Origin of the sequence: Dyadobacter sp. 3J3, assembly GCF_009801115.1 — a bacterium.
Taxonomy (GTDB): domain Bacteria; phylum Bacteroidota; class Bacteroidia; order Cytophagales; family Spirosomataceae; genus Dyadobacter.
The window spans coordinates 461,371-546,114 of sequence record NZ_VTOL01000004.1 but is presented as its reverse complement, the minus strand read 5'-3'; the positions used below and the strand labels follow the sequence as shown (position 1 = coordinate 546,114).

General features: G+C 39.1%; 72 protein-coding genes, 1 tRNA gene and 1 riboswitch (1 of these 74 only partly in view). Of the genes, 44 read left to right on the top strand and 29 right to left on the bottom strand.

The genetic code is table 11. The annotated features are described in order from the left end of the window. Positions 1 to 190 precede the first annotated feature (190 nt). The 7 genes from FZF08_RS11870 to FZF08_RS11840 all read left to right on the top strand — a co-directional run bounded on the left by FZF08_RS11870 (position 191) and on the right by FZF08_RS11840 (position 8,635). Complete coding sequence (locus FZF08_RS11870) at positions 191 to 814, top strand: Uma2 family endonuclease (protein ID WP_159468973.1); 624 nt, start codon at positions 191 to 193, stop codon at positions 812 to 814. A 12-nt stretch (positions 815 to 826) separates the two neighbouring features. Continuing rightward, on the top strand, positions 827 to 1,453 hold the full coding sequence (locus FZF08_RS11865) for a Uma2 family endonuclease (RefSeq protein ID WP_159468971.1): 627 nt from the start codon (positions 827 to 829) through the stop codon (positions 1,451 to 1,453). 152 nt (positions 1,454 to 1,605) lie between these two features. After that, positions 1,606 to 1,980, top strand: coding sequence for a BlaI/MecI/CopY family transcriptional regulator (locus tag FZF08_RS11860; RefSeq protein WP_159468969.1), 375 nt, complete (start codon positions 1,606 to 1,608; stop codon positions 1,978 to 1,980). A 21-nt stretch (positions 1,981 to 2,001) separates the two neighbouring features. Continuing rightward, positions 2,002 to 3,558: a M56 family metallopeptidase gene (locus FZF08_RS11855; protein WP_159468967.1), complete on the top strand. Its 1,557-nt coding sequence runs from the start codon at positions 2,002 to 2,004 to the stop codon at positions 3,556 to 3,558. Between the two features lies 1 nt (position 3,559). Further along, positions 3,560 to 5,611 carry a M56 family metallopeptidase gene (locus tag FZF08_RS11850; RefSeq protein ID WP_159468965.1) on the top strand — a complete coding sequence of 684 codons (2,052 nt, stop codon included), beginning with the start codon at positions 3,560 to 3,562 and terminating at the stop codon, positions 5,609 to 5,611. Positions 5,612 to 5,616: 5 nt separating this feature from the next. Beyond that, the gene (locus FZF08_RS11845; RefSeq protein ID WP_159468963.1) at positions 5,617 to 7,455 is read left to right on the top strand and encodes an energy transducer TonB; all 1,839 of its coding nucleotides are present in this window, start codon (positions 5,617 to 5,619) and stop codon (positions 7,453 to 7,455) included. A gap of 157 nt (positions 7,456 to 7,612) precedes the next feature. After that, entirely contained in the window at positions 7,613 to 8,635 is a 1,023-nt protein-coding gene (locus FZF08_RS11840; protein ID WP_159468961.1) for a Gfo/Idh/MocA family protein, read from the top strand. 154 nt (positions 8,636 to 8,789) lie between these two features. Here the strand turns inward: FZF08_RS11840 and FZF08_RS11835 are convergent, their stop codons facing one another. From FZF08_RS11835 to FZF08_RS11825, 3 genes are all read right to left on the bottom strand, one after another. Then, complete coding sequence (locus tag FZF08_RS11835) at positions 8,790 to 9,182, bottom strand: biopolymer transporter ExbD (protein WP_137338393.1); 393 nt, start codon at positions 9,180 to 9,182, stop codon at positions 8,790 to 8,792. Between the two features lie 53 nt (positions 9,183 to 9,235). Continuing rightward, entirely contained in the window at positions 9,236 to 9,916 is a 681-nt protein-coding gene (locus FZF08_RS11830; protein WP_159468959.1) for a MotA/TolQ/ExbB proton channel family protein, read from the bottom strand. A 120-nt stretch (positions 9,917 to 10,036) separates the two neighbouring features. Next, positions 10,037 to 10,645 carry a Uma2 family endonuclease gene (locus FZF08_RS11825; protein WP_159468957.1) on the bottom strand — a complete coding sequence of 203 codons (609 nt, stop codon included), beginning with the start codon at positions 10,643 to 10,645 and terminating at the stop codon, positions 10,037 to 10,039. A 277-nt stretch (positions 10,646 to 10,922) separates the two neighbouring features. On the opposite strand from FZF08_RS11825, the gene FZF08_RS11820 reads away from it, so the two are divergent. From FZF08_RS11820 to FZF08_RS11790, 7 genes are all read left to right on the top strand, one after another. Continuing rightward, on the top strand, positions 10,923 to 11,384 hold the full coding sequence (locus tag FZF08_RS11820; RefSeq protein ID WP_229216502.1) for a hypothetical protein: 462 nt from the start codon (positions 10,923 to 10,925) through the stop codon (positions 11,382 to 11,384). 205 nt (positions 11,385 to 11,589) lie between these two features. After that, positions 11,590 to 11,934 (top strand): hypothetical protein, encoded by a 345-nt coding sequence (locus FZF08_RS11815; protein WP_310590593.1) that lies wholly within the window; start codon positions 11,590 to 11,592, stop codon positions 11,932 to 11,934. A gap of 127 nt (positions 11,935 to 12,061) precedes the next feature. Further along, complete coding sequence (locus tag FZF08_RS11810) at positions 12,062 to 14,401, top strand: TonB-dependent receptor (protein ID WP_159468952.1); 2,340 nt, start codon at positions 12,062 to 12,064, stop codon at positions 14,399 to 14,401. Between the two features lie 5 nt (positions 14,402 to 14,406). Further along, positions 14,407 to 15,978 carry a PepSY-associated TM helix domain-containing protein gene (locus tag FZF08_RS11805; RefSeq protein ID WP_159468950.1) on the top strand — a complete coding sequence of 524 codons (1,572 nt, stop codon included), beginning with the start codon at positions 14,407 to 14,409 and terminating at the stop codon, positions 15,976 to 15,978. Between the two features lie 157 nt (positions 15,979 to 16,135). Then, complete coding sequence (locus FZF08_RS11800; protein WP_159468949.1) at positions 16,136 to 16,948, top strand: mechanosensitive ion channel family protein; 813 nt, start codon at positions 16,136 to 16,138, stop codon at positions 16,946 to 16,948. Positions 16,949 to 17,081: 133 nt separating this feature from the next. Continuing rightward, positions 17,082 to 18,404, top strand: a complete 1,323-nt coding sequence (ffh, locus tag FZF08_RS11795) for a signal recognition particle protein (protein WP_159468947.1) — start codon at positions 17,082 to 17,084, stop codon at positions 18,402 to 18,404. 49 nt (positions 18,405 to 18,453) lie between these two features. After that, complete coding sequence (locus tag FZF08_RS11790) at positions 18,454 to 18,942, top strand: hypothetical protein (protein ID WP_159468945.1); 489 nt, start codon at positions 18,454 to 18,456, stop codon at positions 18,940 to 18,942. 79 nt (positions 18,943 to 19,021) lie between these two features. On the opposite strand, the gene FZF08_RS11785 is transcribed toward FZF08_RS11790, so the two are convergent. Further along, entirely contained in the window at positions 19,022 to 19,657 is a 636-nt protein-coding gene (locus FZF08_RS11785) for a hypothetical protein (protein ID WP_159468943.1), read from the bottom strand. A 157-nt stretch (positions 19,658 to 19,814) separates the two neighbouring features. On the opposite strand from FZF08_RS11785, the gene FZF08_RS11780 reads away from it, so the two are divergent. Beyond that, on the top strand, positions 19,815 to 21,272 hold the full coding sequence (locus tag FZF08_RS11780) for an NADH-quinone oxidoreductase subunit N (protein ID WP_159468941.1): 1,458 nt from the start codon (positions 19,815 to 19,817) through the stop codon (positions 21,270 to 21,272). A 29-nt stretch (positions 21,273 to 21,301) separates the two neighbouring features. On the opposite strand, the gene FZF08_RS11775 is transcribed toward FZF08_RS11780, so the two are convergent. The 3 genes from FZF08_RS11775 to FZF08_RS11765 form a co-directional block, all read right to left on the bottom strand. Beyond that, positions 21,302 to 21,469, bottom strand: coding sequence for a hypothetical protein (locus FZF08_RS11775; RefSeq protein WP_159468939.1), 168 nt, complete (start codon positions 21,467 to 21,469; stop codon positions 21,302 to 21,304). 17 nt (positions 21,470 to 21,486) lie between these two features. Next, positions 21,487 to 22,353 (bottom strand): TraB/GumN family protein, encoded by an 867-nt coding sequence (locus tag FZF08_RS11770; protein ID WP_159468937.1) that lies wholly within the window; start codon positions 22,351 to 22,353, stop codon positions 21,487 to 21,489. A 93-nt stretch (positions 22,354 to 22,446) separates the two neighbouring features. Further along, entirely contained in the window at positions 22,447 to 24,039 is a 1,593-nt protein-coding gene (locus FZF08_RS11765; protein ID WP_159468935.1) for a M28 family peptidase, read from the bottom strand. Between the two features lie 191 nt (positions 24,040 to 24,230). Between FZF08_RS11765 and FZF08_RS11760 the strand changes: the two genes are divergently transcribed. From FZF08_RS11760 to FZF08_RS11725, 8 genes are all read left to right on the top strand, one after another. Further along, positions 24,231 to 24,494: a DUF4160 domain-containing protein gene (locus tag FZF08_RS11760; protein ID WP_159468933.1), complete on the top strand. Its 264-nt coding sequence runs from the start codon at positions 24,231 to 24,233 to the stop codon at positions 24,492 to 24,494. Positions 24,495 to 24,496: 2 nt separating this feature from the next. Then, complete coding sequence (locus FZF08_RS11755) at positions 24,497 to 24,766, top strand: DUF2442 domain-containing protein (protein ID WP_159468931.1); 270 nt, start codon at positions 24,497 to 24,499, stop codon at positions 24,764 to 24,766. 213 nt (positions 24,767 to 24,979) lie between these two features. Continuing rightward, entirely contained in the window at positions 24,980 to 26,794 is a 1,815-nt protein-coding gene (gene typA / locus FZF08_RS11750; protein ID WP_159468929.1) for a translational GTPase TypA, read from the top strand. Between the two features lie 302 nt (positions 26,795 to 27,096). Beyond that, entirely contained in the window at positions 27,097 to 28,371 is a 1,275-nt protein-coding gene (locus FZF08_RS11745; RefSeq protein ID WP_159468927.1) for a Glu/Leu/Phe/Val dehydrogenase, read from the top strand. A gap of 129 nt (positions 28,372 to 28,500) precedes the next feature. Then, a complete protein-coding gene (locus FZF08_RS11740) occupies positions 28,501 to 28,983 on the top strand; it encodes a hypothetical protein (RefSeq protein WP_159468925.1) in 483 nt (160 codons plus the stop codon). Positions 28,984 to 29,132: 149 nt separating this feature from the next. Further along, positions 29,133 to 30,224, top strand: coding sequence for a cell wall metabolism sensor histidine kinase WalK (locus FZF08_RS11735; protein ID WP_159468923.1), 1,092 nt, complete (start codon positions 29,133 to 29,135; stop codon positions 30,222 to 30,224). 27 nt (positions 30,225 to 30,251) lie between these two features. Next, positions 30,252 to 30,551: a Dabb family protein gene (locus tag FZF08_RS11730; RefSeq protein ID WP_159468922.1), complete on the top strand. Its 300-nt coding sequence runs from the start codon at positions 30,252 to 30,254 to the stop codon at positions 30,549 to 30,551. Between the two features lie 218 nt (positions 30,552 to 30,769). Further along, positions 30,770 to 31,069, top strand: coding sequence for a hypothetical protein (locus FZF08_RS11725; protein ID WP_159468920.1), 300 nt, complete (start codon positions 30,770 to 30,772; stop codon positions 31,067 to 31,069). 73 nt (positions 31,070 to 31,142) lie between these two features. Here the strand turns inward: FZF08_RS11725 and FZF08_RS11720 are convergent, their stop codons facing one another. Continuing rightward, positions 31,143 to 32,498, bottom strand: coding sequence for an alpha-L-fucosidase (locus FZF08_RS11720; RefSeq protein WP_159468918.1), 1,356 nt, complete (start codon positions 32,496 to 32,498; stop codon positions 31,143 to 31,145). A 151-nt stretch (positions 32,499 to 32,649) separates the two neighbouring features. Between FZF08_RS11720 and FZF08_RS11715 the strand changes: the two genes are divergently transcribed. Next, on the top strand, positions 32,650 to 34,047 hold the full coding sequence (locus FZF08_RS11715) for a sodium:solute symporter family protein (RefSeq protein ID WP_159468902.1): 1,398 nt from the start codon (positions 32,650 to 32,652) through the stop codon (positions 34,045 to 34,047). A 14-nt stretch (positions 34,048 to 34,061) separates the two neighbouring features. Here FZF08_RS11715 and FZF08_RS11710 read toward each other — a convergent pair whose 3' ends face one another. From FZF08_RS11710 to rocD, 10 genes are all read right to left on the bottom strand, one after another. Further along, positions 34,062 to 34,820 (bottom strand): bifunctional 2-polyprenyl-6-hydroxyphenol methylase/3-demethylubiquinol 3-O-methyltransferase UbiG, encoded by a 759-nt coding sequence (locus FZF08_RS11710; RefSeq protein WP_159468900.1) that lies wholly within the window; start codon positions 34,818 to 34,820, stop codon positions 34,062 to 34,064. Then, positions 34,817 to 35,737 (bottom strand): glycosyltransferase family 2 protein, encoded by a 921-nt coding sequence (locus FZF08_RS11705; protein WP_159468898.1) that lies wholly within the window; start codon positions 35,735 to 35,737, stop codon positions 34,817 to 34,819. Before FZF08_RS11705 ends, FZF08_RS11710 begins: the two co-directional genes overlap by 4 nt. Next, entirely contained in the window at positions 35,734 to 36,831 is a 1,098-nt protein-coding gene (locus FZF08_RS11700; RefSeq protein ID WP_159468896.1) for a DegT/DnrJ/EryC1/StrS aminotransferase family protein, read from the bottom strand. The genes FZF08_RS11705 and FZF08_RS11700 overlap by 4 nt, the downstream gene beginning before the upstream one ends. After that, a complete protein-coding gene (locus tag FZF08_RS11695) occupies positions 36,828 to 37,217 on the bottom strand; it encodes an FdtA/QdtA family cupin domain-containing protein (RefSeq protein ID WP_159468894.1) in 390 nt (129 codons plus the stop codon). The genes FZF08_RS11700 and FZF08_RS11695 overlap by 4 nt, the downstream gene beginning before the upstream one ends. 150 nt (positions 37,218 to 37,367) lie before the next feature. After that, complete coding sequence (locus FZF08_RS11690) at positions 37,368 to 38,567, bottom strand: hypothetical protein (protein ID WP_159468892.1); 1,200 nt, start codon at positions 38,565 to 38,567, stop codon at positions 37,368 to 37,370. Between the two features lie 60 nt (positions 38,568 to 38,627). Beyond that, on the bottom strand, positions 38,628 to 41,726 hold the full coding sequence (locus tag FZF08_RS11685) for an AAA family ATPase (protein ID WP_159468890.1): 3,099 nt from the start codon (positions 41,724 to 41,726) through the stop codon (positions 38,628 to 38,630). A gap of 102 nt (positions 41,727 to 41,828) precedes the next feature. Continuing rightward, positions 41,829 to 43,355, bottom strand: a complete 1,527-nt coding sequence (locus FZF08_RS11680; RefSeq protein WP_159468888.1) for a GH3 auxin-responsive promoter family protein — start codon at positions 43,353 to 43,355, stop codon at positions 41,829 to 41,831. Positions 43,356 to 43,468: 113 nt separating this feature from the next. Then, on the bottom strand, positions 43,469 to 43,723 hold the full coding sequence (locus FZF08_RS11675) for a GlsB/YeaQ/YmgE family stress response membrane protein (RefSeq protein WP_159468886.1): 255 nt from the start codon (positions 43,721 to 43,723) through the stop codon (positions 43,469 to 43,471). Between the two features lie 173 nt (positions 43,724 to 43,896). After that, the gene (locus FZF08_RS11670; protein WP_159468884.1) at positions 43,897 to 45,288 is read right to left on the bottom strand and encodes a S41 family peptidase; all 1,392 of its coding nucleotides are present in this window, start codon (positions 45,286 to 45,288) and stop codon (positions 43,897 to 43,899) included. Positions 45,289 to 45,297: 9 nt separating this feature from the next. Next, positions 45,298 to 46,551 (bottom strand): ornithine--oxo-acid transaminase, encoded by a 1,254-nt coding sequence (gene rocD, locus FZF08_RS11665; protein ID WP_159468882.1) that lies wholly within the window; start codon positions 46,549 to 46,551, stop codon positions 45,298 to 45,300. A 305-nt stretch (positions 46,552 to 46,856) separates the two neighbouring features. Between rocD and FZF08_RS11660 the strand changes: the two genes are divergently transcribed. The 8 genes from FZF08_RS11660 (at position 46,857) to FZF08_RS11630 (ending at position 54,176) form a co-directional block, all read left to right on the top strand. Continuing rightward, positions 46,857 to 47,414 carry a transposase gene (locus FZF08_RS11660; protein WP_229216501.1) on the top strand — a complete coding sequence of 186 codons (558 nt, stop codon included), beginning with the start codon at positions 46,857 to 46,859 and terminating at the stop codon, positions 47,412 to 47,414. A gap of 287 nt (positions 47,415 to 47,701) precedes the next feature. Further along, positions 47,702 to 48,700 carry a glycosyl hydrolase family 18 protein gene (locus tag FZF08_RS11655; protein ID WP_159468880.1) on the top strand — a complete coding sequence of 333 codons (999 nt, stop codon included), beginning with the start codon at positions 47,702 to 47,704 and terminating at the stop codon, positions 48,698 to 48,700. Positions 48,701 to 48,721: 21 nt separating this feature from the next. Next, a complete protein-coding gene (locus FZF08_RS11650) occupies positions 48,722 to 49,417 on the top strand; it encodes a hypothetical protein (RefSeq protein ID WP_159468878.1) in 696 nt (231 codons plus the stop codon). 228 nt (positions 49,418 to 49,645) lie between these two features. Beyond that, complete coding sequence (locus FZF08_RS11645) at positions 49,646 to 49,945, top strand: DUF1801 domain-containing protein (protein ID WP_310590592.1); 300 nt, start codon at positions 49,646 to 49,648, stop codon at positions 49,943 to 49,945. 2 nt (positions 49,946 to 49,947) lie between these two features. Then, positions 49,948 to 50,436, top strand: coding sequence for a DUF1801 domain-containing protein (locus tag FZF08_RS31740; protein ID WP_310590591.1), 489 nt, complete (start codon positions 49,948 to 49,950; stop codon positions 50,434 to 50,436). Positions 50,437 to 50,806: 370 nt separating this feature from the next. After that, positions 50,807 to 51,046, top strand: coding sequence for a DUF433 domain-containing protein (locus FZF08_RS11640; RefSeq protein ID WP_159468876.1), 240 nt, complete (start codon positions 50,807 to 50,809; stop codon positions 51,044 to 51,046). Continuing rightward, on the top strand, positions 51,030 to 51,359 hold the full coding sequence (locus tag FZF08_RS11635; protein ID WP_159468874.1) for a DUF5615 family PIN-like protein: 330 nt from the start codon (positions 51,030 to 51,032) through the stop codon (positions 51,357 to 51,359). The genes FZF08_RS11640 and FZF08_RS11635 overlap by 17 nt, the downstream gene beginning before the upstream one ends. 134 nt (positions 51,360 to 51,493) lie before the next feature. Beyond that, positions 51,494 to 51,589, top strand: a riboswitch (TPP riboswitch). 127 nt (positions 51,590 to 51,716) lie between these two features. After that, positions 51,717 to 54,176 (top strand): TonB-dependent receptor, encoded by a 2,460-nt coding sequence (locus FZF08_RS11630; protein ID WP_159468872.1) that lies wholly within the window; start codon positions 51,717 to 51,719, stop codon positions 54,174 to 54,176. A 423-nt stretch (positions 54,177 to 54,599) separates the two neighbouring features. Here FZF08_RS11630 and FZF08_RS11625 read toward each other — a convergent pair whose 3' ends face one another. The 4 genes from FZF08_RS11625 to FZF08_RS11610 form a co-directional block, all read right to left on the bottom strand. Then, positions 54,600 to 54,884, bottom strand: a complete 285-nt coding sequence (locus tag FZF08_RS11625; RefSeq protein WP_159468870.1) for a hypothetical protein — start codon at positions 54,882 to 54,884, stop codon at positions 54,600 to 54,602. Further along, complete coding sequence (locus FZF08_RS11620) at positions 54,881 to 55,861, bottom strand: hypothetical protein (protein ID WP_159468868.1); 981 nt, start codon at positions 55,859 to 55,861, stop codon at positions 54,881 to 54,883. The genes FZF08_RS11625 and FZF08_RS11620 overlap by 4 nt, the downstream gene beginning before the upstream one ends. Positions 55,862 to 56,049: 188 nt before the next feature. Then, the gene (locus FZF08_RS11615; RefSeq protein ID WP_159468866.1) at positions 56,050 to 57,558 is read right to left on the bottom strand and encodes a T9SS type A sorting domain-containing protein; all 1,509 of its coding nucleotides are present in this window, start codon (positions 57,556 to 57,558) and stop codon (positions 56,050 to 56,052) included. A gap of 664 nt (positions 57,559 to 58,222) precedes the next feature. Then, positions 58,223 to 59,155 (bottom strand): hypothetical protein, encoded by a 933-nt coding sequence (locus tag FZF08_RS11610; protein ID WP_159468864.1) that lies wholly within the window; start codon positions 59,153 to 59,155, stop codon positions 58,223 to 58,225. Positions 59,156 to 59,342: 187 nt separating this feature from the next. Between FZF08_RS11610 and hemE the strand changes: the two genes are divergently transcribed. Further along, complete coding sequence (gene hemE, locus FZF08_RS11605) at positions 59,343 to 60,368, top strand: uroporphyrinogen decarboxylase (protein WP_159468862.1); 1,026 nt, start codon at positions 59,343 to 59,345, stop codon at positions 60,366 to 60,368. 159 nt (positions 60,369 to 60,527) lie between these two features. Further along, positions 60,528 to 61,049 carry an HAD-IIIA family hydrolase gene (locus tag FZF08_RS11600; RefSeq protein WP_159468860.1) on the top strand — a complete coding sequence of 174 codons (522 nt, stop codon included), beginning with the start codon at positions 60,528 to 60,530 and terminating at the stop codon, positions 61,047 to 61,049. Positions 61,050 to 61,052: 3 nt separating this feature from the next. Here the strand turns inward: FZF08_RS11600 and FZF08_RS32045 are convergent, their stop codons facing one another. Then, positions 61,053 to 61,184 (bottom strand): hypothetical protein, encoded by a 132-nt coding sequence (locus FZF08_RS32045; protein WP_255463511.1) that lies wholly within the window; start codon positions 61,182 to 61,184, stop codon positions 61,053 to 61,055. Positions 61,185 to 61,287: 103 nt separating this feature from the next. Then, the gene (locus FZF08_RS11595) at positions 61,288 to 62,760 is read right to left on the bottom strand and encodes an arginine decarboxylase (RefSeq protein WP_159468858.1); all 1,473 of its coding nucleotides are present in this window, start codon (positions 62,758 to 62,760) and stop codon (positions 61,288 to 61,290) included. 622 nt (positions 62,761 to 63,382) lie between these two features. On the opposite strand from FZF08_RS11595, the gene FZF08_RS11590 reads away from it, so the two are divergent. From FZF08_RS11590 to FZF08_RS11570, 5 genes are all read left to right on the top strand, one after another. Continuing rightward, complete coding sequence (locus FZF08_RS11590; RefSeq protein WP_159468856.1) at positions 63,383 to 64,006, top strand: TetR/AcrR family transcriptional regulator; 624 nt, start codon at positions 63,383 to 63,385, stop codon at positions 64,004 to 64,006. Beyond that, entirely contained in the window at positions 63,996 to 65,360 is a 1,365-nt protein-coding gene (locus FZF08_RS11585) for a TolC family protein (RefSeq protein ID WP_159468854.1), read from the top strand. Before FZF08_RS11590 ends, FZF08_RS11585 begins: the two co-directional genes overlap by 11 nt. Positions 65,361 to 65,470: 110 nt before the next feature. Continuing rightward, complete coding sequence (locus FZF08_RS11580) at positions 65,471 to 66,604, top strand: efflux RND transporter periplasmic adaptor subunit (RefSeq protein WP_159468852.1); 1,134 nt, start codon at positions 65,471 to 65,473, stop codon at positions 66,602 to 66,604. 24 nt (positions 66,605 to 66,628) lie between these two features. After that, on the top strand, positions 66,629 to 70,063 hold the full coding sequence (locus FZF08_RS11575; protein ID WP_159468850.1) for an efflux RND transporter permease subunit: 3,435 nt from the start codon (positions 66,629 to 66,631) through the stop codon (positions 70,061 to 70,063). 147 nt (positions 70,064 to 70,210) lie between these two features. Next, positions 70,211 to 70,284 (top strand) — tRNA-Pro (locus FZF08_RS11570). A 436-nt stretch (positions 70,285 to 70,720) separates the two neighbouring features. On the opposite strand, the gene FZF08_RS11565 is transcribed toward FZF08_RS11570, so the two are convergent. The 5 genes from FZF08_RS11565 to FZF08_RS11545 are packed head-to-tail and all read right to left on the bottom strand — an operon-like array spanning position 70,721 to position 77,301. Then, a complete protein-coding gene (locus FZF08_RS11565) occupies positions 70,721 to 71,899 on the bottom strand; it encodes a Wadjet anti-phage system protein JetD domain-containing protein (RefSeq protein WP_159468848.1) in 1,179 nt (392 codons plus the stop codon). Then, positions 71,896 to 73,845, bottom strand: coding sequence for an ATP-binding protein (locus FZF08_RS11560; RefSeq protein WP_159468846.1), 1,950 nt, complete (start codon positions 73,843 to 73,845; stop codon positions 71,896 to 71,898). The genes FZF08_RS11565 and FZF08_RS11560 overlap by 4 nt, the downstream gene beginning before the upstream one ends. 33 nt (positions 73,846 to 73,878) lie before the next feature. Beyond that, entirely contained in the window at positions 73,879 to 75,294 is a 1,416-nt protein-coding gene (locus tag FZF08_RS11555; RefSeq protein ID WP_159468844.1) for an ATP-binding protein, read from the bottom strand. Between the two features lie 10 nt (positions 75,295 to 75,304). After that, complete coding sequence (locus tag FZF08_RS11550; protein WP_159468842.1) at positions 75,305 to 75,874, bottom strand: DUF4194 domain-containing protein; 570 nt, start codon at positions 75,872 to 75,874, stop codon at positions 75,305 to 75,307. 2 nt (positions 75,875 to 75,876) lie between these two features. Further along, positions 75,877 to 77,301: a DUF3375 domain-containing protein gene (locus FZF08_RS11545; protein ID WP_159468840.1), complete on the bottom strand. Its 1,425-nt coding sequence runs from the start codon at positions 77,299 to 77,301 to the stop codon at positions 75,877 to 75,879. Between the two features lie 267 nt (positions 77,302 to 77,568). Between FZF08_RS11545 and FZF08_RS11540 the strand changes: the two genes are divergently transcribed. From FZF08_RS11540 to FZF08_RS11520, 5 genes are all read left to right on the top strand, one after another. Continuing rightward, entirely contained in the window at positions 77,569 to 78,138 is a 570-nt protein-coding gene (locus FZF08_RS11540; RefSeq protein WP_159468838.1) for a restriction endonuclease subunit S, read from the top strand. Positions 78,139 to 78,178: 40 nt separating this feature from the next. Continuing rightward, complete coding sequence (locus FZF08_RS11535) at positions 78,179 to 79,762, top strand: type I restriction-modification system subunit M (RefSeq protein ID WP_159468836.1); 1,584 nt, start codon at positions 78,179 to 78,181, stop codon at positions 79,760 to 79,762. 68 nt (positions 79,763 to 79,830) lie between these two features. After that, positions 79,831 to 81,582, top strand: coding sequence for an RNA-binding domain-containing protein (locus FZF08_RS11530; RefSeq protein ID WP_159468834.1), 1,752 nt, complete (start codon positions 79,831 to 79,833; stop codon positions 81,580 to 81,582). 202 nt (positions 81,583 to 81,784) lie between these two features. Further along, positions 81,785 to 83,077 carry a restriction endonuclease subunit S gene (locus tag FZF08_RS11525; protein ID WP_159468832.1) on the top strand — a complete coding sequence of 431 codons (1,293 nt, stop codon included), beginning with the start codon at positions 81,785 to 81,787 and terminating at the stop codon, positions 83,075 to 83,077. A 365-nt stretch (positions 83,078 to 83,442) separates the two neighbouring features. Beyond that, on the top strand, positions 83,443 to 84,744 hold the beginning of the coding sequence (locus tag FZF08_RS11520) for a type I restriction endonuclease subunit R (RefSeq protein ID WP_159468830.1). Its footprint extends 1,926 nt past the window's final position; 1,302 of the gene's 3,228 nt are visible here — the first part of the coding sequence; the start codon lies at positions 83,443 to 83,445; its stop codon lies off the right edge, out of view.

Genomic DNA, 84,744 nt, shown 5'->3' with positions numbered 1-84,744 from the left:
GGCAACTTTATAACCAACCTGATATCAGGGTTGATTGCTTATTGTTTCTTTCCCAAAAAGCCTGCCATCAAATTTGAAACAAGTAATACAAATCAAATTACTCTATTTTAAAATCGAACTCAGGTTACTAAGCAAATCAAGGAATTGTCAAAGCATATTTTTATATTTGAGTATAGCAAATCGAATGACTATGATAGCTTCACCAGGTCCGGGTAGAATTTCGACAGAGATTTCTACCAATGAAATACCCAGCGTTTTGATCCATGAAATAATTGACGGCAAACCTTTGTATAGAAAAGGTTACCGTGAGGTTTTGGCCAAAACGAAAAAGATCGAAGATATTATGGGTTGTAGTTCCTTGCAGTTTTTTATCATTGACTATATTCTAAGAATTCTTTATAAAACAGTCAATGAAGACAAATACATTATTGCGACCAACGAAGCAGGATTGCATCTTGACATACGTAATAATCTTGCCGGAGATATTCTTATTTTCGACAAAGACGTTCTTACTATTGATAAAATCAACAAACATTATTCAAACGTTCCGCCAAAGATTTCTATTGAAATTGATTTAGATATCGAGCTCGAAGAATTTACAGAAACGGGTTATATTACTATAAAGACAAAAAAGCTGCTGGAATTTGGTGCAGAAAAAGTGATCTGGTTTTTGACCGAATCAAAAAAAGTAATGATTGCAACGGCTGAGGGCGAATGGCGGACATTTGACTGGAATAGGGATGTTAAAATTTTTGACGGAATTATCTGTAATGTAGGTGAATACCTTACGAATGAAGGTTCACAATTTGCATAAAAAATAAGTATTATGATAGCTTCAATAGGACCGGCTCAGGTTTTGACAAAAAACATTGACACCGAAATACCCAGCGTTTTGATCCATGAAATAATTGACGGCAAACCTTTGTATAGAAAAGGTTACCGTGAGGTTTTGGCCAAAACGAAAAATGTTGACGACATTATGGGTTCAAGTTCATTGCAGGCTTTTCTGATTACTTATCTGACAATCTGGATCGGTAAACAAATTGATGACGGCAAATACACTATTCTAACGAATGAAGCAGGTTTACATATTGATACAGGAAATAATCTTGCCGGGGATTTATTGATTTTTGATAACCATATTCTTAAAATAGAAAAAATCAATAAAAAATACGCTGACGTTCCTCCAAAAATTTCGATTGAGGTTGACATTGATATTGCGCTTGAAGGAGAGCTTTCCGAAAATGCTTACATCTCTTTAAAAACTAAAAAGCTTTTAGAATTTGGCGCAGAAAAAGTAATCTGGTTTTTAACAGAATCAAAAAAAGTAATGATTGCCACGGCGGATGCTAATTGGCAAACGTATGACTGGGATACTTCGATTGAAATCCTGGACGGGATTAGCTGCAATGTTGGAGAATATTTGAAAGAAAAAGGTTCTGAATTTGCATAAAATTAGTTTACAATAAATAAGTAAACGACTTGAACCAATTTTGTCGTTTTTATTTTTTTTAACAATAACTAACAAAATAGTTGTAAAACTAATTAGATAGTCTTACATTTGAATACCCACTATTAAATAATACGATCATAACAATTGAAAACATGGAAATTCGAACATTAACACGGGCAGAGGAAGAAATTATGCGAATACTCTGGCAGCTAAAAAAAGCCTTTGTAAAAGATATTCTTGCAGAAATGCCTGAGCCAAAACCGGCCTACAACACGGTATCAACCATAATTCGTATTCTGGAAAAGAAGGAAGTTGTCGGGTATACTGCTTATGGCAAAACACATGAATACTTTCCGCTGATTACCGAGGAAGAATATAAGCGCTATGAAATGCAGCAGCTGATGACAAATTATTTTGATAATTCACTGCCAAATCTGGTTTCCTTTTTCGTGAAAGACAATGATTTAAAAACGAAAGATCTGGATGAAATCATGAAACTGATCAACGATCAAAAAAGCGAATCTTAAACAATCAATCGTCCGTTAGCCATGGAAATTTTGATTTATGTTGCCAAAATAAGCTTATACTGGACCCTCTTTTACGGTTGTTACCGGTTGCTGCTTAGTCATCAAACCTTTTTTGTCTGGAACCGCATTTACCTGATCAGTTCTCTGCTGGTATCCTTTGCGCTTCCCTTCATCATTTATCCGGAATCTGCTCCCGTTATTTCAATAACCTATTCGGTTGCGAATCCAAATTTTACGATCAGTTCCACACCAGCGGAAGAACTTCCTTTGATCACCTGGACTCATTTTATCTGGTCGTTTTATATTTTGGGAGCGTTGTTTATGGCTTTCAAATTATTTATTAATATCCGCCAGCTCAACTACTTTCTTTCGGATGGAGAATTAATAGAACTGGAAGATTGCAAGATCATTTTAATTGATTCAAACCGTGTCGGTTCTTTTTCCTTTATGAAATGGATCGTTGTTAACCGGAATGATTATGAAAATCATTTTGATCCTATTTTACGGCATGAAATGGTTCATATGCAGCAGTGGCACAGTGTGGATATTTTGCTCGTGGAATTATTGAAAATTATTTTCTGGTTCAATCCTCTACTGATTCTTTACAAAAAATCATTGCAGGAAGTGCATGAATTCCTTGCGGATTATGAAGCACCAAACCGGGAAAACTATGCGACTTTTCTGGTATCCTATGCCTTAAATGCCCCAGTTGCCTCGCTTACCAATCATTTCTATAAACCGTCTCAAATCAAAACCCGTATTCAGATGATCTACAAAAATCGCAGTTCGAAATGGTTGTTGAGTACTTACCTACTTGCGGCAACCGTGATCACCACCGTGGCAATATTCGTTGCAGGTTGTGAGCGTAAGGAAAGAAGTGAGCCCGTGGCTGCTGAGAAAGTAGAAGTAGAAAAAAGAGAACCCCTGAAAAATCAGCAAGACCCCAATCTGATTGGAAAAAAGGTATATACCGTGGTTGAAAACCAGCCGGAATTTCCAGGTGGAACTGTAGCAATGTTTGAATTTATGGGTAATCACATGAAATATCCGGCTGCTGCTACAAAAGCGAATATTGAAGGCAAAGTTTTTCTTTCCTTTGTTGTCTCCACAACTGGAGATGTATCTGATATAAAAATATTAAAAGGAATTGGATTTGGCTGTGATGAAGAAGCTGTACGGGTATTGTCAAAATTCCCCAAATGGAAACCTGCTACGCAGGATGGGGTTCCTGTCAATGTGCGATATAACCTGCCAATTAATTTTCAATTGGACGACAAAAAGAAAACTTCTCTTATTGATAAAAAATTTGAAAACAAGGACGGTTCTGTATCGACACTTACTACGGAGGGAAGAGTTATTGAAGAATCTCCCAAAAACACCAAAGTAAATGTCAGGATTACCGGCCCTAAACCGCTTTTAGTCATCGACGGAAAAATTGCCGAAAATCAAAATATGTTAAGTCAGTTTGATGCAAAGAAAATTGAATCCGTTAATGTGCTTAAAGATCAAAAAGCAATCGATGCTTATGGTGAAAAAGGCAGTCACGGAGTCATTTCAATAACGACTAAAAAGATCTAAAATGGACTTATTGATCTACTTTGGAAAGGTTAATGTTTACTGGATCTTATTTTATGCCTGTTATTGGCTGCTGTTTCGGAAACACACTTTTTTTGTCTGGAACCGGTTTTATTTGTTAGGGTCGCTGATCATTTCTTTTGCGTTACCTTTCATTCATTTCCCTGATAATGCACGAGTTATCCCCACAGCTGTTTACGCGGTATCTACAATTCCAATCTACGTTTCCAGACCAGAATCTACAAAAATAATTACCCATTGGACACAGTTCGTATTGGCAATACAAATCACTGGATGCGTGATGATGTTGTTTAAATTACTGGAAGCATTCAAAGATCTTTTCAAACTGATCAGACAGGGAGAAACTATTCCACTCGAAGATCATATGCTGGTTTTATTACCACATAATGAAATCGGTTCTTTTTCCTTTTTGAAATGGCTGGTTGTAAATTTTGCTGATTACGAACTGAATTTCGATCCAATTTTACGCCACGAATCCGTTCACATCCGCCAGTTGCATAGTCTCGATATTCTTCTGATTGAAATACTCAAAGTTGGTTTCTGGTTTAATCCGGTATTGTGGTTTTACAAAAGATCATTGCAGGAAGTGCACGAATATCTGGCAGACGAAGAAGTACCAAATCGTGATCAATACGCAAGATTTCTGGTTTCTTATGCTTTAAATGCTCCGATTGCTTCTTTAACAAATCATTTTTTCAATTCCTCTTTGTTAAAAAGCCGAATTCAGATGATTTACAAAAACCGTAATTCTCAGTGGGCTTTGGGCAAATATCTGATGATTTTTCCAATCATTGGAATGGTTGTCATGCTTACGGCGGCGCGTGAAAGATTGTTGACTGCCATAGAAAATAATAATTTCAAAGTCTTGTCCAACAAAGAAATCAGCGTAACCGGTATCGTCAATGATGAAAACGGTGATGCGATCGAATCAGCCAGTGTTGTGGTGAAAGGGAAAACGGTCGGCACGTTAACCGATATGTATGGAAAGTTTGAGATTTCTGGGGTTTATTTAAAGGATAGCCTGGTAATATCTCATATCAATTATGAATCTGTTGTAGTGGTTGTAAAAAATCCGAATCTGGATTTCATTGTCCTGCGTAAAAAAGAAAATACGCTTGGCAAGATAGTCGTAACACCAAATCTTATAGCCGAACAAGGAATTACTTCCTCTTCGACATCTGCGTCCGGACAAATGTCCGTAATAGAACAAATGCCACAGTTTCCAGGCGGACAAGTCCAATTAAGTCAATTCCTGTCAGAAAATGTTGTGTATCCTGCCGAAGCTGCAAATGAGAAAGTAGAAGGCGACGTCAAGGTTTCCTTTACTATCAATGATAAAGGCTATATCAGAAATCCGAAAATCATTGAAAGAATGGGATATGGCCTCGATGAAGAAGCGTTGAGAGTTGTATTGAAAATGCCTCGCTGGGAACCTGGCAAGCAAGGCGGACGAGCGATAGCAGTTCAGTATAATTTGAATATTTCTTTTGCAATGGAAGCCGATAAGGAAAAACGTCAGGGAAGCTTGATAAATACCAATGAGACTTTTGAGAACACCAGGAATTTGCAGTCTTTTGAAATATCAGGACAAAATAGAGATTTAGCGCAAAGCATTAAGAATTCCTCTGCCCGGAGTTTACAAAAAACCGAAACTGTAAGTTTGCCCAGAGGATTTCAAGAAGATAATCCATCGGCACAAACAATAGTTGGAAAGAATATGGATTTGAGATTAAGCCCCAAAAATTATTCTGCAAAAAAAATCACTAAGCAGACGGCTAATATAGAAAAGGCCATGTATGGATTCAGTTTGAATCTGGACAAAGGAATGTCCAAATTCAAATCTGCTGAAAGTATTTTTCCGCAAGAGTATCATATTACGGTGGACGGGAAAGTCAGTAAAGATCCTGACGTATTGAAAAAAATTAATCCCGATGACATCCAATCCATATCGGTTTCCAAAAACGAATCGAGACTTTATCTTAATGGTGTTAATGGCAAAAACAATATGATTATTATTACAACAAAGAAAAAATAAGCGCCATGGAAACCTTACTTTATTTCGGGAAAGTAAATATTTACTGGATATTATTTTATGCGTGCTATTGGCTATTTTTCCGAAAGCACACTTTTTTTGTTTGGAATCGAGCTTACCTTATTGGCTCGCTACTCATCTCTTTTTTATTACCAGTAATCAGTATTCCAGAAACGGAGCAGGCAACGCCGACCTTATTTTATTCGGTCAGTGCAGTAACGGAAGTACCTTTTTCAGCAACGACTGAAATTTATGCCCCAAAAACTTTCGACTGGATAGAATGGGTATGGCTTTTCGCCGCAATCGGTTCATTTTTCATGTTGAAAAAACTTTTTAAAAGTTTTTGGGATCTCCGTCAGATTATATCGCAGGGTGATTTAATACAGCAGCCTGATTTCAACCTAATATTACTTTCCGATAACAAAACGGGTTCTTTTTCATTTTTGAAATGGCTCGTCTTAAATCGTTACGATTATGAAAATAATCCTGATCCGATTTTGAGGCACGAAATGGTCCATATTCAACAACGACATAGTCTGGATATTTTATTGATTGAAATAATAAAAGTGGTTTTCTGGTTTAATCCGGTGATCTGGTTTTATAAAGTTTCGTTACAGGAAGTCCATGAATTTCTGGCAGATGAAGCTGCGCCGAACCGTGATCATTATGCGAGATTTCTCGTCTCCTATTCTCTTGCTGTTCCGGTAACCTTACTTACCAATCATTTTTTTAATTCTTCCACCCTAAAGAGCAGAATCAAAATGATCTATAAAAATCGCAATTCACGCTGGTCATTGGGAAAATATCTGATGATTGTCCCGGTACTGCTTTTTGCTGTACTTATCACCGCAGCAAGAAAAAAATTAACCCTGCCCGAAGAAGTAAAAACCCCGGCAACTACCCGTTCATATAATGAAATTGAAATTGAAGAAAATATAGCGCAGCCTACAGAATTAACTAGGACAACATCAAAATCCGATACCGGGAAGGTTAAAATTGATATCGAAGGTGACATTCTGCGGGAATCCGGTTTGGGAATTGCCAATGTTAATATTGTTGATCCTGAAACAAATATTTCCGTTACCACTGATCCCTTAGGTCATTTCAAAATGGCGAATACGAGTGTTGGTAGAGTTCTTACTGTAAGTCATGTCAGCTACATACCACAAATTCTGGTTGTTGAAAAAGGGAAAACCAAGTATATTCTGACATTTAAAACCGGACAAAACGAAATCCAGGGTCCGGAATTTATTGCTTTTCAGGATATTGCAAAAATTAATGCGGAGCGACAAAAAGAAAAAGAAGCCGCGGAGTCACTATCTTTTGTCAAGGAACAGAAACCGCAATTCCCAGGCGGCGAAGAGGCCTTGTCAAGATATATTGAAAGCAACATCCGATATCCTATTGAAGCACTTCGTACTAGTATCGGTGGTATTGCTTTGGTTACATTTATAATTGACAGGAGCGGCGAGATACGCAAACCGAAAGTGATGAAGGAGATTGGCTGGGGAATTGATGAAGAAGCGGTTCGTTTGGTATTGAATATGCCAAGATGGGAACCAGCAAGGCAAAATGGACGTCCGGTTTCCATGGAATACACACTTTCTATCCACTTCAATTTAAAACGGGAAGTTGCCAATAAAGAAAAATATCAAGGCAGCTACCCTGCTGATACTAAAAAGAGTTACTATCGTTACTTTAATTACAAAATGCCTGAGACCAATGCATTGGCTAAACAAGACAAGCTTGTAACAAAAGCATTTGATTTTGCCGACGATAAAAAGCCTGAGGTAAAGGTTCCGGCTATTCAATTGAGAATTTACAAACCCGCTCACAAACAAGACTAAGGAGTAATACTATTTGGCAATTAAATTAAGACCAAACTGATTCTGATGGAATGTTCAAAGTGCCTTGCGAAAAATAATCGCGGGGCATTTTTGGTATAAGAAGACTGAAATCATTTTCATTTCAATATTTTTGCGGACACTCTTAAACCAGCTTTGCATGTCACTTCTTAAAGCCGCTATTATTGGTGGTGGCCATATTGCGGATCAAAATCATATTCCCGCGTTAAAAAAGTTATCCGATCAGGTTAAAATTGTTGCTGTTTGTGGTCGTGATATTGATAAAACACGCTTGATGGCCGATCAGCATGGGATTCCTGGTGCTTTTGATGATATTGAAAACATGTTTTCCGAATTTGATGTAGATCTTGTCATTAATTGCACACCCAATAACCTGCATTACGATTATACGATGCAGGCGCTTAAAAATGGCTGTCACGTGTTATGTGAAAAGCCACCGGCAATGACAGCCGCACAGGCCCGCGAAATGGCTGATCTGGCAAAGGAAAAAGGAAAGATATTGGCTTATAATTTTCAGCGCAGGCAAACTTCGGAATATCTACTTTTGAAAAAATGTCAGATTGAAGGACAATTAGGAGAAGTTTATCATATCAAAGCCAATTATCTGCGCCGGAGAGGCATTCCGGGCTGGGGAAATTTCACCAATAAAACGATCCAAGGCGGTGGTGCATTAATTGATCTTGGTGTCCATATACTGGATTTAGCGCTAGGAATGATGGACTACAAGATACCGGATAAAATAGCTGGTAATATGTACGATTTTATCGGTAAAACTGGTGGAAAGGGATTAAAAGGACAATGGGATCCTGTCAAATTCGACGTTGAAGACGCTTGTTTTGCTTACCTGACTTTTCCCGGTAACAAAAGTATTGCGCTTTCCTGTTCTTTTGCACTAAATCAAAAAGAAGAAGAAATCATCAACCTGGAAGTTTTTGGTAGTAAAGCCGGAGCTGTTTTAAATCCATTTTCACTTCACACAGAAGTAGCAGGAGAATTGGCGGATATAAAATTCCCTTTTCTGGAAGAAACAGATGTTCAACTTAAAAACACAACCGCTTTTATTGATGCGATTTCGGGAAAAGAAACCAATATTTGTCTGGGTGAAGAAGGTGCCGTTTTACAGGAAATCGTTGAAAAAATATATTTGAGGGCAGGATTGTAATTTTAATCAAAAAAAGAAAAGCTCTGGAATCATAACTGATATCAGAGCTTTTCCTTTTTTTGATTATTTCGGTGCGCTGCACCTTTAAATCACTTTAAGCATATTATTATTTCTACAAGTATTATGCCGCTCTGCGGCTATACCAACAAGCTGATTACTTTGCAGTAGCCATAACCATTTTTATATCTTGTTTCGCGCCAACTTCAAGTACATCAACAAGATCCTGAACGGCAAGATTTTTATCTACACGAAGCACAATCGTACGATCCTCAACACCGGCAAATAAAGTTTGCAACTGGGTTTCCAACTGATCGAATGGAATGGGTTCTTTATCAATATAATAAACCTTTTTATCGTCAATGGATAAGGTGATCTGTTTTTTGTACATCTGCTGTGTCGCAGATGCTTTTGGCAGCATCAGTTTGATGACATTCGGATTTGACATGGTTGAAATGATCAAAAAGAACAACATCAGGAAAAACATAATATCGCTGAGTGAGCTTGTAAACACCTCAGGGGCAAACCTGCTCTTTCGACGTATCTTCATATTTTAAGTATCAATGGGTAAATGAGATGAATGCGTGACTCATTCCGGACATCTTATTTCGACGAAACCGGTTTTTGAAGCACATCAAGGAAATCTGATGCAGCTACCTGAAGTCTTAATGCAAAACGGTCGATCTTCATGTTCAACAAGTGATAACCTGCATAGGCAAGCAAACCAATAATCAAACCGGAACCGGACGTAATCATTTTCTCATACATACCACTTGCAATTGTACTGATATTAAAATCATTACTTACCGAAATATCATAGAAAATACGAATGATCCCGGAAATTGTACCCACAAATCCAAGCATAGGCGCGATACCCGCAATTACCCCCAAATAGCCCAGATTACCTTCCATACGCTGAATTTCAATCTGACTTGCAGTTTCAATGGATGTCTCAATATCCTTAATCGGATAACCGATACGCCCAATAGCGCGTTCGAAAATCCTTCCGGCAGCATTGCGTTGATTACGGCAAGATGATTCTGCCGATTTAAGATTTCCCTGCTGGATAAAATCCTTCACGTTATCTACAAACTGAGAATCGATATTTCCATTTGAACCTATTCCAAGATAACGCTCAATGACGATAAATAAAGTGGCAACAAAAAGCAGCCCCAATGGGATCATTACTATTCCCCCTTTTCCTAAAAGGTCAATAACAGATAGTCCCTGCGCAGCGGCAGGGGCAGCCAAAGTAGAGTCAGCAAGTGCTTGTAGAAGCATCATATGAATGGTGAAAAGTGATTGGTTATGCTAATGTAAAAGGGATCAAGTCCGTATAAAAACAACCTTGACAATAAACGGAGCAAGCTGCCCCTTATTGTTTAAAGGGCAAATATAGAAAAATTACTCTTCGGGAGTACCCCATCCTTCTTTTACATTGTCAGTTCCTTCATATAAATCTGACAATTGTAAAGTAGCATCAATGGAGCGGATCGTAATAGAATCTGATAATTTATAAGCATCCTCTGCAAGTAACCAGTGATTATCTTCGGTTCTTCTAAAAATTTCTACGCCTACATTGATAGAATTGACTAAAACATATTCTCTCAGGCTGTCAATGTCCCTGTAAAACCGAAATTTATCCCCACGATCATAAGACCCGGTACTTTCTGATAAAACTTCTATAATGACAGTAGGATTGATAATTGTATTCTTATCCTTTTCGGCGTATTGATTTGGTCCACAGACTACTACGATATCCGGATAGCTATACAGTGAATTTGCTGGAATATGTATTCTTTGATCGCTTGAATAGCTGCGGCAGGATTTTCTCCTTTTAAGACTATTATAAATCTCCCCAGAAAGATTTTCCTTAATCCGGTTATGATTTGGTGTACCACCAGCCATCATGAATATTTCTCCTCTGAAATATTCACTTTTATAATCTGACTTTTCTTCTAAAACGAGATAGTCTTCCTCCGAATAATGTATAGTTTGTGTGACAGCTGACATATAATTCAATGTGTTTTAACAAAAATAACAAAATATACATAGAAACACAGTTTACATCAGCGCAGAACGTTCATTTACAAATCTTTATATGTAACCTATATTAACTTTGAAGTCCGCAAGGAAAAAGCACTTATGATTATTAATGCTTTGCTTATATATAAATAGTTACAATCTGAAATGACACAAAAAATTATCGTTGGCCTTTTTTAAAGAAATTCATGTTTCCGATATAGCTATTTTTTAAATTTCATTGAACAGAAATTTATAGCTAAAATCAATGATTATAAGCATTGGTGATTACCTTTACCCAAAATATGATCACACGTATTTACATATTGATTTCAATATTTTGAAAAGCCCTAAAAAACAATGGATCTCCCTTGGGTTATTAGGCCTCATGCTTATCAAAGTGTGGGTGATACCGCTTTTATATCTGGATTTTGAAATTCGCCGGGACTATATCGTTAAAAATCTGTGCATTAACCGGGAGCGTCCATTGATGCTTTGTAACGGCAAATGTTATCTCGCAAAAAAAATGGCAGCCCTGGACGAACAGGAAAAACGCCAGGCAGAAAGTGACTATATGACCAAATTACTGGATCATGTGATGGATTCCCGGCAGCTTGCTTTTATCCCTTTCTCAGTTTCGTATAAAATTCGTAAAATTCTTTTATTCAACTACACTTCGCCGCCTCCCGCACGAATTGCCGTGGATGACATTTTTCACCCACCCGCTTAGGCTACAACTTCATACAAATTTAATCCGCATAACTGCTATTACATGCGGCTATGCCCTTTATTCTTATTTGTTTTAATATCTGATATATTATATATCCGGTTTTGGAAGGTATCACAATCAATCTGCCATACGTCTTATCGGTGGATATTATTTTGACCCTAAATAAGTGCGTTCCCTTATAGCATCAATTTTGCTGTTTTCAATTATGCTACCCACGTTTAGTCCGTGGGGAACAATCGCGTATTTCAATTTGAACCGGGATTACATTGCCAAAATTTTATGTGAGAACCGTGACAAACCAAAGCTGCATTGTAATGGCAAATGTTACCTGGCCAAAATATTAAAACAGCAGCAGGACAAACAAAATAAAGAAACAACGGAACGGGTACAAAATCTGCCCATTTTGCAATTGTTTTCAAACCAAATACCGGTTTTCGACTTTACAGATGAAGCAATACCTGATCTCTTACTAAGGAATAATTTCAGATACCGGCTACAATTTTACACTTCTCCCCGCTTCGGCATTTTACGCCCTCCAAAAGGATGTTGAACAGCTTTTATTGTCTCAAAAGTTAGCACTGAGATGATAAAAAACTTTTCATTTTATGCAGTACCAGAATCCCTCGCGGGAATATTGTACCCTTATTTCTTACATCCGAAAGTCAATCATTTCAGAAATGAAACAAAAAATATTACTGGCAATAACAGTCGTTTTATTACTCGCAGTCAATTCCTTTGCACAAAATACAACAGGAAAAGTATTTGACGCGCAAACCAAAGAACCCATTATCGGCGCAACGGTTCAAACATCCGTTGGCGGAACAACAACGAATCATGTCGGAAGCTTTATATTACCGAATTTGCCGGAAACCAGCATTTTAACAATTTCGAGCGTCGGATATAACACAATTAAAGTCGCTGTAAAAAACAACCAACCACTAAGGATTGCTCTTGAACCGGCCGTTGAAAATCTTCAATCCGTCATTGTAACGGGAAACAGAGAAGCAAGTTTACGGACAGAATCGCCTATTGCGATTTCAAAACTAACGCCGAAAATGATTGAAGAAGCAAAGGCCACAGCAATGGTTGAACTGATCAATAAAGTCCCGGGCGTCATGATGGTGAACCTGGGAAATGAGCAGCATTCAATGTCCATCCGACAGCCTTTTACAACCAATGCTTATTTTCTTTACATGGAAGATGGCATCCCGATTCGACCGATGGGCGTTTTTAACCATAATTCCATTTTAGAATTTAATCAATTTGCGATCAGTTCTATTGAAGTTGTGAAAGGCCCGGTTTCATCGATTTACGGTCCGGAAGCTGTGGGTGGCGCAATCAATTATATCACACAAAGACCAACTTCGGTTCCGACTGCAAAAATTGGAATTCAGGCTGACCAGTGGGGATACCGCCGGTTACAATATGGCGCCGGTGGAACGGTTGGAAAATTCGGAGTGTATGTTGGCGGTTTTACTTCCAAACAAACCAATAGCTGGATGAAAAATTCAGACTACGACAAAAATTCGATTAATACGCGTCTGGAATATCAATTCACGCCTTCTTCCCGCTTAATCTACACTTTTGCATATAGCTATTATGATTCCCAGACCAGCGGAAGTGTCGACAGTACCGCCTTTTATTCGCGCCAATACGTAAGCACTACCGATTTTACATATCGGAAATCAAAAGCGCTGCGCACAAGACTGACTTATGAAAAAGACTGGAATAATGGGTCACAAACTTTTGTGACAGCATTTGCCAGAAAAAATGAGCATGGTCAGAATCCAAGTTATGGTATCAAATGGGTAAGCGGACAAGCGACTGCAAAGGGAGAAATTAATTCCAGCAATTTCAAGAGCATCGGATTGATCGCACAGCATAGCCAGCGGTTTAACTTTATGAATTCCAAACTGATTGCCGGAACAGTACTGGATTTTTCACCATCCACTTATTGGTCGTACCAGATTGACCTGGCAGCGCAGTTAAGAGCCGATAAGAAATCGGTTGAAAAATATACCATTGTAAAGGAACGCCCGGATATACGTAATTCGGATTATCAAGCTGACATAAAGAATTCGGCACTTTATGCACAATATGATTTTGAACCTGTCTCAAAACTTCGCTTTTCTGCCGGACTTCCTTACGACCGGATGGCATTTAACTATACCAATTATCTTGACAGCACGTCTGGGAATAAATCGTACAGTCAGTTTACACCAAAAATCGGAGTTACTTATGATTTAGGAAAAGGTAAAGGATTGTATGCCAATTATTCCCGTGGCTTTTCACCTCCCGGTTTGACATCCATTTTCAGAAAACGTACCACACCGCTTCCAAACGGGGATTTGTTCTATTACAATCTTCAACCGGCACAATTTAACAATGCTGAAATCGGCGGATGGGCTTCTATGCTGGAAAACCAGGTCTATCTCGACGTAGCATTTTACCAAATGAATGGAAGGAACGAGCTTTTAAATGTTCGTCTGCCAGATAATTCTTACGATTATCAATCCGCCGGAAAAACGCTTCACCGAGGTATTGAATTTGGCCTTACTTACAAACCAAGCAAAGAATATTTCTTCCGTTTTGGCGGTACAACGGCGATTCACCGCTATGAAGAATTTATTTTGAGTAACCGTGAAGCCGATGCGATCAAAAATGTAAATGGTAAGGATATGCCTTCATCACCTCGCTGGATCTGGAACTCCGAGTTTACCTATTACCCAAACTGGTTCAAAAACTTCCGGGCTTCCATGGAATGGCAGCATGTGGCGGGTTATTATCAAAATCAGGTCAATACAGTTCGTTATGAAGGTTATAATGTTTTGAATTTCAGGGTTGGCTACCATTGGAAAGCCATTGAAGTTTTTACCAATATTCTTAACCTGACCGATGTCCTATATGCCACAAATGCGACACGAGGAAATAATGCCACCGACAGAACAACCTACAATGCAGCCGCTCCCCGGACTTTCATTATGGGCATTCAATACAATTTCAACGGTAAACGATAATCACCATGGAAAACAAATCAAAGATTTTGTCTTTTCAGGCAGATTCTGCTATAAATAATATCTCTCAACAGGATTCTTTCAACAAAAAGGTTAACAAATTAATACGGAGAAATATTTATCGCTGGCACAGAATTCTGGGACTGATGGCGATTGTACCTACCATTTTCTGGACAGCCTCGGGTATTATGCACCCGTTCATGTCTCATTGGTTCAAGGTTTCAATACCTAATGAGTTTTATAAATCGGAGATGGTAGACAATCAAAGTTTAAAACTTTCACTGCCTCAGGTTTTGGATCAAAATAACCTATTGTCTTTCAAAAACTTTCGACTGGTGAAGTTTGACAACAATAATTATTACCAGGTAAAAGATGCCAAAAACAACCTGCATTATTATAACACCGCCACTGGAAAAGAACTAGCTGACGGCGATAAAAAATTTGCTGAAAACATGGCACGTTTTATGCTCAGCGACCAGAAATCCAAAATTAATTCGATTACTTATCTTACTGAATTTACAGATCAGTATAAATTCGTGAATAGGTTTTTACCGGTTTACAAAGTCAGCTTTGACCGGGCCGATAAAATGGATGTGTATGTCGAAACCGGCCAAAGTCGTTTTGCTACATTTAACGACTCGGGCAGAAAAATATTTATCTGGGTTTTCAGCACTTTCCATGACTGGGGTTTTATGGATATGATTGCCAATAATTCCGTCAGGATTATTGCGATGTTATTTTTCCTTGGTATTATCGTTTTCTCAGCCGTAGCAGGTTTGGTTATTTATGGTTTGATGTGGAAAAAATTCAAGCAGGCCAAACGTGGAAATTCAAAGAGTTTATTAAGAAAATATCACCGTTCCATCGGACTTTGGTCAAGTATTGTGACTTTCACTTTTGCATTTTCAGGCGCCTATCACGCCATTCAGAAGTTCACACCGGATGAACGTTTAAAATTTGTTTACGAGCCGATCATCAGGACGGATAAAATTGAAAAAGCAGCGATGATTGATCTTAGCGGCATTTCTAATATCTCGCTTGCCAAATGGGGAGAAAATATTTTCTGGCAAATCACCAGAAAAGATGAAGAGACCAACACAACAAAAGTTGATTATGTACATATTGAGAATGGAAAACTACTCCCAGATGGCAACTTTAAATATGCCAGGTTTTTAGCAAACAGATTTTCGAGTATGGAAAATAGTAGTGCGGAAGCCTGCTGTGCGGAAATGGAGACAAGTTCAAATTCTACAATTTCCGAGGCTTCTATTCTGGATACAAAACTGATCACGAAATTTGCCGGAGAATATGGCTTTGTAAATAAACGCCTGCCTGTTGTAAAACTTTCCTACGATACACCGGATCACATCGCATACTATATCGAAACAACGACCGGCAGACTTTCCACAAAAGTTAATGACGGTGCACGAAAAGAAGGTTTCAGTTTCGCGTTTTTACACAAATTCAGTTATCTGGATTTTCTAGGTAAAAATATGCGGGATGGTATCATGACGGCCGCCGCTATGAGCGTTTTACTTATCAGCATTCTGGGACTTCTTATTTTTATAAAAATCAAATAATTTAAAAGTCAGCGGGATAACGATAAAATTATCCCGCTGACTTTTAAGGATGTGTTTAAGATTATAAAATATTTTATTTTCCAGCCCCTGTGACTTAACAGATATTTCTTTGTCTAAACCCGGAAAGTAAACCATTTATATTCTCTATCTCAAAATTATGAATTACGACCTTATCAAGGCTCAGATCATTGCCACGGCATCCGAGTATGGCGGCAAAATTTTATTAGCAATCCTGGTTCTTATCATAGGACGGATTGTTATTGGAAAAATCACTTCAATGGTAAGTGGATTAATGGATAAACGGCACGTTGACCGTGATGTTCAGCCATTCCTGAATTCACTGATCAGTGTGATGCTGAATGTAATGCTTCTTTTAAGTATTGCAGGGATTCTGGGCATTCAAACTACGTCTTTTGTTGCAGTACTTGGAGCAGCCAGTTTGGCCGTTGGTTTTGCCTTGCAGGGTAGTCTGGGTAATTTTGCGGGAGGCGTTTTAATTCTCATTTTCAAACCATACCGGGTTGGGGATTTGATTAATGCACAAGGATTTACAGGTGTGGTAGAAGCAATCCAGATTTTTAATACAATCCTGGTCACTGTTGATAACAAAACGATTATTCTTCCAAACGGAGCATTATCGACAGCGCCGATTACTAATATTTCAACAAAAGGAAAAATACGGGTTGATATGGTTTTTGCAGCCGGCAGTCAAAATGGTGTGGATGCGATCAGAGCATCAATCAGAAAAGTTACAAATGCCTGTCCAACTGCTTTGAAAGATGTTGAACATGATATTTTAGTTACGAAATTAACGGAAAACGCAATTTTCTTTGACGTGCGTGTCTGGACACTAAGTGAAAATTACTGGGATACCTATTACTATGTAAATGAGGGAATCAGCAAACAATATGCAGCAGATGGAATTGGCGCACCAAAACCAGCTGAGCTAAGTGTGGCACTAAAACAATGACATTTCATCAATTATATAAGTAAAAATCGAATAAAATGATGGAGTACGGGAATGAACTTTCCTGTACTCCTCTTTTTATTTATACCTTTGTGAATTATTTCAATTCAAGTTCCGATCTCATCCATACCAATTTATGTTTGAAAACTTACAGGATAAGCTAAACAATGCCTTTCGTACTTTAAAAGGGAAGGATCGCATTTCTGATATAAACGTTGCCGCTACTACAAAAGAGGTTCGTAAAGCGTTGGTTGATGCCGACGTAAATTTTAAGATTGCAAAAGATATTACAGACCGGATCAGAGAAAAAGCACTGGACCGGAAAATATTGATATCCGTAGAACCGGGTCAGATGTTCGTCAAAATTGTTCAGGAAGAACTTACTGAATTAATGGGCGGGCAAGCGGAAGGAATCAACATCAAGGGAGATCCTGCTGTTATTCTGATTGCAGGTTTGCAAGGTTCCGGTAAAACGACTTTCTCCGGAAAATTGTCTGCATTGTTGAAAAAACAAGGCAGACAAGTACTTCTGGTAGCCTGCGACGTGTATCGTCCTGCTGCGATTGACCAGTTGAAAGTTCTTGGAGAGCAAGTTGGTGTTGAGGTTTATTCTGAACCAGATAATAAAAGCGCGGTTGAAATTGCTACTAACGCAGTTGCTTACGCAAGAAAAATCGGTAAGAAAATTGTCATCGTCGATACAGCCGGTCGTTTGGCTGTGGATGAGGTGATGATGCAGGAAGTGGAAGATATCAAGTCTGCCGTAAAACCTTCCGAAATTCTTTTCGTTGTGGATTCCATGACGGGGCAGGATGCTGTAAATACTGCCAAAACTTTCAACGAACGCTTGAATTTTGATGGTGTTGTACTTACCAAATTAGATGGTGACGCCCGCGGTGGTGCGGCCCTTTCGATCCGTCAGATTGTTGATAAGCCTATTAAATACATCAGTACTGGGGAAAAAATGGAAGCCCTTGATTCCTTTTACCCTGATCGTATGGCGAGCAGGATTCTTGGGATGGGTGATGTTATTTCTTTGGTTGAACGTGCGCAACAGGCATTTGACGAAGATGAAGCAAAGCGCATCAACGCAAAAATGCGTCAGAACAAATTTGATTTCGACGACTTTTTGGGCCAGCTTCAGCAGATCAAGAAAATGGGTAATGTGAAAGATCTGATCGGTATGATTCCTGGAATGGGAACTGCCATGAAAGATGTGAACATTGACAACGAATCATTCAAACCGATTGAAGCTATTATTCAATCGATGACAAAAAAGGAACGTGAAAATCCCGATTTGATCGATGGAAGTCGCAAAAAACGTATTGCAACGGGTAGCGGAACCTCAATTTTGCAGGTAAATAATCTTTTGAAGCAGTTCGATGAAATGCGTAAGATGATGAAGAAAATGAATACGATGCAGGCAGCCGGAAAAATGAGCAAAGCATTACGCCGCTAATCTCATTTTAATACTGTAAAGCATTTAATTTTCAACATCAATTTTATCCATGAAGCGACTTCTGATCCTGATTGTGTTTTTTTTAGTTTGCGGCCGTGAGGGATTAATGGCGCAAGGATCGGTGGGTTATTATCCCTGGAGTAATTTGTTGACGATAAGTACTAATCCGAGAAAGATATTTTGGGTAGATGGTCGTTTCCAAACAAACTCATTGTTCAGCAGCCTTAGTGTTGATATTCTTCCGATGATTAATTTCAAAAGAGGAGAAATAACACAATGGTATATTGGCGGAGGTGTACGACTAAATCCCTTGTACCGTATCGCTGATTCAAGTGCCGATCTGGTAACGGTGGATGGATATTCTTTGAATGTCGGGGTTCGCATCAAGCCTTTGCCACAAAACCGGAATATTCAACTAGCGCTGGAATTAAATCCTTACGTGAAAGATAAATTTGACAGTGGTGTTTTGAAAAGTCATTTCGGTGTTGTTTATGTTTTCACCAAAAAGAAAAAGAAAATCGAGGACGCGGCGCAGTAAGATTTAAACCGATATTAAGAGAAAGCCTGAATTGAGAGTAAACTCAGTTCAGGCTTTTTCTATTGCACTATACAGAAAATTAATTCCCTCCTCGTCCCGCCTTGTAAGCGTCATACTCAGCCAGAAGTTTGGCGACATCGTCTGCGCCATCGAAATCCAGATTTTCTTCTTTAATCACATATTGCATTTTGTTCTTTTCATCAGAAAGCACTTTCAGAAAACTGTTTCTGTCTTTCAATTGAATCGGATTCAATTTATCTCCTTTCAAAATATAAAGACTTTCTTCTGTCGCTCCGGTTCCTGATTTTTTGAAGTGTTTTAAAAGCTTAGTGTTCCCATCATACAAAACCTGGTAAAAGCTCTTGTCGGTTAATCCGGCAGCTGACGGAAATCCACGTTTAAAAGTATAAAGTGCCGTTCCGGTCGGGATATTAAATTCTGCAATTTCCGGTCCGAGAACATAAGAACTCGAATCATTTTTATAAACAATTTGATCTTTTACAAGGTCATAATTAAGTAAAACACCATCATAGGGTTTCCCTGATTTATCCCGAACCAAACCTCTGTACCATTCCTGGGTAAGGTAAGGTGAATTGTCACTTGTGTACTGAACTTCTTTTATCGGAGTACCCGTGAGCCCGGTGGAATCCTGGGCCTTTGCATTTATTGTAAAAAATAAAGCTGCAATGAATAAAATCCGGTGAACATTTTTCATAAGATGATTTAGTTTATACTGTAAATTTGACTTTTTCAGTGGTATGTTATCTCATTACTTAGATTGAAATCAACAAACAAATTGGTTTATTCCTTTCAATCGCTTAGATTCCCTACCATCTTTATGTACTTTTGCCAAAAAAATTGTACCCGCGCTTTTGAACTTAAACGAACAACTCATCCATATACGCCAAAGCCTGGGAGGAATTGCTCCTGAGATTTTCCTGGCCGTGTTTTTCTGTTTTTTTCTTTTTTCTGAATTAGTTTTATTTAAACAATTCGAAAAAAAGAAAGCCTCCTTTTGGCTTCAAAATCTTGCGTTTGCAGGAAGCCTGATAGCACTTACCCTTGTTTTGGGACAATGGAATGATAAACCTTCATTCCGGTTTCATCCGTTATTATTCCTGGATCATCAGGCGGTGTTTTTTAAAGTAATGATCATTCTGGCCTGGATTTTTTCTCTTATCCATGTACGGATCTTAAAATACGATTTCCCTCCTGAATTTAACGCCTTACTCATCGCGACTGTTACCGGACTAAATCTGCTGACAATGTCCACTCATTTGCTGACGATTTATCTGTCTCTTGAACTTATCTCGATCAGCAGTTATCTTTTGGTAGCGATTTCTCCGTATAAAAAAGCGGCAGAAGGTGGATTGAAATATTTACTTTTTGGTGCTGCAAGTTCCGCAGTCATGCTTTATGGAATTTCGCTGATCTACGGACTTACCGGAACCATGGATATTACAAGTGAAGCAATAACGGCAGGTTTGATGAATAATTCGAATCTGGTTATTAGCGCTTCGATTTTGATGACGCTGGCTGGCTTACTGTTTAAATTATCTCTTGTTCCATTCCACGTTTGGACGCCTGATGTTTATGAAGCCGCTCCTACTCCCCTGGTTTCATTTCTTTCCGTGGCTCCAAAAGCAGCCGTTATTCTGGTTTTAATGCGTTTGGCGTCTGTATTACCAGCGCAATATTTCCCGATACTGGGCGGGATTGCTTTGATCAGTATCACAATTGGAAATGTGGCTGCTTTGTGGCAGACGAATGCAAGACGATTATTGGCTTATTCTTCGATTGCACAAGCAGGATATTTATTAGTTGGTGTTGCATCTTATAGCCGCTTTGGGTTCGAAACAGCTGTTTTTTATACTGCATCTTATCTCGTTGTAAATATGGCAGCGTTCTTTTTGATCGATTTATTGCAGCCAAAATCAACAACCGAATTATCGGCATTTGAAGGTTTAGGAAAACAAAACATGTGGATTTCTGGTGCCCTGACAGTCGTTATGATTGCTCTGGCCGGATTACCGCCAACCGTAGGTTTCACAGCAAAATGGCTGATATTTTCTGCACTTTGGGATAGTTATCACGACCAGGGATTTCCATGGATGTTATGGCTGATGATCGGAGGAATTTTAAATGCAGCCGTTGCACTGGCTTATTATCTGAGATTGCCTTATCTATTATTTTTCAAAAATTCGAATTTGCCGAGCTCCTCACCAGATGAATCTGTTGTTGGAAAAATCATTGCCGGTATTTTTCTGGCAGCAGTGATTTTATTATTTTTCAATCCTGAATGGATTATGGGCTGGATTTCTGCTTTTTGATAAGTACCATGCATAAAAGCGACTCATGCCTATTTCTGTTTTTGAAGCATATCTTCCGGGATAGGATGTTGTTTCAAAAAATCAATCGCATTTTGTTTTTTATTTAAAAGAAATGGATCATTAGAAATATCAGAAATTCCTTTATCAACCTTATTTTCAGGTAAAACGATTTTCTTGATGCTAGTTTGATTCTTCATAATCAATACTTTTTAATTTATCTCCCAACAGCCCTAACCTTAAAACCATCTTTCCTCAACAAAGCAATAACCCCCTTTTCACCTCCTAAATGCGCTGCACCAACGGCGATGAAAGTCGGTTTTTCATGCACGATTTTATCAATACGTTTAATCCAGTTTTGGTTACGCTGAAAAAGCATTACTTCATCCTGGCCGTCCATTCCAAATTCGCTTTTTAGCGTCAGGTTATATAAACTTTGTAAATCCTGCTTTTTGTATAACTCAACCAGATCATGAAATTCCGTTTTTGTTTCCGGTAATTTGTCGATCATGGCAAGCAGCATTTCCGCTTGTCGATCATAGGGAATGGTATCAAAAATAGCCATTTGCTCTTCAATTGTTTCAAGACCAATAACCTCCGACTTTTGTTTTGCCGCCAAACCCATCAATGAAATTTCGTAGGATTGCGGCTCACAGCCTAGTATTTTATTAAACATTGGCCCCATCATCATAAAAGGTTTTGCTCTCCCAAATGACGTTATGCTCATCCCCAGCGAGTCTTTATAAAATTGGCTCAGCTGTGAATATTGTTTTTCAGTCAGTATTCCCTGCAACGTTTTTCCATCAGCCATAAACATTGTTTTTGTCATGGCACCCATTAATCCCGGGTCATCCATATCAATTTCCAATGCTAGCTGCTGCGTTTTTGATACAGCACTTTTCAGGGAATCACTAAGTGAAAAATCAGCTGGACAGATCAGATGTATAGTCCCAAAAAGATAAGAAGGTTTGGTAAGTCCTTTTCCGGAAATCTCCCAAAGCAATGAATTTTCCTTAGGTGCATTTTGAGCCAAAACAATTCCGGTCAATAAAAGAAGACCAATAATGAACGATCCGATTTTCATTTGAAAACGATTAAATAATGGATGGGTAGCAAAAACAAAGAGACGCAAAGTTTTGGATATTCCTTGCGTCTCTTTGTTGTAATTTTTTCAAACCTATTCTTTATGACTGTCGACCTTAATCCGCTCTTCACGGTTTGCCAACTCCCAAGCCGTGTAAAATACCAGCTTTACAATTGGTGCCTGTTTATCAAACATGATTTTTTCTACATCATCACCGGGGCGGTGATAATCTTCATGAACGCCTGTGAAGTAGAAAATCACAGGAATATTTTTCTTTGCAAAATTGTAATGATCAGAACGGTAATAGAAACGGTTCGGATCTTTTGGATCGTTGAAAGTATAATCCAGTTTATAGTTTACATATTTCTTATTCGCCTCTTCGCTGATTGTATGCAGCTCAGACGATAATTTATCAGCACCGATCACGTAAACATATTTCGGATCATTTTTGTGTGCCTCATCCACACGACCGATCATATCAATATTCAAATCAGCAATCGTATTGGCAAGTGGAAGCAACGGATTTTCTGAATAATATTCCGAACCAAAAAGTCCTTTTTCTTCCCCTGTAACATTCAAAAACAAAATACTTCTTCTTGGACCTTTTCCATCCGCTTTTGCTTTGCTGAATGCTTCAGCAATTTCAACAATAGAAACTGTTCCCGATCCGTCATCATCAGCGCCGTTATTAATTTCACCATTTGCCGAAATTCCAATATGATCCAGGTGGGCAGAAATCACCAAAACCTCATCTTTCTTATCCGTGCCTTCCATAAATCCGGCAACATTTTCGGTATTAACGATTTCTGTAACTCGCTCTGCTTTGAAAGAAGCCTTACCAGTCAAAGCCTTTGCAGTGGATTTATTTCCTTTGTCCAGCTCCGATTTAATCTTGCTCAACTTTTGAGATGATGTTTTCAACAAAGAATATGCCATTTCCGGCATAATCACAAAAGATGCTATGCCATTGGGAGATTCCTGAACCGGTTTCAAAGTCGGAGAACTGAATCTTCTGGCCATTACCGAGCGCTGGCGGATTTCCTTATCAAGGTCATCTCCACTTTTATCCGTAAGTATAAATACATATTTCGCACCCTTCGCCTGTGCCAGTTTTACTTTTTGCTGCCAGGAAAGCGGTCCGCTCCATTTCGTTTTTTCAGTAGTACCGTTCAGAAGATATTTTCCGTCTTCTGATTTAGGTTCGCCTTCAAAAACAATAACAGATTTACCATTTACATCAAGATTCGCGTAGTCACTGTAACTACCTTCCTCAATGCCATAACCAGCCAGAACAACCGGCGTTTCAGTTTCCTCAGGAATGCTTAACAAGCCGTTAAGATAGAAATCCTTATTGAAGGTGTATTTTTTACCGTCAATTTTTACAAAAACATCGCCATAGGTTCTTTTGTATAACTTATATTTTTGAAGATATGATTTTGCTCCGTCGCCATTATCTGCAATTGGCTCTAAACCATACGATTTGAAATATTTAGAAACATATTCTGCCGCTTTCTTTTGTCCCGGTGAACCCGTATCCCGGCCCTCCAAGCTATCAGACGCAATAATGACCAGATGTTTTTTAAGATCCTGTGGGGTAATACTTTCGGCATATTTTGTCGCATCATCCTGCGCATAGCTCAAAGTCGTGAGCATCAGGAACATTCCTGCGAGTATGTTTTTGTTCATAGTGGGAATTAGAAAAGAAATAGAATTCGTGCAAAGAAAACAAAGACATGGACGAAAGCCAAATTCTTGTTATGCTTATGAATTTTTAAACATATTTTGATGTTACCTCTATCGGCTACTTGATTGTTTTCTAACTTTCAAGCTCTTAATTTTAAGGTAATTAAATTACAACACACACTAAAAATAAAGTAATGCCAGAAATTAGCCGTTTCCTGGGGATTATTATCAGAATGTTTTTTGACGATCATAATCCTCCTCATTTTCATGCAGAATTTCAGGATTTTAAAGCAATTATCGATATAAAAAGTGCCGATCTGCTTGAAGGATATTTACCAGCCAAACAGCTAAAACTCGTTCAGACCTGGGCTGGTATTCACGAAAAAGAATTATTGGAGAATTTTATAAATCTGGGAAAAGAATTAAAATCCTGGAATAAAATCGAACCGTTGCATTAATTATGCTCTACTACATTAAACAAATACTATCTGTTCAGGATTATAACATTTCCTGTTTATTTAACACTGGAGAAGTTCGGACGGTTGATCTGAATAGTATAATTGAAAAGTATAAAAAAATAAATGACGGGCTAATTAGCCATCTTGCAAATAAAGAATATTTTAAATCCGTACAACTCGATTCTTACGGCACATTAACCTGGGAAAACGGTGTGGATTTCGATCCGGATAATCTCTATAATATGTCTTATCCTGAAATAGCAACCATCTAATATTTTTATTAATTTTTTGCACTTCTCTCAGCCCAAATGGCGTTTTTGAATTGTTAACAATAAAAAAATTGTAAATTACTGTTATTCAGCGAAAAAACTCCTTATCTTTGCACCTTATTTCAGAAAGTTCAGCAAGAACACAGCATAGCGGCGAGCCAGGGGGCACCTATTACTGTGCCTGCTGTTAACCGTAAACAATTGACTCATAAAACAATGCAATCCATTCGTAACATCGCAATCATTGCGCACGTTGACCACGGTAAAACAACATTGGTCGACAAAATCATTCATGCTTCGAAGCTTTTTCGTGAAAACCAGGAATTCGGTGATCTGATTCTTGACAACAATGATCTTGAGCGCGAACGTGGTATTACTATCGTTTCGAAAAACGTTTCGGTACGTTACAAAGACTACAAAATCAATGTTATTGACACACCAGGTCACGCCGATTTCGGTGGAGAAGTGGAACGTGTACTTAAAATGGCTGACGGTGTTTTGTTACTCGTGGATGCATTTGAAGGTCCTATGCCTCAAACGCGTTTCGTTTTAACAAAAGCGATTCAGCTTGGTTTGAAACCAATCGTTGTTGTTAACAAAGTTGATAAAGAAAACTGTCGCCCTGAAGAAGTTCAGGAAAGCGTTTTTGACTTGATGTTTAACTTGGGCGCAACAGAAGACCAATTAGATTTTACAACCGTTTACGGTTCGTCAAAACAAGGATGGATGGGTCCTGACTGGAAAACTCCTACGGACAACATTACTTACTTGCTGGATACTATTATCGAACAAATTCCTGCTGCTATTATCCATCCGGGTACTCCGCAGATGCAGATTACGTCTCTTGACTACAATGCATTCGTTGGTCGTATCGCTATCGGACGTGTATTGCGCGGAACTTTGAAAGAAGGTGCTAACATGTCTCTTTGTAAAGCAGACGGTGTTATCAAAAAAGTAAAAATCAAAGAACTTCAGGTTTTTGAAGGACTTGGAAGAGTGAAAGTAAGTGAAGTTGAAGCAGGTGATATTTGCGCTGTAACAGGTATTGAAGATTTCGAAATCGGAGATACTTTGGCAGATGCTGAAAACCCTGAAGCACTTCCACGTATTTCTGTTGATGAGCCAACATTGAACATGTTGTTCACAATCAACAACTCGCCTTTCTATGGTAAAGAAGGTAAGTTTGTAACATCTCGTCACTTACGTGATCGTTTGATGAAAGAAACTGAGAAAAACCTTGCACTTCGTGTTGAGTCAACAGATACTGAAGATAAATTCCTGGTATTTGGACGTGGTATTCTTCACTTGTCAGTTTTGATCGAAACGATGCGTCGTGAGGGTTATGAATTGCAAGTTGGACAGCCTCAGGTTCTTTTCAAAACAGACGAAAACGGACAACGTCTTGAACCAATTGAAACATTGGTAGTGGACGTTCCTGAATCTTCTTCGGGTAAAGTAATTGAATTAGCCAGCCAACGTAAAGGTGAACTTTTGATTATGGAACCAAAAGGTGATTTGCAGCATTTGGAATTCGAAATTCCTTCTCGCGGATTAATCGGTCTTCGTTCTAACTTGCTTACTGCAACACAAGGAGAAGCTACAATGACACACCGTTTCAAAAGTTTTGAGCCGTTCCGCGGACCAATTCCAGGACGTAACAGTGGATCAATTATCTCGAAAAATACAGGAGCTGCAACCGGTTACACAATTGATAAATTGCAGGATCGCGGACGTTTCTTCGTTGAACCAGGTGAAGAAATTTATGCAGGTCAGGTAATTGGAGAACATACTCGTCCAAATGATATCGTTGTAAACTTGCAGGAAGCGAAGAAATTAACCAACATGCGTGCTTCTGGTACGGATGACGGACTTCGTATCGTTCCAAAAATTAATTTCTCTCTGGAGGAATCAATGGAATATATCCAGAAAGACGAATATCTTGAAGTAACTCCGCAAAGCATGCGTATGCGGAAAATATATCTTGAAGAAAACGATCGTAAACGTTTCGGTGCTAAAATCGAAATGGTTTAGTCAGATCGCTGAATCAAAATTTTTATTGAAAAAGGAGCACAAATTTGTGCTCCTTTTTTTGTTTTTTTTCATTCTCAATTTTCATATAAACCATATGAAATATTTGGAAAGAGCGCATTATGCAGTGTCATCGTTTCAATATTGTGAAAAAGTATAAAATAATATTTTTAAGGCAATATTTTATACATTTTCAAGATTGAACAGGTTTTATTTTTAATATGTTGAAAACGCGTATGTTTGTATTATCAAACGATAAGAATTCATTAACATACTTGTTATCAGATTATTAATTTAACATTGAAATGGCATATATAGAACCGGCTCCAATTAAGGATAAGGAAAATCCGTTGGAGTCTATGATGCAGCGATTTGACAAAGCAGTAGAACTTTTAGGCATTTCTGATGAGATGTATCATATTTTGAAAGTTCCGCGCAAGCAGGTTACCGTAGGAATTCCTGTCACGATGGATTCCGGCAAAATAAAAGTTTTTGAAGGATACCGGGTGATTCACTCGACGATCCTTGGTCCGAGTAAAGGCGGTATCCGTTTTGACCCGGATGTGAACATTGATGAAGTTCGTGCACTTGCTGCGTGGATGACCTGGAAATGTGCCGTAGTGGATATTCCTTATGGTGGTGCAAAAGGTGGCGTAGCTTGTAACCCACGCGAAATGTCTGCTGGTGAAATGGAGCGTTTAATGCGCGGTTACACCTTGGCTTTACTCGATGTTTTCGGACCCGATCAGGATATTCCTGCACCCGATATGGGAACTGGACCAAGAGAAATGGCCTGGCTGATGGATGAATATTCCAAAGCTAAAGGTATGACTGTACAGGCAGTTGTTACTGGCAAGCCGCTCGTTTTAGGCGGTTCTTTGGGACGTACAGAAGCCACAGGACGTGGTGTCATGGTATCCGCATTAGCTGGTATGGAAAAATTACGCATCAATCCTTACAGAGCAACAGCCGTTGTTCAGGGTTTTGGAAATGTGGGCTCACACGCTGCGTCTTTATTACGCGAAAGAGGTGTCAGCATTCACGCGATCAGCGATATTTCCGGAGCTTACTATAATGATAAAGGAATTGATATTGCAGCGGCAATGGCTTACCGTGACGCAAACAAAGGTTCTCTGGAAGGATTTACCGGTGCAGAACTAATTTCGGGAGACGAGATATTTTCTCTACCAGTTGATTTGCTTGTTCCTGCTGCAAAAGAAGACGTGATCACCCGTAGAAATGTAGAAAGTATTCAAGCCAAAATGATTGTGGAAGGTGCCAACGGACCAACTTCTTTCAAGGCTGATGATATTATCAACGATAAAGGAATTATGGTTGTACCGGATATTTTAGCGAATGCTGGAGGTGTTACCGTTTCTTATTTTGAATGGGTACAAAACCGTATCGGATATAAATGGACCTTGGAACGTGTGAACCGCCGTACCGACCGGATTATGAAAGATGCGTTTGATAAGGTTTATGAAGTTTCGCTGAAATATAAAGTCTCACTTAGAATTGCTGCTTATATCGTTGCAATTGATAAAGTGTCGAGTACTTATAAATTCCGTGGGGGATTTTAAGTTTAGTAATTTGTTGACAAAAAGGAGAAAGGCGGACTGTCTTTCTCCTTTTTATTTAAAAGTATAAAAATTTGATTATCAGCAAATTATCGATATATTTCCACAACATTCACCAAACCTCCCCGAATTATGGAAAATGAATTAGCTGAGATCAAAACTTCCATTCAGGAACGCAGCAAAGGAATTCTCATACTTCCACTAATCGTACTAATCTGTACCTTTTCCTTATTTTTCATTACTTCCTATTTATTAATCGCAGGGCTCTCAGTTATTATTTTGTTCTGCATTTTTATGTACAGCAATTATTTTTCGATTTCTAAAATTGCAAAAAATATCCATTTCAATGCTCCCGAAAATAAGGAAGAAATTGACAGCGTCATTAAGCTGATACAAAAAAAAAAGGTTATAACGGTCAATATACTGCCTTATCTTATTTTGTACACCGCACTTGTGTTATGCTGGGCCGGAATTGAAGAGTCTCCTTCCAGATTAATAGAATTTGCTATCATTCAGTTCGTGGTTTTTGCTCTTATTTATATTGATCAGCTTAATAAAAAAAGTAGAAAATACGCTATCCTTCTCGAAAACCTTGAAACGCGGGGAGCTAAGTGATTCATTTCCGAAATCATATATTACCTGAATATTAACAAACCACGTTCTTGTCGGTAAATTGAGATTCATTCCTTTCAGAATGTTAACTTTATCTTTTTATTCGAACAATATTACTGCATTGATTTGCAGACTGAACGTTAATTCCAATTATGTCGCTGAGTCCACGCTTCATTGCCCTCATACTGGCTTTTGTCATTTCCCTGATCACCACAACGTTTTTAGCATTTGTTGATGGCGTCAACAGAAGTATGCTTTTCGTTGTCGCAACCGCATGTTTTATTGCATCCTTTTTTCTGGTTCTTTATACGATTGACATTATTGTTTTCAGGGAAGTAAACAAAATGTACCGTACCATTCACAAGCTTAAAATGAAGGATTTCAATATGGTTCCGCGTAAAAAGCTGATCCAGGAACTGAATCCTCTCAAAACCCTGAATGACGAGATTTTTGTTTACGTTTCTAAAAAACAGAAAGAAATCGACGAACTGAAAAGGCTTGAATTATTCCGCAGAGAATTTCTTGCTGATGTTTCCCACGAATTCAAAACACCGATTTTCGCTGCCCAAGGATTTATCCACACACTTTTAGATGGTGCGATGGATGATGAAAATGTTCGCGAACGTTTTTTGAAAAAAGCGGCAAAAAATCTGGATAGCCTGGATGTACTGGTGAAAGATCTGCTGGTACTTTCTCAAATGGAAACGGGTGATATCAAGATGAATATCGCTCCGGTAGATATGCATCGGCTAAGTCTGAATATTTTCGGGCGATTAGAAAATATCGCGGAAGACCGAAACATAACACTGAAAGTAAAACCAGATGACATGGCCGAAGTCTGGGTAAAAGCAGATCTTGACCGAATTGAACAGGTGATGTTAAATCTTATAGAAAACGCAATTAAATATGGAAATGAAGGCGGAAAAGTGATTGTACATTTTAACAGCGGTAAAAAATTCGTAGAAATTTCTGTACGTGATAACGGTCCGGGTATACCACCGGAACACTTAACCCGTATATTTGAACGATTTTATCGTGTGGATAAAAGCAGGTCCAAAGAACGTGGCGGAACTGGTTTAGGTCTGGCGATCGTGAAACATATTATTAATGCCCACGATACCAAAATCGCCGTGATGTCAAAACCGGATAAAGGAACCACGTTTACCTTTAAGCTTGAAAAAGTTTTCCAGGGTACGACACACGCTGATCACGAAGAATCCTTTATTACACAGACGAATTCTTAATTTTTTACCAACCATAAATTTTTTCCCATGTTTGTTCATAACGTATTTTTTTGGCTTAAAGATAAAGAGAACGAAGAAGCACAGAAAGCGCTTCGCGCTGGCCTGGAAACATTAAAAGGTATCGAATCCATAGTATCTGTTTACATTGGAACACCAGCTTCCACACGCAGACCGGTTATCGACGCGAGTTATGATTTTGCCGAAATTATGATTTTTGATGACGAAGCTGGCCATGATGTATACCAGGTGCATCCCTTGCATACAAAGTTTGTTGCAGATTGCGCGCACCTTTGGGAGAAGGTTGTAATCTACGACGTAGAAGCTTAACAAATATTCACAAAAAGATATCCACAAGTTATCCACAGTACCGGTGTGGATAACTTGTGGATATCTGCTTTAAAAAGGACAATATAAGCCAATGGATCAACTTTTAGGGTTGTCAACAACTGTGGATAACTATATTTGAATGTTTAAGTACTGTAACTAATCCATATAATTTATTGTTATATCATCGTTACAGTTCAACAACATCAAACAAACGAATCATGAAAAAGATCAGAATTGCTAGTTTATATATCGGTATACTTATCGCAGCAATGAGCGTTTCATCCTGCGTTTATCATTCACGCGCTCCTTATTATGATAACGGCTATGGTTACGGCGGCGGATATGGCTATCGCTCACCCGGGCCGGTAGTGGTTGTGAGACCTACTCCCCCACCAAGAGTGGTATATAGAAATAATTACCGGTCAGGAAGAAATTACGATAGACATAGCTCCCGTAGCTACAACAGACAAAGAAATAATCGCTATGGTCACAATGATCGTGGACACGGTCCACGGTAATTACAACATATAAAAACGAAAGAGCCGGAAAACTGATTTTCCGGCTCTTTCGTTTTTATATGGATTGAAAAAATTACTTTGCTCCGTCAATTCCTGACTTCGATATTTTTGCTTCAACTGGTGCTTTAAATTTCGCATTTTCGATTTTCATAACAACAGCATTTGGCCATCTTCGGTTTGTATAAAAACGTTGCCCATTTACGGCACTTATTCCTAATCCGATTGGTGTTGGTGCGACTTTAACGGACGCATCAAAATTATTCACATATTCTACCAGTTCACTTTTATAGCCAAGAATACTCACTTTTGTTTTGGCATTTCCTTCAATCATAGGCAAAAGAAAATCCCTGCGCTCGCCATATTTCCACTCTTCGGGAGAACTTCTTGTGACAAAAGCATAAATGTATTTGTCATCATTCGACTGTGTGAACCAGATATTTTTATCATGGATTATTGGCAAAGGTTTTACTGCATAAATGGATTCACGATTCGTAAAATTCCATAATGCAATTTCTCTCAACAAACTTTCCTGTTCAATCTGGATTTCACCATTTGGTTTTGGACCGACATTCAAGAGAAAATTCCCTCCCTTAGCCCTGATTTCTATCAGCATATTAATGATCTCGGTCCCCGATTTTTGAGGATCATTTGTAGGCTTATACTGCCAATCCGTTCCCATTGTGTAACAGGCTTCCCAGGGGCGAGGTGATGCTTTATCGGGAATATTTTGCTCCGGCGTATTCATGGCATCTCTTGTAATAACGAGATCAGAATTGATACTCCACGCATATTCACGAAGCCCGTCGCCCGGCCCGTCAAAAAACATAATATCAATTTTTCCGTAATTCGTCAAAAGCTCCTTTACCTGCTGTTTGTCATAATCCATCAGCTTTGGATTATTCATCGGGAATTGTTTTTCGTTTTGTAATCTGCCTAATGGAATATCGTTTTGATGAAAAAACAGAAAATCTTCCGGAGAAAAATAAATACCTATCGCTATTCCCTGCTTACGAAATGCATCAATAATTTCTTTTGTTACGTCGCGTTTGAAAGGCGTATTCATCACATTGAAAGTTGTTGATTTCGTATCAAACATGCAAAATCCGGAATGATGTTTAGTAGTAAAAACAACATATTTCATTCCCGCCAAACGCGCCAGCGTAGCCCATTCGTCGGGATCAAATTTCTTTGGATTGAAAAAAGTTGGCAATTCCTTCATGTACCGTTCCACATATTCATCCGATGCACCGGCGAGAGAATGACTGATCACCGCGCCCAGAGAAACATCAACATTCCAATGAATAAACATACCAAAACCCAGGTCCTGAAACCATTTGACGCGCTCAGGATTATTGACAACTTGTTGCTGGGATTGTGCTAAAAACGAAAAACTACAAAATAATGCTAGAAAAAATATTCGTCTGATCATAAATTTAAGAATACTAGATGTAAGTCAAGGATGCAAAAATCGATATAAAATACTCTAAAATGATTGTCTTTTGTTTATAAACTATGGCAAAATAGACCGTCTGCAAATTTGTTTGTAAAATTGCATATAGCTTTATATTCCTATTTCTGATATGCTCGCTTTTGCAATCATTGCTTACTTATTATTAAATCTTGGAATTGGTTTGTGGGCATCCCGCAGAGTTAATACTACGGCGGACTTTGTACTGGCAGGAAGGCGTTTACCTCTTTTCCTTGCAGCATCTGTAACCTTTGCTACCTGGTTTGGCTCCGAAACAATTATGGGAGCTCCTGCGGAGTTTATTGAAAAAGGCGTGCTCGGTGTAATTGAAGATCCTTTTGGAGCAGCACTTTGTCTATTTCTGGTAGGCCTATTTTTTGCAAGAAAATTTTACAAAATGAACATTATCACCTTTTGTGATTTTTTCAAAATACGATACGGGCGTCCGGCAGAATTGCTTTCTGCTATCATGATCATCCCCTCTTATTTCAGCTGGATTGCAGCACAATTACTCGCCATGGGTATTGTCCTGAAAGTAATTTTGGGCTGGTCATTAACCGAATGTATTTTACTGAGTTCTTTCGTTGTCATTTTATATACAATCTGGGGCGGCATGTGGTCCATTTCAGTTACCGACTTTTTGCAGACCATTATGATCATTGTTGGATTACTTATTGTTGCCATCGTCTTGTATCTAAAAGTCGGTGGTTTTGCTCCGCTTTTGAAGTCCGCGCCAAAAGATTTTTTCAGACCTTATCCACAATTTACATTTAAAGATTCCCTCGAATATTTTGCTGCGTGGATAACGATTGGCTTGGGATCTATTCCTCAGCAGGATGTTTTTCAGCGGGTAATGTCTGCCAAATCAGCTAGCGTTTCTGTTAAGGCGACTATGCTATCATCCTTTATGTACCTGACCGTAGCGCTACTTCCCTTATTTATAGGACTTTGCGGGCATCATTTATATCCCGAATTAGGAAATGACCGCCAGATGATTATCCCAAATATGGTTTTACTTCATACCGGTTTGCCCTTACAAATACTTTTCTTCGGCGCTTTGGTTTCTGCGATTTTAAGTACTACAAGCAGTGCTATTATGGCCCCCTCCGCGATTTTGGGAGAAAATGTTATCAAATTTTTTCGTCCTGACCTCAAAGACAAGCAATTATTATTAATAATCCGGATTGGAATTGTTTTCATTACAAGTATCTGCATTTTTATAGCTGTCACCCGTGAAAGTATTTTTGATCTGGTGGCTGAATCATCCGCTTTCAGCCTCGTTTCTCTTTTCATTCCTCTGGCAGCAGGTATATACTGGAAACAAGCCAACCAGCTGGGTTGTATTCTGTCGATGATAGCCGGATTAGTAATCTGGTTGCTATCCGTGTGGACAAATACGGAATATCCACCCATTATTTACGGGCTTCTCGCAAGCGGTTTAGCAATGTTCGCTGGTATTTATCTGGAAAAAGTTTTCCAGATAAATATATTAACGAGTTCTGGTGAATGATTTAACAGTGTTTATTATTTCAATATCAAAAACAAGGAACTCCCAAAAGGAGCTGTTGGAAGGAAAACACTTTCCATAACCGTGATCGTTTTTAAAATTCCATTGATAAAATCTCCGGGATAACTTACGTCGGAATGTAAATCATCATTCTTAATTTTTCCTGAGCGCATTTGATGCCGCTGCCATTTTCTGACCAGCCATATGGGAAGTGAAAGAAAAAAAGGCCAGTAGGTGTGATTATCAATTTTCAAGTTCGCAGCTTTGGCATATCCTGCAAAATCTTTTAAAACAAACCTTCTTGAACTTCCTACCGCAACATCGTGTGTTCCAGAGAAAGCTTCATGTGCGTGAATATTGATCAAAATCAGGCCATTTGGATTAAGTCGTTTTTTGAATGCCTTCAATGCGTTTACTATTTCCTCATCGTCCAGAAAGTATAAAGCGTCGTTACAGCAAATCACATCAAAAGTCTCTCCTTGCCTAAAAGAATCTACATTTTTCAAATCTCCAAAACTAACATCCAGATTTCGCTCTTTTGAAAATTCAATCGCATGTTGGGAATAATCAAAACCAATGGAATGCTGGTAATCATTTGCTTGAAAAAAAGAAAGAAGTCCGCCCGTTCCACATGCCGCATCCAGAATGGTAATGTTTTTGTTTTTCTTAAACTGTTTTTTAATTTGATAAAGAACTTTTTCATGAAGGATTTGATACCACCACAATTTTTGTTCAACCTCAAACATTCGCTGATATTCAGCCCGGTTATTAATCATAGAATATTTTCGCTGTTATATTTAATAACATACTGCGGCTGTCCACTTTGTGCCATAAAACTTTTCCCTATATATTCTCCCAAAACACTTAAAAGCGTACACTGAATTCCGCCAATAAATAACACTGCTGCGGTAACTACCTGCCAGCCTTTCGGGTCCGGCCCAATAATCCATTGCCCCGATAAAAATAACAGGAAGAAAAAACCAAGCCCGAATAAACCCAAACCAATTGGCATAAAAAGGCGAATGGGAAGCGAGGAATAACAAAACAATATGTTAAGAAAAAGAGAAATCAGTTTACGCCAGGTATAATTTGAAGTGCCCTCTTCCCGTTTTTGATGCACTACTTCAACCGTCCCGATATTTTTGGTTATCCTGAAGATCAAGCCATCAATGTATGGATACGGTCCTTTGTATTTAATTATTTCTTCAACTACTTCCTTGCGAATTAATTTAAAGCTGGATAGATACAAATTCTTCGGCTTTTTCAATGAGTAACTGGTAATCCAGTTTACCAGCCGACTTCCAAGATTACGGTACACGGCGTGTTCCTTTTTTAAATAGTAGCTATAAACCACATCATAATCTCCATCTTCTGCTAGTTTGACAAGTTTTATAATTTCATCCGGCGGGTTTTGAAAGTCATCATCAATCATCACACAAAATTCACCCTGAGCCCAGTTTAAGCCACACATCACGGCATTGAATTCTCCATAATTCCGACGTAAGGCTATAAATCTTACATTGCTGAATTGGGTAGACAACCGGGTGCAGATTTTGTTGGAACCGTCTGAACTGCCATCGCTTATCATGACAATTTCAAATGAAATATCTTCTAATTCCTTTTGTAACCTAACAACCAGTGATTCAATTGTAGTTTCGCTGTTGTAAACCGGTATGACGACGGATAGTTTCATTGTTGGTTTTCAAACGAATTTACTGCGTTGATGATATGAGAAACTTCCTGATCCGTCAATATCGGATTTAATGGCAGACTTACAACCTGATCATGAATTTTTTCCGTAATTGGTAATTCCAGATGATTCAGGTTTGCATACGCTTTCTGTTTATGAACTGGCAACGGATAATGCACATTAGTTTGTACACCCGCCTGATCAAGATGCCGTATTAAGGATGTTCTGTCCGAGTGCCTCACCACAAACAGATGCCAGGCGTCTTCACTAATCCTATCCGCAGGAGGTAATACAAGATTTTGCAACTTTATTTCTGCCAAATAGCGCTTAGCTATTTCCCGTCGCCTGGTATTATCTTTATCCAAAAACGGCAATTTGACATTCAGAATAGCTGCTTGTATTTCATCCAAACGACTATTAACACCCAAATACTCATTTTTATATCTTTCCCTGGATCCGTAATTTCGCAGATATTCTATTTTTTCAGCCAGATCAGCATCCAAAGTTGTTACCGCGCCGGCATCTCCTAAAGCACCCAGATTTTTTGTCGGGTAAAAACTGAAAGCCGTTGCATGTGCTATACTACCGACCTTTTGGTTTTGATAAAATGCACCATGAGCCTGCGCCGCATCCGTAATTACTTTTAAATGATTACGAATTGCAATGTCCATAACCACGTCCATTTCGCAACTACGGCCGTAGAGATCCACGCATACGATTGCCTTAGTAAGCGGCGTAATATGCTGCTCAATTTTATGCGGATCGATCAACATGGTGACGGGATCAGGCTCAACTAAAACCGGTGTTAAATTTAAGTAGCTTACCGGTAACACTGATGCTATATACGTATTGGCCGGAACGATAATTTCGCTTCGCTCTGGAAAATCATAAGCACGTAAAATCAGCCCTATCGCGTCCAGCCCGTTGGCAACGCCAACGCAGTATTTTGCTTCACAATAGTCAGCAAATGACTTTTCAAAAATTTGTAATTCTTTACCTAAAATATACCAGCCAGAGCGCAAAACGCGCAAAGAGGCCTCTTCAATAGCCCTGACGTAGGGTTTATTGATCTCATTCAAATCCAGAAAAGGAATCATAGCGACAGCTCCCGCGAATGCATAAGATAAGGTTCATCAATATAATCTGCGCGGTCATAATATTCATTTGCAAGCACCAAAAGAATTGCATCCTCTGAGAATGAATCCATTACATGCCAATCCTTTGGTTCTAAAATGAGGCAGGTGGTTGCATTATTCAACGTGAAGTTTTCTTCCAGTTTTCCGTCGTTACTATAAATATGGCAGCTTCCATGAAGGCAGATCAAAGCGTTCCAGGTAGCATGATGACGATGTCCTCCACGACTCATTTCAGAAGCTCCGTATATATAAAAAACTCTCTTGATTGTACCCGGCATAACTTTTTCAAAAACTGTAAGGTTACCGGAATCAGAATTAAAAGTGTCTAGTTGTAATAATGAAGGCATAGATGGATTAATTATATTGTTTAAATATAAATCTAGGGGTTTGTGCTTTTCAACTGGGTTATGATCAAAGTTCTAAAATAAATCTCATTAAATTTTTACCGCAATATTATTTTGTTTCACAGATATACGAAACGTGCAGATAAAACGATTTCAGCTAAAAAAATTCCAGCCCATCCAGTAATCCAGTAACATAAATACTCTGACTGGAAACGGTTCCATCCACAAAATTCTATTATACCCCATGTAATAAACCATGGGATGAATCACACAAATCACCGCAGTAAAAAAAAGTATCAGCCTTATTGATCGTAATGAAACGGTTTGAAAAAGTACGTAAATGGCCATCAATAAAAACGGAAATCCGTAAGACAATGCCCTGTCGATATCGTGTACGTAAATACCTGTGGCTATCAGGACGACGAAACCAACACTTACCACTAATAACAAATTATATCTTTTAGTAAGCCATAAGGCCAGGATTGCTCCGCCCATAACCAGCCACATCCCCTCAAATGCCGTCCATAAGCTACTTCCCAAGCCATAACGGTGGGCATCGGCAAATAAAACCGGAGTACCTAATGTGGAATAACTGTGATTTGGAAAATATTTTTGCCCTACATAAAAGCGAACAGCAAAATAAAAGACCCACGCCAGCCAGACCCAGGCATTATTTCCTGATAACATGTTTTTCAGGAGTGTAACAAAGCGAAAATCTTTGAGCTCGTAAGCCTTGATCAACATATGAAAAAGTAACAAATAGCCACCGGCTATTACGGCTCGTTCATCTGTAAAGAAGGCTATTTGTAATGCAGTAAAAATAATAGCCGGATTACGGTTCAATAACGCGACTAAAAGAAAAAAGAACGCAAAACCATCCCCATAGCCGTAAATATCGGCAAATGTCCAGGTACAAACGAAAATATTGGCAATGGAGATAACAAACAAACTGGTTGTTATCTTATCTTTTGAAAGGGTATAAATCCATTGCCCTACATTATATATGAAAAATACCCCAAGAACAGATTGCAATAAAACAATGATGACGATATTGTGCCCTGTAAGAAAAGATAAAATGGGCAGTACCCAACGAAAAATCATATTTTCACGGCGCACATCAAAATCCATATCCTGAGGATGGAAAAGATCCTGGCTCTGGTTTTGAACAAAAACCCAGGCATCCAGTTTCATGCCGTGTTCACTGAGATGACCCAGTAATAAAGTATAAGGAGGAAAAGCAAGAAATAAGGAAACAAGGACCGAGAAGGCAACTAGTTTCCAAAGCCAATATTCGGACGCCAACTCACATTCAATTCTTCTGCCCAAAGAATGGTAAAAATCCTCAAATAACATGTCTTAGTTAGGGGTAATTAATAACGTTCTATAAAGATACCTTCTAACATCTGACAATTCCTAACCCCAGCTTGTCATAATTTTACTTCCTTCTTCACTTTCTACTATTCGGAGATATGCCTGGATTTCCTGCTGCAAATCTTCAACGTGACTTATAATTCCCACAATCCGATTTTCCTTTCTAAGTGATTTCAAAGTCTCAAAAACAGTCTGCAATGCATTTTTATCCAGAGACCCAAAACCTTCATCCAGGAAGAAAAAGTTATGTTTTGATTCATTCCTGACATGAATATGATCCGCTAGGGCAAGTGCCAGAGATAAAGCGGCCTGAAATTTCTGTCCACCGGAAAGCGTTTTCAACAGTCGCATGTGACCTCCATTCAACAAATCTCTTACCCAAAAACTATTTCCCTCGCCAAGTTCCAAATGAAGCTGCTGATGCGTCATCTGGTGGAACCGTTCGTTTGCTGCATGGATCAGGTTTTGCAAATAAATGCTGGACGCATAATCTACAAAACCGCTTGAACGGAATAATCTGGCGAGATCGTCCAGATGTTCTTTTCTTAGTTCAAGTCTGGTTTTATCTTTTTGAAGAGATTCCTTTTTGGCCAGATCTTCGGCCATTTTTAACAGTAAACCGTCCAGTCCGCCTTCTTCTTTTCTTTTATTATTTAAGCTTAATGTCAAACTTTCCTTTTTAGCCAGCACGGTTGCATGCTTTTCCGAATCGTAATGTTGATCCGCATTTTCAGTTTTCAATGCGCCCAGATCTCTTTTGGCATTATGCAATGTGTTTTTATACTGATCAATGATTTTCCGTTCCTGATCAATGATAATTGGTTTTTGAAGAATTTCACTAACCCATTCTTCCGTCTCAAACTGATGTATTTCTAACTGATTTTGAATTTCAATTTGCGCCGAAGCCAACTCTTTCCGATTTCTTTCAAGTGTTTCCTGTAAAATATTCTGACTCCCGGAAATGGTATCTTTTTCCTTTTCCAATATATCAAGCTGCTTTTCGGTTTGCTCGTATAAACGGTTAAGTTCTTTATACTGATTTTTCAGTGCTTCAATTTTTTCTGAAATGGCAGCTTTATCCAACGTTCCCAGATGATTTAAATCAACCTTTTCAAGCTGTCCTGACAGTGTAGAAACTGTGTTCTCAATTTTCAGAATTTCATTCCTGAGATTTTGCAGCGGCTGTTCAATTTTTTCAACTTTCTCTTTTGTTTCTGTTTCAATAAGTTGGGATACTTTTTTAATCTCAACTTCCTTTTCTTTGATTTCCGTCTGAATTTTTACGACTTCGTTAAAATGCTGTTCAAAAACTTCACGGTTGTTTTTATCAAATTTGGACCATACGAATGTTTTGTCATGCGTTTCAATTTTAGCCCGAACTTCGGTATAACGTTGTTTAATCGTGATTTTCTGTTTTTCCAGGCTTTCGATCTGATTGAAAATCTTTTCAACCGGCGATTGAAATTTGCGAATTTCCTGTTCCAGTTTTTGTAAATTAATTCTCTGAACTTCGATACTTTTTATCTCTTCAAAAACAGAATCGTCTTCATGTAAAACGGACGGATGATGTTCCGCGCCGCACAGCGGACAAGGTTTTCCATCTTCCAGACTATTCGCAAATCTTTGTAAAGCTAACCTGGTATTCGCCAGTACAAGTTTTTGATTTAAATTCTCACCCTCTTTTTCATTGACTAATAAGTACTCGGAAACTGACTTTTGAATTGTTTCCAGATTTGCTTCCGGAACAATTTGTAAAGAAAAAACCTGATTTGCTTCCTGCGTTTTTGTTTGTAAAAAATCCTGCTGTTTTACGATTTCAGCCTGTAAATCATCTGCTTCTTTTTTAATTGAAATACGATTTTCTGTTAAACCATCCGACGTTGTATACCAAACCTTAATCTGGCTAAGCTCCTGAACATCGGATAATCCCTCTTTTCTCTTTTCGTTGAGCTCCTCTTTTTCCAGCTTCCCGATTTTCAACAATTCAATCGCCTTTTCCTTTTCAAGAAGTTTTATTTCTCCTCGTTCCAACGCGCCCTTACTTTTTTCCAAAGCGGTTTTATTTTCAATAATCTGAATTACTTTCTCCAGCTCTTCAGCTGTATCAAGCAATTCTTCCCGTTTATTATACTGAGGTTGAATTTTTGCCAGCACTTCCCGTTGCTGAATTAGTATGGAATCCAGTTCTGTATTTCTGCGAAAGTTTTTTTCAAATGATCGGCTATCTCTCTCAATAGAAACTAAGTATGATTTTTTTCTATCAAAAAGTGATTTAAAATGTAATGAACAAATTTCAAAAACCCTAAGCGTTTCTTCACGCAATTCCATATCCGGTTTTTGCAATTCCAGAGCGAGAATCTGGCTATTAAGCAATTGCAGTTTTTCAGAAATCAGCCTTAGTTTTTGAAACTGGTTTTCAAGTTCGGTTTGTGCAGTAAGTTCTTCATGAATTGATTTGATCAGCTGCCTTACCTCTTCTCTTTTTATTTCTTCGACAGCAATCATTTCCGGTGTCACTTCTCCCAAAGTCAATAACTGACCGTCCAGATTAGATAATTCCAGATCATTTTGTTTGCTCAGCGTACCCACTTTCCGGCTTAGATCGTACTTTTCCAGCTGGAAAAGTTCTTTCATCATTCTTGTCCGTTCAGCATCTTTTAATTCGATAAATTCCTGAAAACGGCCTTGCGGAATGATAATCGTACGACGAAAATTGTCGTAACTTAATCCAATAATCCGCTCCGCATTTTCTTCGTCCGGGAGCGGTATCCAAGCTCCTTCAACCGATTTATATGCTTTTCTTTCAAAAGTTTTTACATCTTTAAAATTCTTGCTGTTCCGTTTTCCTTTAACCGTAAACCGGTACAATTCCGCTGGCTTTCCTGCAATGCACTCAAAATCAATCAATAATTCATCCGACCGCAGGTTCATCATATTATAAGTACGATCGTCGCCCGAGCGATTTAAACGCTCAGTATCTCCATAAAGTGCAAAAGTGATTGCTTCCAGAATCGAAGATTTCCCACTTCCTACCGCCCCGAAAATACCAAATAGCGAAGCATCGGTTAATGCATCAAACTGAATTTCCTGTTCGGACTGGTAAGAATATAAGCCTTTTATTTTGAGATACTTGGGAATCATTTGGAGAGTTATTGGCTTTTAGGCGTTAGCTTTTAGCTGCTGACACCCGGTAAATAAAGGAAAAGTATAATAATAAATTGATTCGAGCAGTTTCGCTAATCGCTAAGAACCAACAGCTAAAAGCTCTAACAAGTCTTCAACGTAAATTCTATCATTACTAAGTCTGGGAACCTTGTTTTGCCCTCCGAGTTTGTTGCGTTTTGACATCCAGTTATAGAAAGTGTTCGTAGGTGCAAAATGTACGATTGGCGATAATAAGGCCATATCCTTATAGCGTTTTGCATCATAATCAGAGTTTACTTCCCTTAACGTTTCGTCCAGAATCCGGGTAAATTCCTCATGATTTTCAGGCTCTTTTGTAAACTCAATAATCCATTCATGACGTCCGCGGGAACCATCGCCCATATAAACGGGACCTGCTGTATAATTGACTACCAGAGAATCCGTATTCTGTGATGCAATTTTTATGGCATGATCTGCATTTTCTACAATGACTTCTTCACCAAAAGCATTAATAAAATGTTTTGTCCGGCCGCTTACTTTCAGGCGAAAAGGATATTTGGAAGTAAATTTCACAGTATCCCCGATCAGATAACGCCATAATCCTGCGTTTGTAGAAATGACCATTGCATAGTTTTTCCCAACTTCTACCTCATCCAGCAACAGTGCTTTTGGATGTTGTTTTCCAACTTCATCTATTGGAATAAATTCATAGAAAATGCCATAATCAAGCATCAAAAGCATTTCCCCAACTTTCGAAAGATCATCCTGAATAGCAAAAAAACCTTCGGACGCGCTGTAAGTTTCGAGATACGTTACATGTTCGGAAGGAAAATATTTCTGCGTGAATAAATCACGGTAAGGTTCAAATGAAACCGCTCCATGAATAAAAACTTCAAAATCCGGCCACACTTCAAGCATATTGCTTTTGCCGGTAAGGGCAAGAATCTTATCAAGTAACAGGATGGTCCAGGTTGGAACGCCAAGAATGCTGGTAACATTTTCCTGGGAACAAATTTCGGCCATTTTTTCAAGCTTGCTTTCCCAATGATCCATCAGCGCGACTTCCAGGGGAGGCGTCCGCATGAATTCTCCCCAGGCAGGAAGATTTTGCATAATTACAGCGGAAACATCGCCTACCTGGGTATAATCATCAAATGGATTAGCGTAAAGAGTTCCGCCGATCGACAAGCCTTTTCCATCAAAAACCATCGTTTCAGGTCTGTTATGAATAAGGAGCGTCATCATATCCTTCCCACCCTCGTAATGACATTCTTCCAGCGCTTCGGGAGAAACGGGCAGAAATTTGCTGCGTGCGTTTGTAGTCCCGGAAGACTTTGAAAACCATTCTATCTGTGAAGGCCAAAGTATGTTGGGTTCGCCTTTTAAAACGCGTTCGATGTACGGATATAATTCCTCGTAAGAAGAAACAGGAACCTGCTCCTGAAATTCCTTAATCGATTTTATTTGACCAAAATTATATTTTGCGCCCCATTCGGTATATCTGGCTGTCTCAATAAGTTCAGAAAATATACGTTGCTGGGTTTCAACGGGGTTTTTCATAAACTGTTCTATCCTTTCAAAGCGCCGCTTCAAAAACCAGACAGTCATATTATTCACCAGCTTCATAGTAATCGGGTTGTTGATGTAAATCCGTTTCAGGAATTTCTCAAAAATAACAAAATAAATGGAGAGGAAATAAGATTGCAACCTTATTCCCTCTCCATCTTATTAAAAATCTCCTATGCTTTTGTACTAAACTTTCTATAAAGGAAAAGAAGTAAAACAGCGCCTAAAATGGCAATAAAAAGACTGCCTAAATTAAACCCGTCGACAGGGCCATATCCCAAAAGTGAAAATACCCAGCCTCCGACAACCGCTCCGGCAATCCCGATTAATATCGTTACTAAAAAACCTCCCGGATCTTTTCCCGGATGCAAAGCCTTAGCGATAGCCCCTGCAACCAGTCCTACGATAATCCAAGTCAAAATGCCCATAGTGTATTCCGTTTATAGTGTTAGAAAATTTGAAAGCTTCTCCTAATATTATAAAAAGTATACCGAACCTGAAAATTTCACAAAAATATACTATCAGAAACATAAACTTATTTAATCAAATAAAGAATATATCAGGTTAAATGACTGGATTTCTGGGATTAAACTACTAGAATTTATTTATCAAAAAACATATTACTTCCGCCCGCTTTCTTTTCAATAGTAGACATGATTTCCACATAAGAATTCGATGTTCTTAACTGTTCCGGCGTTTTTCGCGCAACGGGTGCACCAACGATTTTGGACAGCGCTGCGTTTAATAAGGCATCTTTTACGTTTCCATATGGATAGAGTCGAAGGCCTTCTTTTGCACTTATGTCCGGCGTAAATCCGGTCGAGTAATCGGATTGTTTCAAACTGTTGTAGGACCTGGTAACGATCGGCTGCAATCCCCATTTCACCTTTCCGGAATTATCACTTAATGTAATTGATCCTACATTTTTGCCCACTGTTTTATCTCCAACAAGCGTTACCGTCATGAAAGGTTTTAATCCATTTATGAGTAATTCGCTGGCAGAAGCGGTGCGAGAGGAAGTTAAAATAATCAGGTTGATGAGATTAGCACCGATATTCTGGGTTTTTGATACAAATTTATCATTGAAATAATCGTCGCCGTATTGTTTTTGTAACACTGGTGTAATCGTCGAATTATAACCTTTGTAATAAAACACTTTACTATCTGAAATATTTTTGCCGATCAAACTGGCCAGATTTGTTGCTGAACTTACATATCCTCCAGGATTATACCGTAGATCGAGAATAAGGGAATTCACATTTTTAGCTTTAAACGAGGCAATTTTAGTATCAAGCTCAGCATCGTATTCCTTTTTATCACTTCCATTTTTGCTGGTGATAAATTGATGATAAACCAGGTAGCCAATTGTATTGCTGCCATACTGAAAGGTGGTATCATAGAAAACCGGATCTTCCTGAAAACTTACCGGTGTTACGTCTTTTTTGATTGTCCCTTCAATAATGGAATCCTTCTCATTGAAACTTGCCATCGTGAAAATTTTCGATGCATCAGAATAAACCAGATCGTAATAATTCGATGCAGTAAGTTTCTGATCGTTAATCCGCGTAAAAACGTCGCCGCGTTTGATACCAGCCAAAGCAGCAGGCGAGCCTGGTAAAGTGTAAGCAACAATACCGACTATGTTGGAACCCCCGGTTGGGTAATAAAACAGTTTCAACTCCATACCGGTCGTTTTTGTTGATCCGCTTAATTCTGCTTTCAAAGCATCGGCATCACTTTCAATCCATGAAAAACGGTCCCCATCCGGACGAAGCGTGGCGTCAAATTTATACAATAAAGAATTGAAAAAGGCTTCCGGCTCCAAAGTCAGATCAGGTGTTGCTGTAATTTTATCATTCCAGTAATACCAGGTTTTCATCTGATCCAGAATCCATTGATTGGTTTCCGTATTCGTAGCCGGATCAACATTTTTTTCATGACAAGCTGCCAGAAAACCTGTTATAAAAAGTAGCAGAACAAAGACCTTTTTCATTAAGTTGATTTAGTTTGTTGACATAAAAACTTCTTCAATGATATCACAAGCTACATTCATTTGTTCTTCTGTAATCACCAAAGGCGGAGCAAAACGGATTTTATTACCATGCGTTGGTTTGCATAACAATCCTTTATCCATCATTTTGTAACACAATTTCATCGCCGTTGCACTATCTTCTGTATCGTTGATCACAATTGCATTCAGCAATCCTTTACCCCGAACCAACTCGATCAGATTACATTTTTGCTTCAATTCTTCAATTCTCTGACGGAAAAGTTGTCCCATGATTTCAGCATTTTCAGCCAGGTTTTCATCATCGACAACCTGTAAGGCCGCCATTGTGACCGCGCAGGCCAAAGGATTTCCACCATACGTTGAGCCATGTTCACCCGGGGCGATCGTCAGCATAATTTCATCATTTGCAAACGCAGCTGAAACAGGCATTGTCCCGCCGGAAAGTGCTTTTCCAAGAACAAGGATATCCGGTTTCACATCTTCCCAGTCACAGGCCAATCGTTTTCCGGTACGCCCGATTCCAGTTTGAACTTCATCGGCAATAAATAAAACGTTATATTTTGTACATAAATCACGTACTCCTTTCAAATATCCTTCTTTTGGAACAACGACACCAGCTTCTCCCTGAATAGGTTCAACCATGAAACCGGCAATATCCGGGTCACTTTTAAATGTATTTTCCAAAGCTTCAAGATCATCATAAGGAATGATCAGAAAACCTGGTAAAAACGGTCCGTAATCATCGGTACTGGACGGATCGGTTGATGATGAAATAGCAGCCAGCGTACGTCCCCAGAAATTCCCGGAAGCATAAACTGTTTTGGCTTTATCAGGCGCTATTCCTTTCACTTTATAGGCCCATTTCCGGGTAAGTTTTAAAGCAGTTTCACCGCCTTCCACCCCGGAATTCATCATCAAAACTTTATCATAACCGAAATAATCACATAGAAATCTTTCGCATTCTCCCAGTTTATCACTGTAAAAAGCACGGGAAGTCAGCGTTAATTTTTGCGCCTGTTCAATCATGGCAGCAATAATTTTCGGATGACAATGTCCCTGGCTGACAGCGCTATAAGCTGATAAAAAATCCAGATAACGTTTCCCTTCAACATCCCAGACATAGACTCCTTCGCCTCTGGAAAGTACTACGGGCATCGGTTTGTAATTGTGAGCACCGTATTTTCCTTCCAATTCCATCGCAAGCTGTGTTGCTTCCAGCATCGTTGTGTCTGTATAGTTTGCCATTGTATTTACGTTAAAGCGGATTCATTCGATTTAGATCGCGTAAAAATACGCAAATCACGGGTGTTTTAAGCGTAACAATTGGGTAAAGAAAATTCATTTTCAAAAATCATTATAAATTTCAATTTCATAGTTCCCGCGAATTGTGGCCTTTTTGAAGGATATCTGTCTTAAAAGAAGAATTAGATTCTTAATCCGCGGTCTGTAATCCGTGGTCTGTGTCTTCACAGACCGCATAACTTCAATTCCATAGTCCAACTCCGTGGTCTGTGTCTTCACAGACCACAAAACTTCTAAACAGATAACATATGACACACCAAGAAAATATCTTTCGCAATTCCGTAATGGAATTTGATCAGGTTTATTTTTGGACCGACACCATAAAGGATTGGAAAAATTTGCTCCGCCAGGACAAGTATAAGGAGCTAATTATTTCGTCATGGAAGGAGTTAATCAGAAGAGAACAAATCGCTATTTATGCTTTTGTTATCATGCCTAACCATCTTCATATGGTTTGGGAAATGAAAGATCTCAATGGAAAAGAGAAGCCTTATGCAAGTTTCAATAAATTTATAAGCCATCAGATTCTGAAAGATTTGCGGAAAAATCATCCCGATGTACTGCCTTATTTCGAAGTTCAAGATACCGAAAGAAAATATCGCTTCTGGCAACGAGATCCACTGGCTGTGTTAATAGATTCCAAGATAAAAGTTGAACAAAAAATTGATTATATTCACAACAACCCTTTGCAACTTAAATGGAATCTTGCAGATCGACCTGAAAAATATTATTGGTCTTCTGCTAATTATTATGAAAATGGCAAAGATGAATTTGGTATTATAACACATTATAAGGACCGATTTTAATCTTTGGGATATTATTTTAATTAGCCATGGTCTGTGAAGACACAGGCCATAGAAAGACACAGACCATGGATTAATATCGACTCCTTGGTCTGTGTCCTCAAAGACCAAGTAAATACTAGATAAGAAATCATACATAGTTGTGGTCCGAGGCACTCACAGATCTAAAAATACTTAATCATTTTATTAGTTATAAAATAGTAATCTGTGAAGACACAGACCACGGAACTAGGTGAAGACACAGACCACGGAACTAAGTAAAGACACAGACCACGGAACTATACCACCCAATGAAATTAAGAATACAAAACATTAAATATCAATTCATTTTCGTCCTAGTCGGGCTCATTTTCACCCACTCCGCATGCAGTAAAAAAGCTATAACCGGCGACAGTTCCAAATCCAGTTTCCGTGTTATAGGCTATTTACCCGGCCGGGAAAATTTGGTGCAATCTGCCAATACCATTGATTATAGCAAAATCACACACTTAAATATTGCTTTTATAAATCCCGATTCCGCCGGTAATTTGCAGGGGATAGAAAACCTGAAAGCTGTTGCAGCGATCGCTCATAGAAATAATGTCAAAATTATGGCATCCATTGGTGGAGGTGGCGCACCTAAATATTATCCAGCCTTTTTAATTGGAAATAAAAAGACAAAACTGATCAATGATCTTGTCAAACTGGCCGTTGATAGTGATCTGGATGGAATTGATGTAGACCTTGAAGGTGCTTTGATTGATGCCAATTATGAAAATTTTGTAATTGATCTGGCTGCGCAATTGAGACTAAAAAACAAAATGATTACAGCAGCTATCGCTACGGTTTACAAAGATCAGTTTACAGACAAAGCACTCGCGCAATTCGATTTTGTAAATATCATGTCTTATGACAAAACAGGACCGTGGAATCTGACAAAACCTGGCCCACATGCACCTTATGACATGGCTGTTGAAGATGTTGACTATTGGAATAAAACCCGCGGAATTGCAAAAGAAAAACTGAGTCTTGGCGTTCCATTTTATGGATATGGCTTTGGAGGAACGGCACCAGAAAGTATTTCCTGGAAAAATCTTTTGCTTCAATATCCCGGCGGCATTCAGACTGATGAATTTAATGTAAATGGCGGTATTATTTATTACAATGGAATTCCAACCATTCGTAAAAAAACTGTATTAGCTTTGGAAAAAACGGGAGGTATCATGATCTGGCAATTGTTGCAGGATGATAAAGGGCCGCAGTCGCTTCTGGGAAATATACAGGAGGTCATCCAGTCAAAGGGAAAATAACAAGCCATACGTTTCAGGAAAATGAATAGATACTTCGTTCACCTTTTACTTTTTTTATTCATTGCGCCACCGGCTTTTTCTCAAAACATTAGAATTCAGATCACAGCGCCAAAGGAATTCAAAGGACGAAAAGCCATTCTGCTTACACGTGAAAAAGGATTTGCCGCGATTGTGCATTCCATAAAACTGAATTCTGACATTTTTAATCTGGAAATTGCCAGTGATCTTGTGCCTGACCTTTATCAGCTGCATGTTTCCCAGGTGAAGGGTTCACTATTTTTCTTTTTGGAACCCGGCGCCAGGATTCAGCTGGATACTACCGATGTATCAAAATCTATTGTTAGCAACTCAAAAAGTAATCCTGAATGGAAATTATTTCAGGATAGTCTTCAAAAACCTTATGATCAACGAATTATCATTTATTCGGAAGGTGAAAAACGTGCACGTAAAGAAAGAAATGCAGACAGTCTGAATTACTGGGTCGAAAAACAAGCCATTGAAAAAGAAAATCTGGTCAGGAAAACCGGTGAATATATTGCAGATCACACAGATTCATATGTCAGTCTTTATCTTTTAAAAATCAATTGGTATGCGTTTAAAAATGATAAGTTGTTTGAGCGATTGGATAAAACTTTGGCTGGCCACAGAACTTATAAGTTTTTAGAGGATAAAAATAGAAAAACGGAGAAAGCGGGAACGTTAGGTCAACATTTATAAATACTGAGAATAATACAAATTTTGCTGGTATCTTATCTCCTGAATTTAAAGAAAATCTCAGATGAAAATCCTCTCCAAAAAATCAGTAGTGATCATATTCCTGATTGATCATTTCTTTACTATTCAACGTATTACCAAGAGTCTGGTATAAAAAAGCACTTACACGATCTTCACTTTTACCGCTATCGACAAAAAAATAAAAGCATATTCCTATTCCTTTATACGATTATGACAAAAAATAATCCAGACGTTGATAACTACATCGCAGGTTTTCCAAAAGAAATCCAAAAACTTTTGGAAGATATGCGCCAGACAATCCGGAAAGCTGCACCGGAGGCAGAAGAAAAAATCGGTTATGGAATCCCGACTTTCACACTGAACGGAAATCTGGTTCATTATGCCGCTTTTAAAAATCACATTGGATTTTATCCAGCTCCACGCGGGCTTGAAGCTTTTAAGGAAGAATTATCGATTTACAAGGTGCAAAAGGTTCTGTTCAGTTTCCGTTTGATAAACCACTTCCACTAGATTTGGTAGCGAAAATTACGAAATATAGAATTGAACAAAACCTGGCAAAAACAGAAGCTAAAAACAAAAAGAAGACGTCGGCAAAAACACCAAAACTTTCTTACCAGGATCAGGTTACCGGGTTTATTCAAAAACTTGACCCTGAACTGGGAAATATTGTTGAAGAGATACGCCAAATAATTTTAAGCACCGATAAAGAAATCGCTGAGCATATCAAATGGAACAATCCCGGTTTTTACTATACCGGAGAAATGAAACCGTTTGATCCGAAAGAATATAAGAGAGATATCGTTGTGATGAACCTTCACAAAGGAAGAATTATGCTCGTTTTCCCAAGCGGCACCAAGGTTAATGATAGCTCCGGCTTTTTGGAGGGAGATTACAAAGATGAGAGACGAACGGTGGTTTTCAAGGATTTGGATGATGTAAAGTTTAAGGAAAAATCTTTGAAAAATGTGGTGAAAGGGTGGTTGAGTTTGGTTGAGAAGTGAGGATTGAAGTACTTACCCAAGATTTTAACCTTAGGAACCGGATTAAAGAACTATCCGGCTTAGCCAATTCCCCAATATTTAATTCAATGGCTAAAGCCCACGATCAGATATGTTGACCTGCTAACCCCAGGTTGAAACCTGGGGTTAATTTCGAGAGCTACTTTTCTAAAACAAATATCGACCAAATTCCAATAACCTAATTCTTGAAGGCCATTATGAAGATGGAACAAGAACGGTGGTTTTCAAGGATTGGATGATGTGAAATCAAAGGAGAAAACTTTGAAAAATGTAATAAATGAGTGGTTGGCTTTGATTGATAAGTAAGGTTTCAATTATCGGTTAATTAAATAAAAATCCTTATTTTTAGATTATGGAAATTAAAACACTCGTCACGATAGATGATGATATATTAGGTGGTCAACCTGTCTTTGCAGGAACTCGCGTCCCTGTCGAAACACTTTTTGACCATTTAGAAGCTGGTGTTTCATTGAATGATTTTTTAGAAGACTTTCCCACTGTATCTAAAAGTCAGGCTGTGGCAGTTCTTGAAACAGCAAATAAATTTCTTACTTCCAAAAATATCGAGCAGCTGTATGCGACTGTTGCTTGATGAAAACTTACCTAAGCGTTTAAAACTGGATTTTCCTGAACACGAAGTTTTTACAGTTCGAGATAAAGAATGGAACGGTGTAAAAAATGGCGAATTATTGAAGTTGATGCTTGAAAACGATTTTGACGCTTTGCTTACATTCGACAAAAATCTTCAACATCAGCAAAATTTTTCCAAATACACGATTACCGTTTTTGTATTAACCGCGCAGATTAATACTTATATGGAGTTGACAAAACTTTCAAGTCAGATAAATGATCATTTGAAATCTGGTAAACTAGCGATAGGGCCCATTGTTATTCATGCAGATTAAGTTGACTTCTATATAATTCTTCGGTGGCCGAAGCATTTTGCTGGTAATAGATTTTTGATTTGCGAATCGCAAATCAAAAATCGCGATTATAATTTTTCCTTGTTTCCCCACCCCAAACCGCTTAACTTTACATCATAATCTCAAAGGGGTGCCCTACCTAACGGGCTGAGATCATACCCATATTACCTGATCCGGATAATGCCGGCGTAGGAAGAGAAAGCTAAACTCAGGACTAGCGAAAATCAGCATGAATCATTGATTTTCAAGCTCCATAAAGTCAGCTGAATCGAATAATCATTTTTATTGAACCAAAAGGATAGGTGGCCCCTTGCCTGTTCGTAACAACTAATGATCGCAATGCGAAACGTTACGACCTGTCTTTTAACACTCGTTATAAGCACTTTACTGAGCATATCTGTTTATGCTCAAAAAACATTAACCGGTCAGGTTACCGATCAGGAAGACGGAAAATCACTTCCCGGCGCTACAATCCGGGCAGGAGAAATCCGCGGAACATCCACCGATGCCAACGGGAGATTTACACTTCGGAATATTTCGGAAAACATCGGGATTCTGGAAATTTCTTATATTGGCTACCAAACCATTAAACTGGAAGCCGCTAATTTAAGTGAAGGAAAACCGCTTGAAATAAAACTTCAAAAAAGCACTTTTCAGGCCGATGAAGTTATCGTTAATGCAACACGCGTTACCGACAAAACCGGGATGGCTTATACCAATGTGACAGCGGAAGCTCTGAACAAACAAAATCTGGGACAGGATCTGCCGGTGCTTCTAAATTTCACGCCTTCTCTGGTAAGCACCAGTGACGCCGGCGGTGGAGTTGGATATACCGGAATAAGAATTCGTGGTACGGATGCTACGCGCATTAATGTTACGGTCAATGGAATTCCTTACAACGATGCAGAAAGTCAGGGTGTCTATTGGGTAAACATGCCTGATTTCGCTTCTTCCGTGAGCAGCATCCAGATTCAGCGAGGTGTTGGGACTTCTACAAACGGCTCGGGAGCTTTTGGCGCGACCGTTAATATTAGTACCAATCAGTTCAGGAAAGAAGCCTATGCCGAACTTAATAACTCCTATGGCTCTTTCAATACCTTTAAAAATACCTTCAAAGTTGGTAGTGGTTTAATCAAAGATAAATTCACTTTTGATGCCCGTCTGTCCCGTGTTTCTTCCGATGGATTTGTTGACCGGGCTTCTTCGGAATTGCACTCCTACTACTTATCCGGTGCTTATTTTGGTGGGAAAAGTTTTGTACGTGTTAATGTATTTTCAGGAAAGGAAAAAACATATCAGTCCTGGAACGGCGTTCCCGAAGCCAAACTTCGGGGCGATCGCGAAGGTTTGTTATCCTATATTGATCGCAACGGACTTGATGAAAGCGATGCGCAAAACCTTATCAATTCCAACAACCGTACTTATAATTCTTATACTTATAAAAATGAAGTTGATAATTATCGTCAGGATCATTATCAACTTGTTTCTTCACATACATTAAATAAAAATCTTACATTAAACCTCAATGGTTTCCTGGTAAGGGGATTGGGATACTATGAGCAATCAAGGAAAAATGATAAACTCAGTAACTACAATTTGCCCAACGTGCTTATTGGCGGAGATACCATTACAAATACAGACATCATCCGCCGTAGATGGCTGGATAATTACTTCTATGGATCAACTTTTTCGCTTGATTATAACAGTTTTAAAAAGCTGACAGCCAGTGTTGGCGGTGGCTATACTTATTACACGGGCGATCATTATGGAGAAATAGTATGGGCAAGAAATGCCGGAGCTACTGAAAATGAACAACGTTATTATTTCAACAAAGGAGTCAAAAAAGATTTTAACATCTATGGAAAACTTTATTATCAATTTACTGAAAAGCTGAATGCTTTTGGTGATTTGCAATTCCGCCGCGTCAGTCATAAAATTGATGGAAAGGACAATGAAATGGTTCAAATGAATTTTGATCAATCTTATTCATTCCTGAATCCGAAGGCAGGTTTAACATATCAGCTGACGCCCCAAAGTTCGGTTTACGCTTCATATAGCGTGGGAAACAAGGAACCAAACCGTGATGATTTTGCAGCATCAACAACGCGTCTTTTCCCAAAAAGTGAGAGGTTAAATAACGTAGAAGCAGGATTTCGCATGCAGCAGGGAAAATGGATGATTGCTGCGAATTATTATTTGATGCAATACAAAAATCAGCTTGTATTAACCGGCCAGATCAATGATGTTGGGAATTCAATCCGTGTCAATGTCCCGAAAAGTTACCGTACCGGAATTGAACTGGAAGGTGCTGTTGCTTTTAATTCACATTTTAAATGGAACGCGAATGCCACGTTCAGTCAGAATAAAATTGCGAATTTCACAGAATATATTGTCAATTATGATACCGGAGGTTATGATCTTGTCAATCACGGAAAATCAGATATTTCCTTTTCTCCAAACGTAATCGTAGGAAGTCAGTTTACTTACAGTCCACAGAAAAATCTTGAATTTGCTTTATTGACCAAGTATGTTGGCAAACAATATCTTGATAATACTTCCAGTGAAACGCGCAGGCTTGATGCGTATTTCACAAATGATCTTCGCTTAACTTATACAGTAAAACCGAAGTGGATTAAAGAAATTTCTTTCAATTTCCTATTGAATAATATTTTCAGCGAACGTTATGAGTCGAACGGTTATACTTATGGCTATATCAGCGGTGGTGCTTTGACTCAGGAAAATTTCTATTTTCCGCAAGCGGGAGGGAATTTTTTAGTTGGGGTGAATTTCCATTTTTAGGTTATAAAAAGTAACAGAGAACGTCGCGTGGCGTTCTCTGTTACTTTGTCAATATTTCGGTGCGCTGCACCTAAAACGTTAGCATTTGCTATTCCGTTGCTACAAGTATTTCGGTGCGCTGCACCTAAAACGTTAGAATCTGCTGTTCAAATTCTATAAATATTTCGGTGCGCTGCACCTAAAACATTAGAATTTGCTATTCCGTTGCTACAAGTATTATGGTGCGCCGCACCTAAAACCGTTAGAATTTACTACAAGTATTTGGGCGCTGTGCATCTCTTCACTAAATTTTGAATGCGCGCATTGTGAAAAGATTATCTCAAAGCTAAAAAGGTGCAGCGCACCTAAATATTTGTAGAAAACCCGTTAGCTAAAAAATGTCATAAGGTGCAGCGCACCGTAATAATTTTTCAATTAAACTATTTACCTCACAATTTCTTTCTCCCTCAACATTCCAATATATTTCTCATTATTCAATCTACCAGAAAAAAAACTATCCGCCATTTTTTCATCCGTCAATTTTAACTGATTGGAAACCGTTTCCATCAATTCCGAACTTAACGGTGCCTTACCAACATAGGTAAAAACCGCTTGTTTTTTGCCGTCAACAACAAGATAATGCAATTGATGGTAATCCTTTTCAGAGTAAGATTCAAATCCTTGTTTCTGTAATGATCTCTGTATGTCCTTACTTTTTCTCGCTTTCATTTGATCGCCTTAACAATGGTCAACAATTTATTTTTGAGCACGATAGCTTCATCCGAAAGCAGATAATCAGATTCCAGCGCAAAGTTTTGGTATAACGCATGAAAACTGAAATTAAATGCCGCCTCAGCTTCTTCTCTCGTTATTCCCCAAACGCATAAATTCAAGGACGAAAATGAAACTACGTAAACCTGATTTTCAAAGTTTACCTCACAAGTCAACTTTTCATGAAGGACGTATAATTTTTCGTCATACTTGATAATATCCGGTCTGAACGGATACGTTCCGTGCTCCATTTCCTCAATCAAAAGTACTTTTTTGATATCCTTTTTACTCAGATCAGCAGACGTATCACTCCCTCCTATTTTGGCATATATCTTGGCAAATCGATAAACGACCTTCTCTTTTTTCACCTTTTCCTTTTTTGGAAAATACTGATCTGTGAAACTTTTATCCGGTTGTCTGAGGTTTAGCTTTTTGCCTTTTGCATCAATCAGAAAAAGCTTGAATGGCCTGTCCGAAATGGATGCGGTAAAGAGTGGTTTGTAAATGCGGCTTCTTTCGTCAGGAGAATATTTCCCAATCACCTGACTCATATAACCTGGTTCTTCAAAATTCCCGAAAAGAATATTTTTTTTGTATTCCGAAAACGCATTCCTTTTCCAATCGTCAATTTCGGTTGTAAAAAGGCTTGGCGGCTCTACAATATTGGAAGCAACTGCTGCTTCAAAACTGCTGAATTTAAGATCTACCACCAGCAATTCCAGCTCCTTTTTCAAACCATCCAAAACTTTGGGCGATTTGTCGTAAACTGCCCTAAACTTCTCGTTTTTTAAAAATTCTATTTCAATAAAATTCAGAAATGAAGTATTGAGATTATTCAAAACTGTAATAACGGAAGATAACCTAGCCGTATGCCCGGCAGTTTGTTGAGGGTCAATTTGAAACCTAAAAGCAATTCTCCTTAATTCTTCCAGCATTATAAAACATCCTTTAATAGATAGGTAACCACAAATATCATTGTATCTCAGAAAATAATGACACTTGAAGTGAAAATATTTTGATCTTTTTGCGAGTCTTATGAAAAAAGAAGACTGCCTCAAAGCGAGACAGCCTTCTTTTTTACAAAACATTTCAATTAAAGATGGTTAACGTGAAACAGACCGTCTTAATGGTGGATCAAAATTTTGTGTGTGCTAAGTGTGCCATCGGTTTTGGAAATTTTCACAATGTACATACCGCTTGCAAGCTCTTTTACATTGATTCCTTCCGTGGATGAAATGGCATTTGATTGACTTACAGATTGACCATTTGAATTGATAATTGCCACTTGTTTAATATTCTCCGCTGGGATATCTTTCAAAAAGAGAACATTAGAAACCGGATTAGGGTAAACAGCAACCGTAACATCATCTACGTCAAGCTTTATCGTTTCAATGCGACTATAAGCATAGGTACCATCTTTGTCTACCATTTTTAGGCGGTAATAATTCATGCTCTTTGGAGCGGAATCTGTGAAATGATAATTTTGCAGTTCAGAACTTTCACTGCTCGCAGAAACTTTACCAATTGAACTCCATTCCTTGGCATTTGAACTTCTTTCAATATCAAAAAAGTCACTATTTTTTTCCTGGGTTGTAGCCCAGTCCAAAGCAACACTATTTTTTAATTCTGGCTCTGCTTTGGCCTTGAAGCTTACAAGCGTTACCGGTAATGGATTAACAGAATAAGTATACACAAGACAAACTCCACCAAGTGCACTGGTCACCGCTGAGCTGGATGTGTTACCTCCGGTAGTAGTTAGGGTATTAAAACCAGTCGCAGATATTGGAAATGTTATACTTCCTGAACCAATGTAATTAGGGTTAAAGTTTGCAATATTTGTGCTCGTTGCTTTAGCAGAGGTTACATCATAATATGATAATGGCTCCCCTTGAATGAGATCTATTGGATCTGTATAATTTTGATCCAAAATATCATTAAAAGTCCTACTGGTAATAACTGTGGATATATTTGCTGGCGGCCCGAAAGGGTTTAGAAATTTGACATTCGCTGCTATAATCAATGATTGAACTTCAGTTGATGTTGTTGTTGATACTACAACAGATGGATTTGAAACCATGGCTGCACTGTAGACATCAACACTGACAGGAGGGTTTGCCGCAGGGTTAAGTGGAATGGCCTTGTTAACTGTTACAGAGACATCGGTACCTGTGAAGGGAGTTAGTCTCGGTACTGTTACATTACAGTTTGTAATCGTATTTGCTACTTTGTTCAATACCAAGCCACCTTCTGGTGCTGTATTCGCACCAACTGACGCTACAAATGCCGCTGACGGGTTTGCACTTGATGCCGTATAACCCTTGGTTGGATACTCGTAGGTGATTATGTAATTGACCCCCGATCTTCCAGTTAAAGTAAATTGCCCGCTGGCATTACTAAGTGCGGCAGAAACTTCAATATAAGTAGCAGGAGAACCAGGAATAACACGTGAAAGATGTGCTACAATGCCTGGAACCAGCGTTCCGTCTCCACTAACTGTTACGGTGCCTGTAATTTGTGCGTTGTGATTGTTGGCATAATCTGGATCTGGAAGGACCGGCAGAATTTGTGACATCGCGTTGGTACCAACGAACGCCAAAAGGCAAAACATGAGAATTTTTGTGAATGGTTTCATAAAAGTTTTTTAATATAAAATGATTTAAGTGTTGAAGATTTTCATAATGTCGAGACAACCGATATTGAGTCATCTCCTTTAAATGCAAGTATTAATTATGTAACCATCGTTAACATAATTAATCAAGGCCAAACATTTCTTTCAGAGAATATTCTCTGTCAGGATTTGTTGAAACATCTTGATGTAATATGTTAGCAGAGATAGCAATACATGGTTTGCTAAAATCCAGAATTAATCATTGCATGAATCTAAATGACAGACAGTTTTGAAATGATTGCACTAACGGATGAATGTGTGTGAAGAATTAATAACACCAATTGATGTACTTGGCTTAACTGAAATATTTCGAATCAAAAGTAGGGAAAATTAAACAAGAAGATTAACGCAAAATATGACAATTCGAAGAAATACTAACAAACAAAGAAATTACTACTTTTTTCATCCGTAATTTTCTACCAATTTGTAGAATAATTTCTATATAAAAAACCCATTCATGTAACGTAGAATCAATTTCAATAAAAAATAACAGTAAACTTGAATGTATATATCCAGATATATAGAAAAAATTTGATAGGACAAAACCAATATTGAAATGTATTGCTTTATTTCCAAAGGTTTTCAAACGACAAAACATGCTCTTATGCCTATCCGGCATCAAGAGGTCTTACCGTCCCTGAATGGTTATCCATTTCTTCTTATCTCCGTTGTAAGCAAACTGATATAAAGTTTCAGCCTTTTCATTTGGGGTTACCGGATTGTAATTAAATTTCACACCAAAAACCATCATGTTTCCATTTTCGTCAAAACGAATCCTGTTTGCTTTGTCATCACCACGGGATCCGAGATTTTCAAGCGAACATTCTTTTCTCACATCACCTTTAAATTTTCCACTTTTAGTCAATTCAATCGAATAGATATCTGACGAACGCGCACTACCGAAATACAAGCGTTTTTCTCCTGTAACGCCGCCAACAAAAACAGCAATGGCATCATGGCCTTTTAGCTTATCTACTACATCTCCGTTTTCCGGATCGACAACATAAATAACCCCTTTTTCTTTTTCCTTCGTACTGCCCGCGACGCTACTTGCATATATCTTCTTGCCATTACAATCATAATAGATACCAAGTACTGCCAAAGGGTAAACACCCGAGGAGCTGTCTTCCTTTGCGAGTTCTGTAAGAACAGCCATTTCTCCCGTTTCCGAATCTATCTTATAAATTTTGTTCATTTCGCTCCAAGGGCTTCCATGTTTATTGGTTTTTGGAAGTGGTGCGGTGTATGTATTTCCGTCGCTATCAGAAGTGATGCTACCCATAAAGCCATGTAGAGCCCAACTTCGATCCTGATACGTTTTTTTGCTTGCAGAATCAGCCATGTTTCTTGGATGTTCAATCAATACTACGCCCGTAAAGGCTGGCTCTGTTGTGGATAACTCTGAACGGGTTGGATCAAATCCAAGTGTTTTGATAAACGATCCAGAGGACCTGCATGAAGTGATTCCAATTTTTAAAACCTCTTCCTTCGTCATCTTTTCTTCACATGAGAAAAAAGTGGAAATGGTTAGGATGAAAAGTACAATACTATTAAATCTCATATAAGTTATTTCTTGCAGTGATGTAAATGATACTAAAAATCCCGTTCCAACATTTTTTTGATTTGAATTGTATAAAATTTGAAAGGCGATTTTAGATCATGGTGAATTCAAAATTCAGGAAAAACACTTTTTGGTAATTCTGATATTTTAGTTCCTTCCTTTATCCTATAATTCCTACCTTTGCCGCATGGAATTGAAAAATGATCTTTTGCTTCGGGCGGCGCGTGGTGAGAAAGTGGAGCGTACCCCTGTTTGGATGATGCGTCAGGCAGGACGCATTTTACCTGAATACCGTGCGGTTCGCGAGAAAGCCGGAAGTTTTATCCAGCTTGCTACAACACCTGAGCTTGCAGCCGAAGTAACACTACAACCTGTTGATTTACTGGGCGTTGATGCCGCAATCATATTTTCAGACATCCTGGTAATTCCCGAAGGAATGGGATTACCTTATGAAATGGCGGAGCAAAAAGGACCTGTTTTTCCTGCAACAGTTAATACCATTGCCGATTTGGATAAGCTAAGAATCGCGGATCCTGAAAATGACCTTGGTTATGTTTTGGAAGCGATTCGTCTTACCAAAAACGGATTAGCAGGACGCGTTCCTCTGATCGGTTTTGCAGGCGCACCTTTTACTATTTTCTGTTATATGACCGAAGGAAAGGGCTCCAAGACTTTTTCAGTAGCGAAAAAGCATCTTTATGCTGATCCGGAATTCTCTCATTTGTTATTACAAAAAATAACAGACAGTACAATTGCGTACCTGAAAGCACAAATTGCCGCAGGTGCTGATCTTGTCCAGATTTTTGATTCATGGGCCGGAATTCTTTCACCGGAACAATATAAAACGTTCTCTCTTCCTTATATCAAACAGATCTGCGATGCCATCACGGAAGCACCTGTTACGGTTTTTGCCAAAGGAGCATTTTTTGCGAGAGAGGAAATTGGCAAACTGAATTGTGCGGTTGTAGGACTTGACTGGAATATGGATATTACTGAATCCCGTCAATTAATTCCAAATAAGACATTGCAGGGAAATCTTGACCCTTGTGTGCTTTATTCTTCCTTTGACCAAATCCGTGCAGAAGTAAAGAAAATGGTAAGCCAATTCGGGACCCAACGTTACATCGCCAACCTTGGCCACGGCGTTTACCCGGACATGCAGCCAGATAAAGTAAAATGCTTCATCGAAGCCGTAAAAGAATACTCTGCTTAATTTTTAGGGACACAGAGAACCACAGAGCGGACGCCGCGCGGTTAAGGAGAGGGACACAGAGTTTTAATTTTTAGTAATACAAGCGATGTTTCCTATTAAATTCTCTCTGTGGCTCTCCCCTGTCCTCCGTGGTTCTCTTTGCAACCTAAAAAAATCTCCATGTCCCAAACAACAAAGTGCATTTTCTTAGATCGTGATGGTGTTCTGAATGAAGATCTAAGTGATTATTTACATAAACTGGATGATCTCGTAATTCCTGAGGGAATGCCGGAAGCTTTGAAATTATTGAAAGAAGCTGGATTTCTATTGATTGTGATTACCAATCAGGCGGGAATTGCAAAGGGAATGTACGGCGCAGAAGCTGTATATGCGATTCACGAAAAGATGCAGGAAGTTTCAGGAAATATTCTGGATGACATTTACTTCGCTCCTTCACATCCTGATTTCACAGGAAAATCACTTTCCCGGAAACCGGATTCTTTAATGCTTGAAAAAGCGATTGCAAAATATAATATTGATACTACCCAATCCTGGATGATCGGTGACCGGTCAAGAGATATGGAAGCCGGACATAAAGTTGGCCTAAAGACAATTCATATTATTCCTAAAAATGAGCCTTCAGCAGGAAATTTCACCGCTGTCAGTTTGTTTGAAGCGGCAAAAATAATTTTGGCTCAATAAATATTAGGCTCGTACTTTAACCGGATGTTTCTGAACTTTTACAGCAGATCCGTAAGCCGGGCACTGATGTTTTGTGCATGAAGATGCAAAACCGATCGTACCGCACATTGCCAAAAGAAGGAATACTTTTTTCATATATTTTTTTTAGAGTAGTATACTAACGTCAGGTTTTAAAACTTATTTCTTTGAATGAGTTCGTAAAAGTAACGAACTCATTCAAAGAACGTTATATATTTCGTCAAATTTTTGTTTCAACCAGCTCTTCTTCGGTTTCGGAAGGTACTTCATCCTTAATAACAGGCGTTACGAAAGACTCATCTTTGAAGCCCAGAATTTTCAGCATTGAATCGCTGTCCTGCTCTTCTGCAAAGACTTTGGTAACAATTTTACCTTCTTCATCACGATCAATCAGCACATGTTTTGGAGCCGGGATCAGACAGTGCTGAATTCCGCCATAACCTCCCAGAGATTCCTGGTAGGCACCTGTGTGAAAAAATCCAATATATTGTTTCTCAGCCTCTTCCTCGAAAATCGGCATGTACAAATCCGCACTATGCATCTCACTGTTATAAAAATCCTGTGAATCGCAAGTCAGGCCGCCAAGGTTTACTTTCTGATACGGACTATCCCAGTTGTTGATCGGAAGCATGATATATTTCTGGTTCATACCCCACGAATCCGGAAGTTGGGTGATAAACGATCCGTTGATCATATACCAGAGTTCTTTATCATTTTGCAGTTTTTTATCAATGATCTCGTAAATCACCGCGCCACTTTCTCCAACCGTATAACTTCCGAACTCAGTAAAAATATGCGGAACCGGAACGTTATTCTTGTTACAGATCCATTGAATATTTTCAATGATTTCGTCAATCATTTGCTGGTAATCATAACCCGCCTGCAGGGAAGTCTGGATAGGAAGCCCGCCGCCGATATCGATTGAATCAAGTTCTGGGCAAATTTTCTGCATTTCGCAGTATTTGAACATGAATCGGGTTAATTCACTCCAGTAATATGCACTGTCCTTAATACCGGTATTGATAAAGAAGTGAAGCATTTTAAGTTTAAAACGAGGATTTGACTCGATTTTATCCTTGTAAAGCTGCTGCACGTCATTATAACGAATTCCCAGACGAGACGTGTAAAAAGCAAAATTCGGCTCTTCATCCGTAGCAATACGCATCGCAAAATTTACGGTATCTGCCGTAACCTGCTGTTCGTAAAATTCAATTTCTTTAAGGTTATCCAAAATTGGAATAACATTGAATCCTTCGTTGATCAATTCACTTAGATACTGGGTATAAAGCGGTCTTTTGTAGCCATTTGCAAGAATGTAAGTTGACTTACTGATCTTGCCGCGACGGTATAATTCACGGATAATCGGAATATCAAAAGATGACGAAGTTTCAAGATGTATATTATGCTTAAGCGCCTCTTCCAACACAAAACTGAAATGCGAGGATTTGGTACAATAGCAATAAGTATAAGTTCCCTTATAATTATGACGCTTAAATGCATTTTTGAAAAACATATTCGCATTACTAATATGTTCACCGATTTTGGGCAGATAATTAAGTTTCAAAGGCGTACCATGTTCCTTGATGATGTCCATCAGTGGTACATTGTTGAACAGCAATTCATTTTTGTCAACGTTAAATTCCATCGTAGGGAACTCGAACGTTTGCTGAATCAGGTCAATGTAGCTTTTCATTTATTTTTTTTCGCGGATAGCAGTTAGTGGATTTGAATAAATAATTGAACTTTATTTGTTTTCTCTTTCATTCTTTTGGCTCTCTCTTCAACGTTCAGATCACTATTTCTAATACTCTTTCTGCTTAAAAGAAAAGACCCGAAATTTGGGCAGAATATGTATTAATTCCAAACACCATTTGACTTTAAAACATTCCGCGCCATTACTTTATCATACATATTTAAAAGTTCATACCGAAAATTATCCCCTTGGTACTTTTCTGATAGCTTCTTTTAACGGTCTTTACTTACTTTGGATTCCAACTTACCAGAGGCAGCGATACCTTCAGCAACAAGTTGCAGGCAATAAAATTATCTATTCAAGATTATTAAATATAAATAAATTACAATTTACTATAATCTCAAATTTCGTTAAAAATGGGCTTCATATTTCTACCTGGCGTTAAAAACCTAAACGTCAAAGTTATGACACAGTGTTAATAATTTAATAATCAACAAATTAATAAATCATTAAATCTCTTATTTCAAAGTATCAGACAAAATAATCTAAAATTGATCGGAAAACTTTAAACATTATTAAAGTTTTCATAGTTTTTATCATTGGAAAATTTCAACTTTGTCCTGTGAAAGAACGAATTATAAAAGAGGCGTATAAACTCTTTTGGCGCTTCGGCATCAAAAGTGTGACGATGGATGATATCGCGAAGGATCTCGGTATTTCCAAAAGAACGATTTATCAGCACTTTCCGGATAAGGAAGCGATTGTGATTCTTGTTGTAAAACATGAGCTAGAAACGCAACAGTGCCAGATGGATAAAATGGAGGAAGACAAGCTAAATCCGATTGAGCAGATGGTCCTGGGCGCAGATTACATGCGTATTTCACTGGCGCACATGAATCCCGTTGTTTTCCATGATTTAAAAAAATACCATCCGCTTGCCTGGGATTTATTTCATCAATACAAGCACGAATATATTATAAAAGGTATACGTGAAAATTTGGTTGAAGGTGTTGAAGCGGGATTATATCGGAAAGAGATGAATGTAGACATGTTGTCTATACTCAGGATGGAGCAAGTCTTAATGGCTTTTGATCCGACTATTTTCCCGGCAGACCGGTTTAATATGATGAACATTCAAATGGAATTTGTCAACCATTTTTTACATGGAATACTGACTGAAAAAGGATTGGAATACTATACTAAATATACTGAAGAATCAGCAACATCTATTACCCATGAAAAATGAAACATTGATTCGCGGCGGGATTTTCACCCTCGCGATGTTTTTAAGCCTGATTTCTGTCAAAGCGCAGGAGGCGAGTTTTACGGTAAAAGAAGCCGTGGACTATGCGATAAAGCATAACCTGAATGTTAAAAGCACCCAACTCGATGCCGTTTCAGCCGAAGCCAGAATAGGTGAAGTGCGCGGTGCAGGTTTGCCGCAACTTGCTGCCAATTTCAATTTATCGGATAACGTAATTATCCAGCGCGTTTTCCTTCCCGCCAACTTTGCCGATCCAAAAGCGTCACCGGATGCGCCACCGGTTGCCGTTCAGTTTGGGGTGAAATATTCCGGAAGTGCTTCCGCAACGTTGAATCAGTTAATTTTCAGCGGTTCTTATTTTATAGGATTAAGAGCAGCTGCAACTTATCGTGAACTGGCAAGCAAAAATATCACCCAATCCAAAGTCACGGTAGCAGAATCGGTTACCAAAGCTTACTATTCAGCACAGGTTTCGGAAGAACGTGCCAAAGTGTTGGATCTGAATATCAGTCGTGTGGATTCATTGAGAGCCGAAACCAAGAAGATGAATGAAAGCGGATTCGTTGAATTACTTGATGTAACCCGTCTGGAAGTTCAGATTAATAATCTGGTTACCGAGCGTCAGAAAGTCCAGAATTTGATCGAACTGAGTTATACGCTTCTGAAATATCAGATGGGTATGGCGCTTGATGAGAAAATTATACTGACTGACAAAGTTGATGATCTTAACATTGAAACGTTAAGAGGTGATTTCTCCGATTACAAAGTGAACTACAACAGTCGGATTGAATATTCAGTATTGGATACGCAACTAAAACTAGCTGGTCTTGATCTGAAAAATATCCGCGCCGGTTATTTGCCAAGTCTTTCCGCTTCTTTTGGATACGGTCATAATAATGGTAGAAATACCCTTCCTGATCTTTTCGGTACAAAATGGTTTAACAATTCGGTACTGGCTATCAACCTGAATATTCCAATTTTCGACGGTTTTACCAAAAAATATCAGGTAGAACAGAAAAAAGTCGCGCTGGATAAAGTGAAGTTAAACCAGAAATTGCTTGAACAAACGATCGATATGCAATCCCAACAGGCGGCTATTAACATAAAAAATGCTTTTGCCACTTTGGAAACGCAAACAAGAAATGTTGATCTGGCGAAGGAAGTCGTTCGGGTTTCAAAAATCAAATACAAGGAAGGCGTCGGTTCCAACATTGAAGTTATCAATGCAGAATCTGCTTACAAGGAAGCACAAACAAATTATTTCTCTGCACTGTATGATATGCTGATCGCGAAAGTGGACCTGAGCAAAGCAAAAGGAGAGCTTTATAATGATTAATTGTTAGTGGTTAATTGTTAATGGGCGGCTCATCAAGGGCTCGCAGCCAGAAACAACTACCATCCATAATTAATCATTAACCATTAACAATTAACCATTAAAAGAATTTTATGAGAACACATATTTATTCAATCGCAATCGCTGCTGCTTTGCTGGCTTCTTGCTCAGGGGAGAAAAAGGATGGGTTAGCAGGAAAAAAAGAAGAACTGACCAAGCTTAAAACGGAACAAAGCGAAACAGAGAAAAAAATAAAAACCCTTGAATCGGAGATAGCGAAGCTTGACACGACGAAAAGGGAAGAAACCAATATAAAAATCGTTACCGTAAAACCGCTTGAAGTTGGGACTTTAAGTCATTATGTTGAACTTCAAGGTTCTATCGATGCAAAAAATAGTGTGATGGTAACACCAAAATCAGGTGGTGTGATCACGGCTGTTTATGTACGTGAAGGCGATCAGGTAAAGGCTGGTGCGGCTATGGCAAAGGTGGATGACAGCATTTTACGTGAAAGTATTGAAGAAGTTAAAAGTCAGCTAACCTTGGCTACAACGATTTTTAATAAGCAGAAAAACCTTTGGGACCAGAAGATCGGGACTGAAATCCAATTTTTACAAGCTGAAAACAATAAACAAGGTTTGGAAAAGAAACTTTCTACATTGAACACGCAACTTTCGCAGTCGAGAGTTTCAGCTCCGATTTCGGGTGTGGTGGATCAGGTGAATATAAAGTTGGGCGAAACGGCTGCACCAGGCATGGGCCTTTTCCGGGTTGTTAACCTTGGAAACCTTAAAGTGGTTGCCAAAGTTTCAGATACTTATGCTGCAAGTGTTAAACGTGGTGACGAAATCCTGATCAGTTTTCCTGATCTGAATAAAGATTACAAAGCAAAGGTTTCTTTCGTGGGAACAACGGTTGATCCGCTGAGCCGCACTTTTATGATTGAAGCAAATCTGCCTTCAAGTCCTGCCTTGAAACCAAATATGACCGCGAAAGTCCAGATCAATGACGCAACGAAGAAAAATGCGTTGATCATTGACCAGAATGTTATTCAGGGAACTGAAAAAGGTCAGGTTGTTTATGTGGCTGTGAATGAAAACGGCAAGAAAATGGCTAAATCGAAAATTGTAAAAACAGGTTTGATTTACAACGGGAAAATTGAAATAACGGAAGGCTTACAGGCAGGAGACGAAATTATCACGACCGGATACCAGGAGGTTTCGGACGGACAAACGATTTCGTACTAACATTCACTTTCAGCTCGCATACCCATGAAATTTGAAGATCATAAAACCCTTAGTTTTACCAACTGGTGCGTAGAGAATAGGACCACTATTTACATCTTTACGTTTATCATCACGTTGACAGGCTTTGTGGTATACAACAATCTGCCGAAAGAGCAGTTTCCGGATATCAAAATACCGCAGATCTACATCAATACGGTTTATTTTGGTACCGCTCCCGCCGATGTGGAGAATACGATTAACAAGCCCATTGAAAAACAGTTAAAATCCATCAATGGCGTAAAACATATCAAGTCGAATGCCTTGCAGGATGTCTCGGTAATTTTGGTGGAATTTACGCCGGATGTTGAAGTGGCAGATGCCTTGCAGCGCGTACGTGATGCCATTGATAAAGCCAAACAGGATTTACCTCAGGAACTGGATTCAGGCCCAACGGCGCAGGATGTGAACTTTTCGGAATTCCCGATCATGAACATCAATTTGGCCGGTAATTATTCACTGAAACAATTGAAAGAATACGCCGAAGATTTGCAGGATGCGATTGAAGCGATGCCGGAAATCAGTCGTGTGGATATTGTCGGTGCACTGAACCGCGAAATTCAGATTAACCTGGATTTGCCCCGTATGCAATCGACCGGTTTGACTTTCACCGATATTCAAAATGCCGTTCAAAGTGAAAACATCAACGTTTCCGGTGGTGATTTGAAAGTTGGAAATGTACGTCGGACGCTGCGTGTGAAAGGTGAATTTCTTGACATGACCCAGCTTTCCAACCTGCGTATTCGTACAGGAACGGGTGCGGTAGTACGTCTGGGTGATGTGGCCGAAGTGACCGATAGTTTTGAAGAACAACTTGATTTTGCCCGTCTGGATAATAAATCCGTAATCACGTTAAATGTCATCAAAAGAGCTGGATCCAATCTTGTAAAAGCGGCTGATGATATTGAAGTGATCATTGATAAAATGAAGGAATCCGAATTGCCGCAGGGGCTGGATATCCGGATCACAGCCGATCAGTCGGAACGTACCCGTGCGGATTTGCATGAGCTGATCAATACCGTTATCATTGGTTTTATTTTCGTGGTTTTGGTACTGATGTTCTTCATGGGTATCCGTGACGCGATTTTTATCGGACTTTCCGTACCGCTTTCCGCGATGGTTGCTTTTGTATTGATGCCGGTATTAGGGCCTTTGATCGGAACTTCGTTTACGTTGAACACGATCGTACTTTTTGCCTTCCTGCTCGGGATTGGTCTGGTGGTGGATGATGCGATTGTGGTTATTGAAAACACCCACCGTTTGTTCAACAATCATAAGGATTGGACGATCCAGCAGGCCGTTAAAGCTGCCGCGGGAGAGGTTTTCGTACCCGTACTTTCCGGTACGCTGACAACGATTGCTCCGTTTTTTCCGTTGCTTTTCTGGCCAGGACTTGTCGGTGACTTTATGAAATTCCTTCCACTCACGCTGATTTTAACGCTGATGTCTTCGCTTTTTGTGGCTTACGTGATCAACCCCGTTTTTGCGGTAACGTTCATGGGCCGTCATGAAGACGAAAAAGAAAAACACGATACCAGCATTAAGGCGATCATGCGGCCGATGCTGATTTTGGGTGCGATAGCCTTGGTTGGTTATTTTGTGGATCGTGGAATTGGAAATTTCTTTGCGATTTTACTCGTACTTTTTGTTTTCAACCATTACATACTGACGCCTAGAATTCTTGTTCCTTTCCAGGATAAATTACTTCCCGCGCTTAAAAACAATTACAAAAAACTGATCACCTGGCTGATCAAAGGGTACCGTCCGGTATTCGCGATTCTTTCGATGGTCGTGTTGTTGATCGCAACGTTTATCATTGTCGGTATTGCCAAACCGGAAGTCCAATTCTTCCCGAGCGGTGATCCGGATTATATTTATGTGTATAACAAATTGCCTTCCGGAACGGATGCGCTAACGACGGATTCGATTACCAAAGTGATTGAAAAACGTGTTTTCTCTGTTTTGAAAACGGAAAAAGCGATGGGTATAGTGAACTCCGTGATTTCCAACGTCGGTAAAAATGCCGGTGACCCGAACAATCCGGACCGTGCTGCTACGCCAAATAAGTCCAAAGTGACGGTGGCTTTTGTAAAAAGCGAATCCCGTGACGGCCGGTCGACACAGGAATTATTGACCAAAGTACGTGATGCGGTAGCCGGAATTCCAGGAACTGAAATTTCCGTAGAACGTGAAAGTACCGGCCCTCCTACCGGAAAACCGATTTCCATTGAAATTTCGGGTGACGATTTTGAAGAATTGCAAAAACTGGAAAAAGATCTTTTGAAACGTGTACAAAACTCCGGTATCGCGGGAATTGACCAGTTGAAAACCGATCTGGTAACGAACAAACCGGAGATCACGATTGATATAGACAGGGAAAAGGCACAGCGTGAAGGGATCAGTTCTGCACAAATTGCACTTTCCATCCGTACGGCACTCTTCGGTCTGGAAGTTTCCAAATTCCGTGACGCGAAAGATGAATATCCGATCATGGTGCGTTTGAAAAAAGACGATCGCCAACAGATTGAAAAACTATTGAGTTTGAATATTGTATACCGTGATATGAACTCCGGCGGCGCGCTTCGTCAGGTTCCGATCACGTCCGTAGCCAACATTTCTTATTCGACTACATTCAGCCAGATTAACCGGAAAGATCAGCAACGCATCGTGACACTGAGCTCCGATGTATTGCCTGGATATAATGCCAACGACATTGTGGCCCAGATCCAGGATCAGGTGGTGAATAACGTGAAAGTACCAAGCGGATATACCGTGAAAATGGGTGGTGAACAGGAAGATCAGGCAGAATCCATGAACTTCTTAACCGGCGCATTTGGTGCAGCGATCCTGCTGATTTATCTGATCCTGGCTACGCAGTTTAACTCGGTTGTGAAACCGCTGATTATCTTCTTTACCATTGTGCTTTCGCTGATCGGGGTATTGCTTGGTTTTGTGATTTTTGACAAAACATTCTCCGTCATCATGTCCGGTGTGGGTATCATTGCACTGGCCGGTATTGTGGTGAAAAACGGTATCCTGCTTATTGAATTTATCGATGAACTTCGCGGCCGCGGTTACCCGCTGCGCAACGCGATTATCGAAGGAGGCGCTATCCGTCTGACACCTGTATTGCTGACGGCTTCGGCGGCGGTACTCGGTCTGATTCCGCTTGCATTCGGTATTACGCTGGATTTTGTAGCCTTGTTCAGAGATTTCTCCCCTAATATCACAACAGGCGGAGCAAGTTCCGTATTCTGGAATATCCTCGCCTGGACGATCATCATGGGACTTACCTTCTCAACCATCCTGACGCTTCTACTCGTTCCGTGTATGTATTACGTCAACGAAAAAATCCGCGACAAATGGTTCCGCAAAGGGAAACAGGAAGTTGTCAATCCAAACTGGCAGAACGAGAGTATTTGATTTTGTTTTGTTTAAACGCAGAGTTAGGGAGAGGTTTACACGGAGTTTCACAGAGATTATTTTAAAAATAAAAACTCTTTGAAACTCTGTGTTTAACTCTTTTCACTCTGCGTTTTTTTTAATTATTTTTGCAGCCTTGGAATATCACGGGATGTGGCGCAGCTCGGTAGCGTGCTTGCATGGGGTGCAAGAGGTCGCAGGTTCAAATCCTGTCATCCCGACTTTGATTATCAGGCTTTTAAGTGTAACAACTTGAAAGCCTGTTTTTGTTTGCTCGAACATCAGTCGAACATTTTTATTGGTATTTTTTTAGATTTTGCTGAATGATTATGGGGTTAATTTTAACCTGAACTATTTGAAAAATGAAGTGTGTTTGTCTTGCACCAGTTTTTATTTGGTTGCGAAAGAATTTGTACCAGTTTTGAGGATACAGCCTTGCTTGCAATAAGCTTACGTTACAACTTATGAGCAGTTATAACCCGAGCAGTACAGTTTAATAGCTTCGATCCTAAACATTCTATCGCAGAAACAGCTTCAAAATATTTAACGGTATCAAAACCCCAAGCCGTCATTTTTCACTTCGCAACTTTCTGAAAGCAAAATTAGGAAGAGACAAACCATAACTCTGCCTTTTATTTAAAATATAAGCATCTCGTCTCAATAGAAGATTTCATCAATGCAGTTTCTTAAAACATTATCTACATATATTTGCGGTATTTTTTCTTGTTCCAACCTATTTTTTGAATCCAAAGATTTTAAGAACTGAAAAAAAATATTTTCCTCCTCAGTCAACAAATTCAAATTTTCAGATTTAACACGTACCCCATCAACAGCATACGCATAAAAAAGCCCGAAGGTTTCTCTGTCCATCATGACACTTTTAGTGTGGGAGTAATAGCTTCTGAGTTGCTGCAGGATTTGGAAGCCATGCTCGTCTATATCACCCCAATAATAGATATTCTTATGCTGAAACCAGGTCACATTTTTCAGGCTGCTTATATTGAAGCCGCCTCCGCTCCAGATTGCCATCGTTGATTTGACCGGTGGCAATGTCAAAAAATTCATTTTATTCTCGGTAATCATTACATTGATTGCAGGTAATTCAAACTTTTCAAAATCTGAAAACGGAATACTGATATCAGAATACCCGTGGTCAGGTTTCTGTTTTTTGTCTAAGAAACGTATTCTGATCAAAGGTTCATCATAACGTAGAAAAAATCGTTCGGCAAAACGCTTTTGGGTAGCCGATCGAATATGGTCAGGAAGCAAAAAATCCAGCAATGATTGAACAAGCGCAGTGTTTTCCTCAATAAATTTTGTGTGAATCTCAATAGGCAGCTGCCGAAGATAAAGATCTGGTCTTGGCGTTTGAATAAAGTACTGGCATACCTTGAGAACATCATTCCAATTAATCCCTCTATCTGTTAACCATAGGCAATTCTGCAAGGCCCAAGGCTTTAGCGAAGGAATTGCTGTAACAATTATGGAATAATTCGACAAGAATGCTTTCCATTCCTTCTTTCGATTGGTAAATGATACGTAATCATCCACTGTCTCAAATATAACAGCATCTGGTAATTCATGGCTGCCAGTACGCCTGAAGTTTCGTCCGGCAGTTTTCACCAGATATCCGGATCCGGTCTGACTTTTGGAATATCGATAAAGCATTTCAATCTCCTGTTGTAATTGTTCAAACCGTTCCGTTACATGGCCCGATTTCACTTTACCTACACGGTCGATGATTCGGGGAAAGAATGGTTCCCCTGTTATTTCACTTTGCAGCAGAGGCTTCCACCATTTTAAAGCCTGGTTCCTTATTTCCTCAGGACCGATCATGATTTTTCCTCATTTTGAAAAACACCATTATGTCTGTTCCTTTCGGTTTCATATTCTTCTTTCGTGAAGTTGCTCACTTGTGAGTTGTTTCCTTCCCGGTTGCTAACAAAATGAAAAGAATTCACATGTCCTTCTATGACATGGATCTTCTGCAAAGGCGTCACAATAAGTAGCTGCAAGTTCAACTTCTTAAACAATTCAAGTCCATATCTGGTACTTTCATCGCTGCCCCTTCCAAATGCCTCATCGATAACAACAAAACGAAAACTCCGGCTCTTACTTTCCCCGAACTGTAATCCAAATTGATAAGCCAATGCACTGGCAAGAATAGTATATGCTAACTTTTCCTTCTGGCCACCACTCTTTCCTCCCGAGCCTTCATAGAATTCCTTTTCACTATGATCGGATCTGTAACGTTCACTGGCATTAAATTCAAACCATTCCCGTACGTCTGTTACTGTTGCCGTCCAGTCGCGGTCTATATTGTCCATACTGGCAAAACGGTCCAGGATGCGTTTCACTTGTTCATATTTTTCTTCTGTGTACAGTTCATTGTTACTACTAAATGAATGTATGTAGCATTTTTTTAATTCTTCCCTAAAAAAACGTACTTCTTTATTGGTAGTCGAATCCATCAGTATTGTTATATAAGTATCCTGGGCGGCATTATATACAATCTCTGAAAGATGTCGGTTAATGGTGCGTATTTTCTGCTTGATATCTGTTTCATGTTTTTGAAGCTGGCTATCGAACACGGCTATACTGTTGATGACATTCTTATTCAGCTCATCCTTGAACCGTTCTTCGTGCCGTTTCAGATCCTCGGAGACGAGTTGTTCAAATTTCTTGATATACTCCGAGCGGGCATCTATACTTTCAGCAATCTCATTGTATTCGGCCCTTGAATGTTCCTTGATCTCCCTCATTTTCCTTTCGATCGACGAATGGAAGCCCATTTGTCTGCCCCTGAGCCTTTTTAGCTCTCCATTTTCACCTTGAAACTGTTTCCGGAATTCCTCTTGCCTGTTTTCCACATTCTTTAGAGTAATGTTCTTTTCAGCAAGTTTCCCTTCAATCAGTGGATACCATTTATCTCTGAGATGTGCTGCCAATTGTTCCTTTTGCTGGCCGGCATTCCTTTTTTGTTCCTGTTGGTTTTGAATTGTGTTTTTTAATCCGCCGATTTTCTCAATGACTGCTTTTTCCTTAGTATAGACAATCTGTAGGTCGACTTCGCTTTTGTAGCGTTGAAGCTGGGCCAGTATATCGTTATTGTTGAGCAATTCATTTCGTTCCTGTTCCAGGTCGTATATTTTCTTTACATGGTAGCGCCAGTCGATACGGAAAAAATCCTTGACGTAAAGTACAAAACCTAACAGTTGCTTTTGCTCCTGATTCTTTTTTTCCTTAGTTTCTATGGCCCCTTGCTGAAATTTAAGTTCTTGTATTTTTTCTTCCAGTTTATTCACAGAGGAATCCAAGGTTTTGATTTTTTCCGCGTTGCTCCAGCCCAGGACATAGTTGCGTCTGTCATCGATACGCTTACGGTCATCCTTAATATGGCGTATTCGTCCGCTTTTGGTCAATCCTTGCTGGGTGATACCAAACGGCACGTGCTGTAAGCCTTTGACGTCGGTACAGATATAATCCCCAAAACTCCGTTGGATGTACGCCACCAACCAGTCGTAAAAATCAGTATCTGGTTTGATTTCTACTTTATATGCGATGCTATCCTGATCCAATTCTTTAATCACACGGGTGTTGTTTTGCAGATCTGCTTCCAGGTAGGTTAGTTTGATACCACGTCCATCAGCACCCTTCAATGGATTGTTGTTTACATAATTGCTGACGCTCTTATAATGGCTTTGGGGAACCAATAAACTGATGCCTGCATCACGTAACAGCTTCTCAATCGCACCTTCCCAGGCCATTTCGTTTTCACCCACTTTTAGCAGCTCCCCAACAAAAGGCAATTCGTCTTATTCAATACGCAGGTCAACACACAATTGCGTACGGAAGCTGATAAGCCAGGCGGGAATCTGTGTCTTTCTTTCCTTCAATGATTGTAATTCCCGTTGCTCCAAAATGCACTCAGTTTCCTGCTTACGCAGGTCACTTACCAGATTGTCCCTCTGCTCGCGCAGCTGGGCTTCGAGATGTATACACATTTCATTAATTTCATTCGCCTTTTTGATATTCGACTGAAAATCGGTTTCATTTTGCACGCTTTTTAGCCCGGTTTGTAAAGCAAACCGTTCGTACTCTTCAAACTCTTTGCTTTTGCCGTCTTTGTCCTGCTCGTGACGTTTGATCTCCGAAGCGATTTGTTCTATTCTCCTGCCACCGTTATTGGCAATATCCTGTGTTAGCGTCTGTCTCCGGTTTTCCAAGTCATAAAGTTCCTGTGCTATATGCTTTTGCTGCTGTGTTACCCTTTCCAATTCTCTTTCGGAATCTTCGATCGCTTCTTCCAGAAGTACCCACTTCTTTTCTGCAAACCAGGCCGGCATGACCTCAAGCATGGCTTCTATGTTTTCTATTTCGCGGGTTACATTCCCGTAATCAATACAGGCCTCTGTTAACGGTTTTAATATCTGGTGCTGTTCCCTGGCGTGCACTACGGCAGCATGCGACTTATTCAGATCGTCAAACCGTTTCAAAAGGGAAACGATCTGTTCTTTTACATCCGTTCTTTCAAGCATCTGCTCCCGGACAAAGTCGGTAAGGCTACTTACCGACTTCATGGATACCGTTTGATAGAACAAATCGATGGCCTTGTCGCTGTTCATTCCAAACAGCCTGCGAAAATGTTCACTGTATTGAGAAAAGTTATCGTTAAATAACTGCACCCCAGCGATGTTACGAAGCTTTTTTCTCAGGTCATTAATATCCGTAAAATTCCCAAAGTGATCTTTTATAGTCAACGGTATCGTTGCAATGGCCAGTAGCTTATCCACTTTGCCCTCTTTTCCTATCCAAAAGAACTGGGCAAGACAGATATTTTCCTGATAACCCTGGTTATGAAAATTACCAATTACTACTGTATAGGTGTTATCATCGGGCCGCAGATATACCTTCTTGGCAACTTTGGTTATTTCTTCCTTCTCCTTTTTATATTCCCCCCTTACATAACTTAACAGATTACGTTCCTTGCCTTCTGCGCCGGCTGCTTTGTTAAATACGATTTTATTATGGGGTACCAAAAGACATGTCAACGCATCCACCAACGTAGATTTACCCGAACCAATATCCCCGGTGAGCAGGGCATTATGCCCGTTGGGTTGTATTTGCCAACGCACTTTGTTGAATGTCCCCCAGTTGAGCACTTCAAGGTATTGTAGACGGAAACCCGCCAGATTAAGTTCTTCGGGTGAATAATGCAGCAATTCGTCCATACGATATATTTTAGTCTGTCACCTGCTTTTCTTCGGCATAGTTCCGGAGCCTTTTCAATGTCTCGTCAATTACATCCGCGTTGACAAACCCCTTGATAATGCGGTGTATTTCATAATTCTTTTCCTGATCTTCGAGCTTCCGTAAAAAACCTATTTCCACTACCCGATTTATGGTTGTGATGATTTTTTCCTGCTGCCTGGCTTCATCATTTGTATTCGGAAGAAAAACCTTTGTTCGGCTGATAATCTCTTGCTCATTGATAATCGATCGTACAGCCCCACCTTGCGCGTCATGCTCCAGCAGGAATTTCCGAAGGACTATACATAGCAACGAAGTCTGAAAATTAAGCTGTCTTTTTTCTGTCAGCCTGGGCAGAGGAAATTCGTCCTCGCCCCACTCTTTCTGCCGCATAAATGCGTAACCTTCGCTTTTGTCCAAAAAAAGTTCAAGACCTATCGGCTGGAAATATTTTTTCACGTCGGGCTCATACCGCAAAAGATTCTCCCATGTTTCTTTCTGATAATCATATACGATGCCTTTCAACAATGCAATCAGGCTTATTGAGTATTCACGATCCATACTTACCGGTTAAAAATAATGACGGGGCTCTGCATCCTGTAAATCTTTCCACTTTCTGTGTTTTCGATCACCAGATATTCCATTTGATCACGGTTTACGTAATGTTTGCCTTCATTGGCTGCTATCTGCATGTATCCCAGCACTTCAGCAACACCTTTGGTCGGCCTGTAATGATCCAACAATTCAGACAGTGCAATCTGGGACTTGTTCCTTAATAAGGATTTGACATTACTTCTCAGTTCTTCCATGTCTACGTAAAACTGATCAAACAAAGCATCGGTATCTGCTTCTGCCAGTCCATCCTCAATACTGGTATTTTCGAAAGCTACTTTTACCGGTGAGGTAAAAAGTGGCCGGTCCATGGTGATAGAAGGCTTAAAAAGGCCATCAATATTCATCCAGTTTGCCTGAAGGTCAATTACTTGCCTATGTTCGAGGAGCAAGCTTTCTATTTGTTCTATGCTATGCAGGATATGTCTGCTTTCGGAGAGGTTCTTTTGTTCAACAAATTTCCTGAGCTGTTCTATCAAACCGTCATTACTCCGGTTGACTTTATCGCCGGCGTCCACAAGATTTGTTTTTATCCGATCCACTGTCTGTTCCTTTTTTATCTCCATGATCGCAGGAATGTTATTGATCTTCTCCAGCAAAGTTTCGAGTTCCTGCTGCATTTGCTCACTCATTAAGAATTCCCAGAAAGCCCGAAAACTCTTTCCCTGATCCGTATTCCAAAGATGATCCTGCTGTTGGAATACGATGTCCAGTAAATCAGCTTTGGCTAGGTTTGTTTTTATGATCGTTTGCCTGGTCTGCGTATCAAGTTCCCTGAAATTTTCTTCTACCTGCCTAAAATCCGAGAGCAGACGTCTTGCCGTTTCCTCTGCAAGAAAGTAATTTTCTTTGACCTGTGTAGAGGATGGTTTGACAAAGTCACCTTGCCCTATCTTTTCAATTTCTTTGTCAATTCTATTGCGTTCTTGTTGCAGCTGTTGTATACGTTCATTGGGGCCGGATGTTGTATTGACAATTTGCTGAAGTAAATGAAAAAATTGTATCAGGCGGCTATGCGTACCTACAAACTGCTGCTTGTTAAGGTCCTCCAGCCATTTCAGTGCATTTTCAGTGGCTGGTGATAGTTCATATACCGGTTCATCTGCTGTTTCGTAGTACCTGCGCAGGTATCCCTGTTCTGCCCATTTTTGAAGATAATCGAGTGCACCCTTTTTATAATCGTTGATCCCTTGCCTTTCCAGACTATACATATAGTCTCCCAAAAGACCTTGCAATTCACTTTGCAGATACGAAATCTTATCCTGTTGTTTAAATGCCAGATGGAAAAACCCCACCAGTAGCGGGAAATGCTCAGCCCTCAGCAATTGCAGGGTTTTGTCATTCCGAAAAAAGGACAAGGCTTTTTCGTAGTTCATGGTTACACCTGTTTCGTTTTTTAATTTGTCCGGCTTTATGTCTTATTCTACAAAATGAAGCGATCTCTCGTCATTAAATCTGGACAATTTAACTTTCTTTCACGAAGATTACTGTTTCGATCATTTTATTCTTTCACATCTCAAATTCGTATAAAAATAGCGAATAAAGATATTTTGTAATCCATCTACTCAAAAAAATATTTTAGTCGAATCTTGCATATTGAATCTGTTTCAATAAATTTGTAGAAATATTACTTAGAATTAAAATTGAACACAACACTTCGAAATATTGCAAGTATTCAAACTGGCTTTTTTGCAAAACCAGTTTCTGTCGGAGAAGGTGTGTATCTTCAGGCTAAAAACTTTGACGAAAACGGCTTTATCAAATACCCGTTGCATAATGATCTGGAAATGACAGACATTAACCCTAAACACTTACTAAGAAATGGCGACATATTATTTGCAGCGAAAGGCACAAAAAATTTCGCAGCTTTATATAATTCCGAGAATGGATTGGCAGTAGCATCGACATCGTTCTTTGTAATCCGCCTGACTAACTCCATACGGGACAAGATTCTTCCGGAATTTTTAGTCTGGTTTATTAATAATCCGCCGTCTTTAAAACTTTTAAAAGATCAGGCGATAGGAACCTCGATTGTTTCAATCTCAAAATCAGTTCTTGGGGAGCTGGAAATTTCTGTTCCAAGTCTGGCAATACAAAAAGCAATTTTAAAAATTGCCGAACTTCGTAACAGGGAAAGAAAGATTAAGAGCGAAATTGAGAATTTAAAGGAAAAACAAGTTCAAACTACTATACTGGACGCACTAAATAAATAATTTAAAACAGCATACCGCTACGTGCTTCAAACAAAATATAATGACTAAAAAAATAACCCAAAAAGACATCAACGACGCTGTTTGGAAAGCCTGTGATACCTTCCGCGGCAGCATTGATCCAAGTATTTATAAGGATTATGTGCTTACGATGCTTTTCATTAAATATCTCAGCGACGTGCATGATGATAAGTATGAGGCTTATCTTTTAAAGTATAATAATGATAAAGAGCGTGCCGATCGTGCTATGAAACATGACCGGTTTGTAGTTCCCGCCAACAGCCATTTTAAATATTTGTATGACCATCGCAATGAGATCAACATTGGAGAATTGATTGACATTGCATTGGAAGATCTGGAAGAAGCCAACAGGGAAAAGCTATTCAGCCCTGATGGAGCAGGTATTTTCCAGAACATCAATTTCAATAGTCCGGTGCTTGGCGATGTGAAAGATAAAAATACAAGGTTAAAAAACCTGCTGCTCGACTTCAATAAGGATAATCTGGATTTACGTCCGTCGCATCTGGAAGGTACCGACATCATTGGCGGCGCTTATATGTACCTGATCGAAAACTTTGCGAGTGATGCGGGCAAAAAAGCAGGAGAGTTTTTTACACCGAAAGAAGTCTCTACCTTGATTGCCAAACTGACCAGATCAAAACCCGGGTCAAGAATTTGCGATCCAACTTGTGGTTCTGCTTCTTTATTGATTAAAGCAGGTGAGGAAGTTGGTTCGGACAATTTTTCACTTTACGGGCAGGAAGCCAATGGAAGTACCTGGGCACTGGCTGTGATGAACATGTTTTTGCATGGTTTCGACAATGCTACCATTCGCTGGGGGGATACGATTCGTAATCCTAAACTGAAAGAAGGTGATGCCTTGATGAAATTTGATACGGTGGTAGCAAATCCGCCCTTTTCGCTTGACAAGTGGGGAAAGACGGAAGACAAGGAAGAGAAAGAGGAAAATAAATCAGCTGACAGTTTTGATCCGGAATCAGATACGTACAATCGATTCTGGCGCGGAATTCCACCCAAAAGCAAGGGCGACTGGGCATTCATCAGCCACATGATCGAGACTGCTTATGAAGGGCGTGGTATTGTGGGGGTGGTTGTGCCGCATGGCGTTTTGTTCCGTGGAAGCAGCGAAGGTAAAATCAGGCAGCGGACGATTGAAGAAAATATTTTGGAAGCCGTCATTGGTTTGCCTGCCAATTTGTTTTTCGGTACCGGAATTCCGGCTGCGATCCTGATTTTCAACCGAGGCAGAAAGGAAAAAGGAAAAGAGCCGGTATTGTTTATCGATGCCAATAAACATTATGAATCCGCAAAAAACCAAAACCGCCTCCGTGCCGCCGACATTGACCATATTGTGGATACCTACCATCAGTTCAAAGAAGGAAAATTGCAAACGGGTGTGATCGAAGACAAATTCAGCTACGTGGCCACGTTTGAAGAAATACTTGAAAATGAATTCAATCTCAACATCCCGAGATATGTAGACACCTTTGAAGAGGAAGAAGAAGTGGACATTGTTGCGGTGCAGGTTGAAATTGAAAAACTGGAAGTGGAGCTGAAAAATGTGCAGGGGGAAATTGAGGGGTATTTGAAGGAGCTAATGAGCTAGTGTGTATTGATCGGCAGTTGTTTGGAAATTCCGAACAACTGCCGATAAACAAGTAAAATAAAATTAAAATGGAAAAGCTAACCCGTCATAGTATTCAATGGTTTTACAATCTCCTTGCAAAAGGTGAATGTGATACCCTTGATTTCAAGGAGCAATTGGAGGATAAAGTTACTTTTGGTAAGTCAATTAAGAATTTTGCTCCTAAGTATGAAGAATTAGCCAAGGATGTGGTTGCATTCGCAAACAAAAAAGGCGGATTTATTTTTATTGGAATTGTCGATGATACAAAAGAACTGAATCAGGAATTTGAATACCAAGATGCGAAAGTTTTTGAGCTCATCAGACAAATACAAGACCGAACGGCCCCATCAATTACAATCAAGCCGCACCGACTGAAAGTTGATCAGACTGATATTTTATTATTAGAAATTCCGTTTTCCACACAACTCCACAGAACCTCAAAAGGGGAATATCTCATTCGCAGCAACGACGGAAACCGGGCAATTGAGTCTTACGAAATAGCTACCATTCAGGCTGAGAAGGGATTAATTGTGTATGATCAAAAAACCTGGGACTTGCCTTTTAACAGTGTTGAGAATGACAAGCAAGGCAATCCTGTTCCGGGTTGGCAGGATTTAAACTACACCAGAGATCTTTTTGTCCGCATTCAACGGGAGAAGCCTCAAAGCCCTTATCTGAAAAACACTACAAATGAATTTTCAGAAACCCTTGGTCTTGTAAAAGAAGAAAGTGGAAAGCAGTTGCCGACTACAACAGGTATTTTATTCATTGGTAATCAAAAGGCGTTAAAAGAATTTCCTTACAATCAAATAAAATATATCCGGTATTATGAAGATGGCACTTACACGCCTTATGAATACAGTGGAAATCTGATTGAAATGGCAGATGCTTGCTTTGCTCAGTTGAAATCAGAAATAAAATTGAAGGAGTTTCATTTTGGCTTGTTTAGAGAGTATATAGAAGATTATCCAGAAGTTGTACTTCGGGAATTGCTCATCAATGCCCTTGCCCACAGGGATTATAGCCGGCAGCAAATCATTGAAATTCGTAAATACCCCAATTATCTGGAGTTTGAAAGCCCGGGACATTTTCCACAAGGAATTAATGAGACTAATTTCTTGAGAAAAACCAATCCGCGCAATCCGGGGATCATGGATGTTTTAAGGGAAATAACCTATGCTGAAAAAGCAGGGAGCGGATTTGATAAAATTTTCACAGCATTATTATCCAAAGGGAAAAATCTACCAAGGCCACAGCAAACTGATAATTCCATTGTATTACGGATTGAGGCTGATGTCTATTCCGAAAAACTTGCAGAACTAAGTTTACTTTATAAACAAACCACGAAAAAGGATATAGATCTTGAAAAGTTGTTGGTACTCAACAGTATCTATACCGGACAGAAGTTAACTTTTCAACAACTTGAACAATCCCCTTTTATCAATACTTACCAGTTGCGTAAGATATTAAATGAATTAAGAGACTTGGAATTTATCGAAACCACGGGAAAGACCTCGGACGTAAAGTACATTATTCATAAGTCAAAAATTGTGGGGATTGCTGATGAGAAACAATATCTGAAACAGAAGCAGCAGGATATCTTCAGGCAAAAGCAAATCATTCTTAAATATCTCGATGAATTTGAAGAAATGGATAATAAGACTGCGCGTGAAATTCTGAATCTCACTGACGATGACATTTACAAAGTGTCCCGCATGTTTAAGCAACTCAAAGAGGAAGAGGAGATTGAAATATCCAAAAACGACAAAGGAATTACGTATTACAAGAGAAAAAAGTAGTTTGAGCAAGCGCTATTTATCTGATTATCAATAGTTTAATATCAAAACCGCTTGCGGCACCGCTTGCACTGACGTAAAATGACGCAATTTGCGCAAGCGGTATAGTTTGTAGATTATTTTGCTGATGCTGGTGGATTACAACTAAAATTTATTTACAAAGAGTGCCGCTTGTGAAAACGCTTGCCGGATTTTAAAAATATTAATGATGAGTGAAGATTTAGAAAAAAATAATTTAGAGGTTTTTTATAGAACTACTATTCCAAAAGAATGGAAGATTCGAAAACTTCGTGATTGTTGTTTAATAAAGGGTGAATATGGTATAAATGCCGCAGCAGTGAGCTATTCCAAAGAACTTCCAACATATATTAGAATAACTGATATTGACGAAGATGGATTCTACTCTGCCATCAAAAGGGCATCCGTAAACAATGAATCGTCCGACAAATATCTTCTAAATGAAGGAGATATACTATTTGCAAGAACCGGAGCTACTGTTGGCAAAACTTACTTATATGACGAAAAAGATGGAAAGCTAGTTTTTGCTGGGTTTTTGATTCGGTTTCGACCCGATAAAAATCTTTTAATGAGTCAACATCTTAAAAATTTTACTTCAACCAAAATATATTGGGATTGGGTTAAAACAGTGTCAATGAGGAGTGGACAACCTGGAATAAATGCGGAGGAATATGGCTCGCTCCAGATACCAATACCCCCTTTATCTGAACAAAACGCAATTTCTAAAATATTAGGTTTAATGGACAGCACCATTAACCAAAACAATAAACTTATTACCCAAAAAGAACTTCGTAAAAAATGGCTGATGCAGAAATTATTAAGCGGAGAAAAGAGATTTAACAGATTTATCAAAAATGAGCGCAACCATAAAACAGATTTAGGTTTATTACCTGTTGATTGGAAACTAATGTCTCTAAAAAGTATTGTGACACCAATTCGGAAATCATTTACTCCCAAAGAAGATGAACTATATCAACAAATTGGCATTCGTTCTCACACGAAAGGAATATTTTATAAAGAAAAAGTTAGTGGAAAAAGCTTAGGAGAAAAGAGTGTTTTTTGGATGGAACCAGATTGTTTGATTGTAAATATTGTGTTTGCGTGGGAGCATGCAATTGCTAAAACAAGCAAAAATGAGGTAGGAATGATTGCTTCTCATCGCTTTCCAATGTTTAAACCTAAACCAGAGATTTTAGATTTAGATTATTTGCTATATTTTTTTAAATCTCTACGTGGAAAGCATTTGCTTGGGCTTGCTTCTCCCGGCGGTGCAGGGAGAAATAAAACTTTGGGGCAGTCCGAATTTATAAAACTTGAAATTCCAGTTCCATCATTTGAGGAACAAACCACCATCGTCCAAATCCTGCAAGCAGCCGATAAAGAAATACACCTTTTGAAAACCAAAACAGATAAATTACGTGAGCAGAAAAAGGGATTGATGCAGTTGTTGTTGACGGGGAAGAAACGGTTGAAAATATAAGTGAATTAAAACCGCAGGGCTCGACACATTTCCTGATGTATCGAGCCCCGAAACTCAATTTTCCGATTGGCAAGATGAGCAATGCAAAGGTATGGTGGGAACTAATGATTTACAAAATTGGCATAAAAAAAACGCTGATTACGGGTTCAGCGTTTGAGACCTTTGTAGATTCCCCACCAAAGGTAAAGAACAGTGCAAAAGTAGCTCTTTATTTTGAATATGTCAAGACATAATCAAAACCATAAAGATATGTATAGAAAACCACCCAAACCTATACATATCAAAAAAACATGTATAGAAAATGGCGCTTTTCTATACATATAAAGTAAAAATCAGCCAATCTCTGTCTTAAAAGCCAACGTAAAATGGAAACCCCCAGTTTTATAGAAGACCACATCAGCCTGATACCTGCTTTGCAATTATTGCAAAAGCTCGGATATACTTACCTAAGTCCTGATGAGGTCAAACAACTTCGTGGTGGAAAAACCAGTGCCGTTTTGCTGGAAGACATTTTACGGAAGCAGTTAAAGGAGATTAATGCCGAAAAGAGGATCAGTTCGACCAAATTCACTTACATCAGCGACGCCAACATTGAAAATGGAATTCGGGCATTAAAGGAATTACCGATGCAGGATGGCTACATTGCCGCTTGTGAAACGGTTTACAATCTCATCACACTTGGAAAGGCTTTTGAACAAAGTTTCGACGGGGATAAAAAAAGTATTACCCTACAATACATCGACTGGAAAAACATACAAAACAATGTGTTTCATGTAGCCGACGAATACAGCGTTGTGCGCAGTACCAGCAAGGAACATTACATTCCTGATCTGGTTTTGTTTGTCAACGGTATCCCATTGTGCATTATTGAATGCAAAAGACCAGATAAAAAAGAACAGTTAGCACAGGCAATCAGCCAGCATTTGCGCAGCCAGCAGGAAGACGGCATTCGCTCTTTATATGTTTACTCGCAAATTACAATGAGTGTAGCAACACAGGATGCGGCCTATGCAACGAACGCAACACCTGAAAAATTTTGGGCAAAATGGCTCGAAAAATTTATAAATGACGAGGAAGAAATCAAATACAGAGCCGAATTTCTGAAACTAAAAAACCAGCCATTATCAATTTCTGAGCAGGAAAAACTTTTCTCCGGCCGGTTCAAATACATTCATCAGTATTTTGATGATCTGGAAAAAGAAGAAGTCCTGCCCACTGTACAGGACGAATACCTGTATGGCTTATGCCACCCGGAAAGATTGCTGGATATCGTTTTCAACTTCATTTTGTTTGACAACGGAGATAAAAAAATCGCACGTTATCAGCAATTCTTCGCGATCAAGAAATCCATAAAAAGAATCCTTAATATAGAAAATGGGAAAAGGAAGGGTGGCGTAATCTGGCATACGCAGGGAAGCGGAAAATCATTGACGATGGTGATGCTAGCCCAGGCGATTGCGATGGAGAAGACGATCAGAAATCCAAAAATTATATTGGTAACAGACCGGACAGATCTTGACAATCAGATCACCGGGACATTCCGGAAGTGTGGCAAATTTGTTGAAAATGCAGGAACGGGACAGAGATTAGTGGAGCTGCTGGAAAGTAAAAGTGATTCTGTTGTTACCACGATCATCAACAAATTTGTGGCGGCGATGAAGAAAATA

Bases quoted from the DNA above. Each gene is read 5' to 3' on its own strand.
- FZF08_RS11810 (WP_159468952.1), top strand. From the start codon at position 12,062: ATGAAACAAAAAATATTACTGGCAATAACAGTCGTTTTATTACTCGCA.
- FZF08_RS11650 (WP_159468878.1), top strand. From the start codon at position 48,722: ATGAATAGATACTTCGTTCACCTTTTACTTTTTTTATTCATTGCGCCA.
- FZF08_RS11685 (WP_159468890.1), bottom strand. From the start codon at position 41,726: ATGATTCCCAAGTATCTCAAAATAAAAGGCTTATATTCTTACCAGTCC.
- FZF08_RS11845 (WP_159468963.1), top strand. From the start codon at position 5,617: ATGGAAACCTTACTTTATTTCGGGAAAGTAAATATTTACTGGATATTA.
- FZF08_RS11625 (WP_159468870.1), bottom strand. From the start codon at position 54,884: ATGAAAGCGAGAAAAAGTAAGGACATACAGAGATCATTACAGAAACAA.
- FZF08_RS11830 (WP_159468959.1), bottom strand. From the start codon at position 9,916: ATGATGCTTCTACAAGCACTTGCTGACTCTACTTTGGCTGCCCCTGCC.
- FZF08_RS11850 (WP_159468965.1), top strand. From the start codon at position 3,560: ATGGACTTATTGATCTACTTTGGAAAGGTTAATGTTTACTGGATCTTA.
- FZF08_RS11640 (WP_159468876.1), top strand. From the start codon at position 50,807: ATGGAAATTAAAACACTCGTCACGATAGATGATGATATATTAGGTGGT.
- ffh (WP_159468947.1), top strand. From the start codon at position 17,082: ATGTTTGAAAACTTACAGGATAAGCTAAACAATGCCTTTCGTACTTTA.
- FZF08_RS11740 (WP_159468925.1), top strand. From the start codon at position 28,501: ATGGAAAATGAATTAGCTGAGATCAAAACTTCCATTCAGGAACGCAGC.
- FZF08_RS11720 (WP_159468918.1), bottom strand. From the start codon at position 32,498: ATGATCAGACGAATATTTTTTCTAGCATTATTTTGTAGTTTTTCGTTT.
- FZF08_RS11855 (WP_159468967.1), top strand. From the start codon at position 2,002: ATGGAAATTTTGATTTATGTTGCCAAAATAAGCTTATACTGGACCCTC.
- FZF08_RS11555 (WP_159468844.1), bottom strand. From the start codon at position 75,294: ATGGACGAATTGCTGCATTATTCACCCGAAGAACTTAATCTGGCGGGT.
- FZF08_RS11585 (WP_159468854.1), top strand. From the start codon at position 63,996: ATGAAAAATGAAACATTGATTCGCGGCGGGATTTTCACCCTCGCGATG.
- FZF08_RS11675 (WP_159468886.1), bottom strand. From the start codon at position 43,723: ATGGGCATTTTGACTTGGATTATCGTAGGACTGGTTGCAGGGGCTATC.
- FZF08_RS11725 (WP_159468920.1), top strand. From the start codon at position 30,770: ATGAAAAAGATCAGAATTGCTAGTTTATATATCGGTATACTTATCGCA.
- FZF08_RS11565 (WP_159468848.1), bottom strand. From the start codon at position 71,899: ATGATCGGTCCTGAGGAAATAAGGAACCAGGCTTTAAAATGGTGGAAG.
- FZF08_RS32045 (WP_255463511.1), bottom strand. From the start codon at position 61,184: ATGAAAAAAGTATTCCTTCTTTTGGCAATGTGCGGTACGATCGGTTTT.
- FZF08_RS11815 (WP_310590593.1), top strand. From the start codon at position 11,590: ATGCTACCCACGTTTAGTCCGTGGGGAACAATCGCGTATTTCAATTTG.
- FZF08_RS11525 (WP_159468832.1), top strand. From the start codon at position 81,785: ATGATGAGTGAAGATTTAGAAAAAAATAATTTAGAGGTTTTTTATAGA.
- FZF08_RS11660 (WP_229216501.1), top strand. From the start codon at position 46,857: ATGACACACCAAGAAAATATCTTTCGCAATTCCGTAATGGAATTTGAT.
- FZF08_RS11865 (WP_159468971.1), top strand. From the start codon at position 827: ATGATAGCTTCAATAGGACCGGCTCAGGTTTTGACAAAAAACATTGAC.
- rocD (WP_159468882.1), bottom strand. From the start codon at position 46,551: ATGGCAAACTATACAGACACAACGATGCTGGAAGCAACACAGCTTGCG.
- FZF08_RS11860 (WP_159468969.1), top strand. From the start codon at position 1,606: ATGGAAATTCGAACATTAACACGGGCAGAGGAAGAAATTATGCGAATA.
- FZF08_RS11705 (WP_159468898.1), bottom strand. From the start codon at position 35,737: ATGAAACTATCCGTCGTCATACCGGTTTACAACAGCGAAACTACAATT.
- FZF08_RS11645 (WP_310590592.1), top strand. From the start codon at position 49,646: ATGACAAAAAATAATCCAGACGTTGATAACTACATCGCAGGTTTTCCA.
- FZF08_RS11630 (WP_159468872.1), top strand. From the start codon at position 51,717: ATGCGAAACGTTACGACCTGTCTTTTAACACTCGTTATAAGCACTTTA.
- FZF08_RS11620 (WP_159468868.1), bottom strand. From the start codon at position 55,861: ATGCTGGAAGAATTAAGGAGAATTGCTTTTAGGTTTCAAATTGACCCT.
- FZF08_RS11800 (WP_159468949.1), top strand. From the start codon at position 16,136: ATGAATTACGACCTTATCAAGGCTCAGATCATTGCCACGGCATCCGAG.
- FZF08_RS11835 (WP_137338393.1), bottom strand. From the start codon at position 9,182: ATGAAGATACGTCGAAAGAGCAGGTTTGCCCCTGAGGTGTTTACAAGC.
- FZF08_RS11730 (WP_159468922.1), top strand. From the start codon at position 30,252: ATGTTTGTTCATAACGTATTTTTTTGGCTTAAAGATAAAGAGAACGAA.
- FZF08_RS11655 (WP_159468880.1), top strand. From the start codon at position 47,702: ATGAAATTAAGAATACAAAACATTAAATATCAATTCATTTTCGTCCTA.
- typA (WP_159468929.1), top strand. From the start codon at position 24,980: ATGCAATCCATTCGTAACATCGCAATCATTGCGCACGTTGACCACGGT.
- FZF08_RS11760 (WP_159468933.1), top strand. From the start codon at position 24,231: ATGCCAGAAATTAGCCGTTTCCTGGGGATTATTATCAGAATGTTTTTT.
- FZF08_RS11530 (WP_159468834.1), top strand. From the start codon at position 79,831: ATGGAAAAGCTAACCCGTCATAGTATTCAATGGTTTTACAATCTCCTT.
- FZF08_RS11580 (WP_159468852.1), top strand. From the start codon at position 65,471: ATGAGAACACATATTTATTCAATCGCAATCGCTGCTGCTTTGCTGGCT.
- FZF08_RS11600 (WP_159468860.1), top strand. From the start codon at position 60,528: ATGTCCCAAACAACAAAGTGCATTTTCTTAGATCGTGATGGTGTTCTG.
- hemE (WP_159468862.1), top strand. From the start codon at position 59,343: ATGGAATTGAAAAATGATCTTTTGCTTCGGGCGGCGCGTGGTGAGAAA.
- FZF08_RS11775 (WP_159468939.1), bottom strand. From the start codon at position 21,469: ATGAAGAATCAAACTAGCATCAAGAAAATCGTTTTACCTGAAAATAAG.
- FZF08_RS11670 (WP_159468884.1), bottom strand. From the start codon at position 45,288: ATGAAAAAGGTCTTTGTTCTGCTACTTTTTATAACAGGTTTTCTGGCA.
- FZF08_RS11695 (WP_159468894.1), bottom strand. From the start codon at position 37,217: ATGCCTTCATTATTACAACTAGACACTTTTAATTCTGATTCCGGTAAC.
- FZF08_RS11765 (WP_159468935.1), bottom strand. From the start codon at position 24,039: ATGAACAAAAACATACTCGCAGGAATGTTCCTGATGCTCACGACTTTG.
- FZF08_RS11550 (WP_159468842.1), bottom strand. From the start codon at position 75,874: ATGGATCGTGAATACTCAATAAGCCTGATTGCATTGTTGAAAGGCATC.
- FZF08_RS11610 (WP_159468864.1), bottom strand. From the start codon at position 59,155: ATGAGATTTAATAGTATTGTACTTTTCATCCTAACCATTTCCACTTTT.
- FZF08_RS11735 (WP_159468923.1), top strand. From the start codon at position 29,133: ATGTCGCTGAGTCCACGCTTCATTGCCCTCATACTGGCTTTTGTCATT.
- FZF08_RS11595 (WP_159468858.1), bottom strand. From the start codon at position 62,760: ATGAAAAGCTACATTGACCTGATTCAGCAAACGTTCGAGTTCCCTACG.
- FZF08_RS11840 (WP_159468961.1), top strand. From the start codon at position 7,613: ATGTCACTTCTTAAAGCCGCTATTATTGGTGGTGGCCATATTGCGGAT.
- FZF08_RS11535 (WP_159468836.1), top strand. From the start codon at position 78,179: ATGACTAAAAAAATAACCCAAAAAGACATCAACGACGCTGTTTGGAAA.
- FZF08_RS11805 (WP_159468950.1), top strand. From the start codon at position 14,407: ATGGAAAACAAATCAAAGATTTTGTCTTTTCAGGCAGATTCTGCTATA.
- FZF08_RS11690 (WP_159468892.1), bottom strand. From the start codon at position 38,567: ATGTTATTTGAGGATTTTTACCATTCTTTGGGCAGAAGAATTGAATGT.
- FZF08_RS11700 (WP_159468896.1), bottom strand. From the start codon at position 36,831: ATGATTCCTTTTCTGGATTTGAATGAGATCAATAAACCCTACGTCAGG.
- FZF08_RS11635 (WP_159468874.1), top strand. From the start codon at position 51,030: ATGCGACTGTTGCTTGATGAAAACTTACCTAAGCGTTTAAAACTGGAT.
- FZF08_RS11790 (WP_159468945.1), top strand. From the start codon at position 18,454: ATGAAGCGACTTCTGATCCTGATTGTGTTTTTTTTAGTTTGCGGCCGT.
- FZF08_RS11820 (WP_229216502.1), top strand. From the start codon at position 10,923: ATGATTATAAGCATTGGTGATTACCTTTACCCAAAATATGATCACACG.
- FZF08_RS11745 (WP_159468927.1), top strand. From the start codon at position 27,097: ATGGCATATATAGAACCGGCTCCAATTAAGGATAAGGAAAATCCGTTG.
- FZF08_RS11770 (WP_159468937.1), bottom strand. From the start codon at position 22,353: ATGAAAATCGGATCGTTCATTATTGGTCTTCTTTTATTGACCGGAATT.
- FZF08_RS11545 (WP_159468840.1), bottom strand. From the start codon at position 77,301: ATGAACTACGAAAAAGCCTTGTCCTTTTTTCGGAATGACAAAACCCTG.
- FZF08_RS11710 (WP_159468900.1), bottom strand. From the start codon at position 34,820: ATGATTAATAACCGGGCTGAATATCAGCGAATGTTTGAGGTTGAACAA.
- FZF08_RS11715 (WP_159468902.1), top strand. From the start codon at position 32,650: ATGCTCGCTTTTGCAATCATTGCTTACTTATTATTAAATCTTGGAATT.
- FZF08_RS11870 (WP_159468973.1), top strand. From the start codon at position 191: ATGATAGCTTCACCAGGTCCGGGTAGAATTTCGACAGAGATTTCTACC.
- FZF08_RS11825 (WP_159468957.1), bottom strand. From the start codon at position 10,645: ATGTCAGCTGTCACACAAACTATACATTATTCGGAGGAAGACTATCTC.
- FZF08_RS11785 (WP_159468943.1), bottom strand. From the start codon at position 19,657: ATGAAAAATGTTCACCGGATTTTATTCATTGCAGCTTTATTTTTTACA.
- FZF08_RS11680 (WP_159468888.1), bottom strand. From the start codon at position 43,355: ATGAAGCTGGTGAATAATATGACTGTCTGGTTTTTGAAGCGGCGCTTT.
- FZF08_RS11575 (WP_159468850.1), top strand. From the start codon at position 66,629: ATGAAATTTGAAGATCATAAAACCCTTAGTTTTACCAACTGGTGCGTA.
- FZF08_RS11615 (WP_159468866.1), bottom strand. From the start codon at position 57,558: ATGAAACCATTCACAAAAATTCTCATGTTTTGCCTTTTGGCGTTCGTT.
- FZF08_RS11755 (WP_159468931.1), top strand. From the start codon at position 24,497: ATGCTCTACTACATTAAACAAATACTATCTGTTCAGGATTATAACATT.